The sequence below is a fragment of the Duganella levis genome, from assembly GCF_009857605.1.
Taxonomy (GTDB): Bacteria; Pseudomonadota; Gammaproteobacteria; order Burkholderiales; family Burkholderiaceae_D; genus Rugamonas; species Rugamonas levis.
Window position 1 is genome coordinate 227534 of the sequence record NZ_WWCT01000002.1, and the last position, 114987, is coordinate 342520.

The 114987-nt window shown below is 61.9% G+C and carries 101 protein-coding genes, 5 tRNA genes and 1 pseudogene (2 of these 107 only partly in view); 66 read left to right on the forward strand and 41 right to left on the reverse strand.

Going from position 1 to position 114987, the window contains the following annotated elements; genetic code table 11:
* The 7 genes from GTP69_RS03980 to GTP69_RS04010 all read left to right on the forward strand — a co-directional run.
* Positions 1-467, forward strand: partial view of an amino acid aminotransferase gene (locus GTP69_RS03980; protein ID WP_202424287.1) — the 3' end only. It extends 730 nt beyond the left edge of the window; only the last 467 of its 1197 coding nucleotides appear in the window; the start codon falls outside the window, past its left edge; it ends in the stop codon at positions 465-467.
* Between the two features lie 117 nt (positions 468-584).
* Positions 585-660: transfer RNA gene (locus GTP69_RS03985), tRNA-Asn, on the forward strand.
* Between the two features lie 55 nt (positions 661-715).
* Entirely contained in the window at positions 716-964 is a 249-nt protein-coding gene (locus tag GTP69_RS03990) for a hypothetical protein (protein WP_110849044.1), read from the forward strand.
* 75 nt (positions 965-1039) lie between these two features.
* Positions 1040-1115, forward strand: a tRNA-Asn gene (locus tag GTP69_RS03995).
* A 20-nt stretch (positions 1116-1135) separates the two neighbouring features.
* Positions 1136-1211: transfer RNA gene (locus tag GTP69_RS04000), tRNA-Asn, on the forward strand.
* A gap of 195 nt (positions 1212-1406) precedes the next feature.
* Entirely contained in the window at positions 1407-1727 is a 321-nt protein-coding gene (locus GTP69_RS04005) for a type II toxin-antitoxin system RelE/ParE family toxin (RefSeq protein ID WP_161053664.1), read from the forward strand.
* A 64-nt stretch (positions 1728-1791) separates the two neighbouring features.
* Positions 1792-2004, forward strand: a complete 213-nt coding sequence (locus GTP69_RS04010) for a BrnA antitoxin family protein (protein ID WP_308494412.1) — start codon at positions 1792-1794, stop codon at positions 2002-2004.
* 74 nt (positions 2005-2078) lie between these two features.
* On the opposite strand, the gene GTP69_RS04015 is transcribed toward GTP69_RS04010, so the two are convergent.
* Positions 2079-4679 carry a hypothetical protein gene (locus GTP69_RS04015; protein WP_161053665.1) on the reverse strand — a complete coding sequence of 867 codons (2601 nt, stop codon included), beginning with the start codon at positions 4677-4679 and terminating at the stop codon, positions 2079-2081.
* Between the two features lie 263 nt (positions 4680-4942).
* Here GTP69_RS04015 and GTP69_RS04020 point away from each other — a divergent pair, with 263 nt between their 5' ends.
* From GTP69_RS04020 to GTP69_RS04030, 3 genes are all read left to right on the forward strand, one after another.
* Complete coding sequence (locus GTP69_RS04020) at positions 4943-5635, forward strand: DUF3334 family protein (protein ID WP_161053666.1); 693 nt, start codon at positions 4943-4945, stop codon at positions 5633-5635.
* Between the two features lie 388 nt (positions 5636-6023).
* On the forward strand, positions 6024-8222 hold the full coding sequence (locus tag GTP69_RS04025) for a TonB-dependent receptor (protein ID WP_161053667.1): 2199 nt from the start codon (positions 6024-6026) through the stop codon (positions 8220-8222).
* 57 nt (positions 8223-8279) lie between these two features.
* A tRNA-Asn gene (locus GTP69_RS04030) sits at positions 8280-8355 on the forward strand.
* 43 nt (positions 8356-8398) lie between these two features.
* Here the strand turns inward: GTP69_RS04030 and GTP69_RS04035 are convergent.
* Positions 8399-8728, reverse strand: coding sequence for a DUF2322 family protein (locus tag GTP69_RS04035; protein WP_161053668.1), 330 nt, complete (start codon positions 8726-8728; stop codon positions 8399-8401).
* Between the two features lie 102 nt (positions 8729-8830).
* Complete coding sequence (locus tag GTP69_RS04040) at positions 8831-9385, reverse strand: flavodoxin family protein (RefSeq protein ID WP_161053669.1); 555 nt, start codon at positions 9383-9385, stop codon at positions 8831-8833.
* A gap of 201 nt (positions 9386-9586) precedes the next feature.
* Here GTP69_RS04040 and poxB point away from each other — a divergent pair, with 201 nt between their 5' ends.
* Positions 9587-11308, forward strand: a complete 1722-nt coding sequence (gene poxB, locus GTP69_RS04045) for a ubiquinone-dependent pyruvate dehydrogenase (protein ID WP_161053670.1) — start codon at positions 9587-9589, stop codon at positions 11306-11308.
* On the opposite strand, the gene GTP69_RS04050 is transcribed toward poxB, so the two are convergent.
* Positions 11309-12556, reverse strand: a complete 1248-nt coding sequence (locus tag GTP69_RS04050; protein ID WP_161053671.1) for a hypothetical protein — start codon at positions 12554-12556, stop codon at positions 11309-11311.
* A gap of 149 nt (positions 12557-12705) precedes the next feature.
* On the opposite strand from GTP69_RS04050, the gene GTP69_RS04055 reads away from it, so the two are divergent.
* The gene (locus GTP69_RS04055; RefSeq protein WP_161053672.1) at positions 12706-13410 is read left to right on the forward strand and encodes a glutathione S-transferase N-terminal domain-containing protein; all 705 of its coding nucleotides are present in this window, start codon (positions 12706-12708) and stop codon (positions 13408-13410) included.
* On the opposite strand, the gene GTP69_RS04060 is transcribed toward GTP69_RS04055, so the two are convergent.
* On the reverse strand, positions 13411-14199 hold the full coding sequence (locus GTP69_RS04060; RefSeq protein WP_161053673.1) for a hypothetical protein: 789 nt from the start codon (positions 14197-14199) through the stop codon (positions 13411-13413).
* Between the two features lie 102 nt (positions 14200-14301).
* Here GTP69_RS04060 and GTP69_RS04065 point away from each other — a divergent pair, with 102 nt between their 5' ends.
* The 4 genes and pseudogenes from GTP69_RS04065 (at position 14302) to GTP69_RS04080 (ending at position 20560) form a co-directional block, all read left to right on the forward strand.
* Positions 14302-15141, forward strand: a complete 840-nt coding sequence (locus GTP69_RS04065) for a M15 family metallopeptidase (protein ID WP_161053674.1) — start codon at positions 14302-14304, stop codon at positions 15139-15141.
* Positions 15142-15240: 99 nt separating this feature from the next.
* Positions 15241-17556 (forward strand): annotated as a pseudogene (tssM, locus tag GTP69_RS04070) (type VI secretion system membrane subunit TssM); the annotation flags it as partial.
* A gap of 629 nt (positions 17557-18185) precedes the next feature.
* Positions 18186-19913, forward strand: a complete 1728-nt coding sequence (locus GTP69_RS04075) for a methyl-accepting chemotaxis protein (protein WP_161053675.1) — start codon at positions 18186-18188, stop codon at positions 19911-19913.
* A 20-nt stretch (positions 19914-19933) separates the two neighbouring features.
* Positions 19934-20560 (forward strand): tRNA-uridine aminocarboxypropyltransferase, encoded by a 627-nt coding sequence (locus GTP69_RS04080; RefSeq protein ID WP_161053676.1) that lies wholly within the window; start codon positions 19934-19936, stop codon positions 20558-20560.
* On the opposite strand, the gene GTP69_RS04085 is transcribed toward GTP69_RS04080, so the two are convergent.
* Genes GTP69_RS04085 through GTP69_RS04095 form a run of 3 tightly spaced genes read right to left on the reverse strand, consistent with a single transcriptional unit; the run spans position 20544 to position 25830 of the window.
* Entirely contained in the window at positions 20544-23396 is a 2853-nt protein-coding gene (locus tag GTP69_RS04085; protein WP_161053677.1) for an Hsp70 family protein, read from the reverse strand. The genes GTP69_RS04080 and GTP69_RS04085 overlap by 17 nt on opposite strands.
* A 2-nt stretch (positions 23397-23398) precedes the next feature.
* The gene (locus tag GTP69_RS04090; RefSeq protein ID WP_161053678.1) at positions 23399-25246 is read right to left on the reverse strand and encodes an Hsp70 family protein; all 1848 of its coding nucleotides are present in this window, start codon (positions 25244-25246) and stop codon (positions 23399-23401) included.
* Positions 25243-25830, reverse strand: coding sequence for a DUF2760 domain-containing protein (locus GTP69_RS04095; RefSeq protein WP_161044152.1), 588 nt, complete (start codon positions 25828-25830; stop codon positions 25243-25245). Before GTP69_RS04095 ends, GTP69_RS04090 begins: the two co-directional genes overlap by 4 nt.
* A gap of 173 nt (positions 25831-26003) precedes the next feature.
* Between GTP69_RS04095 and GTP69_RS04100 the strand changes: the two genes are divergently transcribed.
* The gene (locus tag GTP69_RS04100; protein WP_161053679.1) at positions 26004-27161 is read left to right on the forward strand and encodes a PA0069 family radical SAM protein; all 1158 of its coding nucleotides are present in this window, start codon (positions 26004-26006) and stop codon (positions 27159-27161) included.
* Here GTP69_RS04100 and GTP69_RS04105 read toward each other — a convergent pair.
* The 3 genes from GTP69_RS04105 to GTP69_RS04115 all read right to left on the reverse strand — a co-directional run bounded on the left by GTP69_RS04105 (position 27153) and on the right by GTP69_RS04115 (position 29332).
* The gene (locus GTP69_RS04105; protein ID WP_161053680.1) at positions 27153-27722 is read right to left on the reverse strand and encodes a gamma-glutamylcyclotransferase; all 570 of its coding nucleotides are present in this window, start codon (positions 27720-27722) and stop codon (positions 27153-27155) included. The two genes, GTP69_RS04100 and GTP69_RS04105, sit on opposite strands and share 9 nt — an antisense overlap.
* Before the next feature lie 44 nt (positions 27723-27766).
* A complete protein-coding gene (locus tag GTP69_RS04110; RefSeq protein ID WP_161053681.1) occupies positions 27767-28318 on the reverse strand; it encodes an NAD(P)H-dependent oxidoreductase in 552 nt (183 codons plus the stop codon).
* Positions 28319-28417: 99 nt separating this feature from the next.
* A complete protein-coding gene (locus tag GTP69_RS04115) occupies positions 28418-29332 on the reverse strand; it encodes a LysR family transcriptional regulator (protein WP_161053682.1) in 915 nt (304 codons plus the stop codon).
* A gap of 87 nt (positions 29333-29419) precedes the next feature.
* On the opposite strand from GTP69_RS04115, the gene GTP69_RS04120 reads away from it, so the two are divergent.
* From GTP69_RS04120 to GTP69_RS04135, 4 genes are all read left to right on the forward strand, one after another.
* Positions 29420-29959, forward strand: a complete 540-nt coding sequence (locus GTP69_RS04120) for a VOC family protein (RefSeq protein ID WP_161053683.1) — start codon at positions 29420-29422, stop codon at positions 29957-29959.
* Positions 29956-30978 (forward strand): fumarylacetoacetate hydrolase family protein, encoded by a 1023-nt coding sequence (locus GTP69_RS04125; protein ID WP_161053684.1) that lies wholly within the window; start codon positions 29956-29958, stop codon positions 30976-30978. Before GTP69_RS04120 ends, GTP69_RS04125 begins: the two co-directional genes overlap by 4 nt.
* Complete coding sequence (maiA, locus tag GTP69_RS04130) at positions 30978-31622, forward strand: maleylacetoacetate isomerase (protein ID WP_161053685.1); 645 nt, start codon at positions 30978-30980, stop codon at positions 31620-31622. The genes GTP69_RS04125 and maiA overlap by 1 nt, the downstream gene beginning before the upstream one ends.
* A gap of 89 nt (positions 31623-31711) precedes the next feature.
* Positions 31712-33019 carry a glucoamylase family protein gene (locus GTP69_RS04135; protein WP_161053686.1) on the forward strand — a complete coding sequence of 436 codons (1308 nt, stop codon included), beginning with the start codon at positions 31712-31714 and terminating at the stop codon, positions 33017-33019.
* Here the strand turns inward: GTP69_RS04135 and GTP69_RS04140 are convergent.
* Positions 32951-34003 (reverse strand): S41 family peptidase, encoded by a 1053-nt coding sequence (locus GTP69_RS04140; RefSeq protein ID WP_161053687.1) that lies wholly within the window; start codon positions 34001-34003, stop codon positions 32951-32953. The genes GTP69_RS04135 and GTP69_RS04140 overlap by 69 nt on opposite strands.
* 117 nt (positions 34004-34120) lie before the next feature.
* On the opposite strand from GTP69_RS04140, the gene GTP69_RS04145 reads away from it, so the two are divergent.
* The 13 genes from GTP69_RS04145 to GTP69_RS04205 all read left to right on the forward strand — a co-directional run bounded on the left by GTP69_RS04145 (position 34121) and on the right by GTP69_RS04205 (position 43863).
* A complete protein-coding gene (locus GTP69_RS04145; protein ID WP_161053688.1) occupies positions 34121-34897 on the forward strand; it encodes a uracil-DNA glycosylase family protein in 777 nt (258 codons plus the stop codon).
* Positions 34898-35013: 116 nt separating this feature from the next.
* Entirely contained in the window at positions 35014-35493 is a 480-nt protein-coding gene (gene iscR / locus GTP69_RS04150; RefSeq protein ID WP_110849022.1) for a Fe-S cluster assembly transcriptional regulator IscR, read from the forward strand.
* A 38-nt stretch (positions 35494-35531) separates the two neighbouring features.
* Positions 35532-36788 (forward strand): IscS subfamily cysteine desulfurase, encoded by a 1257-nt coding sequence (locus GTP69_RS04155; RefSeq protein WP_161053689.1) that lies wholly within the window; start codon positions 35532-35534, stop codon positions 36786-36788.
* 25 nt (positions 36789-36813) lie between these two features.
* Positions 36814-37206 carry a Fe-S cluster assembly scaffold IscU gene (gene iscU, locus GTP69_RS04160; RefSeq protein WP_110849020.1) on the forward strand — a complete coding sequence of 131 codons (393 nt, stop codon included), beginning with the start codon at positions 36814-36816 and terminating at the stop codon, positions 37204-37206.
* Positions 37207-37255: 49 nt separating this feature from the next.
* Entirely contained in the window at positions 37256-37579 is a 324-nt protein-coding gene (iscA, locus tag GTP69_RS04165) for an iron-sulfur cluster assembly protein IscA (RefSeq protein ID WP_110849019.1), read from the forward strand.
* Positions 37580-37585: 6 nt separating this feature from the next.
* The gene (gene hscB, locus GTP69_RS04170; protein ID WP_161053690.1) at positions 37586-38104 is read left to right on the forward strand and encodes a Fe-S protein assembly co-chaperone HscB; all 519 of its coding nucleotides are present in this window, start codon (positions 37586-37588) and stop codon (positions 38102-38104) included.
* 17 nt (positions 38105-38121) lie between these two features.
* Positions 38122-38619: a hypothetical protein gene (locus GTP69_RS04175; RefSeq protein WP_161053691.1), complete on the forward strand. Its 498-nt coding sequence runs from the start codon at positions 38122-38124 to the stop codon at positions 38617-38619.
* Complete coding sequence (locus GTP69_RS04180) at positions 38616-39035, forward strand: hypothetical protein (protein WP_161053692.1); 420 nt, start codon at positions 38616-38618, stop codon at positions 39033-39035. The genes GTP69_RS04175 and GTP69_RS04180 overlap by 4 nt, the downstream gene beginning before the upstream one ends.
* Entirely contained in the window at positions 39036-40916 is a 1881-nt protein-coding gene (gene hscA / locus GTP69_RS04185) for a Fe-S protein assembly chaperone HscA (protein ID WP_161053693.1), read from the forward strand.
* Positions 40917-40938: 22 nt separating this feature from the next.
* Positions 40939-41280: an ISC system 2Fe-2S type ferredoxin gene (fdx, locus tag GTP69_RS04190; RefSeq protein WP_161053694.1), complete on the forward strand. Its 342-nt coding sequence runs from the start codon at positions 40939-40941 to the stop codon at positions 41278-41280.
* A gap of 9 nt (positions 41281-41289) precedes the next feature.
* Complete coding sequence (locus GTP69_RS04195; RefSeq protein WP_110849015.1) at positions 41290-42180, forward strand: class I SAM-dependent methyltransferase; 891 nt, start codon at positions 41290-41292, stop codon at positions 42178-42180.
* Positions 42180-43190 carry a low-specificity L-threonine aldolase gene (gene ltaE / locus GTP69_RS04200; protein ID WP_161053695.1) on the forward strand — a complete coding sequence of 337 codons (1011 nt, stop codon included), beginning with the start codon at positions 42180-42182 and terminating at the stop codon, positions 43188-43190. Before GTP69_RS04195 ends, ltaE begins: the two co-directional genes overlap by 1 nt.
* A gap of 34 nt (positions 43191-43224) precedes the next feature.
* Positions 43225-43863: an RNA pseudouridine synthase gene (locus GTP69_RS04205; RefSeq protein ID WP_161053869.1), complete on the forward strand. Its 639-nt coding sequence runs from the start codon at positions 43225-43227 to the stop codon at positions 43861-43863.
* On the opposite strand, the gene GTP69_RS04210 is transcribed toward GTP69_RS04205, so the two are convergent.
* From GTP69_RS04210 to GTP69_RS04230, 5 genes are read right to left on the reverse strand one after another with little or no spacing between them, the layout of a single operon-like run.
* Complete coding sequence (locus tag GTP69_RS04210) at positions 43864-45996, reverse strand: prolyl oligopeptidase family serine peptidase (protein WP_161053696.1); 2133 nt, start codon at positions 45994-45996, stop codon at positions 43864-43866.
* Between the two features lie 53 nt (positions 45997-46049).
* A complete protein-coding gene (locus GTP69_RS04215; protein ID WP_161053697.1) occupies positions 46050-46577 on the reverse strand; it encodes an RDD family protein in 528 nt (175 codons plus the stop codon).
* A complete protein-coding gene (locus GTP69_RS04220) occupies positions 46567-47277 on the reverse strand; it encodes a DUF3106 domain-containing protein (RefSeq protein WP_161053698.1) in 711 nt (236 codons plus the stop codon). The genes GTP69_RS04215 and GTP69_RS04220 overlap by 11 nt, the downstream gene beginning before the upstream one ends.
* Before the next feature lie 4 nt (positions 47278-47281).
* Positions 47282-47686 carry a DUF3619 family protein gene (locus GTP69_RS04225; protein ID WP_161053699.1) on the reverse strand — a complete coding sequence of 135 codons (405 nt, stop codon included), beginning with the start codon at positions 47684-47686 and terminating at the stop codon, positions 47282-47284.
* Entirely contained in the window at positions 47683-48252 is a 570-nt protein-coding gene (locus tag GTP69_RS04230; RefSeq protein ID WP_161053700.1) for an RNA polymerase sigma factor, read from the reverse strand. The genes GTP69_RS04225 and GTP69_RS04230 overlap by 4 nt, the downstream gene beginning before the upstream one ends.
* Before the next feature lie 457 nt (positions 48253-48709).
* Here GTP69_RS04230 and GTP69_RS04235 point away from each other — a divergent pair, with 457 nt between their 5' ends.
* The 4 genes from GTP69_RS04235 (at position 48710) to GTP69_RS04250 (ending at position 52272) form a co-directional block, all read left to right on the forward strand.
* Entirely contained in the window at positions 48710-50449 is a 1740-nt protein-coding gene (locus tag GTP69_RS04235) for an acetolactate synthase 3 catalytic subunit (protein ID WP_161053701.1), read from the forward strand.
* A gap of 1 nt (position 50450) precedes the next feature.
* The gene (ilvN, locus tag GTP69_RS04240; protein ID WP_110849007.1) at positions 50451-50942 is read left to right on the forward strand and encodes an acetolactate synthase small subunit; all 492 of its coding nucleotides are present in this window, start codon (positions 50451-50453) and stop codon (positions 50940-50942) included.
* A 42-nt stretch (positions 50943-50984) separates the two neighbouring features.
* Positions 50985-52001 (forward strand): ketol-acid reductoisomerase, encoded by a 1017-nt coding sequence (gene ilvC, locus GTP69_RS04245; protein WP_110849006.1) that lies wholly within the window; start codon positions 50985-50987, stop codon positions 51999-52001.
* Positions 52002-52062: 61 nt separating this feature from the next.
* Complete coding sequence (locus GTP69_RS04250; RefSeq protein WP_161053702.1) at positions 52063-52272, forward strand: DUF6434 domain-containing protein; 210 nt, start codon at positions 52063-52065, stop codon at positions 52270-52272.
* A gap of 7 nt (positions 52273-52279) precedes the next feature.
* Here the strand turns inward: GTP69_RS04250 and GTP69_RS04255 are convergent, their stop codons facing one another.
* Complete coding sequence (locus GTP69_RS04255; RefSeq protein WP_161053703.1) at positions 52280-52531, reverse strand: hypothetical protein; 252 nt, start codon at positions 52529-52531, stop codon at positions 52280-52282.
* 149 nt (positions 52532-52680) lie between these two features.
* On the opposite strand from GTP69_RS04255, the gene GTP69_RS04260 reads away from it, so the two are divergent.
* From GTP69_RS04260 to GTP69_RS04300, 9 genes are all read left to right on the forward strand, one after another.
* Positions 52681-53442, forward strand: a complete 762-nt coding sequence (locus tag GTP69_RS04260; protein WP_161053704.1) for an SIMPL domain-containing protein — start codon at positions 52681-52683, stop codon at positions 53440-53442.
* A 57-nt stretch (positions 53443-53499) separates the two neighbouring features.
* On the forward strand, positions 53500-54249 hold the full coding sequence (locus GTP69_RS04265) for an SIMPL domain-containing protein (RefSeq protein ID WP_161053705.1): 750 nt from the start codon (positions 53500-53502) through the stop codon (positions 54247-54249).
* Positions 54250-54347: 98 nt separating this feature from the next.
* Positions 54348-55217: a CDP-diacylglycerol--serine O-phosphatidyltransferase gene (pssA, locus tag GTP69_RS04270; RefSeq protein ID WP_161053706.1), complete on the forward strand. Its 870-nt coding sequence runs from the start codon at positions 54348-54350 to the stop codon at positions 55215-55217.
* Positions 55218-55275: 58 nt separating this feature from the next.
* The gene (locus GTP69_RS04275) at positions 55276-56823 is read left to right on the forward strand and encodes a 2-isopropylmalate synthase (protein ID WP_161053707.1); all 1548 of its coding nucleotides are present in this window, start codon (positions 55276-55278) and stop codon (positions 56821-56823) included.
* A complete protein-coding gene (locus GTP69_RS04280; RefSeq protein WP_161053708.1) occupies positions 56820-57743 on the forward strand; it encodes a sugar kinase in 924 nt (307 codons plus the stop codon). The genes GTP69_RS04275 and GTP69_RS04280 overlap by 4 nt, the downstream gene beginning before the upstream one ends.
* Positions 57744-57812: 69 nt before the next feature.
* Positions 57813-58121 (forward strand): NIPSNAP family protein, encoded by a 309-nt coding sequence (locus tag GTP69_RS04285; protein ID WP_161053709.1) that lies wholly within the window; start codon positions 57813-57815, stop codon positions 58119-58121.
* Positions 58118-59014 (forward strand): alpha/beta hydrolase, encoded by an 897-nt coding sequence (locus tag GTP69_RS04290; protein WP_161053710.1) that lies wholly within the window; start codon positions 58118-58120, stop codon positions 59012-59014. The genes GTP69_RS04285 and GTP69_RS04290 overlap by 4 nt, the downstream gene beginning before the upstream one ends.
* On the forward strand, positions 59011-59343 hold the full coding sequence (locus GTP69_RS04295; protein ID WP_161053711.1) for an antibiotic biosynthesis monooxygenase family protein: 333 nt from the start codon (positions 59011-59013) through the stop codon (positions 59341-59343). The genes GTP69_RS04290 and GTP69_RS04295 overlap by 4 nt, the downstream gene beginning before the upstream one ends.
* Positions 59340-60014 (forward strand): ArsR/SmtB family transcription factor, encoded by a 675-nt coding sequence (locus GTP69_RS04300; RefSeq protein WP_161053712.1) that lies wholly within the window; start codon positions 59340-59342, stop codon positions 60012-60014. The genes GTP69_RS04295 and GTP69_RS04300 overlap by 4 nt, the downstream gene beginning before the upstream one ends.
* Before the next feature lie 16 nt (positions 60015-60030).
* On the opposite strand, the gene GTP69_RS04305 is transcribed toward GTP69_RS04300, so the two are convergent.
* The 3 genes from GTP69_RS04305 to GTP69_RS04315 form a co-directional block, all read right to left on the reverse strand.
* Entirely contained in the window at positions 60031-60450 is a 420-nt protein-coding gene (locus GTP69_RS04305) for an energy transducer TonB (RefSeq protein WP_161053713.1), read from the reverse strand.
* Positions 60451-60497: 47 nt separating this feature from the next.
* On the reverse strand, positions 60498-61310 hold the full coding sequence (locus GTP69_RS04310) for a hypothetical protein (RefSeq protein WP_161053714.1): 813 nt from the start codon (positions 61308-61310) through the stop codon (positions 60498-60500).
* A gap of 96 nt (positions 61311-61406) precedes the next feature.
* Complete coding sequence (locus tag GTP69_RS04315) at positions 61407-61892, reverse strand: hypothetical protein (protein WP_161053715.1); 486 nt, start codon at positions 61890-61892, stop codon at positions 61407-61409.
* 145 nt (positions 61893-62037) lie between these two features.
* Here GTP69_RS04315 and rpsO point away from each other — a divergent pair, with 145 nt between their 5' ends.
* The 7 genes from rpsO to GTP69_RS04350 all read left to right on the forward strand — a co-directional run bounded on the left by rpsO (position 62038) and on the right by GTP69_RS04350 (position 67829).
* Positions 62038-62307, forward strand: coding sequence for a 30S ribosomal protein S15 (rpsO, locus tag GTP69_RS04320; RefSeq protein ID WP_026637007.1), 270 nt, complete (start codon positions 62038-62040; stop codon positions 62305-62307).
* A 191-nt stretch (positions 62308-62498) separates the two neighbouring features.
* Positions 62499-64619 (forward strand): polyribonucleotide nucleotidyltransferase, encoded by a 2121-nt coding sequence (gene pnp, locus GTP69_RS04325; protein WP_110848989.1) that lies wholly within the window; start codon positions 62499-62501, stop codon positions 64617-64619.
* 477 nt (positions 64620-65096) lie between these two features.
* The gene (locus tag GTP69_RS04330; RefSeq protein WP_161053716.1) at positions 65097-65609 is read left to right on the forward strand and encodes an SEL1-like repeat protein; all 513 of its coding nucleotides are present in this window, start codon (positions 65097-65099) and stop codon (positions 65607-65609) included.
* A gap of 58 nt (positions 65610-65667) precedes the next feature.
* Positions 65668-66006, forward strand: coding sequence for a DUF4440 domain-containing protein (locus GTP69_RS04335; RefSeq protein ID WP_161053717.1), 339 nt, complete (start codon positions 65668-65670; stop codon positions 66004-66006).
* Positions 65999-66496, forward strand: coding sequence for a hypothetical protein (locus tag GTP69_RS04340; RefSeq protein WP_161053718.1), 498 nt, complete (start codon positions 65999-66001; stop codon positions 66494-66496). The genes GTP69_RS04335 and GTP69_RS04340 overlap by 8 nt, the downstream gene beginning before the upstream one ends.
* A gap of 489 nt (positions 66497-66985) precedes the next feature.
* Positions 66986-67327, forward strand: coding sequence for a YciI family protein (locus tag GTP69_RS04345; RefSeq protein WP_161053719.1), 342 nt, complete (start codon positions 66986-66988; stop codon positions 67325-67327).
* 70 nt (positions 67328-67397) lie between these two features.
* Positions 67398-67829 (forward strand): DUF29 domain-containing protein, encoded by a 432-nt coding sequence (locus tag GTP69_RS04350; protein ID WP_161053720.1) that lies wholly within the window; start codon positions 67398-67400, stop codon positions 67827-67829.
* Here GTP69_RS04350 and GTP69_RS04355 read toward each other — a convergent pair.
* Together GTP69_RS04355 and GTP69_RS31700 are read right to left on the reverse strand one after the other, a co-directional pair.
* Positions 67814-69175, reverse strand: coding sequence for a c-type cytochrome (locus GTP69_RS04355; RefSeq protein ID WP_161053870.1), 1362 nt, complete (start codon positions 69173-69175; stop codon positions 67814-67816). The two genes, GTP69_RS04350 and GTP69_RS04355, sit on opposite strands and share 16 nt — an antisense overlap.
* Before the next feature lie 124 nt (positions 69176-69299).
* The gene (locus tag GTP69_RS31700) at positions 69300-70955 is read right to left on the reverse strand and encodes a methyl-accepting chemotaxis protein (RefSeq protein ID WP_161053721.1); all 1656 of its coding nucleotides are present in this window, start codon (positions 70953-70955) and stop codon (positions 69300-69302) included.
* Positions 70956-71125: 170 nt separating this feature from the next.
* Between GTP69_RS31700 and GTP69_RS04365 the strand changes: the two genes are divergently transcribed.
* Complete coding sequence (locus tag GTP69_RS04365) at positions 71126-71839, forward strand: alpha/beta hydrolase (RefSeq protein WP_161053722.1); 714 nt, start codon at positions 71126-71128, stop codon at positions 71837-71839.
* Here the strand turns inward: GTP69_RS04365 and GTP69_RS04370 are convergent.
* The 15 genes from GTP69_RS04370 to GTP69_RS04440 form a co-directional block, all read right to left on the reverse strand.
* Positions 71824-71919: transfer RNA gene (locus tag GTP69_RS04370), tRNA-Sec, on the reverse strand. The genes GTP69_RS04365 and GTP69_RS04370 overlap by 16 nt on opposite strands.
* Before the next feature lie 22 nt (positions 71920-71941).
* Positions 71942-73840: a selenocysteine-specific translation elongation factor gene (gene selB / locus GTP69_RS04375; RefSeq protein ID WP_161053723.1), complete on the reverse strand. Its 1899-nt coding sequence runs from the start codon at positions 73838-73840 to the stop codon at positions 71942-71944.
* Positions 73837-75330, reverse strand: coding sequence for an L-seryl-tRNA(Sec) selenium transferase (gene selA, locus GTP69_RS04380; RefSeq protein WP_161053724.1), 1494 nt, complete (start codon positions 75328-75330; stop codon positions 73837-73839). Before selA ends, selB begins: the two co-directional genes overlap by 4 nt.
* The gene (gene fdhE, locus GTP69_RS04385) at positions 75327-76334 is read right to left on the reverse strand and encodes a formate dehydrogenase accessory protein FdhE (RefSeq protein ID WP_161053725.1); all 1008 of its coding nucleotides are present in this window, start codon (positions 76332-76334) and stop codon (positions 75327-75329) included. Before fdhE ends, selA begins: the two co-directional genes overlap by 4 nt.
* Before the next feature lie 74 nt (positions 76335-76408).
* Entirely contained in the window at positions 76409-77062 is a 654-nt protein-coding gene (locus GTP69_RS04390; RefSeq protein WP_161053726.1) for a formate dehydrogenase subunit gamma, read from the reverse strand.
* Entirely contained in the window at positions 77059-77973 is a 915-nt protein-coding gene (gene fdxH / locus GTP69_RS04395; RefSeq protein WP_161053727.1) for a formate dehydrogenase subunit beta, read from the reverse strand. Before fdxH (GTP69_RS04395) ends, GTP69_RS04390 begins: the two co-directional genes overlap by 4 nt.
* 3 nt (positions 77974-77976) lie before the next feature.
* Complete coding sequence (gene fdnG / locus GTP69_RS04400; protein WP_161053728.1) at positions 77977-81045, reverse strand: formate dehydrogenase-N subunit alpha; 3069 nt, start codon at positions 81043-81045, stop codon at positions 77977-77979.
* A 158-nt stretch (positions 81046-81203) separates the two neighbouring features.
* Positions 81204-81857, reverse strand: coding sequence for a formate dehydrogenase subunit gamma (locus tag GTP69_RS04405; protein WP_161053729.1), 654 nt, complete (start codon positions 81855-81857; stop codon positions 81204-81206).
* Positions 81854-82768, reverse strand: a complete 915-nt coding sequence (gene fdxH, locus GTP69_RS04410; protein WP_161053730.1) for a formate dehydrogenase subunit beta — start codon at positions 82766-82768, stop codon at positions 81854-81856. Before fdxH (GTP69_RS04410) ends, GTP69_RS04405 begins: the two co-directional genes overlap by 4 nt.
* An 18-nt stretch (positions 82769-82786) precedes the next feature.
* Entirely contained in the window at positions 82787-85858 is a 3072-nt protein-coding gene (fdnG, locus tag GTP69_RS04415) for a formate dehydrogenase-N subunit alpha (RefSeq protein ID WP_161053731.1), read from the reverse strand.
* Positions 85859-85996: 138 nt separating this feature from the next.
* Entirely contained in the window at positions 85997-87448 is a 1452-nt protein-coding gene (locus tag GTP69_RS04420; protein ID WP_161053732.1) for a histidine-type phosphatase, read from the reverse strand.
* 3 nt (positions 87449-87451) lie between these two features.
* Positions 87452-89569, reverse strand: a complete 2118-nt coding sequence (locus GTP69_RS04425; RefSeq protein ID WP_161053733.1) for a TonB-dependent siderophore receptor — start codon at positions 89567-89569, stop codon at positions 87452-87454.
* 110 nt (positions 89570-89679) lie between these two features.
* On the reverse strand, positions 89680-90582 hold the full coding sequence (locus tag GTP69_RS04430; protein ID WP_161053734.1) for a carbohydrate kinase family protein: 903 nt from the start codon (positions 90580-90582) through the stop codon (positions 89680-89682).
* A 1-nt stretch (position 90583) separates the two neighbouring features.
* Positions 90584-91795, reverse strand: a complete 1212-nt coding sequence (locus tag GTP69_RS04435) for an AGE family epimerase/isomerase (protein WP_161053735.1) — start codon at positions 91793-91795, stop codon at positions 90584-90586.
* 2 nt (positions 91796-91797) lie between these two features.
* Entirely contained in the window at positions 91798-92826 is a 1029-nt protein-coding gene (locus GTP69_RS04440; RefSeq protein ID WP_161053736.1) for a LacI family DNA-binding transcriptional regulator, read from the reverse strand.
* Positions 92827-93092: 266 nt separating this feature from the next.
* Between GTP69_RS04440 and GTP69_RS04445 the strand changes: the two genes are divergently transcribed.
* From GTP69_RS04445 to axe2C, 5 genes are read left to right on the forward strand one after another with little or no spacing between them, the layout of a single operon-like run.
* Complete coding sequence (locus GTP69_RS04445; RefSeq protein WP_161053737.1) at positions 93093-94367, forward strand: sugar MFS transporter; 1275 nt, start codon at positions 93093-93095, stop codon at positions 94365-94367.
* Positions 94364-96556: a beta-glucosidase family protein gene (locus GTP69_RS04450; RefSeq protein ID WP_161053738.1), complete on the forward strand. Its 2193-nt coding sequence runs from the start codon at positions 94364-94366 to the stop codon at positions 96554-96556. Before GTP69_RS04445 ends, GTP69_RS04450 begins: the two co-directional genes overlap by 4 nt.
* 16 nt (positions 96557-96572) lie before the next feature.
* Complete coding sequence (locus GTP69_RS04455) at positions 96573-97895, forward strand: glycoside hydrolase 5 family protein (RefSeq protein WP_229260807.1); 1323 nt, start codon at positions 96573-96575, stop codon at positions 97893-97895.
* A complete protein-coding gene (locus GTP69_RS04460; protein ID WP_161053739.1) occupies positions 97892-99793 on the forward strand; it encodes a GDSL-type esterase/lipase family protein in 1902 nt (633 codons plus the stop codon). Before GTP69_RS04455 ends, GTP69_RS04460 begins: the two co-directional genes overlap by 4 nt.
* Before the next feature lie 3 nt (positions 99794-99796).
* Positions 99797-100831, forward strand: a complete 1035-nt coding sequence (gene axe2C / locus GTP69_RS04465; RefSeq protein ID WP_161053740.1) for a bifunctional acetylxylan esterase/glucomannan deacetylase AxeC2 — start codon at positions 99797-99799, stop codon at positions 100829-100831.
* Here axe2C and GTP69_RS04470 read toward each other — a convergent pair.
* Both GTP69_RS04470 and GTP69_RS04475 read right to left on the reverse strand, forming a co-directional pair.
* Entirely contained in the window at positions 100818-101501 is a 684-nt protein-coding gene (locus GTP69_RS04470; protein ID WP_110848956.1) for an LrgB family protein, read from the reverse strand. The two genes, axe2C and GTP69_RS04470, sit on opposite strands and share 14 nt — an antisense overlap.
* Positions 101498-101908: a CidA/LrgA family protein gene (locus GTP69_RS04475; protein ID WP_161053741.1), complete on the reverse strand. Its 411-nt coding sequence runs from the start codon at positions 101906-101908 to the stop codon at positions 101498-101500. The genes GTP69_RS04470 and GTP69_RS04475 overlap by 4 nt, the downstream gene beginning before the upstream one ends.
* Before the next feature lie 77 nt (positions 101909-101985).
* On the opposite strand from GTP69_RS04475, the gene GTP69_RS04480 reads away from it, so the two are divergent.
* Positions 101986-102879: a LysR substrate-binding domain-containing protein gene (locus GTP69_RS04480; protein ID WP_161053742.1), complete on the forward strand. Its 894-nt coding sequence runs from the start codon at positions 101986-101988 to the stop codon at positions 102877-102879.
* Positions 102880-102885: 6 nt separating this feature from the next.
* Here the strand turns inward: GTP69_RS04480 and GTP69_RS04485 are convergent, their stop codons facing one another.
* Positions 102886-105543: a TonB-dependent receptor gene (locus tag GTP69_RS04485; protein WP_161053743.1), complete on the reverse strand. Its 2658-nt coding sequence runs from the start codon at positions 105541-105543 to the stop codon at positions 102886-102888.
* A gap of 364 nt (positions 105544-105907) precedes the next feature.
* Between GTP69_RS04485 and GTP69_RS04490 the strand changes: the two genes are divergently transcribed.
* The 5 genes from GTP69_RS04490 to GTP69_RS04510 form a co-directional block, all read left to right on the forward strand.
* Positions 105908-107248, forward strand: coding sequence for a sugar MFS transporter (locus GTP69_RS04490; RefSeq protein WP_161053744.1), 1341 nt, complete (start codon positions 105908-105910; stop codon positions 107246-107248).
* Positions 107249-107331: 83 nt separating this feature from the next.
* On the forward strand, positions 107332-109947 hold the full coding sequence (locus GTP69_RS04495; protein ID WP_229260808.1) for a TonB-dependent receptor: 2616 nt from the start codon (positions 107332-107334) through the stop codon (positions 109945-109947).
* Between the two features lie 10 nt (positions 109948-109957).
* The gene (locus tag GTP69_RS04500; RefSeq protein WP_161053746.1) at positions 109958-111652 is read left to right on the forward strand and encodes a hypothetical protein; all 1695 of its coding nucleotides are present in this window, start codon (positions 109958-109960) and stop codon (positions 111650-111652) included.
* Positions 111639-112889 (forward strand): ABC transporter substrate-binding protein, encoded by a 1251-nt coding sequence (locus tag GTP69_RS04505; RefSeq protein WP_161053747.1) that lies wholly within the window; start codon positions 111639-111641, stop codon positions 112887-112889. The genes GTP69_RS04500 and GTP69_RS04505 overlap by 14 nt, the downstream gene beginning before the upstream one ends.
* A gap of 97 nt (positions 112890-112986) precedes the next feature.
* Positions 112987-114987: the 5' portion of a family 20 glycosylhydrolase gene (locus tag GTP69_RS04510; protein WP_229260809.1), read on the forward strand. The gene runs 549 nt beyond the window's last position; the window shows 2001 of its 2550 coding nt (coding positions 1-2001); the start codon lies at positions 112987-112989; its stop codon lies off the right edge, out of view.

A 114987-nucleotide genomic window follows, 5' to 3' on the forward strand; every position in this document is an offset into this window, starting at 1 on the left:
TGGTGTCGAATTCGTTCTCCAAATCATTCTCGCTGTACGGCGAGCGCGTCGGTGCGCTGAGCGTGGTGGCGGCGTCGGCTGACGAAGCGGCCCGCCTGATGTCGCAACTGAAGCGCGTGGTGCGCACCAACTACTCGAATCCGCCGGTACACGGCGGCAAAGTTGTGGCGACCGTGCTGACCACGCCGGAACTGCGTCAGCTGTGGGAAGACGAGCTGGCCGGCATGCGCGTGCGCATCAAGGAAATGCGCGAAGCGTTCGTGCAAAAGCTGGCTGCCAAAGGCCACGACTTCGCCTTCGTGCGCGACCAGATCGGCATGTTCTCGTACTCGGGCCTGAACAAGGCGCAAGTGGAGCAGCTGCGGGCGGAATCGATCTACGCGGTGGATACCGGTCGCATCTGCGTGGCGGCGTTGAATTCGCGCAATATCGACATCGTTATTGACGCCATCGCTAAAGTGCTCTAAAATCTTGTTTCTTCGCGCTGCGTTGTAAGGCGCAAAGCGAAGTAAGGGCAACATGAAATACCGCAGTAAATCGCATCTTGCTGATGTGAAAGAAACAGTATAAAATGTTGCCTCTATTCCCTGATAGCTCAGTTGGTAGAGCGACGGACTGTTAATCCGCAGGTCCCTGGTTCGAGTCCAGGTCGGGGAGCCAGAATACTAAAAGCCCAATCTTTCGAGGTTGGGCTTTTTACATTTGAGTGATTGATATGGAAAACAACGATCAGCGTTACCTGGTTCAACAGAACAAAATCAGCGACGGCGACATGAAACCGCCGGTATTCGCCAAGGTCATGCGCAGTAAAGAGGGCGTGTTTGAAGGCGTCTCCTTTATCAAGAATAAAGAAAAAGCCACCGTGATGACCATCGCGGAAGCCGAGGAGGCGATTGCCTGGGCCACCAAAAAGAAGCCGGGCGCACAGGAATACGCTACCAAGATCATCTGCCTGGGGCAGTAAGCTGAATCGGGCTAAAAAAAACCTGTTTTAGCTCTAGGCAAATCGGCTTCTGACCGATACAATTCTGGCCTCAATTCCCTGATAGCTCAGTTGGTAGAGCGACGGACTGTTAATCCGCAGGTCCCTGGTTCGAGTCCAGGTCGGGGAGCCACAATTTAGAAGCAGTACAATTCCCTGATAGCTCAGTTGGTAGAGCGACGGACTGTTAATCCGCAGGTCCCTGGTTCGAGTCCAGGTCGGGGAGCCAGAATTTTAGTAGTACAGAAAAAGGGGTTACACGTTTCAGCGTGTAGCCCCTTTTTTTGTCTCCAAGTCTACTCTTGACTCCGTCTTTTGATTTGTCTCAAGCACCACAGGGCGTTTTGTTGATGTGCATTTCTTAATTAACTGTACTAACAAATTATTCTTGTTGCTCTAATTTTTTGTTAGTACACTAAATTAAATGCTGACCGTCATAGAGACGCCCGAATTCATTGCTTCCGCTCGCGCGATATTGTCCGATCCGGAGCGTATTGCGTTCATCGACTGGATCGCTGAACATCCTTTAGCCGGTGATGTGATCCCAGGCGTAGGCGGGCTGCGCAAGGTTCGCTGGGCGCGAAAAGGTATTGGCAAGCGCGGTGGCGCGCGCGTGATTTACTTCACGCGTCTTGCCAGCGGAGAACTGGTGCTGCTATTCGCATACGCCAAGGCTAAGTTCGATAACCTGCGACCGGAATTCCTGTTGAGGTTGAAGGAGAAATTTGATGAACAAGCGAACTAAGCAAGCAATTGATCCGGAAATGGTCGAGTTTGAGGATGCGCTGCTGCGAAGCCTGGATCAGGTTATGCGTGGCGAGGGGCGAGTGACCACTGCGCAAGAGATCGCCGCTCGTCGTGGCCGTCCCCTTGGGAGCGTCAAAGCCAAGCCCAAAGTGGCCACCACTATTCGTTTTGATCAAGACGTGCTCGACGCGCTGAAGGCAAGTGGGCGGGGATGGCAAACACGGGTGAACGAGGCCATTAGGGAGTGGCTGTCTCAACAATCAAAGACGAATTGATCGTGTAGCGATGAAAGCCGGCTTGTTGAACAAGGGCCGGAGAAAAGTCAGATACCTTTCGCCGGCCATAGAGCTTACTGCCAGGCGGCCGCAGTCCAGTCGCTCCACACTTTCAGGCGAGCCGGTTCGGCGCCCATTTGCGTGGCTTTCCAGATACCGTATTGCTCGGTCTGCTCTGTGGTGGTCTGGTACAGCGCGTTCGACACCATGAAGTGCGTGCCGTCGCTGTACGTGCCCAGCGGACTCCTGGCTTGATCCAGGCAGTAGCGGAAGCCGGCCACGTTCTCCGGCTCGTTCAGCTGCGTATTGTTTGGATCGCAGCGGCGCCAGGCGCTCAGCGGCTGCTGGGTGTACAGCATGTTGAACTGCTGGATCGCGCCGTTCACCGTTTTCAAATACAGTCCCGGTTGCAGGTCGTCGAGGAAACGGTACTTCGAGGGATTGATGCCGTCACGGTTGGCGTTGTCCAGGAAGTTGGTGGTGGTCAGGTGTTTGGCAACCTGTGCGCGGCCGTAACGGCCCTCGTTGGCGAACAGGTCGGGCTGGTTCGGATCGTACAGCACCAAGTCGTTGTTGACGTATTGCGCCGACTTGATGCGCGCCTGTAGCAGGCGCACGAAGTGGCTGTCCTGCAGCGCCTTGGCGGACGGCGTGGCCGCGCCGACCTTGTTGGCGATGTATTCGTCAAACGCGGTCAGGTACGGCCAGTCCATCGGGAAATTAACCCAGCCGCTCTGGCCGCCCGGATTGACTGTCATCTGCAACTGATACCACTGGTTGCTGCGGTAGTAGGAGGCGACGATGTTGTCGGCTTCCCACGCGGTGTACCACTCGCGGGTGACGTTGCCGGAGGCGTCCTTGTCCGCCTGGTACACCATGTGCGGCGCCAGGAAGAACAGGCTGACGGTGTTGAATGGCCAGCCATGCGCCTCGCCGCGGCCTTTCCAGGCGCCGGTGGTCTTGTCCTTGTCGCCGATGAACCAGGTCTGGTTGCCTTCCAGCGAATAATCCTGGGCCAGTTCCCATTGCTTGACAGCGTTCCAGTGCAGCAGGCTGGCTACGGAGCGTTCGATGAAGGCGTTGGTGGTGAAGGCGCCGGGCTTGCCGGCCGCCATGGTGGCGCTTGAGGCCAGCGATTGCAGGTGCGCCGCGCCGATCTGCGCGCCGTAGACGCCGCTGCTGGCGATGTGGTCGCCGCGGCCGCCGCCGAGGAAGGCGTAGCCGTCCCAGCCGGTGACATTGATCATGGCGTTGATCTGCACGCGCAGGTCAGGAATCAGATGGCTCCAGTCGGCCAGATTGCCGTTCGGATTTTTGTTTTTCTGGAACCATTCAATCAGATTCTGGTAGCGGCCGTTGGGATTTTGCAGGCCGTTGCTCGGATACGTGATGCCGTTGGTGAAACCGCTGCCGTCGGCCTGCGTCGGCCAGACGTCCAGCGGGTGTATGGTCGGCAGCCAGGCGTTCCAATCGGGGAACTGCATGGCGATCGCGGTTTCGCGGGCGTTCATGGTGGCGTTGGGATTCATCACTTTGTCGACGTCGGCTTGCGTCAGCGACAGCGGCGCGTCCAGCGGTTTGCCGAACAGCGCCTTGACGGCGTCCGCCGGTGTGTTCAGTACAGCTTCCAGGCCGGCGCCGGCCGCCCAGCGCGTGGCGCAATCGGCCGTGCTGCAATCGAGGCCGGGACCGGGCTGGTACGGCGGATTCCACGGCCGCGCCTTGTCGACATAGGCGACGTTCTGCAACGAGGAGCGCAGGAAGGCGGCAATCTGCTTGCCCTGCGTTTCCGTCAGGCCGTGGAAGCGGCTGCGCTGCACGATGGCGTTATTGGAATAGTTAAAGTATTGCAGGTCGCGCCCGTTGTCCGCGTGGCACGAGGCGCAGGCCGCCTGTAGCTTGCGCGTGACGATGGCCGACTTGGCGATCTTGCCGTGCGCGTACCACAGCGCTTTGCCGGCTGCGGCGTCGGCCGCCGTGATGGCGCTGGCGTCGCGTTCGCTCAGCGGGTCGAAGCGTTGAATCGTAGTGCTGTCGACCTGCGTGGCGCCGGCGTCTTGCAGTTGCAGGTTGAGCACGCGGTAGCCGTTCGATTCGCCATCGGTGCCGTTGAAGCGGAACTGGATGCGGTTGGTGCTCGGCAGCGCTACCAGCCGCGCGCGCGTGGCGGCGTCCAGCGGCAGGGTGATGCGGGTGGTGTAGAAGCCGCCGTTGACGCCGCCGTGCAGGCGCTCATCGTCGGCCAGCGTGACGTTGGCATCGGTGATGTCAATCCATGGCGTGTTGGAGGTGGTGGCTGCGCCGCCCAGCACGCGCACGCTGGCTTTGATCTTGGCCGGCAGGGCGGTGGTTTTTTCAAATTCCGGCGCCGAGTAGAAGCCACAGCGGTGGCACTGGAACCACAGCTGGGCGACGCTGCCGAGTTGGCTGGCGTCAACGCCCAGCTGGGCTTCGGCGATGACCGGCTTGGCAGGTGTGCCGGCGCCGAGCACTTCCAGCGGCAGGGTGAGGGTGTTGGCAGCGCTGGCGCTGATCCGGCCCATGCTCAGTACGGTTTTCCTGGCGCTGCTGTCGTTCTGGGTATCGGTGCTGCCACCGCAGGCGGCAAGGATGGCGGCGAGGCTGATGGCAGAGGCGAGCTTGAGGCTGTGCCAATTGTGTCGAAATGTTGTCATGGCGATTCCGGTGAAGTGGTTGCAGACTGTTGCTTAACAGGTATTGCGTCGCAGATGCTACCGGAATTCACTTGTCAATTGTAAAGTGTGGTCTCTGTCATAAGGCCATGTCGAAGCGTTCAAAGATTTTGCATTTTTGCACCGAAAGTTCACAAAACACACGATTCAGGTAGACGAGAATCTTGCACCTCGGTATTCTGAATCTGATTTCCGCCAGAGAGCGGAATGCGTTTTCATCTAAAGAAAGTAACAGAGGTAGAAATATGAGCGGCGAAAACGAAGCGATTGTCTACGGCACGGAAGACTTGTTGTCGAGTCTGTGCAACTCGGTCACCCGGGTGCTGAATGTGGCAATGCAAAGCAAGGTGAATTATTCCGGCATGGTGCAGCGGATTACCAAGGTCGGCCTGAAGCCCGACATCGGCTGTTTCGTGCTGTTTGACGGCGGCTTTACCGGCCTGGTGGTGCTGAATTTTGCCGCCGACACGGCGATGGAAATCTACGAGCGCTACATGCTGCACATGGGCATGCCAAAGTCGGAACTGGCCAGTTCGCACACGTCGGACGAAGTGTCCAACATCCTCGGCGAGCTGATGAACCAGATCGTCGGTGACTTCACCGGCAAGATCCGCCGTGAACTGCAAACCAACATCACGCAGAATCAGCCGAAAATGCTGGTGCTGAACAAGCAGATCGTGCTCAGCGTCGACACCCCGCTGGACCGCCCGGAAATGCGCCGCGTCAGCTTCTACACCGAGAAGAGCAACATCTTCTACCTGGAACTGGCGATCGACCGCACCGAGTTCATCCGTCTGCACGATTTCGATTCCAGCGAAATCAGCGATCCGGATGCGCTGCTGGATCAGGAGCGCGACAGCCAGAAGTCGGCCAGCGCGCCGGCGGTGTCGTCCGCCGATGACGAAGCCGACGAATTGCTCAAGTCGCTCGGCATGTAACTCCTTCCCACCACGGCCAGCCTTCGCTGGCCGTGCGTCATTTGCGCAACAGCGCAGCCGCCATATCTCCCCGTCAAGCTTATCTAACGCACCACATTGTGGACGACGCGACACGCGTAAACCACTGAATATTCAGTTATTGCATATGCTTAACCGAATTTCTAACAGTTAATTTGGTTTTAGATATATTCAGCTTGCAATACCCACTATCAATCAAAGAAAATATCGCCTTTCAAAAAAGTCAGTGCACTATTGCTAGTTTCCGCAACGGCGTAGAGGCCTTGCGCTACCACGATCACGACAGATGGCCGGGTAGTGACCAAACAAAAGAGAAAGCAGGAGACAACTGTTTCTAACTCTTTGCACTACATTTAAATCGGGAAATTGAATGATCAAACTGTCGAAGATGCACAAGCGCCTGCTGGCGCTGAGCGCCGTATTGCCTATCGGTACCGCCCTGGCGCAGACTGACGCCGCCAGCACCACCCAGCCGCAGCTGGAAACCGTGACCGTGACCGCCCAGCGCCGCGCGGAAAACATCAAGGATGTACCGGTCTCCGTGACCATGCTGAGCGGCGAAAAACTGGACGTGCTGTTGTCCGGCGGTCAGGACATCCGCTTCCTGGCAGGCAAAGTGCCTTCGCTGAACGTTGAATCGTCGAACGGCCGTACCTTCCCGCGCTTCTACATCCGCGGCTACGGCAACACCGACTTCTCGACCTTCGCTTCGCAGCCAGTGTCGCTGATCTATGACGACGTGGTGCAAGAGAACGGTATCCTGAAAGGCTTCCCGGTCTTCGACGTGGCCGGCGTGGAAGTGCTGCGCGGCCCACAGGGCACGCTGTTCGGTCGCAACACCCCAGCCGGTGTGGTCAAGTTTGATTCGGCCAAGCCGAACCTGGACAAGATCGAAGGCTACTACAGCGCTTCGCTGGCCACCCACAAGACCTCCAGCGTTGAAGCCGCCGCCAATATTCCGCTGTCGAGCGAATGGGCCATGCGCGTGTCGACCCTGCGCCAGCACCGCGACGACTTCGTCGACAACACCTTCACCAAGCAGAACGACTCGCTGGAAGGCTACAACGAACACGCCGAGCGCGTCCAGTTCCTGTACAAGCCAAGCACCACCTTCAACGCCCTGTTCAACGTGCACTCGCGCACCACCGACGGCAGCGCCCGTCTGTTCCGCGCCAACATCATCAAGAAGGGCACCAACGATCTGGTCGACGACTACGACTTCACCAAGATCAGCACCAACGGCCTGAACATGCAGAACCTGCGCACCAACGGCGCCAACGTTCGCTTGACCTGGGACCTGGGTTCGGTCAAGCTGTTCTCGATCACCGGCTACGAAGGCGTGGACAACTACTACAGCCGCGGCGACATCGACGGCGGCACGCCGAGCGGCCCAGGCTTCATTCCGTTCCAGGTGCAAACCGGTGGCGGGCTGAGCGGCCTGAAGCAGTACACCCAGGAATTCCGCGTTGAGTCGAAAAACGCAGGTCCGCTGAACTGGCAGACCGGCGTCTACTACTTCAAGGAAAGTGGCGACGGCTTCAGCGACAACTTCGACAGCAACACCCAAGTGCAGACTTCGCACCTGGCCAGCCATCAGAACAACGAAGCCTACGCAGTGTTCGGTTCGGTATCGTATGACGTGTCGAGCGACTTCACCGTGCGCGGCGGCGTGCGTTACACCCACGACCAGAAAGACTTCCGCACCGTGTCGGCAGTCAACGTGGTACAGGTCGGCGCCACCTCGGTGGACGAGAGCAAGAACAAGGCAAACTGGGACCTGAGCGGCACCTACAAGCTGAACAAGGACGTCAGCGCCTACGCCCGCGTAGCGACTGGCTTCCGCGCACCATCGATCGCCGCAGCGTCGGCATCGGTGCCGATCACCGTGGCCGATGCGGAAACCATCACCTCGTATGAAGCCGGCATCAAGGCCGACCTGTTCAACCGCCGCGCCCGCGCGTCGCTGAGCGTGTTCGACTTCGAAGTCAAGAACCAGCAGCTGACCGTGGTTGGCGGCAACTCCAACGTCACCAAGCTGATCAACGCTGCCAAGAGCAAGGGTCGCGGCCTGGAAGGCGAGATCGAAGGCTTCATCACGCCTGACTTCAAGACCACGCTGAGCGGTTCGTACAACTTCACCAAGATCGAAGATCCAAACCTGTACGTCGCGAAATGCGCGCAGTGCACGATCACCAATCCGATCGGCGCCAACGGCCTGGTCTCGATCAACGGCAACCCGCTGCCGCAAGCAGCCAAGTGGATCTTCAACGCCACCGCGCGTTACAACTGGCCACTGGCGAACGGCAACCTGTTCGTGCTGACCGACTGGTCGTATCGCAGCAAAGTGAACTTCTTCCTGTATGAAGCGAAAGAGTTCACCGGCAAAGCCCTGACCGAAGGCGGCCTGCGCACGGGTTACAACTGGGATGGCGGCAAGTATGAAGTCGCCGCCTTCGTGCGTAACATCACCGACAAGCAACAAGTCATCGGCGCGATCGACTTCAACAACCTGACCGGCTTCGTCAACGAGCCACGTCAGTTTGGCGTGCAGTTCCGCGGCAACTTCTAAGAAATTGCCGTTCAGCCTAGACAGCTGAAAACGGGCCGTATATAATGCGGCCTCTTTTCCCTGATAGCTCAGTTGGTAGAGCGACGGACTGTTAATCCGCAGGTCCCTGGTTCGAGTCCAGGTCGGGGAGCCAGAATAAAGAAAAGCCCAATCCTTACAGGTTGGGCTTTTTGTTTTTACAGGCCTTTTACCTGCAGGGTTTGTGCCGGCGTTTGAATGTTGAACAGGCGATCAATGTTGGGATGTTTGCCGGGGTTGGCGCGGGCATCCTGGGTGTGTTCGGCATAAATCTTCAGGCCAAGCGCCGCTGCTTCAGGGGTAATCGCGCCGAGTGTTTCGGCCAGCCAGCCATACACCCGCAGTGATCCCGCCTGGCCTGGTTTATTTTCGATCTTTGCCACTGGCGTGCCGGACTGGTCGACCAGTTCGATGGCTGCAACTGTATCCATTGCAGGAAGCAAGGACAGGTTGTCGGAAAATTTATCGTTGAAGCTAGGTAGTTGCATAGAGACTCTTACACGTGTTCATGGGTTAAAAACGGTATTTTGTCATATGCGGACGAAAAAAGGCCCGTGAGCAATCACGGGCCTTTTGCGTTTGGACGCGGATTACTTGGCCAGACGGCCCGCGATGTCAGCCACGCGCTTGCCGTAGGACTTGGCGGTGTCCAGGTCGCCTTGCGGGATTTCCTCCACGCTGGCGTCCGATGGCGATTGCACCAGCAGGCCGACCGAGCCGCCCAGGTTGTTCAGGTCGGTGCGTTGTGCGGCCTTGGTGTTGGCTGGCGACAGGCCCAGGCTGACCCAGATGCCGCCGTGTTGCGACGCCAGCGTTTGCAGGGCGATCAGCGAGACTTGTTTGTCGCCGTTGAAGCTGGCACTGTTGGTAAAGCCGCCGAACACTTTGTCTTGCCACGCGCGCGTGAACCAGGCCTTGGAGGTGGCATCGGCAAATTTTTTGAACTGCCAGCTCGGGCTGCCCATGTAGGTCGGGGCGCCGAAGATGATGGCGTCAGCCGCCTGCAGTTTTTCCCAGCCGCCTTCCGGCAGGTTGCCTTCGGCATCGATGGCCAGCAGCTCGCCGCTGGCGCCTTCGCTCACGTATTCGGCGACGCGCTTGGTGTGGCCGTAGCCCGAATGGTAGACAACGATAGTCTTGCTCATATATGCCCTTGTGTGGATGTTGGATTCTGAAGTGTAAAGCACCAATACCGGACTCGTAAGTACGCACCCAAAAGTTAGTGCTGGCTACTGCCCATCTGAGGATTGGAGCGTGCGCCACGGATGGCTACACTCAGCAATCATACTATCCGGCAGCAATCATGCTATCTGCCTATTGTTAGACCTTTCCCTGGAGATTCGACTATGAGTGGTACGGCAGCAGACTACATGGCACATACCCTGGCCCAGGCCGGCGTCAAGCGCATCTACGGCGTGGTGGGCGATTCCCTGAACGGCTTTACCGACTCGCTGCGGCGCCGGAAGGAGATCGAATGGATCCATATGCGTCACGAGGAGGGGGCGGCCTTTGCCGCCGGCGCCGAAGCCCATTTGACCGGCGAACTGGCGGTCTGCGCCGGCAGCTGCGGCCCCGGTAACTTGCACCTGATTAACGGCCTGTTCGATTGCCAGCGCAGCGGCGTGCCGGTGCTGGCGATTGCCGCGCATATTCCGAGTAGCGAGATCGGCATCGATTATTTCCAGTCCACCCATCCTGAGAGCCTGTTCAAGGAGTGCAGCCATTATGTCGAGCTGGTGTCGAATCCGGCCATGCTGCCGCAAGTGCTGCATCGGGCGATGCGGGTGGCAGTGGCCAAGCGTGGCGTGGCGGTGGTGGTGATTCCGGGTGACGTGGCGCTGAGCAAGTTGGACGCCAAGCCGCCGCACTGGCTGCTGCCGACTGCGCCGGTGGTATTGCCGACGGCGGCCGAGATCGATCAGCTGGCTGAGCTGCTGAATGGCTCGGAGCGGGTAGCGCTGTTCTGCGGCGCTGGGTGCGCCGGCGCGCACGCGGAAATCATGCAGCTCGCGCACAAGCTGCAAGCACCGATTGTGCATACCTTGCGCGGCAAGGAGCATCTGGAATACGACAATCCCTACGACGTCGGCATGACCGGCCTGGTCGGCTTTGCCTCCGGCTACAAGGCCATGAAGCGTTGCGACACGTTGCTGATCTTGGGCGCTGATTTCCCCTATCGCCAGTTCTTCCCCGAGCAGGCGAAGATTGCCCAGATCGACTTGCGGCCGGAAGCGCTGGGCAACCGTTGTCCGTTGACGCTGGGGTTGCTTGGCGGCGTCAAGGACACGCTGGACGCGCTGCTGCCGAAGCTGGCCGTCAAGACCGATAGCAGCTTCCTGCACAGCGCGCAGGAAGACTATGTGACGGCGCGCAAGGATCTGGATAGTCTGGCTGAGCTGGATGAGAACACGCGGGCGATTCATCCGCAGGCGGTTACACGTTTGGTCAGCGAGTTGGCGGCGGACGATGCCATCTTCACGTGCGACGTCGGCACGCCGATCGCGTGGACGGCGCGCTATCTGAAGGTGAACGGCAAGCGGCGCATCGTCGGCTCGTTCAACCATGGTTCGATGGCCAACGCCATGTTGCACGCCATCGGCGCGCAGGTGTCGCATCCCGACCGGCAGGTGATTTCATTCTCCGGCGATGGTGGCTTTTCGATGATGATGGGCGAGTTTGTCACGCTGTTGCAGCTGGGCCTGCCGGTGAAGATCATCCTGCTCAACAACGGCACGCTGGGCTTTGTTGAAATGGAGATGAAGGCCAACGGTTTCCTCGATACCGGCTGCGATTTGCATAATCCTAATTTTGCCGCGATGGCGGAGGCGATGGGCATCAAGGGGATCCGGGTGGAACAGCCGGGCGAACTGGAACCGGCGATCCGTGAGGCGTTGGCGCATGATGGCCCAGCGCTGGTGGATGTGGTGAGCGCCCGCCAGGAACTGATCATGCCGCCGACTACCACAGCGGAGGAGGCCGGCAAATTCGGCCTGTTCATGCTGAAAGCCGTGATGGACGGCCGCGCCGCCGAGCTCATCGATCTGGCGAAGGTAAACCTGTTGCGCTAGTCAGGCCGAAGTGCCGCAGTGGCTGCAATGGAAGGCCAGTAGACGTCGTGGCTGGCCACATTGCCGGCAGGGGGCTGCCTGGCTGGCGCCGCAGACTTCGCACCAGGCTTGTTCCTTGCCGCGCAGTTTTTCGCCACAGTGCTGACATTGAGCTTTGCGCAGGCGAATCAGGCGCAGCCGGGCAGCACTGAACAAAGTGCGTTGTGCGATGTAGATCAGCAGCAGCCCGCCGGCGATGCACGCAACGATGAGCAGGTAGTACCAGATGAAGTCGAGTCGCCATTGTTCGAGACTCGGCAGCAGCCAGTAGAGCAATTCCTCAGGCAGCAGTTCTTCAATAAAATACAGCAGCCGCAGTAGCATCGGAATGGCGCACACGAGGATGATGTGTGATGACACCAGAATCTGGGTATCTTGTTGCCGCTTGATTGAATGCGCGTTCCAAAAGATGGCAAATAGCAGCGGCACCAAGATAAAGACTGCCTGGATGCCCAACACTTTCAGGGGGTACCAGAATTGCCGGCTTTCGTAGCGAATCTCTTCCTTCTTGAATTCGCTATCGATGGGTAAGGATGCCAGGTACTGTAGGTAGGCAAGGATGTGAGGGTTTTGCGCCATAGCGATAGCTGCATTATGCTGCTGCTGTTTCAAAGCGGCCAACGTCTCAGTCAATTCGTCGATGGTGCTTTTAGTGTGGGCCGCATCAGCGGGCAGAATGGAGTCGCTGCGGCTTTGACGGGCAATTTTCTCCAGCAGTGCAGTGCTATAGCTGCTTTTCAGTTCTTTGATCTCAGACTCGATCTTGTCAATTTCTGTTTCGAGCGCTTTGCGCTCCTCGGCCAGTGGTCGTAATTGCGGCATCGCATTATCGATGGCGGCCAGCCATTTATCCCGGATGTGAACGCAGATTGCCGGGATTTCGTCGTGCGCATTACTGAAGCCGTTGCTAACGGCTGCTTTGTTGTCTTTCATGGCGGTGACAAACCAACCGATGGCGTCCGCGCGTTCGGCAGCGGTGCTGTGGGCAAGGAGTTGCTGAGACGCCGCCGCACAATTGTCTGAGATAGGATGAACGGGAATCGCAATGGTGCGGCCGGCGTGTTGAGTGCCCTCAAATAGCAGACTCAAAACATACCCGTCCAGCGCAAATACCAACAGGAGCGCAAACCAGGAAAGGCGCCGTGTGCCAGTGTGGCGTGTTAGCCTTTGCCATTTGGTTTTGATTATTTTCGTGATTGCAGCCCACATGGTCGTCGCTCCATTGATCGGGGTAGGCGCCTATTGTTGACTGATCGGAGCAGGAAAGAATTGCTATTGGTCAAATTCAGGGTGCTCCAGCGCGTTTCTCTCTCTTCGGTGATAATCGGGCTATCTTTTCTTTTGAGAGCCCGTATCCCATGAGCGATCTGTCCGCATTCCCTATCACCGGCAAATGGCCGGCCCAGCATCCTGAGCGCATTCAACTGTACTCGTTGCCGACGCCGAATGGCGTGAAGGTGTCGATTGCGCTGGAGGAAACCGGGCTGGCCTACGAGCCGCATCTGGTCAGCTTTGAGACCAACGATCAGATGTCGCCGGAATTCCTGTCGCTGAATCCGAACAACAAGATTCCCGCCATCCTCGATCCGAACGGTCCGGACGGCAAGCCGCTGGCGTTGTTCGAGTCCGGCGCGATTCTGCTGTATATCGCCGACAAGACGGGCCAGCTCATTCCGCAGGACGCGGCTGGTCGCTACGAAACCATCCAGTGGCTGATGTTCCAGATGGGCGGCGTTGGCCCGATGTTCGGCCAGGTCGGCTTCTTCCACAAGTTTGCCGGCAAGGATTACGAGGACAAGCGTCCGCGCGACCGTTACATCAACGAAGCCAAGCGTCTGCTGGGCGTGCTGGAGCAGCGTCTGGAAGGCCGTGTGTGGATCATGGGCGATACCTACACCATCGCCGACATCGCCATCTTCCCGTGGATTCGCAATCTGGTCGGCTTTTACGGCGCTGGCGATCTGGTCGAGTTCAGCAAGTTCACCAATGTGCAGCGCGTGCTGGCGGAGTTCGTTGCGCGTCCAGCCGTGGCGAAGGGCCTGGAAATCCCCAAGCGCGGTTAATTAGTGCGCTGGCGCGCGGCAGGCGGCGTCCGTATCCCAGCGGCCGGAGCAGATGCGCGACCGGCACAGCATGCCTTCGATCACGCCTAGCTGTTTGCAGCGCGCTAGAAGTTGCACGGTGCTGTCGCCGTCCTGGCGTTCGACAACGTCGCGGCTGCGTTCGGGCGTGACGGAGGTTGGTTTGCCAGCATGTGCTACCAATGCGGTGAGCAGGGTGACGTCGGTGTCGGCGGTGGCGGGCGGAGAAACGTTGGCCGACGCGGCCGTTGCGCGCGCAGGCGGTGGGGTGGTGGGCTTGCTTGCTGCCGCGACCAGCGCCCGTGGCGTCTGCGGATGCGTTGCTGCCTGCGGCGATGCACTCGCCGTATTCGCCGCACCGGCCGCGTTGGCGATGGCCACTGTCGCTGCGGTCGGCGTCTCGGCCTCGACGACGGCCTCGTTCGCTGCCACATTGACGATGGCGGCTGCCTGCGCCGTCTCCGCCACAGGCTGAGCGGGCACCGCTTGGCGTGTCGCTACATGCGCAATCGCGCCGCCACTGTCGCTGCTGCGGAACGTTTCCGGCGTGATGCTGCGGTCGTGCAGCAGCCACGCCATGACGCACATCAATAGCAGTAAGCCACACAATCCTATCGTCCAGCCATCGATGGTCCAGCCCGGCACGCTGGCGGCGCGGACTGGCGTTTTGGTGCCATGCTCCAGATGCGCCAGGATGCGCTTGTCCGTCGCCGGACGGTGTGAACTGGCGGCGCCGGCCATCAGGTCCGGCTTCGGTTTCGACGTTTCCACAATATCCCCCTTGCGTTTGATCTGGCCGATATCGCCGAGCTGCGAACGGCCTACGATGCAGTGTCCGGTCTGCGGCAGGGGGCCGTTTTGATGGAGCGCACCATGTTTCTCTTTTCCATGCTCTTGTTCTTCGTATTGACGTGTTTTTGCGCCTGGCTGCTGCTGTTTCCCGCCGGCCGCGAGATGGTTGTGCAGTCGCTGGGCCTGCTGGGCAGCCGGATGGGACGGAGATTGCGCGGCGGTTATCAGCAGGGCGTGCAGCAGGCGGCAGGACTGGGCCGCGAGGCGGGTGGCCGTGTGCATCGGGTGTTGAGTTTTTTGAAGCGGCGCTATCTGCTGTTGCTGGCCGCCCTGGTGCTGCTGACGGTGCCGCCGCTGCTGGCGCTGATGCTCAGTGGCCGCAGCATGCTGTCCGGCTACGACAGCGATACGCACGCCATCAATGATCAGATCGCCGGCTTGCTGCAAGGCGAGCAACTGACCGCCCCCACGCCGCCACCGCCGCTGGTATTCACCACCGCCGAGGTGACGCTGGTGCGGCCGATGCTCGACAGCGCCAACCGCAACTGGCAACTGCTCGACCCGGCCTTCGCGCAGCGCTTGCTGCTGGTGTTCCGCATCATGAAGGAGCGCCACGGCTACGACATGGCGATTCTGGAGGGCTATCGCAGCCCGGAGCGGCAGAACACGCTGGCCGCCGCCGGTCCCAGCGTGACCAACGCCAAGGCCTTCCAGAGCTATCACCAGTTCGGCCTGGCCGCCGACTGCGCCTTTCTGCGCGACGGCAAACTGGTGATTTCGGAAAAGGATCCCTGGGCCATGCGCGGCTATCAGCTCTACGGCGTCGCCGCCGAAGCCGCCGGCCTGACCTGGGGCGGGCGCTGGACCATGATGGACTTCGGCCACACCGAATTGCGCGTGCCGGGCACGGTGAAGAAGTAAGCGCCATTGTTCTTGCGCAAGAAATCCCCGCTTTGTTGATGGCAACATTGATCGGTCCGCCCGCCGCCTGGGCGTCGCCGTCTTCGCCGGACACCTTCTATGCTGCGCAGAACCTGGAGCTTCCTCACCGATAGCCGCAATCTCACCATCCTCGGCCTGACGGCGGTGGCGGCCTTGTTCTACCTGGGCGCACAAGTGCTGGAACTGGCGCTGATGTGGGCGCTGCTGGCCATCGCCCTGATGCTGGCGCTGGTCGGCGCGGTGTGGTGGTGGCGCCGCTGGCGCGCGCGGCGCGAGTCGGAGCGGCTGGGGGAGGTCATCGGCAAGCAGGAGCCGTCCGCCGATCCCTCCGCCGCCGAGGTTAAGGTCATCCGCGACAGCATGCTGAAGGCGATCGAGACGATCAAGGGATCGAAACTGGGCATCGTCGCCGGCGCGAGCGCCCTGTATGAGCTGCCCTGGTACATGATCATCGGGAATCCGGCGGCCGGCAAAAGCACGGCCATCACCAACTCCGGTTTGCAGTTTCCCTTCGCCGACGGCAAGGTGCTGCAAGGCGTGGGCGGCACGCGCAACTGCGACTGGTTCTTCACCACCGAAGGGATTTTGCTCGACACGGCCGGCCGCTATTCGGTGCAGGATGAGCATCGCGCCGAGTGGTTTGGTTTCCTGGACCTGCTGAAGAAGTACCGCCGCCGCGCGCCGGTCAACGGCATCATCATCGCGGTCAGCATCGCGGAGCTGCGCGGCGACGATCCGGAAGCCGGCATCCAGCTGGCGCGCAGCCTGCGCAAGCGCGTGCAGGATCTGATCGAGCGGCTGGAAGTGTTTGCGCCGGTGTACGTGGTGTTCACCAAGGCCGATCTGATTGCGGGCTTTGGCGAATTCTTCGCCCAGGCCGAGCGCGGGGAGCGTGAGCGCGTATGGGGCGCGACCATGCCGTATCAGCGCAAGACCAGCAGCCAGCAGGTGATGGCGTTCTTCGACCATGCCTTCGATGAGCTGTGCGATGGCTTGAAGGCGATGAGTCTCGCCACCATGGGCCAGCAGCGGCGCGAGCGCATGGAGCCTGGTGTGTTCACCTTCCCGCTGGAGTTTTCGACCATCCGCACGCCGCTGCGTGCTTTTCTGGTGACGCTGTTTGAAGAGAATCCGTTCCAGTTCAAACCTGTGTTCCGGGGATTCTACTTCACCAGCGCGCTACAGGAGGGGATGCCGCGCAGCGAACAGTCGCAGCGCGTCGCCCGCCGCTTTGCCTTGACCACGCCGAATGTCGCGCCGCTGTCCGGCACCGGTCATTCCGGCTTCTTCCTGCTTAACCTGTTCCGCAAGGTGATCTTTGCGGACAAGGATTTGGTGTCGCAGTACGCCAGCAAGAACAAGGTGCGCTTGAAATATGCGGCTTTCTTTGCGGCGGTGCTGATGCTGGGTGCGTCGCTGGGCGGATGGAGCTGGTCGTACATGGGCAACCGCCAGTTGGTCAGCAATGTGCAGGCGGACCTCGACAAGGTGATCAAGCTGCAGGCCAAGCGGCTGGACCTGCAATCAAGGCTGGAGGCGCTGGAGATTATCCAGGACCGCATCGAGCAGCTGGAGAAGTATCGCGCATCGCGTCCATGGTCGTTGCGCATGGGGCTTTATCAGGGCGACCAGTTGGAGCGCAAGCTGCGCGAGGAATACTTCGCCGGCGTGAAGAATGTGATGCTGATGCCGGTGGTGGCCAATCTGGAGACGCTGCTGTCCGAGATGAACGCACATGCGGCCGAGTTGCAGCCATCCGGCGCCGGTGCTGCGGTTACGTCGGTTGCGGGGCGCCAGTTCCAGGAAGCCTCGCCAACCAATGTCGATGACGCCTACAACGCGCTGAAAAGTTATCTGATGTTGGCCGATAAATCGCACGCGGAGGGCAGTCACCTGAACGACCAATTGCCGCGTCACTGGCGTGCGTGGCTGGAGAACAATCGCGGCGCCATGCCGCGTGAGCAGATGATCCACAGCGCCGAGCGGCTGATGACGTTCTATCTGGCTCAGATTCCCGACCCGGCCTGGCCGCGCATCGATCCGAAGCTGGCGCTGGTGGACCAGTCACGCGAGAACCTGCGGCGCGTGGTGCGCGGCATGCCGGCGCGGGAACGCGTCTACGCCGACATCCGCGCCCGCGCCAACACGCGCTTCCCATCGATGACGGTGGCGCGCATGGTCGGCGAGCAGGATCAGGCGCTGGTGACCGGCAGCTACGCCGTCCCCGGCGCCTACACCCGCGACGGATGGGAGAAGTTTGTGCAGGACGCCTTCCGCGACGCCGCCAGCCGCGAACTGCAAAGCACCGACTGGGTGCTGAAGACCGCCGCGCGCGATGACCTGACGCTGGAAGGCAGCCCCGAACAAATCCAGAAAGGCCTGACCGATTTGTATCCGTTAGTCGATGACGGCGATTACGATCAGCGTATCGGCAACCTGTTCTGGCTGCTTGCCCGCACCCCGCCTCTGGTGCTGGAATGCGCGGCTGAAACACCCCAATTAAGCGATGCGGAATACTGCCTTGCCAGCCTGATTGCGTTGGAACGCGTGGTAGATACGCAACTAGGCGCAGACGGCCCGGGCTTCTCGGCGGCCAAGGATGCGGTGCAGGCGGTGATCGGCAGTCTGGCGCCGTTTGGCAATGCTGTCATGGTTGCCGACGCTGGTCAGGCCACTCTTGGTAACGCTGTCATACAAACCGGCGCAGGCTTGCAGAACCGAACGCAGGCCCTCCAACAGCTGCGTCTCGTAGCGGATTTCTTTCGCCGCACCGAGCCGCATAGTCCGGTCGCTTACCTGGCCGAACGTGCGGCAAGCTGGGGCGAGATGCCGCTGCATGTCTGGTTGAGAAGCGTTATCAGGGATCCCGCCATCCTGGCCGGAATGGATGAATTGCTGGGCGCGCCGAAGGCTGCCGAATAATGCTGCGGCGCAATGCCGAATATTTCTTTTATGCTACATATACGGGAGGATTAGTGCTAGCATGATTTGAACAATCCAGACTTTTAGCGAGGGAGTTGGCTATGAATAATCTCAAGATCGGTACGCGCCTCGGCTTCGGTTTTTCGCTTGTTTTGTTACTCCTGGTTGCGATGACTTCGATAGGCATCCTGCGCTTGAGCAACGCCAGTGACAAGACCGATGAGATGATCAACGTGAAGATCCGCGATGAACGTCTGACTGCCGAATGGGGCAAGATCATTGAAGTCAACGCCGCCCGCACAACCGGCGCTTTCATGGTGCGCGAGTCCGCCGATCAGAAAAAGCTGGAAACGCTGATGGCCGAATCGTCCGGCCGCGCCACGCAGATCCAGGATCAGATTGGATCGACCATCGACGACGATCAACTCAAACCGCTGTTCAAGCAAGTGCTGGACACGCGCAAGACCTACACCGATTTCCGCAAGGCGGTTTTCGCCGCCAAGAACGCCGGCGATCTGGAAAAGGCCACCAAAATCTACGAAGGCGACATGACCCAGAGCCGCATCCAGTATCTGGGCGCGCTGAAGAATTTCGTCGACAAGCAGGCCGCGTTGCTGGATGCTTCGGCCGCAGAAATTCAACAGCAATATCGCAGCGGACGCACGCTGCTGATCATGCTCGGTCTGGCCGCGATTGTGATGGGTGTATTCGCCGCATGGTGGATCACGCGCACCATCACGCAGCCGATCAATGAAGCGCTCAAGGTCGCCGAGACGGTATCGTCGGGCGATCTGACCAGCGATATCCAGGTCAATAGCAACGATGAAACCGGCCAGTTGATGCACGCGCTGAAAACCATGAACACCAATCTGGTGAACATCGTCGGCCAGGTACGCAATGGCACGGACTTGATTGCGACAGCGTCCACGCAGATCGCCGCCGGAAATCAGGATCTTTCTTCACGCACCGAGGAGCAAGCCAGCTCGCTGGAGGAAACCGCATCGTCGATGGAGGAGTTGACGTCCACCGTGCGCTTCAACGCGGAGAACGCGCGCCAGGCCAATGAGCTGGCGATCAACGCGTCGGAAATCGCCAGCCGTGGCGGCTCGGTGGTGGGCGAAGTGGTGAGCACCATGGGATCGATCAACGATTCGTCGCGCAAGATTGTCGACATTATTTCGGTCATCGACGGCATCGCGTTCCAGACCAATATCCTGGCGCTGAATGCTGCGGTGGAGGCGGCGCGTGCGGGTGAGCAGGGGCGTGGCTTCGCGGTGGTGGCGTCGGAAGTACGCAATCTGGCGCAGCGCTCCGCGTCGGCCGCCAAGGACATAAAGGGCTTGATTGACGACTCGGTGCAGAAGGTGCAGATCGGCTCCGAGCTGGTGGACAAGGCCGGGCAGACGATGGAGGAAATCGTCCAGAGCATCAGTCGCGTCACGCAGATCATGACGCAGATTAGCAATGCCAGTGAAGAGCAAAGCATCGGCATCGCACAGGTGAATGATGCGATTACGCAGATGGATCAGGTAACGCAGCAGAATGCCGCACTGGTGGAGGAAGCCGCAGCGGCGGCGGAGTCGATGCAGGAGCAGTCGGCCAAGCTGGCGGATGTGGTGAGCGTGTTCAAGTTGGACACGTCGTATTCGTCATCGGCGCCGGCCTTGCCGCGTGCACCGGCGCGTGCTGCTACGCTGCCTCGTCGCACGCCGGCTGTGGCGGCGCCCGTAAAACGTGCCGCGCCGGCGGTGGGTGCTGCATCCGCGCCTGCGCCGGCCGCTCCGCGCAAAGCCGTCACCACCGGCGAGTCGGACTGGGAAGAGTTCTAAGCCGCGATACAATGGCGGTTATGAATACCGCCAGTTCCTTACCAGCCGCGCGGCGTGCCTTATGCGCCGCGTGCCTGCGCCCACAGCAGACCTGCATCTGCCGCTGGGTCACAGTACTACCCAATCACGTGGAAGTGCTGATTCTTCAACACCCGATGGAAGTCAGCAACGCCAAAGGCAGCGCGCGCCTTCTGCATCTGTGCCTGGCCAACAGCCGTCTGGAAGTAGGGGAAACCTTCGATCCGGCGCAACTGCAAGCGCTGCTCTCGCCGGAGCGCCGCAACCTGCTGCTTTATCCGGACACGGAAGACGCGTCGCTCGGGCTGGCTATGCCGCAGCCGTTTGACAACGCCTGGCTGCGTGAGCCGCTGCGATTGGTGGTATTGGACGGAACCTGGCGCAAGAGCCGCAAGATGCTGTATCTGAATCCGCTGCTGCAAGCCTTGCCACGCCTGCCACTGCGCGACACGCCGCCGTCGCACTATCTGATTCGCAAGGCGCACTTGCCGGACCAGCTGTCCACGCTGGAAGCCACCGTCTACGCGCTGGCGCAACTGGAAAACGATATCAACAAATACAACCCGCTGATCGACGCCTTCGATGGTTTCGTCGCGCAGCAGGCCAGCTACGTCAAGCGATCAGCTTGAGGCCAGGCGGCAGCGCGTCGCCCAGCATGCGCTTTTCGTCGGCCTGGTCGAGCTGCACTACCTCGCGCACCATGGCGCTCCAGTTGGCCGGCGCGCCAACGCCTTGCAGGCGGCGCAGCACCTCGGCGCGTAGCATGTCGTTGATGTCGCGCGAACGGTCGCCGGTCATGCGCGCCAGATGGGCGGCGGCAAAGCCGGCCGGCTCCACCTTCTTCCAGTCCAGCGATAGCACCGCGTCCAGCCATTGCTCGACGACCGGCGTTTCCACCACATCGTGCGCGCTGCCGTGGAAGGGCTGGCGCGCGCCGACGCGGCTCAGGCCCCACAGGAAGCGGCCTTGCGTGGCTTCGGCCTTGGCCAGATCGGCAGCACCGCTGCGGGTTTTATTGGCGGCGGCTTTGCCGGCGGCCTTGGTGGCTTTGTGTAACTGGTCCAGCATCCACGCGCCGATTTCGGCCTTGTAGTTGCCGGGGATGCGTTCCAGCGAAGCGCCCAGGCGCAGCATGTCTTCCTCGCTACCGTTGACCAGCGTGACGGGACGGCGACCGCGTTCCGCTGCATCGGCCTGCACGTTGAAGGCGAAATCGTCCAGCACGCGCAGTTGCGCTTCCACGCTCAAGCCGCCGGAGACGCGGCGCCACAGCGTCCACCATTCGGCGCAGACCTGGCTGTCCTTGTGATGCTGGATACCGGTATCGAACATCGCCCATAGTTTTTCGATGCGCCATTCATCCAGCGTGTGGCCGAAGCCGGGACGCAGGCAGTAGCCGCTGAGATTGAGCCATGCGCGTTCGTGCTCGGACGAGCGGCGGCGGCCTTTGGCGCGTTCCAGCAGTGCGTCGAACAGGCGACGCAGCAGCGGTGTCGGCCAGCTTTCGCGGCTGCCCAGCAGTTGTTCCAGTTGCGCGCGCAGCTGCTTCACTTCCTTGATGTCGACTTGCAGTGCGCGGCTGCCGAAGATGCGGTCGATCTTGTCGATGGCTGCGGCCAGGCCTGCGGGCATCGGCGTTTCGTCTGGTGCGGTTTCAGTGGCGGCTTCTCCGCGTAGCTGGAACTCCAGCAGCCAGCGTTGCGCGTCGCCCCTGGCGACGCAGTGGACTTCCAGCGTGCCGACTTCGCTGAGCGAGGTCGCCAGCTGCACGGGGATCTCCTTGCGGGCGTCGGCGCTGCTGCTGTCGCGCAGCACGGTGGCGATGGGTGGCAACTGGACGTAGTCGTCCGGCTGTAGCGTGATCACGTCGCCGGCTTGTGGCGCGTCGGCGGTGGAGGACGCGAGGTGGAAGCGCACCGGCCGGCCGAGGCGCAGTGCAAAGGTGCGGTCGGCCAGCAGGATCTCGCGGTTTTCGGCGGCGCCGCGCGGCAGGATGCAGACGGCGCGGCGCGGCTGGTCAGGATGCGTGGCGTCGTCCAGCAGCAGGAAGTAGCTGCGCGCGGAGCCGCCGCCAATCACGGGCGCCTTGCCGGATTGGCCTAGTGCGTAGGCCACGCCGCCACGGGCGACGGCGACGTCGGGATTATCGTTGTGCAGGATGCGCAGTGGCTGTTGGCGCCAGCCGGCCAGGGTGGCTTCCAGCCGGCGTGCCAGTGCGTCGGCGCGGAACACGCCGCCGTTGAGTAGCAGTGTATCCGGGATCGGCACGGCGGTGCTGCCGGCGGGCAGGCCGAGGGCTTCGCGCGTGGCGGCGGCGTGCTGGCGCAGGAAGTCTGCCAGATGGCGCGTGATGGCCGCATCGCTGGCGTAGGGCAGGCCGAATTCCACGATGGCGCCGCGTCCGCGCTTGGCAGGTGCTTGTTGTTCGTTGAGGGGGAAGAAGCCGTCCACCACCAGCGCGGAGACTTCCTCGCGCGTCAGGTCGGCGGAACGGGAGCCTCCGATCAGCTTCGATCCGGCGCCCAGCAGCGTGACGGTGGTGCGCTCCGGCGCGTCGGCCGCCAGCAGCAGCTCCTTGGCCGCGCGGCAGCGCTCCGCCAGCTGCGACAGTCGGCTGGCGGACAGCTTGGCCTGCGGCTGCGCTTCACCGGCCATGCGTGCTTCGACCAGGTGGGCGAGGGCGAGGTCCATATTGTCGCCGCCGAGGATCAGGTGATTGCCGACGCCGATGCGGCTGATAGCCGGCTGGCCGTCGGCGCTATCGACCTTCATCAAACTGAAGTCCGTGGTGCCGCCGCCAACGTCACACACCAGCACCAGACGCGTCTCCGCCAACTCCTCGGTCAGCGTGGCGCGTTGGCGGAACAGCCAATCGTAGAACGCCGCCTGCGGTTCTTCCAGTAACCGCAAGGATGGCAAGCTCGCCATGCGCGCCGCTTCCAGCGTCAGCGCCCGCGCGCCTTCGTCAAATGAAGCTGGAATGGTTAAAACAATCTGCTGCGATTCCAATGGATGCGCAGGAAAGCGCGCATTCCAGGCATTGCGCAGATGCGCCAGATACGAAGCGCTGGCCGCCACCGGCGATACCTTGGCCACATCCGCCTCCGCGCCCCACGGCAGAATCGGCGCCATGCGATCGACCTGAGGATGCGACAACCAGCTTTTGGCGCTGGCCACCAGCCGCCCCGGCACCTGCGATCCCAACTTGCGCGCCAGCCGTCCGATGACCACCTGTGACAATCCGGCTACGTCATCGGCACGCCATGGCAGCTGCAACTCGCCATCCGCCAACTCGCCGGCAGCAGGGTGATAGCGCAAGGACGGCAGCAACGCCGCCGCACCAACCTCGCCGGGCGCGATCAGCTGCTCGATCTCGAACAACTGAATCTGCGCACTGCCGGCTTCCGCAAAGGCCATCACCGTATTGGTGGTGCCCAGGTCGATGCTGACGACGTACTTATTCATGCTCAGGCAGCGGAACGAACGTCGAACTCCACCTTCCAGCGCTGGCCATCGTTGGCCACGGCGGCCAATTCCAGCGTGCCCGATTCCGTCGCCATCGCATGCAGACGGACCTGCACCACATCGCCAGCCTGACGGCCTTCCGGCGACAGATTGGCTTGGATCTCGTTCATCTCGATCAGCTCATCCGGGCCCCAGAAGTCCAGCAGATCGCCCATCTGGTCCTGACGACGCACCGAGGAACCGAAGAAGCGGAACTGCACCGGCTCACCCACCACCAGGCCAAACTCCTGATTCGGCAATTCGATCTCGCTGCCTTCTTCCATGCCGAACGGCGCCACGCACAGCGCCTGAATCGGCGGCTCCATGCCGGGAATCGCCGGCATCGCCGATTCAATCGCCACGTAGTAGGAACGCGCCGTGCCGCCGCGAATGCGCACGCCACTGCCGCGTCGCACGTAGCTGTAATAAGCCGCGCCGCGCGCCACCGCCAGATCCAGATCGGCGCCGCCCAGCATGCGCGCAGGCTCCGCGCCTTCCAGATACAGCCAGTCGTTGATGGTGCCCATGATGCGCTGCGCCAGCAGATCCGACTTGAACACGCCGCCGTTGAACAGCACTGCGGTCGGATGCAGGAAGGTCGCATCGGCGTTTTGCTTGCCGGCGTAGCCTTCCAGTTCCGCCGTTGCGCCCAGTTGGCGCGCCAGGAACGCGGCCAGATGGCGCGTGATGCCGGCATCCTGCGCATACGGCAGGCCAAGCTGCGTCAGGCCCGCGCGGGTGCGCACGGCCGGACGCGCGGCAGCTTCCACCTGCGGGAAGAAGCCGTCGAGAATAAACGTCGTCACTTCATCGCTTGTCAACTCGGTGCGGATCGAACCGCCAATCAGTTTGGAGCCGCGGCTTGGCACCACGATCGGCCAGGTGGCGATGGTGGCATCGGCCAGCAGCTTTTCCTTGGCGGTGCGGCAGCCGTAGGTCAGCGCGCGCATCTGCCACGCGTCCAGCTGCGTGCCGGCGGCGGCCAGCTTGCGCGCCACCAGATGCGCCAGCGCCAGGTCCATATTGTCGCCACCGAGCAGAATGTGATCGCCGACCGCGATGCGGTGCGGTTCCAGCACGCCGTCGCGTTCCAGCACGGCGATCAGCGAAAAGTCGCTGGTGCCGCCGCCTACGTCCACCACCAGGATGATGTCGCCCGGCTTGACTTCCTTGCGCCAGCGGCCTTCGCTGCCTTGGATCCAGCTATACAACGCGGCCTGCGGTTCTTCCAGCAGCGTGAGATTGGTGTAGCCGGCGGCGCGTGCCGCATCGGCGGTCAGTTCGCGCGCGCCCGGATCGAAGGAAGCCGGAATCGTCACCGTCACCGCCTGTTCGCCGAACGGCGCATCAGGGTAGGCCTGCTCCCACGCCTTGCGCAGGTGGCTCAGGTAGCGGGTCGATGCTTCCAGCGGCGACACGCGCGTGACTTCTTCCGGCGCGTCGTTCGGCAGCAGCGCGGAACGACGGTCGACGCCGGGATGGCTCAACCAGCTCTTGGCGCTCGACACCAGGCGGATCGGCGTGGTGGCGCCACGGCTGCGCGCCATTTCGCCGGCCACGCCGGTGAGTTCTTCGGCGCTTTGCTGCCACGGCAGATTGTTCTCGCCGGGCGCCAGTTCGTCGGCGTGCGGCAGGTACAGGAAGGACGGCAGCAGCGGCAGTTCTTCGATGGTGCCCGGTGCGGTCAGCTGTGGAATCGCCAGCACGCCATGCTCGGTCTTTTCGCCTTCGCTGGCTTGCAGGTTCACATACGACAGCGCGCTGTGCGTGGTGCCGAGGTCAATGCCGATGGCGTAACGTGGATCGCTCATAATTCCACCTCCGCCGGCGCCAGGATGGCCGCGTCATGGGCTTCCGCCAGTTTCGGCAGGCGCACCTCGGCCGAACGCCAGCCACGGTGGCTCAGCGTGCCGCGGAACGGCGCTTTGCCGACCACGTTGCCGGTCAGGCGCACGGCGGCGGCGTCAAAGCCTTCCGGCAGTTCGACACGGCTGCCTTCCGCTTCGCTGCGGATCGGCTGGATGGTGAAGTGTTCTTTCAGCACCTTGGCGCAGCCTTCGTGCACCACGCGCGCGGCGGCGCCGATGTCGGCGTCGGAATAGGCGCTCAGGTTTTCCTGGGTGAAGTCGATCAGGCGCGCTTCGCGCTGGAACAGCGACAGCAGTTGCAGGGCGGCGTCCGGCGTGGCGACGCGCAGGGTGACCGGCGCTGGAGCAGGGGCTGGCGCCGGTGCTGGTGCAGGTGGGGCGACCGGTGCGGCCGCTGGTTGCGGCGCATCGTCAATGCGCGCCAGGCGCGCGGCGTAGTCGGCGTCGGACAGCGCGCGGAAGAAAGCGCCGATGGCGATGGAAATCCGGCTGAAGAAAGACGGCAGAGGTTGGCTCGAATTATTCATGTTGTGGCTCACTGTAAGGTTGCCGAGCGCTGCGCTGGGCGCGCGCTGGGGCGAAGCCCGGCATGATACCAGCTTGCCCCGGCGCTCCCCAAGGATGCAAGCGGATTTCACTTGATATGGCGGCGGCGAAGGTCTAATATACTGTATATGTATACAGTATTTCGAGCGATGCCATGTCCCACGATGAAAACAACCAGGAGCAGGTAATGCTGCCGCCGCCTTCGCTCAAGGCGAAAAAAGGGCGTGGCGCGGTGTCCAATATGCAGGGCCGTTACGAACTCAACGCGCGCGAAGCCTATGACGACGGCTGGGAACGCGAGGAAGAAGAGGAGCGTCCATGGAAAACCCACGTCACCGAGGAAATCTGCAAATCCATCCTCAGCCGCAATGCGTCACCGGATTTGCCGTTCAGCGTGTCGCTCAATCCGTATCGCGGTTGCGAGCATGGCTGCATTTACTGCTTTGCGCGGCCTACGCACAGCTATCTGGGACTGTCTCCAGGTATGGACTTCGAGAGCAAGATTTTCGCCAAGGTCAACGCGCCGGAAATGCTGCGGCGCGAACTGGCCAAACCGGGCTACGAGCCGCAGTCGATCGCGCTGGGCGTCAATACGGACGCCTACCAGCCCTGCGAACGCCAGTACAAGCTCACGCGCCGCGTGCTGGAAGTGCTGCAGGAATGCCAGCACCCGGTCGGCCTAATCACCAAGAATTCACTGATCGAACGCGACATCGACATCCTGTCGGCGATGGCGGCCAAGCGGCAGGCCGGCGTCGCAATTACCCTCACTACGCTGGACCCGGCCATCGCCCGCACGCTGGAGCCGCGCGCGGCGGCCCCGGCGCGCCGCCTGCGCACCATTCGCACCTTGACCGACGCCGGCATTCCGGTGGCGGTCAGCATCGCGCCGATCATTCCCTTTATCACCGAGCCGGACATCGAGCGGATACTGGAGGCGGTCAAGGACGCTGGCGCCATCAGCGCGCACTACACGGTGCTGCGGCTGCCGTGGGAAGTGGCGCCGCTGTTCAAGGAATGGCTGCAAGCGCATTTCCCCGAGCGGGCGCAGCGGGTGATGAATCGGGTGCGTGAAATGCGCGGCGGCAAAGACTACGACAGCAACTTCGACACCCGCATGAAGGGCGAGGGCGTGTGGGCAGAGCTGATACGGCAGCGCGTCAAGATCGCCTCGGAGCGGCTGGGGCTGACGGGCCACGGCAGCCGCTTTCACCACATGGACGCGTCGCAGTTCATCCGGCCGCTGGTGGTGCCGCCGCTGGGCGCGCGCGCCAAGGCGGCGGCCGATGCGGGGCAGCTGGATTTATTTTGATTGCAGCGCAGCCAGGTGACGTTCGATCTCGAACACGTGCTGGTCGTGGCGGCCCAGTTCGCGCAGGGCGCTGGCCAGGTGGTTGAGGTAGTCGCTGTTCGGGCCGCTGGGGCCGGCGGCGCGGGCGATGTGGGCGGCAATCTCCTGCTCGGAGGCGGCGCCGAGAAAGGCGGTGTTGTCCGGCGTGGCGATGTAGACCAGGCCTTCGACTTCGTCCTCGTCTTCAAAGGTAATGGACAGGGGCAGCCGCAGGTAGCCGTTTTTTTCGCGGTGGTCCAAGTGGACGAACACTTCCGGCGTGATCAGGTAGGCCATGCCGTGGCAGATGGCGCCCGGCTCTTCGATTAGCGTGACCACGCGGCCCGGCGCTTCCGGCGTGCCGCGGTGGTCGTGTGAGCCTTGCCAGAAGCGCCGCGTCCAGCCGGCAATGCTGGCCGGCCGGCGTTGCAGGTAGGGAAAGTCCGCCTTGTAAATCAAGGAGCCGTAGCCAAACAGCCAAACGCTGTGATGGCCGTCAAACTTGTCCATCAATTGATTGATGGCGATGGTGTCCGCAGTCATGCCGCTATTATAAAACAGCGGTAGCGCTAACATCAGCGCGCGCGTTAAAGCGCCAGTGCTGCTGGCAGATCGGCCAGCTGGCGTACCACGTGAAGACGGCGGACGCCCATGAAATCGAAGGCGGCCTTGAGCAGCACTTCGTGTTGGCCGACCAGTTCCGCTTCGGACTCCAGGCCCATCACGGCGCAGCCGGAAGTGACCAGGATCAGGTGTGGATCGGCGAGGCCCTGGCCGGTGGCGGTATGCAGTTCCAGCAGGCGATCCAGCCACGCTTTCAGCGTCGACGGGACGGAAAAGTTGTGCATGGGGGCGCCCAGCACCACCACGTCGGCTTCCTGGAATTCTTGCAGCAGCGAGGCGCTTTGCAAGGCTTCGGCGCGCAGTTCGGCATTCATCGGAATCTCGGCGTCCCAACGTTGGCTGATGACTTGCAACAGTGGGCCGCTGGCGTGCGACAGCGGCGAGGCAGCGAGGTCGCGGTACAGCACGGTGGCCTGTTCGTTCGCCGCAGTCAATGCGGTGATGGCCGCCAGCGTGATCTGGCGGGACGTGGAATTGTCGCCCAAGGCGCAGGAATCAATGTGCAAAATATTCATCAATGAAGCATACACAGAGAGAAACCGCTTCCACAATAGATTTGTGGCAATTAGCCTTTCCTAATTGAAAGGAATTGTAAGTGTCGTAATTTTTGGTGATTAAGACAACGGCCGATTCCATTCATGCGCAGCGACAAATTCGTGCAGAAAAGCGGCAAAACTCTCGGCTGCGGGGGACAGCGCGCGGGCGCCACGGCGGTAGATGAAGAAGCGCCGGGTGAGCGCCGGCGCCGCCAGCGGCCGCATTTTCAGGCCATACAGCTGCACCATTTTCTCGGCGTAAGGAAGGCAGACGGTGATGCCCTGCCGCGCATGCACCATCGCCAACGCGGTGGTCATGAAGGTCACCTCGTTGTGCGGACTGAGCGAAAGTTCCCTGAAGGAAACGTGAACATCGCGCAACAGCCGCTCGGTGAACTGGCCTTGCAGTGATATGAAAGGGTAGCGGTTGACGTCGCTCCAGGTGATGCGCTTGCGCTGGTCCAGCTCGTGGCCGTCGGGGTAGACCACGACGAAGGGCATTTCAAACAAGGCCTGCGCTTCGATCTCGGCGGTAGCGTCGCGCTCGGGGCCGATGCCGAAGTCGACTTCGCCGCTGAACACGCGCGCCGACACCTGTTCCAGCGGGCAATCGGTCAGCCGCACCTGCACCTCGGGATGACGGGCGCGGTAGGCGGCGATCACTTCCGGCATCATGGTGCAGGACAGCATCTGCGGCGCGGCCACCCGTACCGAACCCTGCTTGAGTGCCTTGCGGCTGGCGATATCGGCCATGGCGCGGTCGAGGTCGTGCAGCATCTTGTCGAACAGCGGATAGAGTTCGCGGCCCAACTCGGAAAGCTGGGTCTTGCGCGTGGTACGCTCGACCACGCGCATGCCCAGCAGCTGTTCCAGCTCCTTGATCTGGCCGCTCAACGCCGATTGCGTCACGCTTAAATGGTCGGCGGCCAGGGTGAAGCTGCCAGTCTTGGCCAGCGCCACCAAAGCGCGCATTTGTCGCAGGCTGGGATTCATGGGGAATTCTGATAAATAAGAAGAAAAATACGATTGGCATGATATCTGAATCTGGCATCTAATGCGGACATCAAGATGGAGACAGCTATGAAAATCAAACAGATACACCACGTCGCTTACCGCTGCAAAGACGCCAAAGAAACCGTCGAGTGGTACGTCAAACACCTGAATATGGACTTCGTACTGGCGATAGCCGAAAACGAAGTGCCTTCCACCAAGGCGCCGGATCCGTACATGCACGTGTTCCTGGATGCCGGCCACGGCAACGTGCTGGCCTTCTTCGAATTGCCGACCCAGCCGGACATGGGCCGCGACCAGAACACGCCCGCCTGGGTGCAACACCTGGCGATGGAAGTCGACAGCATGGATGAGCTGCTGGCCGCCAAGGAGCGCCTGGTCGCCGCCGGCATCGACGTCATCGGCCCGGTCAATCACACCATTTTCCAATCGATCTACTTCTTCGATCCGAACGGTCACCGTCTGGAATTGGCGTGCAACACCGCCACGCCGGAAATGATGCAGAAGCTGGACGACGTCAAATGGGCGATGCTGGAAGAGTGGTCGCAAACCAGGAAAGCGCCGAGCCACGCGGCCTGGATGCACGCGCCGGCCGGAGACCACGCATGAAGCTGGCCACGCTAAAAGACGGCAGCCGCGATGGCCGCCTGGTGGTGGTCAGCCGCGACCTGTCGCACTACCAGCACGTGCCGAAGATCGCCGCCACGCTGCAGCACGCGCTCGACAACTGGGAGCTGGTCGCGCCGCGCCTGCAGCAGGTCTACGCCACGCTGAACAGCGGCGAGGCAATCGATGCCAAGCCGTTCGATCAACAGCAATGCCACTCGCCGCTGCCGCGCGCCTACCAATGGGCGGATGGCTCGGCCTACATCAACCACGTCGAACTGGTGCGCAAGGCGCGCAACGCCGACGTGCCGGCCTCGTTCTATACCGACCCGCTGATGTACCAGGGTGGCTCGGACAGTTTCGTCGGCCCGCGCTATCCGATCTACGCGCTGTCGGAAGAGTGGGGTATCGACCTGGAGGCTGAAGTGGCTGTTATCACCGGCGACGTCCGCATGGGCGCCACGCAGGCGGATGCCGCGCAAGCCATCCGCCTGGTGATGCTGGTCAATGACGTTTCGCTGCGCAACCTGATTCCGAACGAACTGGCGAAAGGCTTCGGCTTCTTCCAGTCCAAACCGGCCAGCGCCTTCTCGCCGGTGGCCGTTACGCCGGACGAACTCGGCGCGCACTGGGCCGACAGCAAGCTGCACCTGCCGCTGCTGGTCGACCTCAACAGCCAGCCATTCGGCAAGCCCAACGCCGGCGAAGACATGACCTTTAACTTCGGCCAACTGGTGGCGCATGCTGCCGCAACGCGCGAACTGGCGGCCGGCACCATCATCGGCTCCGGCACCGTGTCTAACAAGCAGGGCGGTCTTCATGGATCGAGCATTGCCAACGGCGGCGTCGGCTACTGTTGCCTGGCGGAAGTGCGCATGTACGAAACTATCGAGACCGGCAAGCCACAAACCGCCTTCCTCAAATTCGGCGACAGCGTTCGCATCGAAATGAAAGACGAGCAGGGCGCCAGCATCTTCGGCGCCATCGAACAAACCGTCACCCCTTACCAGGAGCGCGGCTGATGAAGCTCTACACCTATTTCCGTAGTTCGGCCGCCTACCGCGTGCGCATCGCGCTCAACCTCAAGGGCATTGCCTACGATGCCGCGCCGGTGCACCTGCTGCGCAACGGCGGCGAACAACTGAGCGACGCCTACCGCGCCATCAACCCAGCCATGCTGTTGCCGGCGCTGGAGGATGATGGCAACGTCATCGGCCAATCGCTGGCCATCATCGAATATCTGGAAGAGACGCAGCCGCAAACGCCGCTGCTGCCGTCGGACCCGGCCGGCCGTGCCCGCGTGCGTGCGCTGGCGCTGACCGTGGCGGCCGATACCCATCCGCTCGGCAATCTGCGCGTGCTGAAATACCTGACCGGGGAACTCGCGGTGCCGGACGACGTCAAACTCGCATGGCAGCAGCACTGGCTGCGTACCGGCATGTCCGCACTGGAAGCCTTGCTGGCGAACGATCCGGCCACCGGCCGCTACAGCCATGGCGACACGCCGACCCTGGCCGATTGCTGCCTGGTGCCGCAAGTGTTCAGCGCCCAGCGCTTCGGCGTCGATCTGGCGCCATACCCGACCATCGCCCGCATCCACGCTGCCTGCAACGAACTGCCCGCTTTCCAGCAGGCACACCCTGCGCAGCAGCCGGACGCCGAATAGCTTCCGTGGTCCCGGTTGGTGCGCTGAAGTACATACCGGGGTTGCGCGCTGTGCCAGTATGCAAGCTTCGGCATCACGCAGATTTCCCCATGACTTCCGGCGACTCGCAGGCTCTGCTGCACAAATTGCAAAAGGACTCGTTTAATTATTTCATTAACGAGGTCAATCCGCTTAACGGTCTGATTCGGGACAAGACGGCCGATGATTGGCCGGCCAGCATTGCCGCCGTCGGCATGGCGCTGACGGTCTATCCGATCGGCGTCGAGCGCGGTTGCATGCCGCGTGAGGACGCCATCGCGCGCACGCTGACCACGCTGCGCTTTTTCGCCGCCAGCGAACAAAGCGAGGCGCCGACCGCTACCGGCTACAAGGGCTTTTATTACCACTTCCTGCACATGGACAGCGGCCAGCGGGTGATGGACTGCGAACTGTCCAGCATCGACACCGCCTTGCTGATCGCCGGCATGCTAACCGCCGCCGGCTACTTCAGCGCCGACGCGCCCGAGGAACGCGAGATCCGCGAACTGGCCGACATGCTGTATCGCCGTGTCGACTGGCAATGGATGCGCGGCCGCAAGCGCCTGCTATGCCACGGCTGGAAGCCGGGCAAGGGGTTCCTGCGCTGGTATTGGGAGGGCTACGACGAAGCCCTGATCCTGTACGTGCTGGCGCTGGGCTCGCCGACCTTTCCGATCGAGCGCGACAGCTACGATGCCTGGTCCAGCACTTATGAATGGAAGTCGGTCTACGGTATCGACTACCTGTATGCCGGGCCGCTGTTCATCCACCAGATGTCACACATCTGGCTGGACCTGCGCGGCATCCGCGACGACTTCATGCGCGCACATGACCTCGACTATTTCGAGAACAGCCGCCGCGCCACCCATGTGCAGCAGCGCTACGCCATCGACAACCCACTCGGCTTTCCGGAGTATGGCGAGCTTTGCTGGGGCATCACGGCCAGCGACGGACCCGGACCAGCCACGCGCAAGATCGACGGCATCCAGCGCAAGTTTTACGACTACGTCGGGCGCGGCGCGCCATACGGCCCGGACGACGGCACGCTGGCGCCATGGGCGGTGGCAGCGTCACTGCCGTTCGCGCCGGAAATCGTCCTGCCCAGCATCGAGCACTACCAAGGACTGCATTTGTGCGAGCAGAACAAGTACGGCTTCAAGGCGTCGTTTTCCACCGTGTTTCACCAGGGCCGGGGCGGGCGGCGCTGGGTGTCTCCCTACCATTTCGGCATCAACGAAGGCCCGACCGTCATCATGGTGGAAAACCACCTGCATGATTTTCCGTGGAGCCTGATGCGCGAGAACGCCGCGTTACGGAGCGGACTGCGCCGCGCGGGCTTTGCCGGTGGCTGGCTGGAAGAGGATGGCGTCGCGGGCTAGCTGAAGCGCGGTGTCGAGCGCGGCGCCGGAAGTGGTCATGCGGTCCGGTTGCACACCCATGCCTTCCCAGTTGGCGCGGGTAATCACGTTGCTGGCGCGCGTGACGGCAATCGAGGTCTGCAGCTGGCGCGAGATGCGCTGCTTGACGCCGACCCGCGCATCGCCCAAGGTCGGCGCGCCGACCACTACCGCGCGCTTCACGTACTGCTGCAAATCGTAGGCAAAGCCTTCGGCCGCGTTGTTGGTTTTCTCGTTGACCAGCACGTACAAAGGCTTGTACCCGCCGAAGCGCTTGCCCGCCACATCCGACGTGGTCCAATACTCGGCCGTGACGTGGCCTTCGCGGTCGATCTGGTCGTGCAGGTGCAGTTGCTTGTCCCGGAAAATATAGCTGCGCTGGTCGACCAGCAGATAACTCGACAGCAGCGCCGCCATCGCCTGCCCATCGCCGCCGGCGTCGCGCACGTCGATGATCAGGGCAGGGCAGTCGGCCGCCTGCGCCATGAAACGGCCGGCCGCCTCGATGGAGGCCCGGTCCAGCGGCGCAAAACGGGTAATTTTCAGGTAGCCGATATTGTTGGCCATCAATTCAAAGCGGCGCAGGCCGAAGTTGTCGGCCGACGGTGCCGGTGGCACAGGACGCTGGCGCTCGTCGCCCAGGTCATACGGAACCCATTCCAGATAGGTATGCCGGTCCGGCGCCACCGCCGCCACGTCGCGGGTGACGCGCGCCGCCAGCGCCCGCGCGGTCAGTTGATCGTCATACTCGCCGCGCGCCAGACGCTTGCGCAGATCGTCGGCCGCCGCCTTGGCGCGCGGACCGTCCACATGCTGCTCGGTCAGCCGCCTTGCATATTCGTTGATGATGTGCGCGCGCGTCGGCGCGTCCAGCGCCTCTTCCAGCACCGGGGCGGAAGCGGTCTGCGCGCCGGCGCTCGTCATCAATAACAGCAGCGCAGCGGCAATCCAGCGTTGACGACCCATGTATTCCTCAAAGTAAGCCATTTATTCGAAAATTATATTAACACTTTCCCATCAGAAAGTGCCATTGGGGTGCCCGGCGCGTTACAATCTCGCCTTTCCCCGAAAGCATTTCTCTTCATGACGATTCCAAGCACCATCCTGGAGGCGCTGCAGCGCGCCGATGTTTCCTGGCGCCCGCTGCTGATCGAGGGGCTGGAAGCCATGATGGCGGCCACGCCCGACTACCTGCCGCAGCTGGCGCAGGACCAGTACCTGCCGACCGAGCAACGCCTGTTTGCCGCGTTCGCACTGCCGCTCAATCAGGTGAAGTATGTACTGGTCGGCGAAGGACCATATCCGCGAGCAGAGAGCGCCACCGGCGTCTGTTTCATGGATGGGGCGGTTGGCGGCCTGTGGTCGGAGGAAATCGGCGGTGGCCTATCGAAGCCGGTCAACAAGGCCACCTCGCTGCGCAACTTTATGAAGATGCTGCTGGTGGCCGATGGCCAGCTTCAGCTGAGCAATACCGCTGGCGACGCCATGGCGGCCGTCTCGGCCCGGGCGCGCAGCGGCGCCGGCAGCCACATCCTGACGCTGGCCGATATGCAGCACAAGCTGACCGAGCAGGGCTTCCTGCTGCTGAACGCGTCGCTGGTGTTCCGCAGCCACGTGGCGCCGGTCAAGGATGCCAAGGCCTGGCTGCCGTTCTTCCAGACCGTAATGGCGGGCCTGGCCAAACAGGCTAACACCGTGCCGACCATGGTGCTGTGGGGGAAAATCGCCGAATTGCTGAGTAAGTTGCCGGTAATGAAAGATTTCCCGCAGATCGTCGCGGAGCATCCTTACAACCTCAGTTTCATAGGCAATCAGGCCATGCACGAGTTGTTCCGGCCGATGCGCCTGCTCCAGGGCTAAAACCGAGGGCCGACCAGCAAGCTTTATTAAAGTTTGGTATACTTGACTAATTCGATCAACTAATCAGGCTTTGTGATTGGCGATGAGGTCGATATTTTAATCCAACCGAGGTAGTGATGCGTCTGACCACCAAAGGCCGTTTTGCTGTGACTGCGATGATTGACTTGGCGTTGCGCCAGGGCAAGGGCCCGGTCACGCTGTCCGGCATCAGCCAGCGTCAGGCAATTTCACTGTCTTACCTGGAACAATTGTTCGGCAAGCTGCGCCGCCACGAGATCGTCGAATCGATCCGCGGCCCGGGCGGCGGCTACAGCCTGGCTCGCCGCGCCGATAAAGTCACCGTCGCCGACATCATCATCGCCGTCGACGAGCCGCTGGACGCCACGCAGTGCGGCGGCAAGGAAAACTGTCACGGCGCCGATGCCGCCAGCGGCGTGCGCTGCATGACCCACGAACTGTGGGCCACGCTGAACGAAAAAATGGTTGATTATCTGGATTCCGTCTCACTGCAGGATCTGGTCGATCAACAAAAGCAGAAGGACGCGGCACAGAACGTGGTGCATATGCACCGCAACGGCAACCACGCCGCAGTGTAAGCCCCTGTGCCCATACGGATAGATAACGGAGTAACCAGATGAACGCCCCAGAAAAAAACATCGCTGACGTGAAATTCCAGACCGCGCCGCATTTCCCGATCTACATGGACTACTCGGCCACCACGCCGATCGATCCGCGCGTCGCCGATGCGATGATTCCGTACCTGCGCGAGCAGTTCGGCAATCCGGCCTCGCGCAGCCACATGTACGGCTGGACTGCTGAGAAGGCCGTGGAAGAGGCGCGCGCCAACGTCGCCGCCTTGGTCAACGCCGACCCGCGCGAAATCATCTGGACCTCCGGCGCCACCGAATCGAACAACCTGGCCATCAAAGGCGCGGCACAGTTCTACAAAACCAAGGGCAAGCACATCATCACCGTGAAAACCGAGCACAAAGCTGTGCTGGACACCGTGCGTGAACTGGAGCGCCAGGGTTTTGAAGCGACCTACCTGGAACCGCAGGACAACGGCCTGATCACCATCGAGCAGCTGACCGCCGCGATTCGTCCGGACACCATCCTGATCTCGGTCATGCTGGTGAACAACGAAATCGGCGTGATCCAGCCGATCGACGCGATCGGCGAACTGTGCCGCTCGAAAGGCATCATCTTCCACTGCGACGCCGCCCAGGCGACCGGCAAAGTGGTCATCGACCTGCAAAAAACCAAGGTCGACCTGATGACCTTCACCGCGCACAAAACCTATGGCCCGAAAGGCATTGGCGCGCTGTACGTCTGCCGCAAGCCGCGCGTGCGCATCGAAGCGCAAATGCACGGCGGTGGCCATGAGCGCGGCCTGCGTTCGGGCACGCTGCCAACCCACCAGATCGTCGGCATGGGCGAAGCCTTCCGCCTGGCGAAAGTGGAAATGGACAGCGAAATCGCCCGCGTCAAATCGCTGCGCGACCGCCTGGCCAAAGGTCTGCAAGAGATCGAAGAAACCTACATCAACGGCGACATGGACCACCGTGTGCCGCACAACCTGAACGTCAGCTTCAACTACGTTGAGGGCGAGTCGCTGATCATGGCGGTGAAAGACCTGGCGGTATCGTCGGGCTCCGCTTGTACTTCGGCCTCGCTGGAACCATCTTATGTATTGCGCGCGCTTGGTCGTAGCGACGAACTGGCGCACAGCTCGATCCGTTTCACCATCGGCCGTTTCACCACCGAAGCCGACATCGATTTCGCGATTGAACTGATGAAGTCCAAGGTACACAAACTGCGTGAACTGTCGCCGCTGTGGGATATGTTCAAAGAAGGCATCGACATCAGCTCGATCCAATGGGCAGCCCACTAATTTTTCAAGATACAGGAGCATCAAAATGGCTTACTCGGAACAAGTACTGGATCACTACGAAAACCCACGTAACGTTGGCGCCTTCGAAAAAGGCGACGACAGCGTCGGTACCGGCATGGTTGGCGCGCCAGCCTGCGGCGACGTCATGAAACTGCAAATCAAGGTCGGCGCCGATGGCCTGATCGAAGATGCCAAATTCAAGACCTACGGCTGCGGTTCGGCGATCGCATCGAGCTCGCTGGTGACCGAATGGGTCAAGGGCAAAACCCTGGACCAGGCACTGGCCATCAAGAACACCCAGATCGCCGAAGAACTGGCGCTGCCGCCAGTGAAAATCCACTGCTCGATCCTGGCGGAAGACGCCATCAAGGCCGCTGTGCTGGACTACCAGAACAAGCACGCCACCGTAGCAGCGTAATCATTACGACACGTCGCCTCGGCTTCACGCCGGGGCGCGGGAGAATCAAATGGCAGTCACCCTGACCGAAAAAGCAGCGAAACACATCAACCGCTACATCGAACGCCGCGGCAAGGGCATCGGTCTGCGCTTCGGCGTGCGCACCACCGGTTGCTCGGGCATGGCCTACAAGCTGGAATACGTGGACGACGTGACCGACGAAGACAGCGTCTTCGAATCGCACGGCGTGAAGGTATTCGTCGATCCGAAAAGCCTGCCGTACATCGACGGCACGGAACTGGACTTCGCCCGCGAAGGCCTGAACGAAGGCTTCAAGTTCAACAACCCGAACGAAAAAGACGCTTGCGGTTGCGGTGAAAGCTTCCGCGTCTAAGCCGTCATGCAGAATCACTTTGAGCTCTTCAACCTGCCTTTGCAGTTTGCCGTAGACGCGGTCGCGCTGGACAGCGCTTACCGCGACGTGCAAGGCCGCGTCCATCCCGACAAATTCGTCAATGCCACCGACGCCGAAAAGCGCGTCGCCATGCAGTGGGCCACCCGCGCCAACGAAGCCTATCAGACCCTGAAAAATCCGCAGAAGCGCGCGCAGTACATGTGCGAGCTGGCTGGCGTCGATTTGCAGACGGAGTCGAATACTTCGATGCCGATGGCCTTCCTGATGCAGCAGATGGAATGGCGCGAAGAACTGGGCGACGCCCGCGCCGGCAAGGATAGCGATGCGCTGGAGTCGCTCGACAAGCAACTGCGCAACGCCCGCAAAGAACAGCTGGCGCAGATCGAGCAGCAGATCAACGCCGCCGACTACGCCGCCGCCGCACAAGGCGTGCGCGCGCTGATGTTTTTAGAAAAGTTTAAGGAAGAAATCGAACACAGTTTCGCATCCATCGAAGAAAACTAATACCGGGGCACGGCACCATGCTTGAAGCCGGATGGCAGTCTTTTAGAGATTTCATTGCGGCATACGCCGATGGTTTGCATTCTCTCGCTGAAATCATCAAGATATTCGGTGCATTTGCATCGTTTTATGCCTTGCTGAAGCTGCGGCAGATTGAGCGCAAATATCTTTTCAAAGCGACCATGCCGGGTTTGATTGAGAAGATCGACAGTTCACTTCAGGCGCTTAATGAAGGGTTGAATGATCCTATCAGACATCGGATACAAATCGGGACCGCGCTTAATCATCTGGTCGCCGATTTAAAAACGGTCAAACGCAGGATGAAGGGTGAGTCTCGGAGCGAGGTGGCCAAGTTTTTGGGTTTCATGCGGCCATTGGGATTCGATCCTCATTTTTGGCAGAGCAAGCGTGTGCGGCAGTTGTCGAAGGATGAGTTATCTGAATTATATAATCGTGGCCGTGGCCTGCTTCGTTCATTGGAGAATGAACTAGGCGACAGTGCGTGGAGTAACAAATGAGCGACGATAAATTCCAAGAAGCAGTTCTTAAGATACTTAAGCTTACTCACTTTGGTGATTTGTCGTGGACCAAGGCTACGCCATCGAAAAAATTAACTGAGGGTACCGACTCGACATTCCCATTGTATTTTGAAGCTGAATACCTGGGGCGTAAGTTAGGTTTGTTCCAGGAGCGCCGGCGCCGCACGCCGACGGAGGTCTACATCGCAAAACAAACGGTTGCGTTGACGTTAGTGCCCACCGATGTGGAATCTAAGTGGGTTGAAATACCTTGTCTAGCGTTGTTGGATGATGATGGCGCTGTCGCCTATTCGTTTGCGTCGTCGAGAGAAGTACGAGATCTACTGGAAACGGTACGTTATAGAACATCAGGAGTTGATCAATTCCTGGACGAATTACTGAAGACTGAAAATTAAATGGCACTTCTGCAAATTTCCGAACCAGGCATGTCGACCGCACCGCACCAGCACCGGCTGGCGGTGGGCATCGATCTGGGCACCACCAATTCGCTGGTGGCGACTGTGCGCAACAGCATTCCAGAAGTGCTGAACGACGAAGACGGCCGCGCGCTGCTGCCGTCGGTGGTGCGCTATCTGCCTAATGGTCATGCCAACATCGGCTACAAGGCGCAGGCTGCGCAGACCACCGATCCGAAAAATACCATCGTCTCGGTGAAGCGCTTCATGGGCCGCGGCCTGGCCGATATCGCCTACGCGGAAAACCTGCCGTACGATTTCCAGGACACGCCTGGCATGGTGCAGCTCAAGACCGTCGCCGGCGTGAAAAGTCCGGTGGAAGTGTCGGCGCAGATCCTGGCCACGCTGCGCCAGCGCGCCGAAGATTCGCTGGGCGATGACCTGGTCGGCGCGGTGATCACCGTGCCAGCTTATTTCGACGATGCGCAGCGCCAGGCCACCAAGGATGCGGCCCAACTGGCCGGCCTGAATGTCCTGCGCCTGCTGAGCGAGCCGACTGCTGCCGCTATCGCCTACGGCCTGGATAACGGTTCGGAAGGCATCTACGCCGTCTACGATCTGGGTGGCGGCACCTTCGATATCTCGATCCTCAAGTTGAGCAAAGGCGTGTTTGAAGTGCTGGCCACCGGCGGCGATTCCGCACTGGGCGGCGACGATTTCGATCACCGCCTGTTCTGCCATATTCATCAGCAAGAAAAACTGGCGCCGCTGTCGGACGAAGACACCGCCGTGCTGATGGTGAAAGCGCGCGAAGCCAAGGAACTGCTGTCCACCAAGGACGAAGTGACGGTGGACGCCGCGCTGAAGTCGGGTGAGCAGGTGCACATCACCATCACCGCCGAGACCTTCCAGGAGATCACCAAACACCTGATCGACAAGACCATGAAGGCCATCAAGAAAGCGCTGCGCGACGCCAATGTCGATGCGGACGACGTCGATGGCGTAGTCATGGTCGGCGGCGCCACGCGCATGCCGCACGTGCACCGCGCGGTGAGCGAGCATTTCCACACCACGCCGCACGCCAACATCGATCCGGATAAGGTCGTAGCGCTTGGCGCCGCCGTGCAGGCCAATCTGCTGGCCGGCAACCGCGCCGCTGGCGACGACTGGCTGCTGCTGGATGTGATCCCGCTGTCGCTGGGCATTGAGACCATGGGCGGCCTGGTAGAGAAAATCATCCCGCGCAATTCGACCATTCCTTGCGCCCGCGCGCAGGAGTTCACCACCTTCAAGGATGGCCAGACCGCGCTGGCGGTGCACGTGCTGCAAGGCGAACGTGAACTCGTGGCCGATTGCCGGTCGCTGGCGCGCTTTGAGCTGCGCGGCATTCCGCCGATGTCGGCCGGCGCGGCGCGCATCCGCATCACGTATCAGGTGGATGCGGACGGCCTGCTGTCGGTGTCCGCGCGCGAACTGCGTTCGGGCGTTGAAGCGTCGATCACCGTCAAGCCATCGTATGGCCTGGGGGATGATGATGTGGCGCGCATGCTGATGGAGTCGCATGCCTCGGCCGATGTCGACATGAAGGCGCGCGCGCTGCGTGAAGAACAGGTGGAAGCGGAACGCATTCTGCTGGCGACCCAAGCGGCGCTGGACGAAGACGCGGCGCTGCTGTCGGACGAAGAACGCGTCGCCGTTGATGCAGTGATGGCGCACACCCGCGACATCGTCGCGCAGTCGCAGACCGGCGCGGTCGATCATCTGGCCGTGAAAGCGGCGGTGGAAGCGCTGGCCCACGGCACTGAAGAATTTGCGTCGCGTCGCATGGACCGCAGCGTGCGCAGCGCGCTGGCCGGCAAAGCGCTGGACCAAGTCGTTTAAAAAATAGATAAAGAGTTTAACCATGCCACAAATCGTATTCCTGCCCCACGCAAAACTGTGCCCGGACGGCGCCGTGATCGACGCCCCAGCCGGCAAGACGCTGTGCGACATCATGCTGGAGAATGACATCCACATCGAGCACGCCTGCGAAAAATCCTGCGCCTGCACCACCTGCCACGTGCTGGTGCGCGAAGGTTTCAACTCGCTCAACGAAGCCAACGAAACCGAAGAAGACCTGCTGGATAAAGCCTGGGGCCTGGAAGCCGTGTCGCGCCTGTCGTGCCAGGCCGTGGTGGCGGACGAAGACCTGGTCGTCGAAATTCCGAAGTACACCATCAATCACGCGAGCGAAGGCGGTCACTGAGACCAAGCGATGAAGCAGCCCAAGAAACCCGTCCAGAAGATCGGCGCCACCGTCACCAGCGCCGACAACATGCCCGAGATCCGCGAAGGCCAGACCGTAGCCCTGCTACAGGAACTGCACATCCTGACGCGTGACGGCAAGATGAACCAGGACAGCCGCCGCAAGCTGAAACAGGTCTACCACCTGTATCAGTTCATCGAGCCGCTGCTGAAGGAAGTGCTGGCCAAGAAGGACAACGTGTCGCTGGTCGATCACGGCGCCGGCAAGTCCTACCTCGGTTTCATCATCTACGACTTGTTCTTCAAGGCGCTGCAAAACGACTCGCACATCTACGGCATCGAGACGCGCGAAGAACTGGTGGCGCGTTCGCAGGAACTGGCCAAGCAATTTGAATTCCCCGGCATGTCCTTCCTGCCGCTGTCGGTGGCCGAGTCCACTGAATCGAAACTGCTGCCGGAGCAGATCGATGTCGTCACCGCGCTCCACGCCTGCAACACGGCGACCGATGACGCCATCCAGTTCGCGCTGAAGAAGAAGGCCAAGCACATCGTGCTAGTGCCGTGCTGCCAGGCCGAAGTGGCTTCGGTACTGAAGAAAAATAAAGGTCAGTCGCTGGGCAAGTCCGCGCTGACCGAAATCTGGCGCCACCCGATTCACACGCGTGAATTCGGCAGCCAGATCACCAACGTGCTGCGCTGCCTGCAACTGGAAGCGCATGGCTACGACGTCACCGTGACCGAACTGGTAGGCTGGGAACACTCGATGAAGAATGAGCTGATCATCGCCACCTACAAAAACCTGCCGCGCAAGCGTCCGTCCGAGCGCCTGAAAGAGGTGCTGGAGACGGTTGGCCTGCAAGAGATGAACACCCGTTTCTTCGCCGAAGAAGAGGTAGCGTAATGGAGAATTGGCTCGACCTGCGCAGTGACACCGTCACGCGTCCCAGCGCCGCCATGCGCGCTGCCATGAATGTCGCCGAAGTTGGTGACGACGTCTACGGCGACGATCCGACCGTGAATCGCCTGCAGGAATATGCGGCCGATTTGTTCGGCTTTGAAGATGCGCTGTTCGCGCCATCCGGCACGCAGAGCAATCTGCTGGCATTGCTGGCGCACTGCGGACGTGGCGACGAATATCTGGTCGGCCAGGAAGCGCATACCTACCGCTACGAAGGCGGCGGCGCTGCGGTGCTGGGCAGCATACAGCCGCAGCCGATCATCAATCAGGCTGACGGCAGCATCGCGCTGGACGACATCGCGTCGTACATCAAGCCAGATGATTTCCACTTTGCACGCACCAAGCTGCTGGCGTTGGAGAACACCATCAACGGCCGCGTGCTGCCGATGGACTACGTGCAGCAGGCGACCAAGCTGGCGCACGATCGCGGCCTGGCCACGCACCTCGACGGCGCGCGCGTCTGCAATGCGGCGGTCAAGCTGGGCGTGAGCCCGCGCGAGATCGTCAAAGGATTCGACTCGGTGTCCGTGTGCCTGTCCAAAGGCCTCGGCGCGCCTGTCGGCTCGGTCCTGTTGGGTACCAAGCCGCTGATCAAGGAAGCCAAGCGTTGGCGCAAGATGCTGGGCGGCGGCATGCGCCAGGCCGGCGTCATCGCGGCCGCTGGCCTGTACGCGCTGGAACACCACATCCCGCGCCTGGCCGAGGACCATGACAACGCTGCCTACTTCGCCGGCGAGCTGGCGAAGATGCGTGGACTCAAGGTCAGCACGCCGCAGACCAATATCTTCTATGTCGACATTCCGCAATTTGTTCAGCAGGGTCTGAGCGATGTGCTGGAACTGACGCGCATCCGCATGTCGATGGCGCCGCGTCTGCGCATCGTCACCCACATGGACGCGTCGCGCGACGACATCGACCGCGCCATCACCGTGTTTGGAGACTTCTTTGGATAATGATGACAACACCGTCCGCCTGTCCAAGCGTGTGATGGAAGAACGCCAGTGCTCGCGCCGCGAAGCGGAGCTGTACATCGAAGGCGGCTTTGTCAGCGTCGATGGCAAGCTGGTTGAGGAAGCCGGTGCGCGCGTCGCGCCGGATCAGCAGATCGCCATCGCCGAGAATGCGACGCTGCTGGAGATCGTGCCGGTCACCATTCTGCTGCACAAGCCAGCCGGCGCGGCGCAGCCGCTGCATCTGCTGAAGGAAGAGACGCTGACGCGTTCCTCGCCTGGCCAGCGCTTCCTCAAGCGCCACATTACCGGCCAGGAGCAGATGGTTCCGCTGGATACCAAGGCCAGTGGCCTGGTGGTCTTCACGCAGGACTTCCGCGTCAACCGCAAGCTGTCGGAAGAATCGCTGGAACAGGAGATTATTGTTGAAGTCTCTGGCGCCATCATCGAAGGCGGCTTGCAGCAGCTGAACCAGATCAACGGCAAGGTAAGCTGGCAGAACGAAACACGCTTGCGCTTCGCCATGAAGAACGCCAAGCTGGGATTGATCGAGAAGCTGTGCAAGGAAGTCGGCCTGACGGTGGTGTCCATGAAGCGCATCCGCGTGGGACGCATCTCCATGGCCAGCCTGCCGTCAGGCGAATGGCGCTACCTGCAAGGCTACGAGCGCTTCTGATTACTTCGCAGCGGCGCCCGCCGTTTGCGACAGGATGAAGGCGTAGGTATCGGCAGCTTCCGCATCCTGCTGCGCGCGGGTTGAGCCCATGCCGTGGCCTGCATCAAAATCTACCCGCAGCAGTACCGGCTTGCCACTCGCGGTGGCGGCCTGCAAACGCGCCGCCATCTTCGCCGGATGGAACGGCGCCACGCGCGGATCGGTCACGCCGGTGGTCAGCAGCACCGCCGGATACTTGGTCCCGTCCACTACCTGCTGATAGCTGTCGATGCTCTTCAGCGCCTTGAATCCTGCCGGATCGGCAATCGCACCCCACTCAGGTTCTTCGCCGTAGCCATTCTGCTCGGCCACGTAGCGCAGCGGATTGTGCCAGCCCACGCCGGAGATCACCGCCGCAAACAGGTCCGGACGTTCCTCCAGCGCGCGGCCCATGGTGATGCCGCCGGCCGAACGTCCGCCGATGGTCTGGTACGCCGGCGAAGTGTAGCCCTTGGCCTGGATCTCTTCACACACGGCGATTAAATCGCGCCAGGTATTCGGCTTGTTTTCCAGCTGGCCGGCGCGATGCCACTCGCGGCCAAACTCGCCGCCGCCGCGCACATTCGCGTAGCCGACCACCGCGCCTTGATCTACCAGCGCCAAGGTGCGCCCCGCAAATGAAGGCGTATAGGCCGCCGCGCCGTAGCTGCCGTAGGCCGAGATGAAGGCGGGATTTTTGCCATCCAGCTTCAGGCCTTTTTTGTAGATCAGCGAATACGGAATCTTGGTGCCATCCTTGGCGGTGGCGAAGCGGCGCTCGGTGGTGTAGGCACTGACGTCGATCGCCGGCTTCGGGGTGATGCCGGTATCGGCCAGCTTGCCGTCCGCGCTCACCGACCAGATGCCGGTTGGCTGCAGCCAGCCTGACAGGATCACCAGCGCGCCCGGAGCATCGGCGTCGGCGTCGATCGAGCCCAAGGTGCCGTCGAAGGGCAGGGCGATGCTGGTTACTTTGCCGTCCGTGCCGAGGCGTTGCAGCTTGCCGATGCCGCCGTCCATGGCGCGGATGTACAAGCCGTCCCTGGCGCGCGCCAGGCCTTGCAGTACCAGGTCGGATTCCGGAACTACTTCCTGCGCGCTGGCCAGCGCTGGCGACTTGGCGGAAGTCTTCAGCAGGCGGCCGCGCGGATGGCCTTTCGTCGAAAGCAGATACAGGTCGTCGCCGTGCGAGTCGATATCGGTCACTTCATCGGCAAAGTCGGCCACCGGCTGCCATTTGGCTTTGCCGGCCAGCGTGTCTTTCAACGGCGCGGTGTAGATGCGGCGTTCCTGGCGCACGTCGGCCAGCACCAGCACGGCGTAGTTGGAATGCGCGGTGGTGTAGATATACGGCGCCTGGATTTTTTCATACTGGACGGCGGCGTCCTGGCCGCGCTTCATCAGGATCGGATCCTTGGCCGCATCGGCGCCGATTTTGTGGAAGCGCACTTGCGAGTCGAGGAAACGTTCGGGCGTGTTCACGGCGCCGGTCAGCTGGTTGTAGAAGAAGCCGGAGCTGTCGGCCAGCCAGCTTGGTTCCGCGCCTTGTGTGTTGACGATCCGTTCCTTTAGCACCGTGCCGCTGCGGACGTCCATGATGTGCAGCACCGAGTCTTCGCTGCCGTCTTTGGATAAGCCATAAACCAGTTTGCTGCCGTCCGGCGAGGCGTGCCACCAGTCCAGCGAGACGTGGCTGGTCTTGGTATCGAGCTTGGTCGGGTCGACCAGCACGCGGTCCTTGCCGCCCTCGCGCACGAACAGTTTGAAGTTGTTTGAGCCGGCCGGGCGCTGTTGGTAAAACAGGCGTGTGCCGCTTTTTTCCACGCGCGCTGGCGCAGCGATATCGCCGGACAGTTGCTGGATGCGTTTCAGCAGTTCGTCGCGCTTGGGCAGCGTGTCGAGGATGGCGCGGGTGTGGGCGTTTTGTTGCTTGAGGAAGGGCAGCCAGTCCGGGTCCTTGTCGTTCTCCATCCAGCGATAGCGGTCGGTGATGGTTTCGCCGAAGTAGGTGTCGGTGACTGGGGCGACGCGGGCGACTGGGGCCGGCGGGATGTCGGCGGCAAAGGCGGAGGAAGCGGCGAGAGCAAATGCGACGCCGTAGACGACAGGTTTCATTTTCGGTCCTTGATGGCAGAAAAAACCTATTCTGCCACGAAAGATTGAGAAAATTACACCGGCGCTGCGGCTTTCTTTTTCTTTGGTAACGGCGGCAGTTGCACCAGGCGCGTGCCGGCCAGTTTGTCGTGCAGGAACTGGCGGTCTTTGTCGAGGAAGGCAGTCAGCGACCACAGCAGGATGCCGGCCAGGATCGCACCCAGCGCCGGCCAGCGATGCAGGTCCAGCGCCAGCGCCACCAGCAGCGCCGGGAAGATCCACATCCAGCTCAGCAGGTAGCGCACGGCGGCGGCGCGCGGCGACACCGGGCCGCCGTTCGCGCCCACCAGCTTCATGCGCCAGGTTTTCATGGCCAGCGTCTGGCCGTCGCGGGTCCACTGGTGGATGAAGTAGAAGCCCAGCACCACGAAGGCCAGCGCCTGCCGCATGTGCTCGATCAGCGGCGCATGGCTGGCGTGGGTGGCGATCTCGAAGATCAGGAACGGCAGGAACAGCACGGCAAAGCCGAGCAGCGATTCGTACACCATCGAAATCAGGCGGCGCTTGACGGTCGGGCAGGTGGTAACCACGTTATTTGACATCGGCTGGCGTGCCTTGGGTTGGCGGCGTGGAGGTCGGCGGAATCGGCGTTACGTTGGACGCGTTCGGCAGCGGCGCATTCGGATCGGTCACCGGCGCGGCGGCGGGCGTCACCGGCACGATCACCGGTGCGGCTGGCGGCGCGGCCGGCTTGACCGGCGCCGGCGAGTGCATCTTGGCCTGTGCCGGCGTCGGCAGATTGACCACTTGCTTGCGGGTGGAAACGCGCGCGGCCAGCTCTTTCTTCTGCTCGTCCGACAGCGTTTGATACTCTTCCCACGAGACCGCCTTCTGCGACGGATTCAGCTTCTGCGCGCGGGCATAGTTTTGGCGCACCTGACGGCGTTCTTCCGGCGTCATGCGCACCCACTCGCGCATGCGTTCCTGCACGCGGACCTGCTCATCCGACTTCATCTGCGCGTAGCGCTTGGCGATGCCCAGCCATTTTTGACGGCGAATCGGTTCCATCTGGTCCCACTCACCGGCGAGCGGCTCCAGCGCCTGCTGCTGGGCAGGCGACAGATCTTTCCACAATACTTTTTCAGGGGGCTTGCCGGCCAGCTTGGCGCCAGCCACCGCCGCTACCGGCGCCTTGACCAGCTCCGGCGCATCCGGCTGGCTACCCAGCCAGGCCGCGCCGCCAAGTGCGACCACCGCCACTGCTACCCCTGCGCCCAGCTTGGCGCGACCGCTCCATGCCATCGGCTTACTCGCTTTGCGACAGATAGGCGTTGAAGCCGTGGTCCAGATAGGCGTTCAGCGGCAATTCATCCGACAGCACGGCGGCGTCGATTTCCGCCAGATCGGCGATGCGTTCCTGCTGTTCGTACTGATAGATGCCGACCATGCCGATCACCAATGCCAGCGCCGGCACCACCATGCTCCAGCGGCCCAGCCAGTTGAATTGCGACATGAAGCCGCCGCCGGCCGCAGCCAGTTCGGTCTTGGCCACGCGCACCGCCAGCGGCACTTCCACGTGGGCTTTCTTGCGGGCGAGCGCCATCTTGCGCGCTTGCGCCAGGCGGTCGGTCGTCGAGGCCGGCAGCTCGTCCAGCTGTTCATTGAGCGCGTGGCGCACTTTGTAAGCGAAATTCAGATCGTCGGTGTTCATAATTTAATTCCCTTGGCTGCCAGCGCCTCGGCCAGCGCATGTGTTGCACGAGAGCAATGCGTTTTGACGCTGCCTTCTGAGCAGCCCATGGCCGCCGCAGTTTCAGCTACATCCATATCCTGCCAATAACGCATCAGGAAGGCTTCGCGTTGACGTGCCGGAAGCTTTTGTACTTCGGCATCGATGAGTGCCAGGGTTTGCTGGCGTTCGACCTTGTCGGCGCCGGATTCGGCAGCCTCGGTGCCGGCCTCTGCGGCATAGGATTCGAGTATATCAAAGTCCTCATGGTCCTCTCCCGCCGGGCCCATGCCCGAAAACAGGCTGACCCAGGTGTTGCGCACCTTTTCGCGGCGGAAGTAGTCGAGGATGGTGGTCTGCAAGATGCGCTGGAACAACATCGGCAGCTCGGCGGCCGGCTTGTCGCCGTATTTTTCGGCGAGCTTGATCATCGCGTCTTGCACGATGTCCAGGGCGGATTCGTCCTTGCGTACTGCGTAGACGGCTTGCTTGAAGGCCCGGCGTTCGACGTTTTCGAGGAAGTCGGATAATTCTTTGTCTGTGGCCATGCGTCGGGAAGGGGGCTGCCGGGTTTTTTGAACTGAGGCGCATGCTAGCAAAAAACGTCGTGTTTTGCATGGTTTTACGTCAAAACTGATCAATTTCCGAATTATCCCTTGCCCAAACGGGGGCGGCGGGTGTAACTTATGGGACGCTTTGAACAACCCCGAAGCTCTATGGTCTGGTCGCAGCAGGCACACAACGCCGCAACGACACGACGCGCTTTCATATGTAGGCAGTTTGCTCTCGCCCGTACCACAAGTACGAGAGGTACGCATAACCACTACGGAAAACCCGGCCAAACGAGAGTTTGCGCTAGCACCGCTTTGCACGTCACTACGGTTGACGGAAGAGGCAGTGCGACCGCATAAGTAAAGGGACGCTGGGCAGAGCTGTAGCGGTATTTGTACTTCGTCAGGACAGAGCATCCGATCAATCTCCTATGGACCTTGAAAGGAATGTTTCATGAATACCGAAGCATCTTCATTTAGCAGCAATCAATTGACTGGCGCAGAAATACTGGTGCGCTGCCTGGCGGAAGAGGGCGTGGAACACGTCTTTGGCTATCCGGGTGGAGCCGTCCTGTACATCTACGACGCCATCTTCAAGCAAGACAAATTCCAACACGTTCTGGTACGCCACGAGCAGGCTGCGGTGCATGCCGCCGATGCTTATTCGCGCTCGTCGAACAAGGTCGGTGTTGCACTGGTTACGTCCGGTCCGGGTGTTACCAATGCGGTGACCGGTCTGTCCACTGCGTACATGGATTCCATCCCGATGGTGGTGATCTCCGGCCAGGTGCCGAGCCACGCGATCGGCCAGGATGCGTTCCAGGAATGCGACACGGTCGGTATTACCCGTCCGGTGGTCAAGCACAATTTCCTCGTCAAGGACGTCAAGGACTTGGCTGAGACCGTCAAGAAAGCCTTCTTCATCGCCCGCACCGGCCGTCCCGGCCCTGTGCTGGTCGATATTCCGAAGGATATCTCGATGCACAAAACGACGTTCTCGTACCCGAAAGAGGTCGAGATGCGTTCGTACAAGCCGGTCGACAAAGGTCACTCCGGCCAGATCCGCAAGGCAGTGCAACTGCTGCTGCAAGCCGAACGCCCAATGATCTACACCGGCGGCGGCGTGATCCTGGCCAGTGCGGCGCCGGAACTGAACAAGCTGGTGGACAAGCTCGGCTTCCCGGTCACCAACACGCTGATGGGCCTGGGCGCGTATAAAGCGTCGAGCGAAAACTTCGTCGGCATGCCAGGGATGCACGGCACCTACGAAGCCAATATGGCCATGCAGCACTGCGACGTGCTGATCGCCATCGGCGCCCGTTTCGACGACCGCGTGATCGGCAACCCGAAACACTTCGCCTCCCATCCGCGCAAGATCATCCACGTGGACATCGATCCATCGTCGATTTCCAAGCGCGTGAAAGTGGATATTCCTATCGTCGGCAACGTCAAGGACGTGCTGATCGAGTTCCTGGCGCAGCTGGACGCGTCGGACGCCAAGCCTAACCAGCCTGCGCTCAAGAACTGGTGGAAGCAGATCCAGGAATGGCGCGGCAAGGACTGCCTGAAGTTCGCCACCTCCGACCTGGTGATCAAGCCGCAATCGGTGGTGCAGAAGCTGTGGGAAGTGACCAAAGGCGACGCCTTCATCACCTCCGACGTCGGCCAGCACCAGATGTGGGCCGCACAGTACTACCCGTTCGACAAGCCTAAGCGCTGGGTCAACTCGGGCGGTCTGGGCACCATGGGGGTCGGCCTGCCGTACGCCATGGGCGTGCAGATGGCCAATCCGGACGCCACAGTTGCCTGCATCACCGGCGAAGGTTCGATCCAGATGTGCATCCAGGAACTGGCTACCTGCAAGCAGTACCACCTGACGCCGAAGATCATCATGCTGAACAACCGCTTCTTGGGCATGGTCCGCCAGTGGCAGCAGATCGACTACGGTTCGCGCTACTCCGAGTCCTACATGGATTCGCTGCCGAATTTCGAGAAGCTGGCGGAGGCCTACGGCCACGTCGGCATGCGCATCGAGAAACCGGGCGACGTCGACGGCGCACTGCGCGACGCGTTTGCGATGAAGGACAAGCTGGTGTTCATGAACTTCATTACCGATCAATCGGAAAACGTCTGGCCGATGGTTAAAGCAGGCAAGGGTCTGTCCGAAATGCTGCTGGGTTCGGAGGATCTCTAACATGCGACACATTATCTCTGTATTGCTGGAAAACGAAGCCGGCGCGCTGTCCCGCGTGGTGGGCCTGTTCTCGGCCCGCGGCTACAACATCGAGACGCTGACCGTGGCGCCGACCGAAGACCCGACCTTGTCGCGGATGACCATCGTCACCTCCGGTTCGGATGACATCATCGAGCAGATCACCAAGCACCTGAACCGCCTGATCGAGGTGGTGAAGGTGGTGGACCTGACCGAAGGCCATCACATCGAACGCGAACTGATGCTGATCAAGGTGCGGGCGGTGGGCAAGGAGCGGGAAGAGATGAAGCGCACGGCGGACATTTTCCGCGGCCGCATCATCGACGTCACCGAAAAGAGCTACACGATTGAACTGACCGGCGCCAAGAGCAAGCTCGACGCGTTTATCGATTCGATCGACCGCGCCTCGATTCTTGAAACAGTCCGCACCGGCGGTTCCGGCATTGGACGCGGCGAACGCATCCTCAAAGTTTAAGCAGCACGCACCTCATACATAACGAATTTACTAGGAATGAACATGAAAGTTTTCTACGACAAAGACGCTGACCTCTCCCTGATCAAAGGCAAAAACGTGGCCATCATCGGCTACGGCTCGCAGGGCCATGCGCACGCACAAAACCTGAGCGACTCCGGTGTCAACGTCACCGTTGGCCTGCGCAAAGGCGGCGCTTCGTGGACCAAGGTTGAGAAAGCCGGCCTGAAAGTCGCTGAAGTGAACGAGGCCGTCAAAGCTGCCGACGTCATCATGATCCTGCTGCCGGACGAGAACATCGCCCAGGTTTACAACGAAAACGTCGCGCCGAACGCCAAGCAAGGCGCGGTACTGGCCTTCGCCCACGGCTTCAACGTGCACTACGGTCAAGTCGTGCCACGCGCCGACCTGGACGTGATCATGGTCGCACCGAAAGCCCCAGGCCACACCGTGCGCGCGACCTACACCCAGGGCGGCGGCGTGCCACACCTGATCGCCGTGTACCAGGACAAATCGGGCGTGGCCCGTGACATCGCCCTGTCGTACGCTTCGGCGAATGGCGGCGGCAAGGCCGGCATCATCGAAACCAACTTCCGCGAAGAAACCGAAACCGATCTGTTCGGCGAACAAGCCGTGCTGTGCGGTGGTGCGGTCGAGCTGATCAAAGCCGGCTTCGAAACCCTGACCGAAGCGGGCTACGCGCCGGAAATGGCGTACTTCGAGTGCCTGCACGAACTGAAACTGATCGTCGACCTGATCTACGAAGGCGGCATCGCCAACATGAACTACTCGATCTCGAACAACGCCGAATACGGCGAGTACGTGACCGGCCCGAAAGTCGTGACCTCGGCGACCAAAGATGCCATGCGTCAGTGCCTGAAAGACATCCAGACCGGTGAATACGCCAAGTCCTTCATCCTGGAAAACAAAGCTGGTGCACCGACCCTGATCTCGCGTCGTCGTCTGACCGCCGAGCACCAGATCGAAGAAGTCGGCGCCAAACTGCGCGCCATGATGCCTTGGATCGCCAAAAACAAAATGGTCGACCAGTCGAAGAACTAATCGACTTCCGCTCCAACAAAAAGCCGGCTCATGCCGGCTTTTTTTACGTTATGCTGGTGCTATGACAACATTCGACTGGCACGGCGGCGCCATCTCGCGCGCGACGGTGGTGGACGCCACCTACAAAAACACCCAGAACGTGCGCCGTTTCCTGACCGGGCAGTGCGGCCCCGACTTCAAGTTCGACCGCGACCTGATGGCGTGGATACGCAGCGGCGCCGCCCACACCATTGGCGACATCGCCGACGAATGGCAGCGCCGGCGGGGCTGAGTAGTCGTCAGCGCGCCAAAGCGAACCACAGCAGGAGCGCACTCCACAGTGTCAACCCGCCGACCAGCGAAGCGCCGCCGGTAGAGATCAGCATCTGGCCGGTTTTCTCGTCATAGGTCACTAGCTTGGGCCTGAAGAACTGCTTGGTATGGATCGCCCGCGCCCGGCCCAGCGAGATGATGGGGATGACCACGCGCCCGATGGCGTACAAGATGACTTCCATTAACAGGTAGAACGCAAACTCGATCACGATCGCCATAGCACGGCCCTCCGTCATTAATCTCTCATCATAGCAACCCGATAATTAGAAAATACTTAATTTGTTACAAACACTCACCATGTCTTACAGGTGTGCTTTGTAAATTCATGTACAGTGCGGCTTGTCGTAATCCCAACTTTGGAGCCGTAATGAACCTGATGAAAAAACTTGCCGCCGCTGCCGCCGTGTCCTTCGCGCTGGGCGCGCACGCCGCTCCGACTGATGCCCTGCCAACCACCGGCACGCTGGTGGTGGTGCCGGCTTATGGCGAAGTCAAACACGCCAACGACCAGGCCATCGTGATGCTGGCGATTGAGGAAACCGACAAGGACAAGGCCGCCGCCGCCTCGCGCGTCAACACCAAGATGAAGCAGGGCCTGGAGATCGTCAAGAAAGAAGATCCGCAAGCCAGCCTGAAAACCCAAGGCTATTACACCTATCCGGTCTACCCGGACGAAATCGTGCTGGCCAACGGCCGCCCGGCCAAGCAGCCGCGCGTGCCGGTGTCGTGGCGCGTGGGCCAGTACCTGGAAGTCACCACCACCAGCCTGGACAAACTGCCGAAAACCGTCGCCGCCGCGCAGAAGATCCTAACGCTCAACAGCATCAACTTCGGCCTGACCTCGGACACCACCAAGAAGCTGGATGACCAGCGCATCGCCGCCACCTACAAAAACCTGAACGAGCGCATCGCCTCGATCGCCAACGCCATGGGCCGCAAGGTCGGCGACGCCGTGCTCGATACGGTCGACTTTGAAGGCTCAGGCAATTACACGGAGTCCCGCGCTGCTGCGGCGCCGATGATGATGCGCATGAAGTCCGCCGACACTGCCGACGTGGCCGAACCAAGCTTCGAGCCGGGTGAGACCACCTTGCAGATGCAACTTGTGGGCAAAGTTCGCTTCAAATAAGCGTCTCGCGGCAACACATGAGGTAAAGTTGGCTTTTTATTCAGTTTGGAGCTTGCAATGAAATACCTCGTTGTCGCCGCCATGACGGCGTGTGTGATTGCCGCGCACGCCGCTCCGCTGGAAACCTTGCCGACCGCCGGCACGCTGGTGGTGGTGCCTGCCATTGGCGAAGTCACCCACGTCAATGACCAGGCCACCGCCACGCTGTCGGTCGAGGAAAACGACAAGGACAAAGCCGCGGCCGCCTCACGCGTCAACCAGAAGATGAAGCAGGGCGTGGAGCTGCTGAAGAAAGCCGATCCGCAAGCCATCCTGAAAACCCAGAACTACTACACCTACCCGGTCTATCCGGAAGAAGTGCAGGCGCCACCGGGCCAGCCGCGCAAGCCGCGCGTGCCGACTTCCTGGCGCGTCGGCCAGTCGGTGCAACTGGTGACGACCAACCTCGACAGCCTGCCGAAAACCGTGGCCGCCGCGCAAAGCGTATTGAGCCTTAACCAGCTGCGCTTCGGCCTGTCGCCGGCCACCAGCAAAAAGCTGGATGACCAGCGGATTGCCGCCACCTATCTCAACTTGAATGAGCGCGTCACTTCCATCGCCGCCGCCATGGGCCGCAAGGTCAGCGACGCCGCGCTCGATACAGTGGATTTTGAAGGCTCCGGCAATTATCCCGAGCGGGTCCAGATCACCGGCTCCAGCGTGGCAGCGTTTGCCCGCGCCGCTGCGGAGCCGGTGACGGAGCCGAGCTTCGAACCGGGCGAAACCACGCTGACGATGCGGCTGGTGGGCAAAGTGCGCTTCAAATAAGCAAACTTGGGCAGAATAGGGGATGGCGCGCCATCCCCTTTTTTATAGTCGGCTCCTCTATAATGATGGCGCACACACGATAACCAGAACGGATCACCATGCCCAATTTCCCCCGCCGCCGCGCCAAGAACGCGGCCATCGCCAAACTGCCCAAAACGTCCCGTTTCAGCCGTTTTGCGCGTCGCGCCCGCGGAGAGGATCTTGACCGGCCGCGCCATCGCGGCATTTACCTGCTGCCGAACGCCTTCACCACGGCGGCGCTGTTCTGCGGCTTCTACGCCATCGTCATGGCGATGAACCAGAAATTCGAGCACGCCGCCTGGGCCATCTTCATCGCCATGGTGCTGGACGGCCTGGATGGCCGCGTCGCCCGCCTGACCAACACGCAGAGTGAATTCGGCGCGCAGTACGACTCGCTGTCGGACATGGTGTCCTTTGGCGCCGCACCGGCGCTGGTGATGTACGAATGGTCGCTGCGCGGCCTGGGCAAGCTGGGTTGGATCGCGGCGTTTGTCTACTGCGCTGGCGCCGCCTTGCGCCTGGCGCGTTTCAATACCAATATCGAAGTGGTGGACAAGCGCTACTTCCAGGGCATGCCGTCGCCATCTGCCGCCGCGTTGATTGCCGGCTTTATCCTGATGATGCTGGACCTCGACGTCTCCGGGCTGGAAATGGCCTGGATCTCGTGGGGCATTGCCTTGTTTGCCGGCCTGACGATGGTCAGCAACGTGCCGTTCTACAGTTTCAAGGATGTGAACTTCCGCAAGCCGGTGCCGTTTATCGGCGTGTTCCTGATCGCGCTGGGACTGGCGCTGATCGCCATCAAGCCGGCGGCCACCTTGTGGCCTCTGTTTGCGATCTACGGCATTTCGGGCTATGTCGTCGCCGCCTGGCGCGCGGCCAAGGGCAAAAAGGTCAGCCTGATCCAGACCGACATGCACAGCGACGATCCGAGCGAACGACGCTAAACACCGGGCGGTAGGCCCTGAGAAGATTAAGCAACGAAGCATTAGCCACGGAGCGATCATGAACAACTCATCCAACCGCCTCATCATCTTCGACACCACGCTGCGCGACGGCGAGCAATCGCCTGGCGCCTCCATGACGAAGGACGAAAAAGTCCGCATCGCCAAGCAGCTGGAGCGCCTGCGCGTGGATGTCATCGAAGCCGGCTTCGCGGCCGCCTCGCCGGGCGACTTCGAATCCATCAAGGCGATTGCCACGGTGGTGCGCGAATCGACCATCTGCTCGCTGTCGCGCGCCAATGACCGCGATATCGCCCGCGCCGCCGAAGCGCTGGCGCCGGCCGAGCGCAAACGCATCCACACTTTTATCGCCACCTCCAAGCTGCACATGGAGGCCAAGCTGCGCATGCTGCCAGAGCAGGTGCTGACGCAAGCCTGCAACGCAGTGCGCTTCGCCCGCCAGTTCACCGACGATATCGAATTCAGTCCGGAAGACGGCAGCCGCTCGGACGAGGACTTCCTGTGCCGCGTGCTGGAAGGCGTGATCGCCGAAGGCGCGACCACCATCAACTTCCCGGACACGGTGGGCTACGCGGTGCCGGAGATTTTCGGCGAGACCATCCGCCGCCTGCGCGAACGCATCCCCAACTCCGACAAGGCCGTGTGGTCGGTGCACTGCCATAACGACCTTGGACTGGCGGTGGCCAATTCGCTCGCCGGTGTGATGATCGGCGGCGCGCGCCAGGTCGAGTGCACCATCAATGGCCTCGGCGAACGCGCCGGCAACACCGCGCTGGAAGAAGTGGTGATGGCGCTGCGCACGCGCGGCGGCTACTACAACCTGGAATGCGGCATCGACACCACGCAGATTGTGGCGGCGTCCAAGATGGTGTCGCAGATTACCGGCTTTGCGGTGCAGCCCAACAAGGCGGTGGTGGGCGCGAACGCGTTTGCGCACGCTTCCGGCATCCACCAGGACGGCATGCTGAAGTCGCGCGAGACCTACGAGATCATGCGCGCCGAAGACGTCGGCTGGGCTGCGACCAAGATCGTGCTGGGCAAGCTGTCCGGCCGCAACGCCTTCAAGCAGCGCTTGCAGGGACTGGGCATCGATCTGGAATCGGAGACCGAAGTCAATGCGGCGTTCGCGCGCTTCAAGGAACTGGCCGACCGCAAGGCCGAGATTTTTGACGAGGACATCCTGGCGCTGGTGTCGGACGAGCAGCAGTCGCAGGAGAGCGAGTTCTATCGCTTCGTCTCGCTGGAGCAGCGCTCGGCCAGCGGCGAAACGCCGGCGGCTAAAATCGTGTTCGTCATCGACGGCGAAGAACACGTCAGCGAAGGCCGTGGCGATGGCCCGGTCGACGCCACCGTCAACGCCATCGAGGGTGAAGTCGGCAGCGGGGCGGAGCTGGTGCTGTTCTCGGTGAACGCCATCAGCACCGGCACGCAATCGCAGGGCGAGGTGACGATGCGCTTGTCGAAGGAAGGCCGCATCGTCAACGGCGTCGGCGCGGACCCGGACATCATCGTGGCTTCGGCCAAGGCCTACCTGTCGGCGCTGAACAAACTGCATTCGAAAATTGAAAGAGTCAATCCGCAACCATGAGTGAGCAATTTGATGTGGTGGCGCTGGGCGAGGCCATGGTGGAGTTCAACCAGGCCAACGCCAGCGAACCGTTGTACCGTCAGGGTTTTGGCGGCGATACCTCCAACGCAGTCATCGCCGCCAGCCGCCAGGGCGCGCGCGTGGCCTACCTGAGCTGCGTAGGCGAAGACCATTTCGGCCGCATGCTGCTGGACCTGTGGCAGGCCGAGGGCGTGGACGTCAGCACGGTGGCGCGCGATGCGCAGGCGCCGACCGGCCTGTATTTCGTCAACCATGGACCACAAGGGCACAGCTTCAGCTATCTGCGCGCAGGATCGGCGGCCAGCCGCATGCAGCCGCAGACCATGGACCTGAGTGCGGCAGGGCGTACGCGCTGGCTGCATGTCTCCGGCATCTCGCAGGCGATATCGGCCAGCGCTTGCGACACCGTGTTTGCCGCCATCGAAACCGCGCGCGCGGCGAACGGTAAGGTGAGTTTCGATCCCAATCTGCGCCTGTCCTTGTGGCCATTGGCGCGCGCCCGCGCAACCATTTGCGCGACGATTGCGATGACCGATCTGTTTCTGCCTAGTCTGGACGAAGCGGTGGCGCTGGCCGGCACCGACGATGTGCCGGCGATCTTCGCCTGGGCCCGCGCGCATGGCGCCCACACGGTGGTGCTGAAAAGCGGCCCGGCCGGCGCATGGTATGCGGAGCAGGGCGCCGAACCGCAACTGGCCGCCGCCCGCGCGGTGCTGGCGGTGGATGCTACCGGCGCCGGCGACTGCTTCGATGGCAGCTTGCTGGCACGTCTCGCGGCCGGTGACTCGCTGGCCGACGCGGTGCGCTACGCGAATGCCGCCGCCGGCCTTTCTACGCTGGGCCAAGGCGCGGTGGCGCCGATTCCGACCGCCGCGCAAGTCCGCGCCGCATTGGGCTGATACTTCGCTCCGCGCCGAAGCATTTGCGCGGCTAGGTGACTATCCTGATGTTTTCAACAGGAGGTTCACATGGCTGTCACTTGTTTCATCCGTTACGAGATCGATCCCTTCCAGCGCGATGCGTTTCGTCAGTATGCCGAAAACTGGAACCGCATCATTCCGCGCCTGGGCGGCCGGCTGTTGGGCTACTTCCTGCCGCTGGAAGGCACCAATTACGAGGCGTGGGGCCTGGTCGGCTTTGACTCGCTGGCAGAGTACGAAGCGTACCGCGCCCGCTTGCGCGAGGACGCCGAGGCCAAGGATAATTTCGCCTTTGCGCAGCAACAGCGCTTCATCCTGCGCGAGGAGCGCACCTTTCTGTCAAAGGTAACGTCGTGATCCGCCTGGAGGCCGCCGGTGAGCCTACGCTGGCGCTGTATCACCAGCTTTCGCCAGCGGACAAGGGCGATGTGCTCTACGTCCACGGCTCGACGTTTGGCGCCGATCTGTCGGTGCGTTACCAGCTGGATGGGCGTTCATGGGCCGATACGCTGTGCGATGCAGGCTTCAACGTGTGGTCGTTTGACTTCGCCGGCTATGGCGCCTCGGATCGTTATCCGGTGGACGCTGCGCATCCTGTCGGCGACATCGCGCAAGTGCTGCCGCAATTACAGCGCGTGATCGCCGCCATCCGTTCCCGCAACCACGGTCGCCGCGTGAGCCTGTTGGCGCATTCGTGGGGCGGTACAGTGGCGCTGCACTACGCTTCCACCCACGCGGACAATCTGGCGTCACTGGCACTATTCGCACCGATTCTGGCGCGCGATGCCGTCGCAATGCCGCCAGCACCAACATCGCCGCACTTTCTGCTGACGGCCTGGGCTCAATACCGTCGCTTCATTGAGGATGTTCCGGCTGGCGAGACGCAGCCGCTTTCGGAGCGCCACTTCCAGTTGTGGAGCGAAGCTTTTCTGGCCACCGATCCGGACGCCGGCCAGCGTACGCCGCCTGCCGTGCAATCACCGGCGGGCCCGCAGCGCGATGTGCGTGCGCTGCGCAGCGGCCAGGTGCTCTACGATGCCGCCGCCATCAAGGTCCCGACCTTGCTGGTGCGCGGTGAATGGGACCGGGCATGCAGCGCAGCCGATGCGGATTGCCTGTTGAGCAGCATCGCCGGCGCTGCCAAGACGAGCATCACCATTCCCAAGGCGACGCACTTGATGCATCTGGAGTCGTCCCGTGGCCTGCTTTACAATGCCGTCAACGATTTCTTATCCGGAGCTGTCGCATGATCGCGGTGATTTTTGAGGTGACGCCCAGTGCCGATGGTCGCGCGGAGTATCTGCAGCGCGCGGCCCAGCTGGCGCCTTTGCTGGCTGGTGTGGACGGCTTCATTTCTGTCGAGCGGTTCAGCAGCTTGGCGCAGCCGGGCAAGCTGCTGTCGCTGTCCTTCTGGCGCGACGAGGCGGCGGTACAGGCATGGCGCAGTCAGGAAGAACATCGCGCCGCGCAGGAAGCAGGGCGTGGCGGTGTGTTCGACAGCTACCGCTTGCGTGTCGCCTCGGTGATGCGCGACTACGGCATGCACGACCGCGCGCAAGCGCCGGCTGGCACGCCATGACGCTGGCGCAGCCGCGCTTTACGCGCGTCGCCGCCGCCATCGGCGATCCGACGCGGGCGCTGATGCTATCGCGGCTGCTGGACGGCCGCTTCTATACGGCCACCGAACTGGCGCAGCATGCCGGCGTGGCTGCGCCAACCGCCTCCCAGCATCTGCGGCTGTTGGTCGATGAAGGACTGGCCCGCGTGCGCGCGCAGGGACGCCATCGCTATTACATGCTCGCCGACGGCAATGTGGCGCACGTACTGGAAGCGCTGCTGCGGGTGGCCGATGGCGCGCTGCCGGAATCCACGCGCTGGAAAGCGCCATCCATGCACGGCCTGCGTCATGCGCGCAGCTGCTACGGCCACTTGGCGGGCGTGCTGGGCGTGGATCTGTGCCAATGCTTTGTTCAAAACGGCTGGGTAACCGGCGACGCCCACGACTACCCGCTGACTGAAGACGGCGCAGCGCACCTGCGCGGACAGGGCATCGTGCTGCAAGAAGCGCCGCGTCAGCTGTATGGCTGCGTCGACTGGTCCGAACGGCGCGACCACTTCGCCGGCCCGCTGGCAGTGGCGCTGCTGGATAACTTCCTAGAACGCGGCTGGCTGCGCCGCAGCGACGACAGCCGCGCGCTGACGGTCACCGCCAGCGGCAAGCAGTCACTGAATGATTGGCTGAAGCGCTGAACCAGCAGCGTTGCGATTATTCGCCGTTGCCGCGCTCATCACTTTTGCGCACCGCCGCCTGTGCGGCAGCCGTCTTCTGCGGCGATGGCCCTTCCAGCCGCCAGACATACTGCATCTGCGTCCAGCTTTCGACGGCTTGGCCATCATGCATGGCGGGTTTGAATTTACATTTGGAGAGGGAGTCTTTCGCCGCGCTGTCGAGTAACGGATAGCCGCTGGAGCGGACCACGCGGGTATCTTGCACGTTGCCATCGGCGCCGATCAGGAAAGCCAGTTGCACGGTGCCTTGCTGTTCCTTACGCAAGGATTCCTTGGGCCATTCCGGCCTGACGCACGTACTGAATTCCGCCGTAGCGTCGGTGGCCACCGGCGTTTGCGCCAACGCGGTCGTTAACAATGGAAACGCCGCGAGGAGCGCGGCGAGATATTTCGTCATGTTGACACCCTCCAGATAGAGGGTGTCAATTTAACATGTTTATTGATTTAGAAGCGAACTTTGACGTAAGCTGCCGGGCCGTTTAAGCGGACATTCAGGTCGGTGCTGTCGCGCTGACGGTTCAGGCTGATTTTGCTGGCGGTATATTCCGCCACCACACCCACCGATTTGACCGGGAACCATTCAACGCCGATGGCGCCGCCGTAGATGTGGCCCTGGATGCTGCCGCCGTTTTTCTTGATGCCGGAAGCGTCGGCGTAGACGCGGACGTTTTCCGAAATCGCATGGCGCCAGCCCAGTTCCAGCAATGGAGCCCAAGCGCTTTCTTTCTCTTCATACGCGCCGCTGCCGGACACGCCGTTCAGCACGCCGCTGGCGGTGCCTTTCAGGCTGGCTTGGTAGTAAGCCGCGCCGACGCCGACGCCGAACACGTCGTTGCCGCTGCCGATCCACCATTTATAGGCCAGATTGGCCAGGTCCAGCTTCAGCTTCGCGTCGAGTTTGCCGTTGCCGGTCAGCGGCAGGCCGTTGGCATTGGTGGTGCCGCTCAAGGTTGGGCTGTAGGTTTTGTCGTAGCGGTAATAGTCGAAGTCCAGGCCTTGTGAATCGCCCAGCAGCATCGACGCCTTCACGCGCGGCAGCGTCACGTGGTCGGTCTTGTAGGTGCCAGTGTCGATGCGGCCGTAGTTGGTGTCGCCTTCATAATTGATGCGCGGTTCGGTGTAGAAGGCGCCGACCGACAGGCTGGCGCGGTCCAGCGCCGGCGACGGATCAGCCCAGGCGATGGCGCTGACGGTGCTCAAGGCCATCAAGGTGGCAGCGTAAATGGCGTGGCGGGCAGGGGGCGTACGTAAGGACATGTGTTCTCCATGAGTTGCAATGTTGATGGGAAGATATTAGCAACCACAACCTGCAAATCACGTCGGCGCACGTCCCCAGTGCGCGTCGGAATGCTCCTACCTGCGCCGCACTTCGCGCTCCTCGTCCGGCCCGTTGACCATGGACTGCACCACGCCCTGGCGGTTGAACTCCACCGACATCATCGAATTCCACACATCCTGTTCTTTATAGCGGTACAGCCAGACGTCGCCATCCACGCTGGCATAATGCGTGACCTGGGTCGGCCGGCCGAAGATGCGCAGGATGCTGGCCTTGTCGTCCTTGCCCAGCTTGACGGTGCCAAACTTGGCGCTGGTCAGCACCTGTTCGTAGGACACCAGCCGGCCGTCGGCGCCGATGCGCGCCATCCAGGTGTATTGGCCCATCGGCCCGGTGGCGTATTCCAGCATGGTGTCGACGCCGTCGGCGTAGACATTGGTGGGCTGGCCGAGGCGGGCCTTGACTGCATCCAGCGGCGCGCCCGGCTGTGGCGGCGGCTCGCCGAAGTGGGCGCAGGCGCTGACGGCCAGCGCCAGAATTGTCAGAACAATAGCGTTTTTCATGTTTATCTCCTGAAAAAGCACCAAAAATAGCGCATGCGTGATTTTTTCCGTTATACTTCCGGGTCTGGTCTTTTCGGCCAGGCTTCATTGTAATCACGGTGTGCAGGGTTACGACTCCGCGCACCGCATGTTAAAGGTAAATATCATGACCGTAGAAAACATCAACAAAGCAGCGATCATCGCTGACAACGCCCGTGGCCAAAAAGACACCGGCTCGCCAGAAGTGCAAGTTGCACTGCTGACCGCACGTATCAACGAGCTGAACGGCCACTTCAAAGCCCACAGCAAAGATCACCACTCGCGTCGTGGTCTGATCATGATGGTTAACCGTCGTAAGAGCCTGCTGTCCTACCTGAAAAACAAGGACGCCACCCGTTATCGCGATCTGATCGCTAAACTGGGCCTGCGTAAGTAATTCTTGCGTCGTCCGGCTTAAATCAAAATGCCTGCGCCAGTTTGCTGTCGCGGGCATTTTGTCTTTCTGGACGTTAAAAAAATGCTAATTTGCAGCATGTAGTGAATGTAGTAAAGGTGGCCTCGCGGCTGCCTGTGGTGAGGTGAACGACAGCCCCTGAAAATCTGTCGGCAAATAGAAAGGGATTACCCATGTTTAATAAAGTTACGAAAACCTTCCAGTACGGTCAACACACCGTCACGCTGGAAACTGGCGAGATCGCTCGTCAGGCCTCCGGCGCGGTGATGGTGTCGATTGAAGACACCGTAGTGCTGGCTACCGTGGTGGCGCGCAAAGACGCGAAACCAGGCCAGGACTTCTTCCCGCTGACCGTCGACTACCTTGAGAAAACCTATGCTGCCGGTAAAATCCCGGGCGGTTTCTTCAAGCGTGAAGGTCGTCCTTCGGAAAAAGAAACGCTGACATCCCGCCTGATCGACCGTCCGATCCGTCCTCTGTTCCCAGAGGGCTACATGAATGAAGTGCAAGTCGTCATTCACGTGCTGTCGGTCAACCCAGAAATTGACCCGGACATCGCCGCGATGATCGGTGCTTCGGCCGCGCTGTGCGTGTCGGGCGTACCGTTCAACGGCCCAATCGGCGCCGCCCGCGTGGGTTACGCCAACGGCCAGTACATCCTGAACCCAACCGTCGAACAACTGAAAACCTCGCAGATGGATCTGGTGGTAGCCGGTACCGAGACCGCCGTGCTGATGGTGGAATCGGAAGCGCAGCAGCTGTCGGAAGAAATCATGCTGGGCGCCGTGGTCTTCGGCCACACCGAAATGAAGGCCGTGATCGACGCGATCCACGACCTGGTACGCGACGGCGGCAAGCCTGAGCAAGTCTGGACCGCGCCAGCGAAAAACGAAGCGCTGATCGGCCGCGTGGCCCATTTCGCCGAATCGAAAATCCGCGAAGCCTACCAGACCCGCGACAAGCAAGCCCGTACCGACAAGCTGCGCGCGATGTCGTCGCAAGTGGTGGCCGACCTGGCGGCAGAAGCTGCCGCTGCTGGGGCTGCTGCTCCGGACAACGTCGAAGTTGGCAACATCCTGTTCGACATGGAATCGAAAACCGTGCGTTCGCAGATCCTCGAAGGCGAACCACGCATCGACGGCCGCGACACCCGCACCGTGCGTCCAATCGCGATCCGCACCTCGGTGCTGCCGCGTACCCACGGCTCGGCCCTGTTCACCCGTGGCGAAACCCAGGCCCTGGTCGTAGCAACGCTGGGCACCGCCCGCGATTCGCAGAAGATCGACGCGCTGATGGGCGAGTACACCGATGACTTCATGCTGCACTACAACATGCCACCGTTCGCCACCGGCGAAACCGGCCGCGTCGGTACGCCGAAGCGCCGTGAGATCGGCCACGGCCGTCTGGCCAAGCGCGCGCTGATCGCTGCGCTGCCGTCGGCTGACGAGTTCAGCTACTCGGTGCGTCTGGTGTCGGAAATCACCGAATCGAACGGTTCGTCGTCGATGGCGTCGGTCTGCGGCGGCTGCCTGGCGCTGATGGATGCCGGCGTGCCGATGAAAGAGCACGTGGCTGGTATCGCCATGGGCCTGATCAAGGAAGGCGGCCGTTTCGCCGTGCTGTCCGACATTCTGGGTGACGAAGATCACCTGGGCGACATGGACTTCAAAGTCGCCGGTACCCGCAACGGTATCACCGCGCTGCAGATGGACATCAAGATCCAGGGCATCACCAAGGAAATCATGCAAGTGGCACTGGCACAAGCCAAAGAAGGCCGCGAGCACATCCTGGGCGAAATGCAAAAGGCCGTGCCGAGCGTGAAGACCGAACTGTCGGACTTCGCACCACGCCTGATCACCATCAAGATCAACCCGGAGAAGATCCGTGACGTGATCGGCAAGGGCGGCGCCGTGATCCGCGCGCTGACCGAAGAAACCGGCACCCAGATCGACATCAGCGACGAAGGCGTGGTCACCATCGCTTCCGTCGACGCTGCTGCCGGCCAAGAAGCCAAGCGCCGCATCGAAGAACTGACCGCCTCGGTCGAAGTAGGCAAGACCTACGACGGCGTAGTCCTGAAGCTGCTGGACTTCGGCGCGATCGTGCAAGTGATGCCAGGTAAAGATGGTCTGCTGCACATCTCGCAGATCGCCAACGAGCGTGTGAACGCCGTGGCCGATTACCTGAAAGAAGGCCAGGCAGTGCGCGTCAAGGTTCTGGAAACCGACGACCGCGGCCGCCTGAAACTGTCGATGAAAGCTGCTGCTGAAGAAGCTGCCGCTGCTGCACAGTAATCTCAGCCTAGGCTGATGTAGAGAACCGCCGGGTGCGCAAGCCCCGGCGGTTTTTTTATGGCTCTTTGATTTGACATCTGAAAGCGAAGCTGTGGAGCTGGGATTACGCACAGTGGTGCGCCTCAAACAGCAAGAGAAGCTACGCCAACTCCGAGGCAAGTTGGCTTGGGAGGGCAGCCTTGACGCTATCCGGTCTGACAAATGATTTTGGTGGACTCCAGTGTCTGGATTGATTTGCACTTTGCGATGACCTTATTTCCCTGATTTCCCTCATGTACGACGAGATATGCTAAATTGGCAATACATCAACGTGATTTGGCGCACGACCGATCTGGCTGATCCCGTCCGCTTAGTTTCCGAGTGAACAGGCGCGACGCCCGCTGTGGAATAGGCGGTCTTTGTCTTTCGATGCCTTTGTGGCAAGCTGTGGTTTAATTGTTTTAAATATATTTCTCTGGGTCACACGTTAGGCATCAAGTGCACAAATTCTTCATCGCCATTCTTATCGCTATCGTCGGTAGCGCATCGGCCGCAGCCGCTGCGCCATGCCAGGAGCCTAAACTGGAGTCGGTGCCAAGCACTCACACCGAATGCTACTTCTACAAAGGAACCAGTCATTTCCGTGCGGAGGAGTATTCCGCTGCCCTCAAGGAATGGCTTGTCATCGTGGACAAAGCCGATATTCCGATAGAGCTCGAACATTTCCGCGCAAGCGCTCAAAATAACATCGGCTTTCTTTACTACATGGGCTGGGGTGTGAAGCAGAGCTCGGAGATTGCTATCGCGTACTGGCTGCCCGCCGCGAAGGCTGGACACGACGAAGCTACCTACCATCTTTGCCATGCATATGCTGACGCGGGGAGCAAGCTTGCGCTGGGCTACTGTCGCGAAGCTCTTCGCCGCTATAACAGGACCGGGAGTACCGATAGCGAGGACAGCGAGGTCGTCGCTCAAATTCGCGAATACATATCGCGTCTGGAGGCACAGTGATGCCAGGCCAACCGGATGCGGACGCCGACGCAGCTTTACCGCGGGGTTTAATTTACCAATGAAGTCACTACTCTCTGAATTACGGGCGCTTGAAGTCGAGTTTCATCACCCCGGTGGTCGCTGCAATACGGATCGTCTGGGCAGAACCCACGATCGCGCCATCATTTTGAAGTACTTGTCCGAGCAGGAAAGTTCGCCGTCGGTGATATCGGACGATTTTGCCGTGAGCCAGCTGGCGCCGGATATTGGGCTGCTGACTTACCGCTCAGCCCATCGAAAAGAAGAAGGCAGCTTGGTAGACCACACCCTACGTTCTTCCGTATGGGGTCGCGTTGAGCCCCCATGGCAGTTGCGCTATCACCAAGGCACGCCGGCACGCGAGCTTTGGCATGCATAAACTCAATAATCGCTTCAACTATCTGCGCGGGATGGAGGCGCTGGCTGCCGTCGTGCTGCCGATTGTTTTCGTTCTGGATTGGCGCAAGTCGGCAACGGGCGTGCATTGGCCGCTTGGGCTGGCTGCGCTGCTTTCGGTGAGCTATTTGCTGGTGCAGGGAGCGCTGTATTGGCAGCTGAAGCACAGCGCCTCGTCAGCGTCGGCCTCATTGCCGGGCTATTTTGGTAGACTGTTCAACACATTCAAGGCATCCAATCTGGTGCTGTTTGGTGGCGTGGCGCTTGGTTTCGTTGTCCAGATCATGGACGACGGCTGGAACGCGCAACTGGCCTGGCCGTTCGGGATTTTCCTGTTCGCCGTGCTTGAACACATCAACTATTATCACTATCAGCTGATGTATGACACCTCCGCATCAGTGCGGTATGTGTTGCGCAATCGCCGCCTGCGCAAGGCTGCGCTGGGCGTCGACTTGAATCGACATGCTGGGTAACAGGAATCGCTATGCAGGCTTCATGTAAGTGTAAACAGCCCCCATTCTATTTTGGGGATTACGTGACCATTGAGAGTGGTGACGATCCACGCGGCGCCGAAGTATCCTTATCTACTTGCAAGCGTTGCGGCGTTGTGTGGCTGACGTATCTGATCGAAGACCCGCAGTACAGCCGTTCTGGGCGGTGGTGGCGCGTCGAGGTGAGCCCTGAGTTGAGGGGGCAAGTTTCTGCTGCGACGGCTAAAGAATTCATCGAGCGTCAGCCGGATGGATTCGCCGGCGGCAGTTTCTTTAATTCGTCTAGACATGCCATCGTGGCGCCTATCCATGTCGCATAAAGCCTTGTACATTATCTACACTGAACGCGAGATGCTGCTGTCGAAGGCTCGCTACTGTCACCATCTGCGGCGACACAGGTTGAGACGCTGCTTGCCAGCGAGAGCCTAAGCTGTGTGCTCACATTCAAATGATGTAGATGAAAGGAACGCTATGGCTAAATATCTGATTTCTTTCCCGAGTGCGGCGATGGTGGTGCCGCAAGATGAGTTGGAAGAAGTGGGGCATGCTGCGCGTGCCGTGATCGAAGAGACCAAGGCGGCCGGCGTTTACGTCTTCGCCGGCGGCATCAATGAAAGCGTGCCGCCGGTGCTGGTGTCGGCGGACGGCACGACGGAAGAGGGCGGCTATCCCTGGGCGCCGACGCTGAATGGCGGCTTCACCGTGCTCGAACTCCCATCGCGGGACGATGCCATTACCTGGGCGGCGCGCATCGCCAAGGCCTGCCGCTGTCGCCAGGAGCTACGCGTGTTTCAGTTTGATCCGCTATCCTGAGTACGCCGTTTTTAAAGCACGAACTGCACTTATTTCACACGCTCTGGTCTAATTCCCTACGGAGGACGCCATGAGCAATCTCTACGACGAAGACGTGGCTGCCTGGGCGCAAGAGCAGGTGGCTCTGTTGCGCTCAGGCCAATGGGCGTTGCTGGACATTGAGCATATCGCCGAAGAAATTGAGGACATGAACATCAGCCATCGCCATCAACTGGCGCACAGGCTGGCGATTTTGATGGCGCATCTGCTGAAGTGGAAGTATCAGCCAGATCGGCGTGGCAACAGCTGGAAGCGCACCATACGGGATCAGCGCCAACAGATCGCAAAAATGCTGAAGAAGATGCCCAGTCTGCGCCACTTGCTGGAGGATCCTGAGTGGAATGAAGAGGTGTGGACAGATGCTCTCGGCATGGCCGTGCTGCAAACAGAGCTGACCGACCTGCCCAAGGCCCGCGAATGGACCCTGGAGCAGGTGCTGGCTGAGGATTACTTGCCGTCGTAAGTCACGCGGAAGATGCGGCCGCCGTAGTCGTCGGACACCAGCAGCGAACCATCGGCCTGCGTCACCACGTCGACCGGCCGGCCCACCACCTCATCGCCGCGCAGGAAGCCGTCGATAAAGGCGGTGTCGCTGACCAGCTTGTTACCGTACAGCGTAATTAGATGCACCGTGTAGCCGCTCTTGGTGCTGCGGTTCCACGAACCATGCTCGGCCACGAAGATATTGTTGCGATAGATTTCCGGGAACTGCTTGCCGGTGTAGAAGCTCATGCCCAGCGGCGCCACGTGCGGCCCCAGCTTGGCGACCGGCGGCTCAAACTCTTCGCAGGTGCGGTTCTTGCCAAACTCCGGATCCGGCACCACGCCGCCGTGGCAATAGGGGAAGCCGAAATGCTGGTTCGGCTTGGTCACCACATTCAGTTCGCAGGACGGCGTGTTGTCGCCTAGTTCGTCGCGGCCATTGTCGGTGAACCACAGCTGCTTGGTCGATGGATGGAAATCGAAGCCCACGGTGTTGCGCACGCCGCGCGCCACTTCTTCCAGCTGGCTGCCATCCGGATTCATGCGGTAGATCTTGGCGCTCTTGGTGTCGTCGGTATCGCAGATATTGCACGGCGCGCCGACCGGGATGTACAGCTTGCCATCGGGCCCGGCCCGCATCACCTTCTCGCCATGCCACTTGTCGCTCGGCAGGCTGGTCTTGACCACTGTATACGACGGTTTCTGCGCATAGCGCTTGTCGATGTTGTCGAAGCGGATCACGCGGCTGATTTCGCCCACGTACAGCGCGCCGTTCAGCAGCGTCACGCCGATCGGATTTTCCAGTCCCTCGGCCACGGTCACCACCTCGGCCGACTGCTTGTCGGCGCGCGGCACCAGCGCATAGACTTTGCCCGCCTTGCGCGAACCGACGTAGACGATGCCGCTGTCCGACACCACCATGCTGCGCGCCGTCGTCGCGCCATCCGCATACAGACTGATGTGGAAGCCCTTTGGCAGTTTGAAGCCGCTCAGCAGGTCGGTGGCGGCCGGCTTGGCCGCAGGGGCAGCCGTGGCCACCGCAGGCACCGCCAGCTTCTTGTTGGCGCTGGCGGCGATGTAATCGGCCAGTGATGCAATTTGCGCCGCGCTCAGCGTTGGCGACCAGGCCGGCATATTCTTCTCCGGCACGCCCTTGCTGATGATCTTGATGAGATTGGCCTTGGTCGGCGCGCCGTGGATCCAGGCGTGCTCGCCCAGCGTCGGGCCGATGGCGCCTTCCATTTTGGCGCCGTGGCAGACGGCGCAGTTGGCTTGGTAGAGTTTGTCGGCGGTTTGTGCCGAAGCGGTGAAGGCAGTGAACGCCATGCCGATGGCGGCGGCTTGCAGAGCGAACTTGTGCATTGTTATTTTCCCCTGTTGGTTGACGGCGTTATTGTACCGTCAGCCAAGGGGAGCAGGCGGACTGAGCCGCCTCCGGTGTAATGCAGGCTTAGCGGGCGCCAGTTGCGCGCAGTTGCAGCGCCGGCGCGCGGCCCGGTGCGTTGCGAGGACGCGAGGCGGTCATCGGCGACACGCTGGCCGTACGCGGCCCGCCATCGACCTGGAACACGCTGACCAGTTCAGCCAGATGCGCCGACTGGCCTTGCAGCGCCTCGGCAGCGGCAGCGGCTTCCTCCACCAGCGCGGCGTTCTGCTGGGTCACACCATCCATTTCCATGATGGCCTGGTTGATCTGCTCGATGCCGGCTTCCTGCTCGCTGCTGGCGGCCGTGATCTGTTCCATGATCTCGCTGACGTTGCGGATGCTGCCGACGATTTCCGCCATGGTCTTGCCGGCCTCGTCCACCAGCATGCCGCCGTTAGCGATCTTCTCGACCGACTCGTTGATCAACAGCTTGATGTCCTTCGCTGCGCTGGCCGAACGCTGGGCCAGCGTGCGCACTTCCTGCGCCACCACGGCAAAGCCGCGGCCCTGTTCGCCGGCGCGGGCGGCTTCCACCGCTGCGTTCAACGCCAGGATATTGGTCTGGAAGGCGATGCCATCAATGACACCGATGATGTCGACGATCTGGCGCGACGAGGCGCTGATTTCTTCCATCGTGGTCACTACGCCGCCGACCACTTCGCCACCGCGCACGGCCACGCCGGACGCGCTGGCCGCCAGCTGGTTGGCTTGGCGTGCAAACTCGGTGTTCTGCTTGACGGTGGCGGTCAGTTCTTCCATCGACGATGCGGTCTCTTCCAGCGAGCCAGCCTGCTGCTCGGTGCGCGACGACAGATCCTGGTTGCCGCTGGCGATTTCATCAGCGGCGGTAGCGACCGAATCGGTGCTGCCGCGTACTTCGCTGACGATGGCGGCCAGTCGCTCGCGCATGGCGGCGATGCTGTACAGCAGGCTGCTGTTGTCGCCGTCGGCCAGTTGCACGCGTACCGTCAGGTCGCCGCCGGCGATACGGTCGGTGATACCGGCTGCATAGCCCGGTTCGCCGCCCAGCTGTTTCAGCAGCGAACGGCTGATCAACCAGCCGAGTGCCAGTGCCGCCACGATCGAGATGGTGCTCAGCACGACGATCATCAGCGCCGAGCCGATGCTGCGGTCATGGATGGTTTTGCCGATCTCATCGATGACAGCCTTCTGGCGCTCAACCAGCGCACCCATGCTGGCGACATACACCTCGCCGGCCGGAATGAATTCTTTCTCGATGATCTGGTTGGTGTGCTCGATATTGCCGGTCGCTTTTTCCGCGAAGGCTTGCTTGCGGATGGCCTGGTAGGTCTTGCGTTTGTCTTGCGCAGCCTCGAACAGCGACTTGGCCTGGCTGTCGCTCAGCAGTTCGACGATCTGGCGTTGATAGCCTTCGGCGACCTTCGAGGTGTTGGCAATGCCGTCCTCAAACATTTTTTGAGTACCAGGATCGTCGGTCTTGGATGCCGCCAATGCGCGTTGCACATTGATTTCAACGATGCCTTTCCAGCCGCTGACCAGGCGCTCGGTCTTCAGATGCTGGTCGAGCAGGGCGTCGGTGTCGCGCGCGGTCTGGCGGATGCTCATCCAGCTGGCGATGGCTACAGCAAGTAGCAGGATCAGCGTCACGCCGAAGCCGATGGCCAGGCGATTGCTGACTTTCATTTCAGATAATTTCATGGTACCTCCGTATGGTGGTGAAGTGGTTATGTCTTGGAGGAGTTATTGTTATTTAAATGTAAATTAATATTACTTCTGAACATTATATCAGTGAATCATAAATGCCGTGTGGCAACAGATCGTTTCTTACTTTTATTTACAAAGTTGAAGAGCTTGGGTACGCTGCGGCCATGACCACCATCCTCGATTTTGACGTGCCGTTCGACGGCCATATGCTGAAGGCGGACCACTACGTTGGCCGCGACAGCAACCGCACCCTCTACCTGCACGGCGCCGGTAACAGCCAGCGCCACAGCCATCGCTTGCTGCGCGGCGCCTTGCAGCAGCGCGGCCTGGGCAGCGTTTGTTTTGACGCCATCGGCCATGGCGAGACGGGCGGGACGCTGGCGCAGTCGTCGGTGGCCAGCCGTACGCGGCAGGCGCAGGCGGTGCTGGCCGCGCAGGCAATGCCGGAGCCGCTGGTGGTGTTTGGCAGCAGCATGGGCGCGTATAACGCGATCCGGCTGACCGAGCAGCACAAGATAGATGCGCTAGTACTGATTGTGCCGGGCGTCTACACGCCGTCGGCGTATGAAGTGCTGTTCGGCCCTGATTTCTCGACCGTCATCCGGCGCGAGCGTAGCTGGGCCGACAGCGATGCGTGGGAAATCCTGTCGCGTTTCGAAGGCCGGCTGCTGGTGATCCACGCCGAGCACGACGCCACCATCCCGCTGGAAATTTCCGAACGCCTGGTAGCCGCCGCCACGCGCGCGCAATCGCGCCAGCTGTTCATCGTTCCCGGCGCCGAGCACAACCGCCTGTGGGCACTGCTGGCCGAAACGCCGGCCGACTTCAATGCGGCATTAGAGATGGTGCTGGAGGTAGTGGATGGCGGAAGGCAGTAGGAGTCGAACTTACGAGGGAGCGTCTGACGCCCCCCACCGGGTTTGAAGCCCGGCCCCATCACCGGATGAGTGTGCCTTCCGTATTGATTTGATTGCTACAATTCAGCTGCTGTACGACCACACGGTGTTCGGTCGTACCAGATGGACGTTGCCAATCCGGCGAGTATAGCCGACGCGGTCGAAGAACTCCAAGATCTGAATCGCCCGCTTGCGGCCAATGCCGGTGGCATCGCGGAACGATGACGCCTGCACTTCGGGCAGCGTGGCCACCATCCGCGCCAGCTCGTCCAGCCGCTGCGGATGGTAAAACAAATCCTTCACCACCTGGCTCAATTCACCGGTCTTCGACAGCTTGAGCAGCAGGCGCCGCACTTCAGCTTCCGGCATCTGGTGTTCGCGCATCAGCTCACGCACCCATGGCGGATCGAAACCGCCAGCCAGCAGCGAAGCCAGCAACGGCGCCACCAAAGCCTGTTCCTCGGCACTCAGGTCGACGCTATGCTCTGGCAAGTGCAGGCTGCGGCCGCGCTGTTTGATCGCGCCGCTGGCCAGCAGTGTGTCGACCAGGCGGCTCCACAAACGGTCTTCCATATCCGGCGAGACGATGCGCTTCAAGCGCCACAGTTCCGGCCCCGCATCATCCGGCGCGCGCGCATGGAATTCGGTCAGCGCGGCCAGGATGCGCGCTTGCAGCGCCTGCACCTCGGCCGCCGCAATCAGCAACTGGTCGCCACCTTGCAGGCTGACGGTCTCGGTGCCCGGCGGCGCGCTGATTTCTTCGGCCGGTAGCTGCGACAGCCGCACCAGCGTCGATACGCGCAGTCCCAGCGGCCCGCGCGCCAGCAGCGCCGCGATGTCGCCGGTGGCAATGTAATCGGCCAGCGCATCCAGCCACGCCAGCCGCGTTGAACTACGCCGCTTGCGCGCCGGCCCGAAGGGGTCGAGCACCATGCCGCCGCCGATGGTGGTGGTGGCCTGCGCGTTGCGGATCACAAAGCGGTCGCCCGGCACCGCATGCACCGGCGCGTCCAGCACCAGCTGCACGCGGCCGGTGTGGCCGGGCGCCAGCAGCTCGTCGTCCAGCAGCACCACGTTGGCGGTGTGATGGGCAGCACCCAGATGCACGTGCACCGGCGACCATGGCTTGAGCGTCTGGCCGCAGTCCGCCGTCAGCGTCAGCTGCACGTCTATCCGTTCGGAGCAGGCGGCCAGCGCCGGCGCCACTACCCAGGTGCCACGCGCGATGTCGTCCTTGCTCACGCCGCCCAGATTCAGCGCCAGGCGCTGTCCGGCGCGGCCGATATCGGACGAGCGGTTCTGCGCATGAATGCTGCGCACGCGTGCCTCCTGGCCGCCGGGCGCCAGTTGCAGCGTGTCGCCCACGCGCACGCTTCCGGCCAGTGCGGTGCCGGTAACGATGGTGCCTTGACCGGACAGCGTGAATACCCGGTCCACGCCCAGCCGGAACAAGCGCCGTTCGTCATTGGCCGGCAGCGTCGCCGCCATCTGCGCCAGGTGATGCAGCAGCGCCTTGACGCCGATGTCGCCTTCCAGCGTGGCGTTGGTGCGGAAGATCTGCGCGCCGGCGAAATCGGTCGGCGCCAGCAGCGCATTGATTTCCGCTTCCAGCTGTTCCAGCCGCTGGCTGTCGGCGCGGTCGATCTTGGTCAGCGCCACCGCGCCGCGCTTGACGCCCAGCAGGCGCAGGATGGCCAGATGCTCCAGCGTCTGCGGCATGATGCCGTCGTCGGCGGCGATCACCAGCAGCGCGGCGTCGATGCCGGTCACGCCGGCCGCCATGGTGCGGATGAATTTCTCGTGGCCCGGAACGTCGATCACGCCGAGGATCTCCCCGCCTTCCAGCGGAGCGTAAGCGTAGCCAAGTTCAATCGAAATGCCGCGCGCCTTCTCTTCCTTCAGGCGATCGGTATCGACGCCGGTGAGGGCGCGCGTCAGCGTGGTTTTGCCGTGGTCGATGTGCCCTGCGGTGCCGACGATCATGCTGTGAGCAGCGCCAGTTGTTCGATGAAGCGCTGCTGTTGATAGTCCTGCAGGCAGCGCAGGTCGAGCCACAGCGCGTCTTGCGCCACGCGGCCGATCACCGGCAGCGGCAGCGCGCGCAGGCGCTGTTCCAGCACGCCCAGCGCGTTGCTGACGCGGCCCGCAGCGGCAGGCCGCACCACCAGACCGTGACTCTGCAACTGGTCCACCGGCAGCGCGCCGCTGCCGATCTGGCTGAACATCGCTTCTTCGGTCACCTCATAGCCGGCGCCCAGCGCGGCCTGCAGCTGCGGCAGGATGGCTTGCGCCTGCGCGCGCATGTCGGCGGCAGGGCGGGTCAGCAGCTTGAGGGTGGTCAGGCGCTCCGGCAGCAGGTCCGGTGCGCGGTACAGGGCCAGCACCGGTTCCAGCGCGGCCAGCGTCAGTTTGCCGACGCGCAGCGCGCGCTTCAGCGGATTCTTTTTGATCTGTGCGATCAAGTCCTTGCGGCCGACGATGATACCGCACTGCGGCCCGCCCAGCAGCTTGTCGCCGCTGAAGGTGACCAGGTCGGCGCCGCCTTCGATGGTCTCGCGGACCGTGGTTTCGTGCGGCAGACCATACTGCTCAAGGTCGACCAGCGTGCCACTGCCCAAATCCACCGCCAGCGGGATATTGTGCTTCTTCGACAACGGCGCCAGTTCATGCAGCTCGATGCTCTTGGTGAAACCGGTGATGGCGTAATTGCTGGTGTGGACCTTCATCATCAGCGCGGTCTGCGGACCGGCTGCTTCGTCGTAGTCCTTCAAGTGCGTGCGGTTGGTGGCGCCGACTTCGCGCAGCACCGCGCCGGCGCGCGCCATCACGTCCGGAATGCGGAAGGCGCCGCCGATTTCCACCAGCTCGCCGCGCGAGACGATGACCTCTTTGCCGAGTGCCACGGTGTTCAACATCAGCAGCACGGCGGCGGCGTTGTTGTTGACGATGGTGGCCGCTTCGGCGCCGGTCAGTTCCAGCAGCAGTTCTTCAATCAGGTTATCGCGGTCGCCGCGTTTGCCGGTGTCGAGGTCCCACTCCAGGTTCATCGGCCAGCGCATCGAATCCACCACCGCTTGCACGGCGGCGTCGGGCAGCAGGGCGCGGCCCAGATTGGTGTGCAGTACCGTGCCGGTCAGGTTGAACACGGGCCGCAGCGGCGAAGCGTTTTGTTCTTGCAGCCGCGCCGCCAGCATCGCCAGCAGCGACGGGATGCTGGTGTCGGGCGCGCCGGCCACCGCCACTGCCGTGTCGCCGCCTTCGCGCGCGGCCAGCAGCATGGCGCGCAACTCGGCCAGCAGCGCGCGCGCCGCATCCAGCGTCTGCACGCGGCCATAGGCGGCCAGCAGCGGCTCGCAGTCGGCATCCGACAGGATCAGGTGCACCGCCGGCAAACGGATGGCGGCCGCCGGCACGCCGGCGGCCGACGCGGCGCCGTGCAGCGTGTTGTCTGAGCGGGCGGACTGCTCGCTCATTCGGCGTTAAACCACAGCAGGGGATTGCCGCTGGAGCGCGAGTAGCCCGCTTCGCCCACCAGCACGTCCAGCGCCAGGCTGGCCAGATCGTCGGCCAGCGGCTCGACGTTGTAGTCGTGCTCCTGGTTGAAGATCTTGCGGTAGGTGTGGCACGAGTCGCAGATCTCGGCGCGCGCGACCCGGCTAGGATCGTTGGCCTTGTTGACCGGCTCATTCGGGTCCACCGCCGGCATGCCGCCTTCCGGCTCGATGCTCTGGTAGGCCACGCCGGCCGTGCTTTCGCAGGTGGTGCACTTGACGCGCACCATGTGCCATTCGCTGGCGCAGCAGCTGCATTGCAGGTAACGGTAGCCTTGCGACTGGCCGCCGATGCGGATCACGCTGGCCACCGGATGGGCGCCGCACACCGGGCACAGGGTGTTGGTCACCAGCGGCTGCACGCGTTTGGCGTCCAATTGGCTGGCGCGCATGGTCCACATGACTTGCAAGGCCGCAGCCACGAACGGCGCGTGCAGCGGATGCACGCCTTCGGTCAGTTCGGCCAGCACGGCGTCGGCGCAGCCTTCCAGCTGGGCGCTGTCCAGCGCGCGCAATTCGGCCAGCACGGCGGCGAGTTGCGGCTGGCTGGCTGCCAGCGGGTCCAGTTGGTCGAGGATGGCGTCGAACACGCGGCGCCAGGTGGCGGGACGCTGGCCGCTGACCGGCAGCGGCGGCATGTGGTGGTCGATGGCCAGCTCGATGCCGGCGGCGTCTGGCAAGGCGAAAGTCTCCGCCGGCAGCACACGGATCACGGCGGCCTGGGCGTCCACCAGCGCTGCCATCATCAACAGGTAACCTTTCATGGTATCGCCGACCGGGATACCCTTGATTTGATTATCTGCCAACTGTCGCAGGCGCGTGGCGCGCCCGGTGAACAGGCTGCGTGCTTCAGGAAGCAGCAGGCGCGGGATGGAAGTGTGATCGAGGGACTCGATCTCGCCAGGTTCTAACAAACGTTGTACCAAAATATCTCCTTTGCCGGTGGCGGAGAGCTGCCGGCTCAGGCGATATTTTAATCCCAAATCGGCAGCTCCGTGGCTTAGTCCCGGGTTTTGCGAACGACTTCCTCGAACCAGCGCGGATGGTGCTTGCGCGCCCACCCGAAGGTGACCGTGCCGCGCACCATGGCGCCAATCGAGCCTTTGACCCACAAGGCAGCGTAAATGTGGACGACGATCGCGCAGATGATGCCAAAAGCACAAACGGCGTGCAGCAGCGCCGCCGCCCGTATCACCGGAATCGGGAAGTAAAACGCGAAGTAGGCGCGCCAGATGACGATGCCCGACAACAGCAGCCCGCACATGAAGGCGATCAGGGCGAAGAACAGCATCTTCTGGCCGGCGTTGTACATGCCGATCTTGGGCAGCTTGTCTTCGCGGTTGTTGAGCACATCGCCGATCTGCTTCATCCACTGGATGTCGGCCTTGTCGATATGGTTATGATGCCAAAAACGCAGCACCAGCACGAAGAACGAGACAAACATGGTCAGGCCGATGAACGGATGCAGGATGCGGGTCCACTGGCCGCCGCCCAGGAACATATACATCCACGACATCGCCGGGTGGAACATGGCGAGGCCGGACACCGCCAGCAGGATGAAGCAGATCGCGGTCACCCAGTGGTTGCTGCGTTCATTCGGCGTGTAGCGCTGGATCAGCGGGTTGCCGTCCTTGTCGCGGTTTGGATTGCTCATTTCGACTCCTCCCGGATGCGTTGTGCCTCGGCCAGCGCTTCGGCTTCCTCTTCCTTCGATACCTCGTTCGGACCGATGCGCGAATAGTGGAACCAGCCGGCCAATGCCGTCATGGCGATGCCCGCCAGTGCCAGCGGCTTGGTCAGCCCTTTCCACAGACCGACCGTGGCGCTGATGCTCGGATCCTTTTTCAGGCCATGATACAGCGATGGCTGGTCCGCATGGTGCAGCACATACATCACGTGCGTGCCGCCCACGCCGTGCGGATCGTACAGGCCGGCGTGCTCGAAGCCGCGCGACTTCAGGTCCTCGATGCGCTCGGCGGCGTGCGCCTTCATGTCTTCCTTGGTGCCGAAGTTGATGGCGCCGGTCGGGCAGGTCTTGACGCAAGCCGGTTCCTGGCCGACCGCCACGCGGTCCGAGCACAGCGTGCACTTGTAGGCGCGGTGGTCCTGCTTGGAGATGCGCGGCACATCGAACGGGCAACCGGCGATGCAATAGCCGCAGCCGATGCAGTTCTCCTGGTGGAAGTCGACGATGCCATTGGTGTACTGGACGATGGCACCGGGCGAAGGGCAGGCCTTCAGGCAGCCGGGATCCTCGCAATGCATGCAGCCGTCTTTGCGGATCAGCCATTCCAGGTCGCCCTTCGGATTTTCGTATTCCGTAAAGCGCATCACGGTCCACGATTGCGCCGTCATGTCGAGCGGATTGTCATACACGCCGGTGGTTTCGCCCACCTCGTCGCGCAGGTCGTTCCACTCCATGCAGGCGGTCTGGCATGCCTTGCAGCCGATGCACTTGGAGACGTCGATCAGTTTGGCGACGGTGCCGGTGACCGGCGTGCGCGCCTGCGGCGGCGTGACGGTGGTGGCGGACAGGCGTTTGATATCGAGTGATTGCAGTGACATGGTTTAGGCCTTTTCCACTTTCACCAGGAACGACTTGTATTCCGGGGTTTGCGAGTTGGCGTCGGCCGTCACCGGCGTCAACGTGTTAATCAGGTAACCCGGCTTGGTCTGGCCGGTGAAGCCCCACGAAGTCGGCAGACCGACCGTATGTACCGGCTTGCCCTCGATGGTCAGCACCTTGATGCGCTTGGTGACCACTGCCTTGGCGATGATGTGCCCGCGCTTGGACGACACCTTGACGCGCTGGCCGTGCACCACGCCGACTTCCCTGGCCAGCGCCTCGCCGATTTCGACGAACTGCTCCGGCTGGACGATGGCGTTGAGGCGCGCATGCTTGGTCCAGAAGCCGAAGTGCTCGGTCAAGCGGTAGCTGGTGGCCACGTGCGGATAGTCCTTGGCCGTGCCGAGCCGCGCGCGGTCGTTGGGGAACACGCGCGCGCCGGGATTGCTGGTGGCGAGCGGGTTCTTCGGATGCAGCGGGTTGTAGCCGATCGGCGTTTCAAACGGCTCGTAGTGCTCAGGGAACGGGCCCTCGTTGTAGGCATCGCGGGCGAAGAAGCGCGCCACGCCTTCGGCCATCATGATGAAGGCGCCCATGCCGTTTTCCGGCGGTTCGTCCAGCTTGAAGTCGGGCGTATCCATGCCGGTCCAGCTGCTGCCGTTCCAGCTGATGACGGGACGTTTCGGGTCCAGCGGCTTGCCATGCACATCGCACGAGGCGCGGTTGTACAGGATGCGGCGGTTGGCCGGCCAGGCCCAGGCCCAGTTCAGCGTATTGCCGCTGCCGGTCGGGTCGCTATTGTCGCGGCGTGCCATCTGGTTGCCGGCCTGGGTCCAGCTGCCGGCGAAGATCCAGCAACCGCTGGCGGTGCTGCCGTCGTCGCGCAACTGCGCAAAGCCGGCCAGCTGTTCGCCTTTTTTCAGCAGCGTCTTGGCCGGGTCTTTCGGATCCATCACCGTTTCCAGCACGCGGCCGTTGTATTCCATCGCCAGTTCTTCCGGCGTCGGCGCATCCGGACGCGCGTACTTCCACGCCAGGTTGACGATCGGGTCGGAATAGGCGCCGCCGTCGGCCTGGTACATGGCCTTCATGCGCAGGTGGATGTCGGCCATGATGTCGATATCGCTGCGGGTCTGGTACGGCGGCTCGGCGCCTTGCCAGTGCCATTGCAGCACGCGCGAGGACGACACCAGCGAACCGTTTTCTTCGGCGAAGCAGGTGGTCGGCAGGCGGAATACCTCGGTCTGGATCTGGGGCGGATCGACGTCGTTGAAGTCGCCGTGGTTCTGCCAGAACTCGGCCGTCTCCACGCTGAGCGGATCCATCACCACCAGGAACTTCAGTTTCTTCAGCGCGGCGCTGGTCTTGTTCTTGTCCGGCGCCGAACCCAGCACATTGAAGCCTTGCACCAGGTAGCCGTTCATCTGGCCGTTGTGCATCAGCTCAATCGCCTGCACCATGTCGTACATCTTGTCCGGCTTGGGCAGGTAGTCATAGGCCCAGTTGTTGTCCCTGGTGGCGGCGTCGCCCCACCAGCTCTTCATGAAGCTGACGTGGAATTTCGGGTAGTTGCTCCAGTAGCTCAGCTGGTTCGGGCGCAGCGGCTTGAGCGTGCGCTTTTCGATGTACTTGGCGTAATCCTGCTCGTCTTCCGCCGGCAGCGTCAGGTAGCCCGGCAGCATGGTCGACAGCAGGCCGAGGTCGGTCAGGCCCTGGATGTTGGAGTGGCCGCGCAGCGCGTTCATGCCGCCGCCCGAGATACCGATATTCCCCAGCAGCAGTTGCACCATGCAGGCGCTGCGGATGGTCTGCGAGCCGTTGGAGTGGTGGGTCCATCCCAGCGCGAACAGGATGGTGCCGGCGCGGCCCGGTTTGGCGGTCGAGGCCATGGCGTCGGCCACCATCAGGAATTTCTCCTTCGGCACGCCGCACACGCGTTCCACCATTTCCAGCGTGTAGCGCGAATAGTGCTGCTTCATCAGCTGGTAGACCGAGCGCGGATGCTGCAAGGTCGGATCGACCTTGGCGTAGCCGTCGGCGCCCATCTGGTAATCCCAGGTGACTTTGCTGGTGTACTTGCCGGCATCCTTGTCGTAGCCGGAATACAGGCCATCCTCAAAGCTGAAGTCGTCGCGCACCAGGAAGGTCAGGTCGGTGTTGGCCTTGACGTAGTCGTGGTTGATCTGGTCGGTGGTCAGCAGGTGGTTGATCAGCGCGCCCATGAACACGATGTCGGTGCCGGTGCGGTTCTGCACGAAGTGATCGGCCACCGAGGCGGTGCGGGTGAAGCGAGGATCGACCACGATCAGCTTGGCCTTGTTGTGGGCCTTGGCTTCGACCACCCATTTGAAGCCGCACGGGTGGGCTTCGGCCGAGTTGCCGCCCATCGACAGGATGACGTCGGCGTTGCGGATATCGACCCAGTGATTGGTCATGGCGCCGCGGCCGAAGGTCGGCTGCAGGGCCGCCACGGTCGGACCGTGGCAGACACGCGCCTGGTTGTCGAAGGCCAGCAGGCCCATGCTGCGTGCCACCTTGTGGGTGATGTAACCGGCTTCGTTGCTGGCGGCGGAGGCGGCCAGCATGCCGGTAGTCAGCCATCGGTTGACCGTCTTGCCTTCGGCGGTCTTGTGGACGAAGTGGGCGTCGCGGTCGGCCTTCATCAGCTTGGTGATGCGGGTCATCGCATCGTCCCACGAGATGGTTTGCCATTCATTCGACCCGGGCGCGCGGTATTGCGGCTCCTTCAGACGGTTCGGCGAGTGGATGAAGTCGATCAGCGATGCGCCTTTCGGGCACAAGGTGCCGCGGTTGACCGGGTGGTCCGGGTCGCCCTCGATGTGGATGATGCTGGCCACGGCGTTCTTGGCGTGGTCGCCGAGACCGTACATCAGCAGGCCGCAGCCGACTGAGCAATAGGGGCAGGTGTTGCGGGTTTCGGTGGTGCGGCTCAGCTTGTATTGGCGGACTTCCGCCAGCGCGGTGGCGGGCATGAAACCGAGGGCGGCGATGCTGGAAGTGGCAATCGTCGCGCCGGTGACCCGCAGGAATTGGCGCCTGGACATGTGCATGGTTGGCCTCTATCGCGTGAAGGGATGATCGCGGAGGCTACGCCAGTTTGTTGCAGGCGACTACTTGCCGAATGGATATCAGGCAATCAGGGAGAGTCGGGAACTATACTTCAGGAAGGGAAAATGGCGCGCCATTGCGGCGCGCCATGAGACTAGTTTTAGTCGCGTGATTTTTTGATCACTGCTTCAAACCAGCGCGGATGGTGCTTGCGCGCCCAGCCGTAGGTGACGGTGCCGCGTACCATGGCGCCGATCGAACCCTTGACCCACAACGCTGCGTAGATGTGGATGATGATCGAGCAGATGATGCCGAACGCACACACCGCATGCAGCAGCGCCGCCGCGCGGATCAGCGGGATCGGGAAGTAGAACGCGAAATACGCGCGCCAGATCACGATACCCGACAACAGCAGCCCGCACATGCACGCGATCAGCACGAAGAACAGAATCTTCTGGCCGGCGTTGTACATGCCGATTTTCGGCAGCTTGTCTTCGCGGTTGTTGAGCACATCGCCGATTTGCTTCATCCACTGCACGTCGGCGGCGTCGATGTGGTTGTGGTGCCAGAAGCGCAGCACCAGAATGGCGAAGGAGACAAACATCACCAGCCCGATGAAGGGATGGAGGATGCGGGTCCACTGGCCGCCACCGAGGAACATATACATCCACGACATCGCCGGATGGAACATGGCGAGGCCGGACACCGCCAGCAGGATGAAGCAGATCGCCGTGATCCAGTGGTTGCTACGCTCGTTAGGCGTGTAACGCTGGATCAGCGGATTGCCGTCTTTATCGCGGTTGGAGTGGCTCATGGTGCTTCCTCCCTGATGCGTTGTGCCTCGGCCAGCGCTTCGGCTTCTTCATCCTTCGACACTTCGTTCGGACCGATGCGCGAGTAGTGGAACCAGCCGGCCAGCGCCGTCATGGCGATACCGGCCAGTGCCAGCGGCTTGGTCAGGCCTTTCCACAGACCGACCGTGACGCCGATGCTCGGATCCTTTTTCAGGCCGTGATACAGCGACGGCTGGTCCGCGTGGTGCAGCACGTACATGACGTGCGTGCCGCCCACACCGGCCGGGTCATACAGGCCGGCGTGCTCGAAGCCGCGCGATTTCAGATCCTCGATGCGCTCGGCGGCGTGCTCCTTCATGTCCTCCTTGGTGCCAAAGGTAATGGCGCCGGTAGGGCAGGTCTTGACGCACGCCGGTTCCTGGCCGACGGCCACGCGGTCCGAACACAGCGTGCACTTGTAGGCGCGGCTGTCTTCCTTGGAAATGCGCGGCACGTCGAACGGGCAGCCGGCGACGCAGTAGCCGCAGCCAATGCAGTTCTCCTGATGGAAATCCACAATGCCGTTGGTGTACTGGACGATGGCGCCCGGCGAAGGACAGGCTTTCAAACAGCCCGGATCTTCGCAGTGCATGCAGCCGTCCTTGCGGATCAGCCATTCGAGGTCGCCCTTGGGATTCTCGTATTCCGAGAAACGCATGACGGTCCAGGATTGGGCCGTCATGTCCGTCGGGTTGTCGTAGACGCCGGTGGTTTCACCCACCTCGTCGCGCAGATCGTTCCACTCCATGCAGGCCGTTTGGCAAGCCTTGCAGCCGATGCATTTGGAGACGTCGATCAGCTTGGCGACCGTGCCCGTGACCGGGGTACGCGCTTGTGGCGGCGTCACCGTGGTCGCGGACATGCGCAGGATATCAAGTGATTGTAATGACATAGTGTGCTCTCCTTCGGCTTAAGCTTTTTCCACTTTCACCAGGAACGATTTCGATTCCGGTGTCTGTGAATTGCCGTCGCCCACGGTAGGCGTCAGCGTGTTGACAAGGTAGCCTGGCTTGGTCAGCCCCTTGAAGCCGAAGTTGATCGGCAGGCCGACGTGGTGCATCGGTTTGCCGTCAATAGTCAGTTGCTTGATACGCTTGGTCACCACTGCTTTCGCAATGATGTAGCCGCGCTTGGACGACACCTTGACCCGGTCGCCATGCACCACACCGACTTCCTTGGCCAGCGCTTCGCCGATTTCGACGAACTGCTCCGGCTGCACGATGGCGTTGAGGCGCGCGTGCTTGGTCCAGAAGTGGAAGTGCTCGGTCAAGCGGTAGCTGGTGGCCGCGTGCGGGTACTCGTCCTTCTTGCCCAGTTTCTTGCGGTCGTTCGGGAACATCCGGCCGGCCGGGTTGTTGAAGGCCTTGGGATTGTTCGGGTGCATCGGGTTGTGCCCGATTGGCGATTCGAACGGCTCGTAGTGTTCCGGGAACGGACCTTCCGCCATCGCATCGCGCGCAAAGAAGCGCGCCACGCCTTCGGCCAGCATGATGAATGGACCCATGCCGTTTTCCGGTGGTTCATCCGCCTTGAAGTCGGGCACATCGGCGCCGGTCCAGGCCGTGCCGTTCCACGAGATCAGCTTGCGGGTTGGATCCCACGGCTTGCCCTTCATGTCGGTCGAGGCGCGGTTGTACAGCACGCGGCGGTTGGCCGGCCAGGCCCAGGCCCAGTTCAGCGTATTGCCGATGCCGGTCGGGTCGCTGTTGTCGCGGCGGCCCATCTGGTTGCCTGCGGCGGTCCACGAACCGGCAAAGATCCAGCAACCGCAAGCGGTGCTACCGTCGTCCTTGAGTTGGGCGAAGCCTGCCAGCTGCTCGTTCTTCTTCAGAATGACTTTGGTCGGATCTTTCGGATCGGTGATTTCCTTCAGCGCTTTACCGTTGAATTCCATCGCGATCTCTTCCGGCGTCGGCGAGTTCGGGTTGCTGTAGTTCCAGGTCAGGTTCAGAATCGGATCCGGGAACTTGCCGCCGTCGGTCTGGTACGCCTTTTTCAGACGCAGGAACAGCGCCGACATGATGTCGAGGTCGGACTTGGCCTGGCCTGGCGGCTCGGCGCCTTGCCAGTGCCATTGCAGCACGCGCGAGGATGACACCAGCGAACCGCGTTCTTCCGCGAAGCAGGAGGTCGGCAGGCTGAACACCTCGGTCTGGATCTGCGTCGGATCGACTTTGTGGAAGTCGCCGTGCGGCTTCCAGAACTCGGCCGTTTCGGTCTGCAGCGGGTCCATGATGGCCAGCCACTTCAGCTTGGACAGCGAGTCGGTGATCTTCTGCTTGTCCGGGCCGGACGCCAGGATGTTGAAACCCTGGCAGATGTAGCCGGTCATCTTACCCTGATTCATCAGCTCGAAAGCCTGCATCATGTCGTAAGGTTTATCCAGCTTCGGCAGGTAGTCGAAGGCGTAGTTGTTTTCTTCCGTCGCAGCATCACCCCACCAGGCCTTCATGAAGGAGACCAGGAATTTCTTGGAGTTGCTGTAGTAGCTCAGCTGGTTCGGACGCAATGGCTTCAGCGCGCGCTTGGCAACATAGGCATCCCAATCCTGCTCGGCCTCGCTTGGCAGGGTCAGGTAACCCGGCAGCATATTGGTCAGCAGGCCCAGGTCGGTCAGACCCTGGATATTGGAGTGGCCGCGCAGCGCGTTCATGCCGCCGCCGGCGATACCCATATTACCCAGCAGCAGCTGCACCATGGCGCCGGTGCGCAGGGTTTCCGCGCCGGTCGAGTGCTGGGTCCAGCCCAGTGCGTACAGGATGGTCGCGGCACGGCCCGGTACAGCGGTCGAGGCCAGCGCTTCGGCTACCAGATGGAATTTCTCCGGTGGCACGCCGCAGGCCCGCTCCACCATTTCTGGCGTGTAGCGCGAATAGTGCTTCTTCATCAACTGGTACACGCAGCGCGGATGCTCCAGCGTCGGGTCGACCTTGGCATAGCCGTCGTCGCCCATCTCGTAGTTCCAGCTGCTCTTGTCCGCGTACTTGTTGGCCGCGTCGTCCCAGCCCGAATACAGGCCGTCGTTGAAGGCGAAATCTTCGCGGACGATAAACGGCATGTCCGTATAGTTACGAACGTACTCGTGTTGAATCTTGTCGTTGGTGAGCAGGTAATTGATGATACCGCCCAGGAACACGATGTCCGCACCGGTACGCGTAGCGACGTAATGGTCCGCTACCGAAGCCGTTCGGGTAAAGCGTGGATCGACCACGATCAGCTTGGCGCCGCGATGCGCCTTGGCTTCCGTGACCCATTTAAACCCGCAAGGGTGTGCTTCTGCTGCGTTGCCGCCCATGACCAGGATGACATCAGCATTCTTGATGTCAACCCAGTGATTCGTCATCGCACCACGTCCAAATGTCGAGGCAAGACCTGCCACCGTTGGACCGTGTCAAACACGTGCTTGGTTGTCGAATGGGAGCATGCCGGTGGCACGCATCGTTTTATGGGTTAAATAGCCGACTTCATTGCTGGCTGCCGAAGCGCACAGCATGCCGGTAGTGGTCCAGCGGTTGACGGTTTTGCCGTCTGCAGTTTTTTCGATGAAGTTGGCGTCACGGTCAGCCTTCATCAGTTTGGCGATGCGGTTCAGCGCGTCATCCCACGACATCGGGCTCCATTCGCTGGCGCCAGGCGCGCGGTATTGCGGCGCGAGCAGGCGGTTCGGCGAGTGGATGAAGTCGATCAGGCTGGCGCCTTTCGGGCACAGCGTGCCGCGGTTGACCGGGTGGTCGGCGTCGCCTTCAATGTGGATGATGCTGGCGGTGGCGTTTTTGGCGCCGTCGCCCAGGCCGTACATCAAAATGCCGCAACCGACGGAGCAGTAGGGGCAAGTGTTGCGGGTTTCGGTACTGCGCGCCAGCTTGTACTGCCGGACTTCGGCCAAGGCCGTTGCCGGTGCAAAGCCGAGTAGCGCAATGCTCGAACCCGCGATGGTCGCGCCGGTTACCCGAAGGAACTGGCGTCTCGACATCTGGTTCATGGGAATACCTCTCTTGTTTGTCTAATGACCTTCCCAGTTTATCATTTTGACTCAGCCGCCCGCGAGTGCAGAATTGTATTAATTGTTGCTTTCTAGCCAGAATCGCCTTTTGGTATGGGTGAATTGATAATTTTTGTGTTACTTATAACAACGCTTTAGGCGCTGGTAGTCGTAAAAGTGGCTGGCCGGGGCGATGCGGGCGGTGTCGCAGGCCGGCTTGAAGTCGGTTTCGCGTTCGTTGTACAGCATGCGGACGAGGGTGCGGCCCGCTGAATTTGTGTACAGATCCCACTGGATATTGGCCGCCATCGGCGCGACTTGGGCGCCACGCCATGGGCTATTGTCGTAACTATAAGTCGCCGCGCGCGGCAATTGTTCGGACATGCTTTTGAGTCCCAGCGCGCTGGCGAAGGGGATGACGATTTCGGCGTGGGCGAAGCGCAGTTTGGCCAGGTGCGCGGGCTTGCCGGCGGCGATGGCATCGGCCTCGCTGAAGAAATCGGCGACCAGCGCGCCGGCCATGCGCCAGGTGACGTCGCCGTTTTCCGTGATGCCGGGGCCTTTTTCGTAGAAGGCGACGGCGTCTTCCGCTTCCGCATAAACGCGGGCTTGCTGCGGCTGGACGTATTCGGTGAAGTCGGCTTTGAGTTCGGCTTCCATGTCGGCTGCGGCGGCGTACAGCTCATACAGCGCCAGCGCGGCGTCGGTGGCGGTGCCGATTTTGGTATCGCCGTCGCCGGTGATATTGGTGGTGAACTTGCCGTCGGCGCTGGTGTACGAGCGCGTGCCGGCATTGGCGGCGCTGACATGGCCTTGTTCCAGTGCCGCGATAAACGCCGGCGAGAACAACGTGCCCAACGTGGACAGTGCAGCGGCCTTCAGGCGTGGATCGGCATGAATGGCGGCCTTGCGGGCCTTCAGTTCATCGCTCTGGTCCCAGTGCTGGTAAGCCAGCGTAGCTTCCGGCGTCACGCCATCCTGCTTGGCGTTCAGTTTGTGAAAATAGAGGGTGGTACGGTCAGTGCCGGCGTCGATCAGCTGCACCAGGCCTGGCTGCTGCGCGGTCAGCGCGCGGCTGAAGAAGGCTGCGCTGTCCACCGCCCGGTCCTTGCCGGAGCTGAGCACCACGATGCGGCGCTGGTCCTTCTCCGCATCACGGAACAGCGCCGGCAAGCGCGCGTACAGGCGCTGGGCGAGGCCGGTGTGTTCGTCCACGCCCTGCATGGTCTCGTTGCCGTAGCCTGGCTTGCTGATGCCATCCACGCCGTAGCCCAGCAGCGCGTTGGCCTTGATCATCGCTTCAATATCAGGCCCCAATTGGCGGCCCAGCGGCGACAGCGCATCCTGCTGCTGCGCCAGCTGCCACAGGTTATACAGCGCCAGATCCGTCTTGAAGCTGCTCAGCCCCCGCGAGCCATGGCGGGCCAGCAGCTGCGTGTAGACCGCCGTGTAGCCGGCGGGCGCCGTCTGGTAGCTGGCGCTGGCCTGCTGTGGTGCGTAGGGCGTTTTGGTTTGGTAGAACTGCTCGCCATACGCATGCGACAACAGCAGGGACAACGCGGCGCCAGCCGCAAGACGGAGTGGTTTCATGGCTTAGAAGTCTACCCGAACACTGAGGCTGGCGGTACGCGGCGCGCCGATGTTCAGATAGTTCTCCTGGTAGTAGGTCCAGTATTTGCGATTGGCGATGTTGGAGATATTCGCGCGCACGCTGATCATCTTGCCGAAGTAGCGGTGACGATAGTTGAAGCCTGCATCGAACAGCGTGTACGCCGGCAGCGTGTTGACGTTGGCCGCATCCATCGGCAGTTCGCCCAGGTACTGCGAACCGACGTGCAGCGCCAGGCCTGGCAGCACATCGCGCAGGGTCGCCTGAATCGATGCCTGACGGCGTGGCGCACCTACGGCGCGCTTGCCGCTGTAGCCCGGCGCCGCATCTTCCAGCGATGCATCCAGCAGCATGATGCCGCCTTCGATAGACAGGTTCTTTGCTGCCTGCACAACGCTGTTCACTTCCAGGCCATTGTATTTGGACTGGCCGTCCGACACGTAGACGTTGCTGGCGTTGGTGTACTGCGCGCCGCGCTCGATGTGGAACAGCGAAGCGGTAGCGTTCCACCGGCTGCGTTCCATCTTGACGCCGGCTTCCGATTGCTTGCTCTTGATCGGCGCGAAGGTCTGGTTGGCGTTGACGGTGGTGGTTGGCGCGGATGCGGCTTGCTCCAGCGCTTCCACGTAGCTGGCGTACAGCGTGGTGTCGGCGGCCGGCTTGAACATCAGCGCGATGGTCGGCGTGGTCTTGTCGGCCGGGTAGCTGGCGGTCAGCACGCCCTTGGTCGAATAAGCGTTGTCGGTGAAGCGCGTGTAGCGCGCGCCGGCCACCAGCGACCAGGCGTCGCTGAACTTCAGCGTGTCGCTGGCGAACAGCGCTTCCTGGCGCGTGGTCTCATCGCGGTAGGTGCCGCCGCTGTAGTTGACGGTGGCTGCGCTGTAGATGGTAGGCGCGTACAGATTACCGGTGCCGATCTTGGTCTTCGGCGTCACCACCGACGAGGTGGAAACGAGGTTCTGCGACATCGTGCCCAGCACCACTTCATTGCTCAGGCCAGCGAGATTGAACTTGCCGTTGACGGTGGCCTGCACTTGGTCGAAGTGGTAGCCGTGCAGCTCGGAGGTGATGCGGTCGTAGTAATCGCCGACATTGCTGGTGAGGTAGTACTGGTCCTTCTTGTACACGCGGGTGGAGTCCGAGGTGCGGTACGAGACGTTGGCAACCCAGTCTGGCGCCAGGCGGTATTCGACGCCGGTGGTGGCCAGCGTGTATTCCACGTCGTTGCCCGCGCCGATGCTATTCAGTTTGGTGTCGCCATCCAGCGCGGCCGGGATCTTGAACGGAGTAGGGGTATTGGTGAGGATAATGTCGGTGCCGCCCACGCTGCGGCGGCGCTGGTAGATCGCATCGTAGGTCAGTGCCAGGTCCTTGGTCACGCGCCACTCCAGATTCAGGCCGGCGGCGTTGCGCTTGATCGAACCGCTTTCCTGTTTGACGTCGCCGTCTTCATGCACCAGATTCAGACGGTAGCCGAATTCGCCGTCTTCGCCGAGACGGCCGCCGGTGTCGATATGCTCCTTGATTGCGCCGCCTTCCTGATAACCCATTGCCGCGCTGAAGGTCTTCTCGGTGGTTGGACGCTTGGTCACATAGTTGATGATGCCGCCCGGCGAACCGAAGCCGTACATATAGCCGGTCAGGCCTTTCAGGGCTTCCACGCTCTCGAACATTTCCAGCGGCATCTCGGTGCCGCGGTTGATGTTGGCCAGGCCATTGACCTTGTAGCCGTTCAGGTCATCCAGGCGCAGGCCGCGCATCTGGATGGTGGCAGGGTGGGTGGAGATCGGTGGCGAGATGGCGGTGACCGATGCGTCGTACTTCAGCACTTCGGAAATGCTGGTGGCCAGGCGGTCTTCGATTTCGTCGCTGGAGACGGACTTGGTGGAGAAGGGCGTATCCAGTTCCGACTTGCGTCCCAGTGCGCCGCTGCTTACGCTGTCGCCGAGCTTTTTCTTTTCGACGGTGGCTTTGACTTCCACCGTGGACAGCGCGCCGCCGACATCCTCCGCAGCCATGGCGGAGAAGTGGAGGGCGCACAGCCCGGCGGTAGCCAGAGCGAGTTGCAGACGGGATGGAGCGAAAGGATTTTTCGAGGGCATGAAGGACCTGAGGAAGTTGGACAGATAAAGCCCAACATCGTATCGGCGGCATATGACGCCCGTATGACGAGCGGCCGATTCTTCCTCAGGTATTAATGATTTACACCGATTTACAACAGCGCCTGAATGGCGGTCAGCGACGGCGGCGAAGCGCCTTGCGCCAGGCACGCAGCCGCGCCGGCCGCAACGCAGAAGCGCAGATGCTGCAAGGGTTCTTGGGTTTCGCGATGCATCATGCTCCACGCCAGCGCGGCGATGCTGGCGTCGCCCGCGCCGACCGTGTCCACCACATCGATCTGCGGCGCCGGCAGCGACCATGCGGCGTCGCCGATGTGCAGTGAAGCGCCGGCGCCACCCTTGGTGTACAGATAGGTGGCGGCAGGATTCCAGCTGCGCAGCGTATCGAAGGCGGTGGCGATGTCCTTGGTGCGGAACAGTCCTTCAAGATCTTCTTCCGACACCTTGACCACATCGGCCAGCTCCGTCATGCGGCGCAGCGTGGCGTCGTACCGTTCGTCCATCAGCACGCGGTAGTTCGGGTCGTAGCTGATGCGCACACCATCCTGCTTGAGCTGCTCGGCCAGCGCCACCAGCTTGCCCGCCAGCGGTTGACGCGCCAGGCTGATGCCGCCGAAGTGCACCCACTTGCACTGCGCGCGCCAGCCTTGCGGTAGCTGGCTGGCGTCGAAATGCAAATCAGCGCTGTCGTCGCCGACGAAGAAGTACGCCGGTGGATCGGTGCGGTGCACGATGGCCAGCAGCGGCGAACGCGCATGGCGCTGCAGGAAGCGCAGATCCAGCCGCGCCGCCTCGCTGGCCTGCCACAGGGCGTCGCCGAAGACGTCCTGGCTAATGGCGCCGGCGAACGCCGTCGGCACCTCCAGCTTGGCCATCGCCCGCGCCACATTCCAGGTCGAGCCGCCAACCTGGCCAAGCCAGTGCTGCTGCGCCGTGTCCTGCACGATCATATCGGTCAGCGCCTCGCCCGCCGCCACAAATAAAGGGAAGCCCATCTCAGTCCTTCTTCAACACGTTCAACACCTCATAGCACGCGCCCATGGTGTGGTAATCCACCTTGCCGGCCGGGCTTTTCTCGTCCGTCAGCTTGCTGTTGTCGGCGCCGAGGATGCGATACCACGCACCATATTGATGGTCGACGAAATGCTCCCAGCTGTAAGTCCATATCTTGTCGTACCAGGTCCAGTAGCGCGCCTCGCCGGTGCGATCCGCCAGCAGCGCGGCGGTGGCCAGGCTTTCGGCCTGCACCCAGAAGTATTTGAGATCGTCGCAGATGCTGCCATCCGGCGCAAAGCCGTAGTAGATGCCGCCATGCTCGTGGTCCCAGGCCTTGGCCAGCGCCGCGTCGAACAGCTCCACCGCGCGCGGTAGTAGCCAGCGCGGATTGAGCGACAGCTGCGCGCCATGGCGCTCCAGCAGCAGCAACAGCTTGGCCCATTCGGTCAGGTGGCCGGGTTGATAGCCCCATGGACGGAAGATATTGGTCTTGTCGTTGCGGTTGTACTCCGCATCCACCGACCAGTCGTCGTGGTAGTGTTCCCACACCATGTTGTCGGCCAGCGCGGCCTGGCGGATGGTGATGTTGTGCGCCAGCGTTTCGGCGCGCAGCAGGTAGTCGCGGTTGCCGGTGGCTTCAAACGCGGCGATCAGCGCTTCGCAGGCGTGCATATTGGCGTTCTGGCCGCGATAGTTGTCCACGCGGGACCAGTCGGCGCTGGCTTCGTCGGCATACAGGCCATGCTCCGGCTCCCAGAAACGGCGCTCCATCAGCGCGAAGGTTTCACCGATCCATTCGGCGGCTTGCGTTTCGCCGGCCATCAGCGCGTGGCTGTAGGCCAGCAGCACGAAGGCCAGGCCGTAGCAGTGGTTGGTGCCGTCAATGACGGTGAGGACGTTGTCCTTCCACTTCAGTTCCCACGCGTAGCCGCCGGTGTGCGGATCGCGGTGCACTTCGCGCAGGAAGTCCAGCGCATGGCGCAGGCGCTGCCGATCCGCTACATCGCCGAACTGCCGCCACGCCATCGCATAGTTAAAGACGAAGCGCGTGCTGCTGACCAGATGGCGCGTGTGCGCATCGTAGACTGTGCCATCGTCTTTGTAGAAGTGATACAGACCGCCGCTCGGATCGACGCAGCGGCTGTCGTAGAAATTCTTGGTGTGGCGGATGTGGTTCAGCAGGGTGGTGCGGGATCGGAAATCTGGGGCCATTATCAGGTCCGTTTGAAGTTGAGGAGGTTCTTGGGGCGCCAGCCTTCCGTGACGGTGCTGGCGCGTGTGATCAATTCGACCGGGGAGATTTTCTCCACCGGCTCGTCGTGCGGGCCGTTGAGCAGCATTTCCACGCCCAACGCGCCCAGCGCTTTTTTATCGATGCGCAGCGTGGTCAGGGGACGGTGTCCCAGCACGGCGGTCGAGATGTCGTCGAAGCCGACGATCGCAATGTCGTGCGGGACTTTCAATCCCCTGGCGATGCAGCAGCGCATTGCCACCAGCGCGGCGCTGTCGTTGTAGCAGAACACCGCGTCCGGCGGATGCGGCAGGTCCAGCAGCTGCTCCATCGCCTCCCACGCGCCGGTTTCCAGGTCCACGCCATCCGGCAGGCAGGCGTCTAGCCGTGGATCGGCCAGAATGCCTTCCTCGAACAGCGCCTGGCGGTAGCCGCGCGCGCGTTCGCGGATGGAGTAGTGGGCCAGCGGGCCGGAAATGAAGCCGATGCGCGTGCGGCCGGTGTCGATCAAATGCTTGGTGGCCAGGTAGCCGCCCATCATATTGTCCGGATTGACGGAGCTGTAGCCGCGCAGCTTCATATCGATCAGCACCAGCTGCTTGCCAGTCGAGCGCAGGGCGCTCAGCGTTTCCGGTTCGAAGAAACCGGCGCAGACGATGCCGTCCGGCGCATGCATGCGTATCTGGTCGATCAGGCCATCGGCCGGTCCTACCGCCATAAACGACAGCACGATGCCCTGCTTGCGGCAGGCTTCCTCCGCGCCGTGCAGCACCGGCGAGTAGAACGGGCTGCTGGACGCCGTGTTGTGCTGGCGGTGCAGCAGAAAGGTGAGGCGGCGCAGGCGCTTGGGACGCAGTTTGCAAAAGTCGTAGCCCAGATCGCGCGCTGTTTCCAGCACCATCTGGCGGGTTGCTTCGGTCAGGCCGGGCTCATTTTTCAGTGCGCGTGAAATCGTCCCCGCCGATACGCCAGCGACCCGGGCGATATCCCTGATCGTGATGTTCGTGCCCATTGTTATATGTCTCCTCCGGTGTGGATGCAGTCTTGCATAAGCGTCTATTGACGGTCAAACGACACATCGAGTTCACCTTTGAGTTTAGCGCAATTTACTAAACAAGCAGGCTTTAGCCGCGCAGAGGCAGGCCAGGCCTGCGTCGCGCCCGTTCTGGCTTGTTTAGTGAAGAGGACTAAACTGCGACCAAATTACGCATGGTGTTTGACCGTGGGGCGGCCGGCATGCAGAATCTTTTCAATAATATAAAAAACCTGGAGACATAGATGGAACACGTTGCATCCGCAGCTGTGCGCCCGCACGGCCATACGGAGGGCGGGAATACCGTCCCGCTCATCATCATTACGCTGTTGTTCTTCATGTGGGGGCTGCTGACCTCACTCAATGACGTGCTGATTCCCCACCTTAAATCGATCTACACGCTCAATTATGTGCAGGCCATGCTGGTGCAGTTCTGCTTCTTCGGCGCCTACTTCATTGTGTCGCTGCCGGCCGGGATGCTGATCAAGAAGATCGGTTACCAGCGCGGCGCGGTGACTGGGTTGGTGATCGCAGCCGCCGGCTGCGCGCTGTTCTTCCCGGCCTCGATGAACGGCTACGCCTTGTTCCTGCTGGCGTTCTTCGTGCTGGCCAGCGGCATCACCATTCTTCAGGTGGCAGCTAATCCCTATGTGACGGTGCTGGGCGAACCGGCCACCGCGTCCAGCCGCCTGACGCTGACGCAGGCCTTCAACTCGCTGGGCACGACGATTGCGCCGGCGCTGGGTGGCTTCCTGATCCTGACCGAAGGCGCGCCGGCCATCGCGGGCCTGGTCCGTTCCAAGGCGGAGGAGGCGGCTGCTGTGCAAGGACCGTACCTCGCGTTGGCCGCCGCGTTGCTGGCGCTGGCCGTATTGTTTGCGGTGGTGCGGCTGCCGAAGATCAGCCACGCCGGTGACGACAGCGGCGCGGTATCGTCGGTGCAGACCGGCGTGCTGGCGCATCGCCATCTGCTGCTGGGTGCTATTGGCATCTTCCTGTACGTGGGCGGAGAAGTCAGCATCGGCAGCTTCCTGATTAACTTCCTGGGAGAGGCCAATATCGCCGGCCTGTCCAACGGCGCTGCCGCGCACTACGTCAGCTACTACTGGGGCGGCGCCATGGTCGGCCGTTTCATCGGCTTTGCCGTCATGCGCTATATCAGCCCGGGCAAAGCGCTGGCCTTCAATTCGGCCGCCTCCATCGCCCTGATCCTGCTGGCGATCTTCGGCCACGGTCAGGTCGCCATGTGGTCCATCATCGCCGTGGGCCTGTTCAACTCCATCATGTTCCCGACCATCTTCAGCATGGCGCTGCACAAGCTGGGCAAGCAGACCGGCCAGGGCTCGGGCATCCTGTGCATGGCGATCGTCGGCGGCGCGCTGGTGCCGTTCGCGCAAGGACTGCTGGCGGACACCATTGGCCTGCAGCTGTCGTTCTTCGTGCCGGCCGCGTGTTATGTATTCATCCTGTATTTTGGCCTGAAGTACGCCGGCATGTATAACGATAAGGAGACGGTATGAAGTTGAAAATGGCGATTGCGCTGGCGCTGGCGGCGATGTCGGCGCATGCGGCCGAACCATGGATGGACAAGTCGCTGAACGCCGACAAGCGCGCCGAACTCGCGCTCCAGGCGATGACGCAGCAGGAAAAGCTGAAGTGGGTGCTGGGCCACTTCGGTTCCGACTTCGGCAACAAGACCAAGAAGCATCCGGCCGCGCTGCCTTCCTCGGCCGGCTATATTGAAGGCGTGCCACGTCTCGGCTTGCCGGCGCTGTTTGAAACTGACGCCGGCCTTGGCGTCGCCACACAGGCGTCGAAGACGCCGCGTGAACGCACCTCGCTGCCATCCGGCCTGGCCACCGCCGCGACGTGGGATCGCGACCTGGCCTACAAGGGCGGCGCGATGATCGGTTCTGAAGCGCGCGCTTCCGGCTTCAACGTCATGCTGGCCGGCGGCGTCAATCTGCTGCGTGAGCCGCGCAATGGCCGCAACTTTGAATATGCCGGTGAAGATCCTCTGCTGGCCGGCACCATGGTGGCGCAGCAGGTGCGCGGCATCCAGTCGAACAACATCATCGCCACCATGAAGCACTACGCCGTCAACGATCAGGAGACGGGGCGCTTCATTCTCGATGCGCGCATCGATGACGCCAGTAACCGCATGTCCGACCTGCTGGCCTTCCAGCTGCTGATGGAGCAGGCCGATCCCGGTTCGGTGATGTGTTCCTACAATCGCCTGAACGGCGTGTACGCCTGCGAGAACGACTACCTGCTCAACCAGGTGCTGAAGAAGGACTGGGGTTATAAAGGCTATGTGATGACCGACTGGGGCGCAACCCACAGCACGGTGGAATCAGCCAATGCAGGACTGGATCAGCAATCGGGCTGGGAGTTCGACAAGTCGCAATACTTCGGCGGTGCGCTGGAAGAAGCGGTGGCCAACGGCCACGTGCCGCAAGCGCGCCTGGACAACATGGTATTCCGCATCCTGCGCGCCATGTTCGACAAGGGTGTGGTGGACAATCCGGTGGCTGAAGGCGGCAATATCAATTACGACGCCCACGCCCTGGTAAGCCGCGCCGACGCGGAAGACAGCATGGTGCTGCTGAAAAACGCCGGCGGCGTGCTGCCGCTGAAGGCCGGCATGAAGAAGATCGTCATCATCGGCGCACATGCGGATGTGGGCGTGCTGGCCGGCGGCGGTTCGTCGCTGGTGTATCCGATCGGCGGCAACGCTGTGCCGGGCATTGCTCCGACGTCGTGGCCGGGGCCTGTGGTGTATCACCCATCGTCGCCGCTGAAGGCGATTCAGGCGCGCGCGCCGGGCGCGCAGGTTGTCTACAACGATGGCAGCGATCCTGCCGCCGCCGCGCAAGCCGCCGCCGGCGCCGACGTGGTGCTGGTGTTCGCGCAGCAGTGGATCGGCGAGGCGCTGGACGCCGTGTCGCTGGCGCTGCCGGACAATCAGGATGCGCTGATCGGTGCGGTGGCCAAGGCCAATCCGAAAACCGTGGTGGTGCTGGAGACGTCCGGTCCGGTGCTGATGCCGTGGGTCGATCAGGCGGCCGGTGTCGTGCAAGCGTGGTATCCGGGCACGCGCGGCGGCGAGGCGATTGCGCGCGTGCTGTTCGGAGAGGTCAATCCGTCCGGCCACTTGCCGACCACTTTCCCGGCGTCGGAAAGCCAGCTGCCGCGTCCCAAGCTGGATGGCGATCCAAAGAACGAGACCGTGCGCTTCACAGTCAACTATCATGAAGGCGCGGCGGTCGGCTACAAGTGGTTTGACCTCAAGGGCCTGAAGCCGTTGTTCCCGTTCGGTCACGGCCTGTCGTACACGCAGTTTGCATATTCGGGACTGGCGTCCAGCCAGAAGGACGGCAAGCTGCAACTGAAGTTCAAGATCACCAACACCGGCGAGGTGAAGGGCAAGGATGTGCCGCAGTTGTACATCGCGCCGGTGAGCGCCAAGTGGGAAGCGCCGAAACGCCTGGCCGGCTGGGACAAGGTTGAACTGGCGCCGGGCGAAAGCAGGGAAGTCAGTGTCACCGTCGATCCGCGCCTGCTCGGCGTCTTCGACAGCAAGAGCAAGACCTGGCGTATCGCCAAGGGTGGTTACAAGGTGCTGCTGGCGCATGATGCCGCAGATGCCAAAGCCGCCAGCATCACTGTCCAACTTCCGCAGCGCACGCTGAACGTGGCAGGAAAATAAAACCAAGGAGCGAGACTTGAAACAACTGTACAAATTCTGCGCGGCGGCATTGATGATCGGCGCCTGCGGCATCGTGGAAGCGGCGCCTGCCGCCAAGGGCGACTTCGTCACCGTCAACAAGACCCACTTCGCCCGCAAGGGACAGGCTTATTACATCGTTGGCGCCAACTTCTGGTACGGCGGCTATCTGGGCGCGGCGGGCGGCGTGGGCGAACGCGCGCGCTTGCTGAAAGAGCTGGATAACATGAAGGCCATCGGCATCAACAACCTGCGCGTGCTGGCGGTGTCCGAGAAAACCGACATGAAGAGCGCCGTGCGTCCGGCCACCACCAATGCGCCGGGCCAGTATGACGAAGAGCTGCTGACAGGCCTCGACTTCCTGATGGCGGAAGTGGCCAAGCGTGATATGACCGTGGTGCTTTACCTGAACAACTTCTGGCAGTGGTCGGGCGGCATGACGCAGTACCTGAACTGGTTTGAAGGCACGCCGGCGCTGGACCCGAACGTGACCAAGGATTACGACACCTATATGCAGAAGACGGCGGGCTTCTACCGCAACGCCGCCGCGCAGGCCGAGTACCGCAATGTGATCGCGAAAATTGTCAAGCGCGTGAATACCATCACCGGCAAGCCTTATGCCGAGGATACGCACATCATGTCGTGGCAGCTGGCGAATGAGCCGCGTCCCGGCAACGGCAATGCGACGCCGGAAGAGAAAGCGGTGTACGTCAAGTGGATCGACGACGTGGCGGGCTACATCCATAGCCTGGACCGGAATCACCTGGTCAGCAGCGGCAGCGAAGGGCTGGCAGGTTCGGCGCAGGACGCGCAGCTGTACCTCGACGCGCACCGCACCAAGAACATTGACTACCTGACCTATCACCTGTGGCCGAAAAACTGGAGCTGGTTCGATTCCAACAACCCGACCGGCAGCTGGGACAACGCCATCACCAAGAGCCGCGACTATCTGAATTCGCATATCGAGCTGGCCAAGAAGCTGGGCAAGCCTATCGTGCTGGAAGAATTTGGCCTGGACCGCGATGGTCCGTCGTTCAGCATCAAGTCCACCACGCACATCCGCGACCGCTTCTACCGCGAAGTATTCGAGATCGTCGCCACGCGCGCGCAGAAGGGCGACCCGATTGCCGGCTTCAATTTCTGGGCATGGGGCGGCGCCGGCCGCGCGGCCAATGCGGATTACTGGTGGAAGCCGGGTAACGACTTCGTCGGCGATCCGCCGCAGGAAGAGCAGGGCTTGTATTCGGTCTTTGATTCGGACGTGACGTCGCTGGTGCTGATCAAGGAATACGCCGACAAACTGCACGCGATCAAGCGATGAAGCGCCTGCTGATCCTATTGGCGCTGCTGGTCGGCGCCAACGTCCACGCCCAGAAATTCGACGGGCTGGCCAACACGCCGCAAATGGGCTGGAACAGCTGGAACTCGTTCGCCTGCGACATCAACGAACAACTGATCCGCGACACGGCGGACGCCATGGTCAAGCTGGGCCTCAAGGATGCGGGCTACCAGTACGTCAACATCGACGATTGCTGGCATGGTCAACGCGACAAGGATGGCTTCATTCATCCCGACCCGCAGCGCTTCCCCTCCGGGATGAAGGCGCTGGCCGACTATGTGCACAGCAAGGGCCTCAAGCTGGGCATCTACTCGGACGCCGGCGCCACCACCTGCGGCGGCAAGCCTGGCAGCCGTGGCCACGAGTACCAGGATGCGTTGACTTACGCCGCCTGGGGCATCGACTACGTCAAGTACGACTGGTGCGACAGCAAGGGCCTGAACCCGGTCGGCTCCTATACCACCATGCGCGACGCTATCCGTGCCGCCGGCCGGCCGATGTTGTTCAGCATGTGCGAGTGGGGCGACAACAAGCCGTGGGAATGGGCCAGGGACATCGGCCATTCGTGGCGCACCACCGCCGACATCTATCCATGCTGGGATTGCGAGCTGAGTCACGACTCGTTCTCGCGCCTGGGCGTGATGCGCATCCTCGATAAGCAGGCCGGCTTGCGCAAGTACGCGGGGCCAGGCCACTGGAACGATATGGACATGCTGGAAGTCGGCATGGGCATGTCCGAGGACGAGGACCGCGCGCACTTTGCACTGTGGGCGATGCTGGCGTCGCCGCTCATCTTGGGCAATGACTTGCGCAAAATGCCGGAGTCCACGCGCCGCATCCTGGCCAACAAGGACGTCATCGCGATCAGTCAGGACAAGGCAGGCATACAGGCGTGGAAGTTCCTGTCCACTGGTCAGCTGGAATACTGGGCCCGGCCGCTCGCGAACGGCGAATGGGCGCTGCTGGTGCTGAATCGCGGCGAACAGGCGGTGACGCTGAACTACGACTGGAAGGCGCACAGCATCAACGATGACGTGAGCAAGCGCGAGGTAGACTTCAACAAGGCGGTCTACAACTGGCGCGATGTCTGGGGCGGTAAGTCCGGCGACACCAGCCGCAAGCTGGATGCCAAACTGGCGCCGCATAGCGTGCTGTTGCTGCGTCTGAGCGCAGCCCAGACCAATGCCGCGCAGGCCGGAGCACAGGTAGCTGCGCTGGATGGCGGCGCCTGTGGCACCACGCCGGCGCCACGCCAGCGCGATTATCCGTGGATGTCGCGCGAACGCTGGCAGCAGACGTTCAAGGAAGATATCGCGGTAGCCGACAAGGGCGATGTAGACTTGTTGTTCATCGGCGACTCCATCACAGAGGGCTGGAATCAGAAGATCTTCACCAGCGCCTTTGACGGTTGGAAGACTGCCAACTTCGGCATCGGCGGCGACCACACCGGCAATGTGTTGTGGCGCTTGCAGAACGGCCACGCGGAAAAGCTGCATCCGAAACTGGTGGTGCTGACCATCGGCGTTAACAACTTCGGCTTCTGCAGGGCGACGCCGGAACAGGCCTTCGATGGCGTCAAGCTGGTGGTGGAGCGGCTGCGGAATTTGTATCCCGATGCGCGTATCCTGCTCAATGCCGTGCTGCCGAATGGACAGTCGCCGCAAAGCATCGAGCGCACGCGCGTAGTGGCGTTGAACCGCATGGCCGCCACGCTGAACGACGGCCAACACGTGTTCTACCAGGACTACGGCCTGCACTTCCTGCAAGCGAACGGCGATATGTCGGCCGAGGTGATGGGCGATTTCCTGCATCCCACCGCCAAGGGCTACCAGATATGGGCTGACGCCATGCTGCCCGATGTCCGCAAGTTGATGGAGTAAGCGATGCGCTGGTTTTCCCTTGTTTTGCTGGTCGCCGCGCAGATGGCCGGCGCCGCTACCATACCCGCCAACGATTCGCATGTCGCAGTCATGGGCCGCGCGCAGGCAGGCGAGGGTGGCGGCGTGCGTTTCAGCTATCCTGGCGTGAGCTTTTATGTGAACTTTAACGGCACGCGCCTGAGCGCCAAGGTGCTGGCCAGTGGCGAATCCAACTATATGGACGTGTTGGTCGACGGCGTCGCGCGCAAGCTGCATATGCAAGAGGGCCGGCAGACGCTGACCTTGGCGGAGAACCTGGCGCCCGGCCCGCATGCGGTGGAAATCGTTAACCGCACCGAAACCTGGCAAGGCACCGCCACACTGCTGAACTTCGAGACCGATGGCACATGGCTCGCGCCGCCGCAGCTGCCGGCGCGCAAGCTGCTGTTGTTGGGCGACTCCGTCACCTGCGGCGCGGCCATTGACCGCGTTCCGGGCGACGACAAAGGCGCGGCGTCGGCCAACCCGCGTGCATCCTATGGCATGCTGATGGCGCAACAGCTTAAAGCGCAGGTGCAACTGGTGTGTTACGGCGGACGTGGCCTGATACGCACCTGGGAAGGTAAGACCAATGAACTGAACCTGGCCGAGTATTACGGCATGGCGCTGCCCACGCAGCCGATTGGCGTGCCATGGGACCAGCGCAACTACCGGCCGGACGCCATCGTGGTCGCCATCGGCACCAACGATATGACCACCGGCATACCCGAGCGCGAGCCGTATGTGTCAGCTTACGTATCACTGGTGCGCACGCTGCTGGATGATCATCCGCAGGCGCAGATCATGCTGACCGAAGGCGGTATCCTGACCGGCGAAAAGCAGGCAGCGCTACGCGGCTATATCGAGGAAACGGTGCGCCGCACCGGCAGCCCGCGCGTGCATGCGATCAAATCGACCGGCTATCCGGGCGATGACAAGAACGGCCATCCGACGCGGGAGCAGAACGTCAGCATCGTCAACGACCTGCTGCCGCAAGTGCGCGCGGTTATGCGCTGGTGAGGATGTGACCCAGCAACGGCGCCAGCAAGACCATCAGCACGCCGCTGAAGATCATGGTCAGGCTGGCGACCGCGCCTTCCTGCGGGCCGATGGAACGCGCCTTGCTCAAGCCGAAGCCGTGGGCCGCCGCGCCATACGGCGCACCGCGCGCGATGCGCATCCGCAGCGGCAACCGCGCCAGTAGCACTTGTCCCAGCAGGATGCCGAACAAGCCGGTGATGATGACAAACACGCCGGTCAGCTGCGCCGAGCCGCCCAGGTGGCGCGTGGCCTCCAGCGCAAACGGCGTCGATACCGAACGGGCCAGCAGGCTTTGCGCCATGCTGCCGTGCAGGCCAAGCAGGCGGTCCAGCAGCAGCGTGCTGCCCAGCGAGGCGACGATGCCGGCCACGCTGCCCAGCGACAGCGCCAGCCAGTGTTCCTTTACCAGCTCGCGATACTGATAGATCGGCAGCGCAAACGCCACCGTGGCCGGACCGAGTAGCCACGACAGCCAGTGCGTGTCGCCGAAGTAGACCGGAAAGGGTGTGGACGATAACTGCACTACAGCGATCAGCACCGCCGAGGTGGCGATGGCGGGCGTCAGCCAGATGCGCGGATAGCGCTTGTGCAGCGCCTGATTCGCATAGAACAAGCCTAGCGTCAGCAGCAGGAAGAAGAGGGGTTTCATGCCGCCGCCGTTCTGCCACGATCGGCGCGCAAGCGGCGCAGCTTGCGGCCGCGCTCAAAGCGGCACACCCATTCCACGGTAAAGGCGGTGGCCAGCATCACGCAGGTAAAGCCGATGCCGATGGCGGCGAATAGCCGCAGGCCGTCCTCCTTCAGCAGGCCGGTGAACTGCACCACCGACACCACCAGCGGAATAAAGAACAACAGCATATTCGACAGCAGCCAGTCGGCGCCATGCTCGATGGTGGACGGGCGCAGCACGCCGCTTTGCAGCAGGATGACCATGATGATCAGGCCAACCACGCCGCCGGAGAAGGGCAATCCGACCCAGGCCGAGAAGCGGTCGGCGGCATACCATGCCGCGATCAGCCCCAGAACCTGCGCCAGTGTGTAGACAATACGTTTCATGTTGCCATTCTAGGCTGCGGCAGTTAAAAGATAAAATGAATTAAAATTATCAAAATCATTCTCAATTGGAATAGATAATGGATATCCGCGCGCTGCGCTATTTTGTCGCCGTCGTCGATCAGCAGGGCTTCAGCCGCGCCGCCGAAACGCTGCACGTAACCCAGCCTACCGTCAGCAAGATGATCCAGCAGCTGGAGCAGTCGCTCGACCTCACGCTGCTGGAGCGCGTCGGCAAGCGCTTCACGCTGACCGACGCCGGCAACGTGGTGCTGCAACGCGGCCGCGCGCTATTGGCCATGCACGAAGAGATGGGCGTCGAGCTGCAAGACCTGCAACAGCTGCGGCGCGGCGACCTGCGGCTCGGCGTCACCCAGCAATCGCACGCGCCATTGGCGCCGCTGCTGGCCGCGTATCACAAGCGCCATCCGCAGATAGAACTGAAGCTGTTCGAGGGCGGTTCGCAAGGCATTGAAGCGGACCTGCGCAGTGGCGTGCTGGAAATGGGCACCATGCTGGATCACCCGTCCAATCAGGCCGCGTGGCAGGAGTTCGACTCTTTCCCGCTACTGACATCGCCGATGTGCCTCCTGGCGCCGAAAGATTCCGCCTGGCGCGGCAAGCGCGGCGTGCGGCTGCGCGAACTGGCCGATTGCGCCTTCATCTTTTACGGCGAAGGCTTCGCGCTGAACGACATCATTGCCGACGCCTGCCTGCGCGCCGGCTTCACGCCGCGCATCAGCGGCCGCAGTGGTCAATGGGATTTTGTCGCCTCGCTGGTGCGGCTGGGGGTGGGCATCACGCTGCTGCCCAAGGTATTTTGCGATACGCTGGGAAAGGGCCAGTTCACCGTGGTCAAACTGGAGGAACCGGCACTGGACTGGAAGCTGATGCTGGCCTGGCGGCGCGGCGGCCACCTGTCGTTCGCCGCGCGCGCCTGGCTCGATCTGGTGCGCAGTAAAGCTACGCATTAAAGCCGCCTAGAAGTTGGCCCCCACGCGGAAGCCGAACATACGCGGCTCGATGTAGTTGGCCTTCATGAAGCCGCCGAAGGCCGAATCGGTGCTGGTCTTGGCATGCTTGTCGGTGAAGTTACGGACATACAGCTCCGCGTGCCATTTGTCTTCCGGCGTTTCAAACCGTACCGACGCATCGCCCGTCGCATAAGCATCCTGGAAGCGGCCGATGTGGGCGAACTCGGAATTCAGCAGATCGAAGTACGCCTTGTCGCGCCAGTTCAGCTTCACATACGGGATCACCTTGTAGCCGTTATCCAGCCCGAACTCCTGCGAGAAGTTCAGGTTGACCTGGTACTTCGGCGTGTTCGGCAAGTGGTTGCCTTCGATGTTGGCCAGGCGGCGGCCCAGCAGCGTCTTGTCGCTGCCGTTGTACACCGCCGGGCAGGCCGGCAGGCCAAGCTCCGTGCGCACATCGCACTGGTAATCGTCGCTGTACGAATTGAAGTCGTGGATGCTGGTGTTGATGTAGGCGAAGCCGCCGCCGAAACGGCCGCCGCGCCATGGGCGGTAATCCCACTCCAGTTCCAGGCCGGGGATATTGACCTTGCCGACGTTGATGGTGCGCCAGGTTTCATACACGTCGCACTTGGGTTGGTCGGCCGGGCAGGGCAGGCCGTTGTCCGGGATGATCTGGTTGACGAAGTAGGTGCCGGTCAGCTGCATGCCCTTGTACTTCATGAAGAAGGCCGTAGCGGACAGGCTCAGTTTATTTTCCAGGAACTTGCCCTTGAAGCCCAGCTCATAGTTGGTGACGGTCTCCGGATCGTAAGGCAGGAAGGTGACCACGCCCGGTTTGCCGTCGGCGCACAGGTGGTTGTTGCAGCTGTCCGTCTTGTCGGCAAAGCCGCCGGCCTTGTAGCCGGTGGAGATGGAGCCGTACACCATCTTGTTATTGTCGATCTGCTTTTGCAGGCCAAGACGCCAGGTGACCTTGTTCCATGTCTGTTTGTGATCGTTGGAGGTTGGCGCGCCATACAGGCTGTAGGCCGCTACGCTGCCGCCCATTCCCGGCGCCAGGTCGGTGCCGTCGTGGACGTGGAAGCCCGGCGTGCCTGGCGTGCCTTGCGAATACCAGCCGTTGTAGTAGGCCGAATTGCCGATCCAGTTGGCGCCGTAGACCTGGCCGCCCTTGTCCTCCTTGCTGTCGACGCTATAGCGCGCGCCGGCGGTGGCGGTCCATGTCGGCACGAACTGCCAGTCGGCTTGCGCGAAGGCGGCCTTGGCGTCCACCTGGCGGTTAGGCTGGTGATACAGCACGCTGCCGACATCGCCGTACGGTTTCTGGATGGTGTTGGTCTGCTCGTAGTCGATGGCGTTCCGCTCGTGCATCCAGAACAGGCCCGCCACGTATTTCAGGCTGCCCAGCTGCTGCTTGAGCTGCGCCTCGTGCACGGTCGACAGGTAGCGCGAGTCCAGCGTGCGGTGGAAGGAATCGGTCAGCGGCCAGGTGCCCCAGTTGCCGTCCACCGAATTCGGATAGGCGCCGTTGATCTGGAACGGCGCGGCGTTCTGCAAGCCCTTGTCGTCGTCGGTGATTTCCGAGCGGCGCTGGTCGGCCACCTGGAAGGTATAGTCAAGGCTGGTGTGGTCGTTGAGGTTCCAGTTGACGCCCGTGCGCAGCGTGCGGATCTTCATGTCGATGTGACCCGGCACGTTGACGTTGATGTCCCACTCGCCCTGGCCGGGCGTGCAGGCGTAGCGCGTGCCGGCGCCGGCGTCGCAGTCGCGGAAGTTGGAACCGCCGGCGCTGGAGTCCTGGAATTCTTCATACGCCGCCTTGGCGGTGATGTCGCGGTTGACCTTCAACAGCGCGGTCAGGCGGCCGGCCCATTCGTTTTGATTGGTATAGAACTCGCTCGGGCCGATCACGCGGTTGAAGCGCTGGTCGACGTCCGGCTTGCCGTTCGGGATCCAGCCCAGCGCCGGCGCGTTGGCTTCACTGAGGTCGCGGGTCTGGTTGGCGTAGCCGTCGCGTTTCACCTTCATGAAGGTGGCGCGCAGGGCCAGCGCGTCGTTGACCACCACGTTCTGAATCAGGTTGATCTGTTTCTTGTTGTAGTTGCCGAGGTCCAGATCGGCCTTGCCGTAGTTGCCGGTCCAATCGGGCTTCGCGGGAATCACGTTGATGCTGCCGCCGGTGGAGTTACGGCCGAACAGCGTGCCTTGCGGGCCGCGCAGCACTTCCACCTGTTCCAGGTCGAACATCAGCGCCTGCGCGCCTTGTGGCCGTGGCGAGTACATGCCGTCCACGTGGAAGCCGACCGCCGGGTCGCCGGTCTCGGTGAAGTTGGTCGAGGTGATGCCGCGGATGGTGATCTGCACCGCCGAATCGAGGCCGGTGTTTTCGATCACCACATTGGGGATTTCGCCGCTCAGGTCACTCAGGCTGGTAACGCCTTTGCGCGTCAGCTGCTCCTGCGTGACGGCGGTGACGGCCAGCGGGGTTTTCAGCAGCGAGGTGGAATAGCGGGTGGCGGTCACTTTGACTTCCGGGATCTGGTCCGGCGCGGGGGCTGCGGCGGCCGTGTCGCTGGCCTGTGCACAGACCGCCGCGCTGATGAAAGCGCAAGCGCTGGCCACGGCAAGACTGACCAGCGTCCTACTGGTTGATTGCTGCATGTTGTCTCCTCGGTTTTTTGATTTATAGCCACATTTATCAATATGGCAAAACCAGATTGCTCTCGAAAAACAGGAGGGTCAAACGATTCCAAAAATAGGCATGCAGTTTATTTGTCTTTACTAAACAGACCTGCTTACAACACTTGCCCGACATTTTGGTTAAGTTTTGTAAGCGCATCTTGCAAAGTGCATGGCGCCGTACGCCGCCAGACGTGGGTTTAAGTAAGGAAATGTAAGCCCAAGATCCCCTTCAAAAAGCACATTCTCAATAAAATCATATGGTTATACATTCCCGGGCGCTTGCTGGTCATGCAAGGTTTGCCGCTGTTAGCATGAATCATCGACAACAAGGGGATAGCAGCACATGGAAATTAGTAACGATTGGTCCGAACAGCGCAGCGGCGGCTCCACCCGCGCCGTGGTGGTCGGGATGCTGTTTGTGGGCCTGCTGTTTTTCATCCTGGGTTTTGTGACCTGGCTGAACGGCTCCCTGGTGCCGTTCCTCAAGATAGTCTGCAGCCTGAGCAACTTCCAGGCGCTGTGGGTTACCTTCGCTTTTTACATCGCCTACACCGTGATGGCGCTGCCGTCCGCCATGGTGCTGAGCCGCATCGGCTACAAGAAGGGTATGACGCTGGGCCTGGCCATCATGGGCGTAGGCGCCTTGCTGTTCATTCCGGCCGCGTACAGTACCCATTACGAATTGTTCCTGGCCGCGCTGTTCACGCTGGCCAGCGGCATGACGCTGATGCAGACCGCCATCAACCCCTACATCGTCTGCCTGGGACCGCGTGAAAGTGCCGCCATGCGCATCAGCATCATGGGCCTGTTCAACAAGGGCGCCGGCGTCGTCGTGCCGCTGGTGTTCTCGTCGCTGATGCTGGCCGATATCGACAACTTCTCGCACACCGCGCTGTCGGCGCTGGATGCGGCCGGCCGCACCGCCGCGCTGGGACAGCTGGCGCAGCGGCTGGTGTTCCCGTATGCCTGCATGGCCGCAGTGCTGTTCGTGATCATGGCCTTCATCCATTTCTCCAGCCTGCGCGATATTCCAGCGCAGACCGACAGCGTCGATGAACAGCTGGAGCGCAGTGGCGTGTTGCAGTTTCCACAGCTGGTGCTGGGCGCGCTGGCGCTGTTTGCCTACGTCGGCGTGGAAGTGATTGCCGGCGACACCATCGGCCTGTACGGCCACGAGCTGCACGTCGCCAATTTCGGCGTGCTCACCTCGTACACCATGGTGTGCATGGTGATCGGCTACCTGATCGGCGTGGTGGCGATTCCGCGCTATCTGTCGCAACAGCATGCGCTGGTGGCGTCGGCCGTGCTGGGCCTGGTGCTGACGCTGGGCGTGGTCACCGGCTCGCCGCACGACGGCGCCATCTCGCAGGCGCTGCTGGGCTGGAGCGGCGTGCCGCTGGTGCCGGACACCGTCATGTGCCTGGCGCTGCTGGGCCTGGCCAACGCCATGGTATGGCCGGCGATCTGGCCGCTGGCGCTGCATGGCCTGGGCCGCTATACGGCCACCGGCTCGGCGCTGCTGGTCATGGCGATTTCCGGCGGCGCCGTGCTGCCGCTGCTGTACGGCCGGTTGTCGGACTTCGCCAGTCCGCGCGCCGGCTACTGGCTGCTGTTGCCTTGCTACGCCGTCATTCTCTGGTACGCCACCTACGGACACAAGATCCGCCACTGGCGCCGCCGCTGAAGTACCCGCATTACCGTTTCTCACCCCAAAATCAGGAGAGTATCGAGATGTCCCTATTGAGCACAAAAAAAACGATTATCAGTATGGCAGTCGCTGGCGCTTGCGGCGGTATCATCGCGCCGGCGCTGGCGAAGCAGGAGGCGCCGACTGCGGCCAGCAAGGATGAAATCCAGGAAGTGGTGGTCACCGCAACCCGCCATTCAACCTCGCTGCTGAAAACGCCGGTGTCGATGAGCGCCGTCACGCAGGACGAGCTGACCCGCAAGGGCATCACCGATATCCGCGGCCTTAGCGGCGAGGTGCCCAATCTGCAACTGGGCAGCGCCACCGACGGCAGCTCGGGCGTGAAGATCTCGATCCGTGGCGTCAGCAGCAATGACTTCACCGAGATCGGCAATCCGGCGGTAAGCCTGCACGTGGACGGCATCTACACGCCGCGTCCGCAATCGGCGCTGGCGCTGCTGTTCGACCTGGACCAGGTGGAAGTGCTGCGCGGTCCGCAGGGTACGCTGTTCGGCCGCAACGCCACCGGCGGCAGCATCAACATCATTCCGGCCAAGCCGCAATTCGGCGTCAGCGAAGGCATGGGCACCTTCACGGTCGGCAATTACAACCTGCGCCAGGTAGCCGTGGCGCAAAACATCCCGATCAGCGACAACTTCGCCATGCGCGCCACCGCCATGGTCATCAAGCGCGACAGTTACCTGAACCAGCAGCAGGACTTCTACGCCGCCAACTTCCCGGCGCTGGGCATCGTGCCGCAGCGCGACGCCTCCGGCAACATCATCCCGGACGTCGACCAGCGTCACAACGTCAAGGTCGGCGCCGACAAGGCGTATGGCAACAAGGACGAATGGGCGGCGCGTCTGCAAGCACGCTGGAAGGCCAGCAACAACCTGGAATGGCTGGGCGCCTACGAGCGCTACACCAACAAGGGCGCCGGCGATATCGCGCTGAAGGACTGCAAGATGGCGGCCGGCACCGCCTACGCCTGTCCGGGCGGCCAGTGGGATGTGAAGATTAACGTGCCGGGCGAACTGGACTGGAGTATCGACACCTGGCGCAGCCGCTTCACCTGGGCCGTGTCGCCGACCGACACCATTGAGCTGAACTCGTCGTACGCGGTGCAGAAGCGCCGCCAGATCCGCGACGGCGACGCCGGCTACCAGCCGAATGCAGACGACATCAACATCTACGGCGGCATCTACAACGACACCGCCACCTTCACCAATTCGTCCAAGTTCAAGACCACCGTCAACGAGCTGCAGCTGCGCGGCGAACGCGGCAGCCTGCGCTATGTGGCCGGCCTGTTCTGGATGCATGAGAAGAACGCCATCGAATTCGGCGAGGACGACATCTCGTCGATGGTGCAGGCGCCGGGCCAGCCGTACTACTACATGTACAGCCAGACCGACCGCCAGTCCGATTCCAAGGCCGTCTTCAGCCAGGTCGACTGGGGGTTTGCACCGAAGTGGAACGCCACCATCGGCGGCCGCTTCACGCGCGACGTGCGCCAGGACCGCGACGGCAAGTTCTATGATTCGGGCACGGTCAGCGATCCGTATTCCTATTTCCAGGGCCAGTACACGCCGGTGCCGGGCCAGTACTTCAACAGCAGCGACCTGAAGCCGGGCATGGGCGCCTACTATGGCCTCAGCGGCCTGAACCCGGCCATCGTGCCGGACGTCAGCAACAACAAGGATTCGTGGAACAAGTTCACCTGGCGTCTCGGCCTGAGCTACCAGCCGACCCCGCGCGACTTCCTGTTCACTTCGCTGTCCACCGGCTACAAGGCGGGCGGCTTCAGCGACAAGCAGAACATCTGCGCGCGCGGCCTGAACGGCAATTGCGCCGACATGACGCCCGGCCCGCACTACACCTTCCTGCCATGGAAGCCTGAGACCCTGACCAACTTCGAGCTGGGCTACAAGGGCCGTATGCTGGACAACCGTCTGTCGGTTTCGGCCACCGCGTTCTACAGCCGCTACAAGGACATGCAGATGACCGGCGCGGTACAGATGGGCAAGATCATTCCGACCATCCCGTGCACCGCCGCCAACCCGGCCTGCGACGCCGCCGTGTTGTACGGCACCACCAACGCCGCCGAGGCCAAGATTTCCGGCCTGGAGCTGGAAGGCAAGTACAAGCCATGGTCGGGCGCCGAAATCAACTTCTCGGCCTCGCACCTGCATGCGGTGGTGACCTCGTATCCGGACTACGTGCAGACCTGGCGTGACGTGCCGTGCGGTCCGTTCCGCGAAACCTACGGCGTGCCGGCCTGCGTGCGCTACAGCGGCACTGATCCTGCGCTGATCGGTAAGTTCCCGCTCAACGTGGTGGGCAACCGCCTGCCGAACGCGCCGGACAACAGCGCCCGCGTCGAAATGTCGCAGGAGTTCGCGCTGCCGAACGCCTACCTGCTGACGCCGCGCGTATCGGCCCGCTGGCAGGACAAGATGTACTTCAGCATCCAGAACCTGGACAACGCGCATGTCGGCAACTCGCAGAAGGCCTATGCCACCTACGACGCCTCGCTGCGCCTGACCGCGCCAAGCGGCAAATGGCATGCGGAGCTGTACGTCAACAACCTGAGCGATGTCTTCGCCAAGAACAACGCCCGCGTTGTCGATCCTGGCTACGTGATTGCCCAGTACAACGATCCACGGATGTTTGGTTTGCGCATCGGCGCTGAATGGTAAGGAGAAAATAATGGCTCATATCAGGAATAGTCTGGGTTTGATGGCAGCGGGCGCCAGCCTGCTGCTGGCAGCATGCGGTGACAATGCGGCGCCGGCGCCGCAACAGCAGTCGCAACAATTGCGGGCGGGAGCGCTCGCGGTGCAGCAGTCTCCATGGCCGGTATGGTCGGGCCTGGACTTTCCTTACAATGAGCCACCGCTGGCGGCCGCTCCGGCGGTCACCTTCGGCATCTCGCAGCTGACGCAGACCGCGTCGCAGACGGTGTTCGCCGGCAGCCACACGCTGCCGGCGGCCAACGTGCAGAATTACCGCATCGGCGTGTTCCTGCATAACGATGTGTTTTACTGGCAGGGCGACGCCGTGGCCACCATCAACGCCAACGGCACCTTTAGCGTCACCATCCCGCGTGCGGTGGGCAGCGCCGACCGCGCCGTGCTGGTGATGTACCCGAGCAGCACCAACCCGCTGAACGCCTCGAACTGCAACGCCACCGGCGGCTATTGCAGCCCACGCACCACCGCCGCCACCAAGCTGACGCTGCCGCTGGACCCGGCGACGCTGACGGCCTACACGGCGGCTTATTTCCCGGCTGCCGTGACCTCGGCCAATACCCAGATCGCCGGCCTGCAAAGCATGATGAACACGGCGACCATCACCGGCGGCGCCTACGGTGACGGCCGCCTGATCCGCAGCTTCCGCGATATGGATTCGGCCTTCCTGTACGACCAGGCGCTGGCCGTGATCGCCTTTAGCCTGGCCGGCGACCAGGCCCACGCCGACCTGATTATCAACGCCATGGCCAAGCTGCAAAGCGCGTCCGGGGCCTGGGTGTTCGCCTACATGACCGACGGCTCGGACGCCAACGCCGGCGTCGACATGCGCATCGCCGGCTCCAACGCCTGGTTCGGGATGGCGCTGAACGCCTACCAGAAAGCCTTTAACAGTACCAAGTACCTGGCGGTGTCGACCAAGCTGCACAACTATCTGCTGGGCGAGCTGGTCAACATCAGTATCAACGGCAGCGCGAAAAAAGGCCTGCGCTTCGCGCCGACCAACTATGTGGCGGGCCGTACCGGCATCTACGCGCTGGAACACCAGCTGGACGCCTACGCCAGCATGCACCAGTACTACGTGCTGAATGGCGGATCGCAATACCTGGCGGCCGCCAACAGCCTGCGGGCGATGTCGGAAAGCCTGTGGAACGGCAGCCGCTTCCTCGGCGGCTACGACGCCAACACGCAGACGCTGAACACCAGCGAACGCTATCTGGACAACTATTCGTGGTCGGTGCTGGCGCTGGGTAACACCGGCAGCACTGGACAGAATTTTGCGGCGGCGCTGCCCGGCATGTGCGACTATTTCAACGTCGCAGGCAAGCTGGACTACCCGTCGCGCAAAGTCACCGGCATCGTCGGCTTCTATGACGTCATCTACGACAACGTGCCGTCATCGTCGCCGTTCGTGTGGAGCGAGGGCAGCCTCGGCGCGGTGATGGCGATGAAGCAGGGCGCCAGCACCATGACCTGCGCCGGCAATACCGCCGCCAATATCGTCGAGTCGATGAACTACATGGTCGACAAGCTGTACAACATGCCGTATGCAACGCAAAATACCAACGCCGACTTTACCAGTTCGGGCAGCGTGGCCGGCACGGCCTGGCTGTACTTCGCCAACCAGAACAAGAACCCGTATGCGCATTATTGATTTGCTCCGTCGTGGCTTGTTGCTTGCCCTGTGCGCGGCGGCGTCCGCGCGCGGCGGCACGCTGGTGATCGAAAGCTGGCGCGGCGACGACAAGGCGCTGTGGGACCAGGTGCTGATTCCGGCCTTCGAACGGCATCATCCCGGCATCGAAGTCCGCTTCGCCGCCAGTCCGCCGACCGGCTACGACGCCAGCGTGGCCAGCCGGCTGGCGTCCGGCAGCGCCGGCGACCTGATCGCCTGCCGGCCGTTCGACGCCTCGCTGTCGCTGTACAAGAAGGGTTATCTGGACCGCCTCAACGGCAAGCCGGGCATGCAGAATTTTGCCCCTACGGCGTTGCTGGCCTGGCAGACCGACGACGGCAAGGATACCTTCTGCATGCCGGTGGCCTCGGTGATCCACGGCTTTTTGTACAACAAGAAGATTTTCCGCAAGCTGGATTTGCAGCCGCCGAAAACGGTGGACGAGTTCTTTACCGTGCTCGACGTGCTGAAGAAATCCGGCGTGGCGCCGCTGGCGCTGGGTACGGCCGAGCAGTGGGAGTCGAGCCAGATGGTGTTCACCAACATCGGCCCGAATTTCTGGCATGGCGAGGAGGGCCGCAAGGCGCTGATCGCCGGCCGCGCGCGCTTCACCGATGCACCGTTCGTCGACGCGCTGCAGTTCGAGGCGCGCATGGGCAGCTATCTGCCCGCCAGTTCGACCACGCAAAGCTATGGCGACAGCCAGGTGCAGTTTGCCGCCGGCCGCGCCGCCATCTATCCGGCCGGCTCGTGGGACATCGCGTACTTCAGCCAGGTTCCCGGTCTGGAGTTCGGCGCCTTCCCGCCGCCGGTGCGCAAGCGCGGCGACGCCTGCTTTATCTCGGATCACATGGATATCGGCCTGGGCGTCGCCAAAAATTCGAAGAACAAGGAGGACGCCTACAAGTTCCTTGCCTGGGTCGGCTCGCAGGAGTTTGCCGACCTGTACACTGACCGGCTGACCGGCGTGTTCACGCTGTCCGACCATCTGATCGCGGTACGCAATCCGGTAGCCAAGCAGATGAAGGATTGGCGCAACAGCTGCGCCTCGACCATCCGCCTGAACGCGCAGGTGCTCAATCGCGGCCAGCCCGGCATGGAGAGCGAACTGTGGGACGTCAATGCCCGTGTTTTGAATGGCAGCCTGGCGCCGCAGGAAGCGGCGGACAGGTTGCAGCAAGGTTTTGCCAAGTGGTACAAGCCACAGCAAAAGTAGTCACACATAATCCCTCCCAACGATGTGTGTGAATTTTTTGGCCGGCGCCGACGCGCGGCGCCGGCATTTTTTTGGGGAGCAGGACTTGGAGAGACTCTTGAAGAATAAAACCATGTACGGCAGCTGCGCGCTGGCCTTGCTGTTGCTGGCGGCGCCCCTGACCGAAGCGATCGCCGCTACGCCTGCCGCATCGCAGGTCAGCGGCTACGCCAGCGGCGCCAAACTGAAGCTGCGCTGGGAGTTGCAGCGCAACCTGTTCAGCGCCGCCGGCATCCGCGCGCAGACGCGCTTCATCCTGACCAACCGGGACAGCCTGCCGCTGCCGGCCCAAGGCTGGTCGCTGTATTTCAACTGCATGGACGGCGTCGAAAGCGGCACGCTGCCCAGCAAGCTGATCCTCGAACAAGTGGCGGGCAGCCTGTTCCGCCTGCGCCCGGCGCCGGACTTTGCCGGCCTGGCGCCAGGACAGACGCTGGAGATTGCCTACTACCACCCCGACATGATCATCAAGATGGCCAAGGCGCCGGTGGGCCCGTACCTGGTGTACGACGCCGTGCCGGACCAGGGCGTGGCGATTACCGATTTTGAATGGCTGCCGGTCACGCGGCCGGAACAGCTGGACAAGGGCAACAGCGGCGCCAAGCCGGTAGCCACGGCGGAAGACACCTATCTGCGCAACACCCAGGCCACGCTGCTGCCCGCCAGCGCCGTGCCACCCGTGCTGCCGACGCCGCTGCAACTGCATCCCGGCAGCGGCAAGCTGGTGCTGAAGGCGCAGCCTGCGGTCAGCGCGCCAGCCGCGCTGGGGCAGGAGGTGGCGCTGGCGCGTTCGCTGTTCCCGGCAGGACTGGAGGCGACCGGTGGCCCTGCGCTCAAGCTGGCCATCGGCACGGTGGAAGGGCAGGCCTCGCCGGAAGCCTACAGCCTGACGGTGCGCGCCGACAGCGGCATCAGCATCGTCGGCAACAGCGCCGCCGGCGTATTCTACGGCCTGGAAACGCTGCGCGACCTGCTGCCGCTGCCTGGCGCCGGCGAGTTGAGCGTGCAGGAAGTCAACATCGTCGATGCGCCGCGCTTCGGCTATCGCGGCTTCCAGCTGGATGTATCGCGCAACTTCCACACCAAGCAAACCGTGTTCAAGTGGCTCGACCTGATGGCGCGCTACAAGCTGAACAAATTCCACTTCCACCTGACCGAAGATGAAGGCTGGCGCCTGCAGATCAACGGCCTGCCGGAACTGACCTCGATCGGTGCGGTGCGCGGCCACAGCGACAAGCCGGGCGTGCGCCTGCAACCGGCTTACGGCTCCGGCCCCGATCCTGCCGATCCGCACGGCAGCGGCTATTACACGCGCGCCGACTACATCGAGATCCTGCGCTACGCCGCCGCGCGCCACATCGAGGTGATTCCCGAACTGGAAATGCCGGGCCACGCGCGCGCCGCCGTGCAGGCGATGGAAGCGCGCTACCACCGCCTCAAGGCCGCCGGCGACAAGGACGCCGCCAAGTACCTGCTGAACGACTTCGATGACCGCTCGGTCTACAAGTCGCCGCAGCTATATAACGACCACGTGCTGAATCCGGGGCTGGAGTCCAGCTTCACCTTCATCGAGCAGGTGGTGAAGGAAGTGGTGGCGCTGCACCGCGAAGCCGGCGTGCCGCTGCACACCATCCACATGGGCGGCGACGAATTGCCGAACGGCGCGTGGGAAAAATCGCCGGCCGCACATGCGACCATGCAGAAGCTGAAGCTGGAAACCACCGCCGACCTGTGGGACTACTTCTACGACCGCGTCGACAACATCCTGCACAAGCACGGCCTATTCACTTCCGGCTGGGAAGAGCTGGCGGCGCGCAAGACCATGCTCAACGGCCGCCACAAGCTGATTCCGAATCCGCGCTTTACCCAGCGCGGCTTCAGCGCCTACGTGTGGAACAACACCGAAGGCGCCGAGGACTTCGCGTATCGCCTGGCCAATGCCGGCTATGACATCGTGCTGGCGCCGGTGACCAAGATGTACCTCGATATGTCCTACAACCCGAACCCGGACGAGCCGGGAGTCAACTGGGGCGCCTACATTGAACTGGATTCGGTGTAC

Bases quoted from the DNA above. Each gene is read 5' to 3' on its own strand.
- GTP69_RS04310 (WP_161053714.1), bottom strand. From the start codon at position 61,310: ATGTCCTTACGTACGCCCCCTGCCCGCCACGCCATTTACGCTGCCACC.
- GTP69_RS04080 (WP_161053676.1), top strand. From the start codon at position 19,934: ATGAATACCGCCAGTTCCTTACCAGCCGCGCGGCGTGCCTTATGCGCC.
- GTP69_RS04480 (WP_161053742.1), top strand. From the start codon at position 101,986: ATGGATATCCGCGCGCTGCGCTATTTTGTCGCCGTCGTCGATCAGCAG.
- GTP69_RS04340 (WP_161053718.1), top strand. From the start codon at position 65,999: ATGCATAAACTCAATAATCGCTTCAACTATCTGCGCGGGATGGAGGCG.
- GTP69_RS04085 (WP_161053677.1), bottom strand. From the start codon at position 23,396: ATGAATAAGTACGTCGTCAGCATCGACCTGGGCACCACCAATACGGTG.
- ltaE (WP_161053695.1), top strand. From the start codon at position 42,180: ATGGAGAATTGGCTCGACCTGCGCAGTGACACCGTCACGCGTCCCAGC.
- GTP69_RS04075 (WP_161053675.1), top strand. From the start codon at position 18,186: ATGAATAATCTCAAGATCGGTACGCGCCTCGGCTTCGGTTTTTCGCTT.
- GTP69_RS04460 (WP_161053739.1), top strand. From the start codon at position 97,892: ATGAAGCGCCTGCTGATCCTATTGGCGCTGCTGGTCGGCGCCAACGTC.
- GTP69_RS04235 (WP_161053701.1), top strand. From the start codon at position 48,710: ATGAATACCGAAGCATCTTCATTTAGCAGCAATCAATTGACTGGCGCA.
- GTP69_RS04300 (WP_161053712.1), top strand. From the start codon at position 59,340: ATGACGCTGGCGCAGCCGCGCTTTACGCGCGTCGCCGCCGCCATCGGC.
- GTP69_RS04120 (WP_161053683.1), top strand. From the start codon at position 29,420: ATGAAAATCAAACAGATACACCACGTCGCTTACCGCTGCAAAGACGCC.
- GTP69_RS04440 (WP_161053736.1), bottom strand. From the start codon at position 92,826: ATGGGCACGAACATCACGATCAGGGATATCGCCCGGGTCGCTGGCGTA.
- GTP69_RS04390 (WP_161053726.1), bottom strand. From the start codon at position 77,062: ATGAGCAATCCAAACCGCGACAAGGACGGCAACCCGCTGATCCAGCGC.
- poxB (WP_161053670.1), top strand. From the start codon at position 9,587: ATGAGTGGTACGGCAGCAGACTACATGGCACATACCCTGGCCCAGGCC.
- GTP69_RS04220 (WP_161053698.1), bottom strand. From the start codon at position 47,277: ATGGCATGGAGCGGTCGCGCCAAGCTGGGCGCAGGGGTAGCAGTGGCG.
- GTP69_RS04335 (WP_161053717.1), top strand. From the start codon at position 65,668: ATGAAGTCACTACTCTCTGAATTACGGGCGCTTGAAGTCGAGTTTCAT.
- GTP69_RS04225 (WP_161053699.1), bottom strand. From the start codon at position 47,686: ATGAACACCGACGATCTGAATTTCGCTTACAAAGTGCGCCACGCGCTC.
- maiA (WP_161053685.1), top strand. From the start codon at position 30,978: ATGAAGCTCTACACCTATTTCCGTAGTTCGGCCGCCTACCGCGTGCGC.
- GTP69_RS04115 (WP_161053682.1), bottom strand. From the start codon at position 29,332: ATGAATCCCAGCCTGCGACAAATGCGCGCTTTGGTGGCGCTGGCCAAG.
- rpsO (WP_026637007.1), top strand. From the start codon at position 62,038: ATGACCGTAGAAAACATCAACAAAGCAGCGATCATCGCTGACAACGCC.
- GTP69_RS04500 (WP_161053746.1), top strand. From the start codon at position 109,958: ATGGCTCATATCAGGAATAGTCTGGGTTTGATGGCAGCGGGCGCCAGC.
- fdxH (WP_161053727.1), bottom strand. From the start codon at position 77,973: ATGTCACTGCAATCACTCGATATCAAACGCCTGTCCGCCACCACCGTC.
- GTP69_RS04015 (WP_161053665.1), bottom strand. From the start codon at position 4,679: ATGACAACATTTCGACACAATTGGCACAGCCTCAAGCTCGCCTCTGCC.
- GTP69_RS04035 (WP_161053668.1), bottom strand. From the start codon at position 8,728: ATGCAACTACCTAGCTTCAACGATAAATTTTCCGACAACCTGTCCTTG.
- GTP69_RS04100 (WP_161053679.1), top strand. From the start codon at position 26,004: ATGTCCCACGATGAAAACAACCAGGAGCAGGTAATGCTGCCGCCGCCT.
- GTP69_RS04260 (WP_161053704.1), top strand. From the start codon at position 52,681: ATGAACCTGATGAAAAAACTTGCCGCCGCTGCCGCCGTGTCCTTCGCG.
- GTP69_RS04135 (WP_161053686.1), top strand. From the start codon at position 31,712: ATGACTTCCGGCGACTCGCAGGCTCTGCTGCACAAATTGCAAAAGGAC.
- GTP69_RS04280 (WP_161053708.1), top strand. From the start codon at position 56,820: ATGAGTGAGCAATTTGATGTGGTGGCGCTGGGCGAGGCCATGGTGGAG.
- GTP69_RS04020 (WP_161053666.1), top strand. From the start codon at position 4,943: ATGAGCGGCGAAAACGAAGCGATTGTCTACGGCACGGAAGACTTGTTG.
- GTP69_RS04475 (WP_161053741.1), bottom strand. From the start codon at position 101,908: ATGAAACGTATTGTCTACACACTGGCGCAGGTTCTGGGGCTGATCGCG.
- GTP69_RS04005 (WP_161053664.1), top strand. From the start codon at position 1,407: ATGCTGACCGTCATAGAGACGCCCGAATTCATTGCTTCCGCTCGCGCG.
- GTP69_RS04350 (WP_161053720.1), top strand. From the start codon at position 67,398: ATGAGCAATCTCTACGACGAAGACGTGGCTGCCTGGGCGCAAGAGCAG.
- iscA (WP_110849019.1), top strand. From the start codon at position 37,256: ATGGCAGTCACCCTGACCGAAAAAGCAGCGAAACACATCAACCGCTAC.
- GTP69_RS04140 (WP_161053687.1), bottom strand. From the start codon at position 34,003: ATGGGTCGTCAACGCTGGATTGCCGCTGCGCTGCTGTTATTGATGACG.
- GTP69_RS04105 (WP_161053680.1), bottom strand. From the start codon at position 27,722: ATGACTGCGGACACCATCGCCATCAATCAATTGATGGACAAGTTTGAC.
- fdnG (WP_161053728.1), bottom strand. From the start codon at position 81,045: ATGCACATGTCCAGGCGCCAATTCCTGCGGGTCACCGGCGCGACGATT.
- GTP69_RS04505 (WP_161053747.1), top strand. From the start codon at position 111,639: ATGCGCATTATTGATTTGCTCCGTCGTGGCTTGTTGCTTGCCCTGTGC.
- GTP69_RS04055 (WP_161053672.1), top strand. From the start codon at position 12,706: ATGAGCGATCTGTCCGCATTCCCTATCACCGGCAAATGGCCGGCCCAG.
- GTP69_RS04315 (WP_161053715.1), bottom strand. From the start codon at position 61,892: ATGAAAAACGCTATTGTTCTGACAATTCTGGCGCTGGCCGTCAGCGCC.
- GTP69_RS04175 (WP_161053691.1), top strand. From the start codon at position 38,122: ATGCTTGAAGCCGGATGGCAGTCTTTTAGAGATTTCATTGCGGCATAC.
- GTP69_RS04040 (WP_161053669.1), bottom strand. From the start codon at position 9,385: ATGAGCAAGACTATCGTTGTCTACCATTCGGGCTACGGCCACACCAAG.
- GTP69_RS04420 (WP_161053732.1), bottom strand. From the start codon at position 87,448: ATGAAACCACTCCGTCTTGCGGCTGGCGCCGCGTTGTCCCTGCTGTTG.
- hscA (WP_161053693.1), top strand. From the start codon at position 39,036: ATGGCACTTCTGCAAATTTCCGAACCAGGCATGTCGACCGCACCGCAC.
- GTP69_RS04470 (WP_110848956.1), bottom strand. From the start codon at position 101,501: ATGAAACCCCTCTTCTTCCTGCTGCTGACGCTAGGCTTGTTCTATGCG.
- iscU (WP_110849020.1), top strand. From the start codon at position 36,814: ATGGCTTACTCGGAACAAGTACTGGATCACTACGAAAACCCACGTAAC.
- hscB (WP_161053690.1), top strand. From the start codon at position 37,586: ATGCAGAATCACTTTGAGCTCTTCAACCTGCCTTTGCAGTTTGCCGTA.
- GTP69_RS31700 (WP_161053721.1), bottom strand. From the start codon at position 70,955: ATGAAATTATCTGAAATGAAAGTCAGCAATCGCCTGGCCATCGGCTTC.
- GTP69_RS04495 (WP_229260808.1), top strand. From the start codon at position 107,332: ATGGCAGTCGCTGGCGCTTGCGGCGGTATCATCGCGCCGGCGCTGGCG.
- GTP69_RS04365 (WP_161053722.1), top strand. From the start codon at position 71,126: ATGACCACCATCCTCGATTTTGACGTGCCGTTCGACGGCCATATGCTG.
- GTP69_RS03990 (WP_110849044.1), top strand. From the start codon at position 716: ATGGAAAACAACGATCAGCGTTACCTGGTTCAACAGAACAAAATCAGC.
- GTP69_RS04205 (WP_161053869.1), top strand. From the start codon at position 43,225: ATGGAAGAACGCCAGTGCTCGCGCCGCGAAGCGGAGCTGTACATCGAA.
- GTP69_RS04110 (WP_161053681.1), bottom strand. From the start codon at position 28,318: ATGAATATTTTGCACATTGATTCCTGCGCCTTGGGCGACAATTCCACG.
- GTP69_RS04255 (WP_161053703.1), bottom strand. From the start codon at position 52,531: ATGGCGATCGTGATCGAGTTTGCGTTCTACCTGTTAATGGAAGTCATC.
- GTP69_RS04230 (WP_161053700.1), bottom strand. From the start codon at position 48,252: ATGGCCACAGACAAAGAATTATCCGACTTCCTCGAAAACGTCGAACGC.
- pnp (WP_110848989.1), top strand. From the start codon at position 62,499: ATGTTTAATAAAGTTACGAAAACCTTCCAGTACGGTCAACACACCGTC.
- ilvN (WP_110849007.1), top strand. From the start codon at position 50,451: ATGCGACACATTATCTCTGTATTGCTGGAAAACGAAGCCGGCGCGCTG.
- pssA (WP_161053706.1), top strand. From the start codon at position 54,348: ATGCCCAATTTCCCCCGCCGCCGCGCCAAGAACGCGGCCATCGCCAAA.
- GTP69_RS04180 (WP_161053692.1), top strand. From the start codon at position 38,616: ATGAGCGACGATAAATTCCAAGAAGCAGTTCTTAAGATACTTAAGCTT.
- GTP69_RS04065 (WP_161053674.1), top strand. From the start codon at position 14,302: ATGTTTCTCTTTTCCATGCTCTTGTTCTTCGTATTGACGTGTTTTTGC.
- GTP69_RS04155 (WP_161053689.1), top strand. From the start codon at position 35,532: ATGAACGCCCCAGAAAAAAACATCGCTGACGTGAAATTCCAGACCGCG.
- GTP69_RS04210 (WP_161053696.1), bottom strand. From the start codon at position 45,996: ATGAAACCTGTCGTCTACGGCGTCGCATTTGCTCTCGCCGCTTCCTCC.
- GTP69_RS04485 (WP_161053743.1), bottom strand. From the start codon at position 105,543: ATGCAGCAATCAACCAGTAGGACGCTGGTCAGTCTTGCCGTGGCCAGC.
- GTP69_RS04425 (WP_161053733.1), bottom strand. From the start codon at position 89,569: ATGCCCTCGAAAAATCCTTTCGCTCCATCCCGTCTGCAACTCGCTCTG.
- ilvC (WP_110849006.1), top strand. From the start codon at position 50,985: ATGAAAGTTTTCTACGACAAAGACGCTGACCTCTCCCTGATCAAAGGC.
- fdx (WP_161053694.1), top strand. From the start codon at position 40,939: ATGCCACAAATCGTATTCCTGCCCCACGCAAAACTGTGCCCGGACGGC.
- GTP69_RS04090 (WP_161053678.1), bottom strand. From the start codon at position 25,246: ATGAGCGATCCACGTTACGCCATCGGCATTGACCTCGGCACCACGCAC.
- GTP69_RS04450 (WP_161053738.1), top strand. From the start codon at position 94,364: ATGAAGTTGAAAATGGCGATTGCGCTGGCGCTGGCGGCGATGTCGGCG.
- selB (WP_161053723.1), bottom strand. From the start codon at position 73,840: ATGATCGTCGGCACCGCAGGGCACATCGACCACGGCAAAACCACGCTG.
- GTP69_RS04275 (WP_161053707.1), top strand. From the start codon at position 55,276: ATGAACAACTCATCCAACCGCCTCATCATCTTCGACACCACGCTGCGC.
- GTP69_RS04435 (WP_161053735.1), bottom strand. From the start codon at position 91,795: ATGGCCCCAGATTTCCGATCCCGCACCACCCTGCTGAACCACATCCGC.
- GTP69_RS04285 (WP_161053709.1), top strand. From the start codon at position 57,813: ATGGCTGTCACTTGTTTCATCCGTTACGAGATCGATCCCTTCCAGCGC.
- GTP69_RS04295 (WP_161053711.1), top strand. From the start codon at position 59,011: ATGATCGCGGTGATTTTTGAGGTGACGCCCAGTGCCGATGGTCGCGCG.
- GTP69_RS04215 (WP_161053697.1), bottom strand. From the start codon at position 46,577: ATGTCAAATAACGTGGTTACCACCTGCCCGACCGTCAAGCGCCGCCTG.
- GTP69_RS04195 (WP_110849015.1), top strand. From the start codon at position 41,290: ATGAAGCAGCCCAAGAAACCCGTCCAGAAGATCGGCGCCACCGTCACC.
- selA (WP_161053724.1), bottom strand. From the start codon at position 75,330: ATGAGCGAGCAGTCCGCCCGCTCAGACAACACGCTGCACGGCGCCGCG.
- GTP69_RS04265 (WP_161053705.1), top strand. From the start codon at position 53,500: ATGAAATACCTCGTTGTCGCCGCCATGACGGCGTGTGTGATTGCCGCG.
- GTP69_RS04095 (WP_161044152.1), bottom strand. From the start codon at position 25,830: ATGAATAATTCGAGCCAACCTCTGCCGTCTTTCTTCAGCCGGATTTCC.
- GTP69_RS04050 (WP_161053671.1), bottom strand. From the start codon at position 12,556: ATGTGGGCTGCAATCACGAAAATAATCAAAACCAAATGGCAAAGGCTA.
- GTP69_RS04010 (WP_308494412.1), top strand. From the start codon at position 1,792: ATGCGTGGCGAGGGGCGAGTGACCACTGCGCAAGAGATCGCCGCTCGT.
- GTP69_RS04430 (WP_161053734.1), bottom strand. From the start codon at position 90,582: ATGGGCTTCCCTTTATTTGTGGCGGCGGGCGAGGCGCTGACCGATATG.
- axe2C (WP_161053740.1), top strand. From the start codon at position 99,797: ATGCGCTGGTTTTCCCTTGTTTTGCTGGTCGCCGCGCAGATGGCCGGC.
- fdxH (WP_161053730.1), bottom strand. From the start codon at position 82,768: ATGTCATTACAATCACTTGATATCCTGCGCATGTCCGCGACCACGGTG.
- GTP69_RS04445 (WP_161053737.1), top strand. From the start codon at position 93,093: ATGGAACACGTTGCATCCGCAGCTGTGCGCCCGCACGGCCATACGGAG.
- GTP69_RS04405 (WP_161053729.1), bottom strand. From the start codon at position 81,857: ATGAGCCACTCCAACCGCGATAAAGACGGCAATCCGCTGATCCAGCGT.
- GTP69_RS04025 (WP_161053667.1), top strand. From the start codon at position 6,024: ATGATCAAACTGTCGAAGATGCACAAGCGCCTGCTGGCGCTGAGCGCC.
- GTP69_RS04305 (WP_161053713.1), bottom strand. From the start codon at position 60,450: ATGACGAAATATCTCGCCGCGCTCCTCGCGGCGTTTCCATTGTTAACG.
- GTP69_RS04490 (WP_161053744.1), top strand. From the start codon at position 105,908: ATGGAAATTAGTAACGATTGGTCCGAACAGCGCAGCGGCGGCTCCACC.
- GTP69_RS04355 (WP_161053870.1), bottom strand. From the start codon at position 69,175: ATGGCGTTCACTGCCTTCACCGCTTCGGCACAAACCGCCGACAAACTC.
- GTP69_RS04145 (WP_161053688.1), top strand. From the start codon at position 34,121: ATGACGATTCCAAGCACCATCCTGGAGGCGCTGCAGCGCGCCGATGTT.
- GTP69_RS04250 (WP_161053702.1), top strand. From the start codon at position 52,063: ATGACAACATTCGACTGGCACGGCGGCGCCATCTCGCGCGCGACGGTG.
- GTP69_RS04345 (WP_161053719.1), top strand. From the start codon at position 66,986: ATGGCTAAATATCTGATTTCTTTCCCGAGTGCGGCGATGGTGGTGCCG.
- iscR (WP_110849022.1), top strand. From the start codon at position 35,014: ATGCGTCTGACCACCAAAGGCCGTTTTGCTGTGACTGCGATGATTGAC.
- GTP69_RS04125 (WP_161053684.1), top strand. From the start codon at position 29,956: ATGAAGCTGGCCACGCTAAAAGACGGCAGCCGCGATGGCCGCCTGGTG.